At 35.8% G+C, this 115,343-nt stretch carries 60 protein-coding genes and 1 other RNA gene (2 of these 61 cut by a window edge); 13 read left to right on the top strand and 48 right to left on the bottom strand.

Features of this window, described 5'->3' with window-relative positions:
- From thrA to SLW70_RS09365, 9 genes are all read left to right on the top strand, one after another.
- Positions 1–1,022, top strand: the final stretch of a protein-coding gene (gene thrA / locus SLW70_RS09405) for a bifunctional aspartate kinase/homoserine dehydrogenase I (RefSeq protein WP_320888061.1). Its footprint begins 1,426 nt before the window's first position; the window shows 1,022 of its 2,448 coding nt (coding positions 1,427–2,448); its start codon lies beyond the left edge, outside the window; its stop codon occupies positions 1,020–1,022.
- 115 nt (positions 1,023–1,137) lie between these two features.
- The gene (locus SLW70_RS09400) at positions 1,138–2,058 is read left to right on the top strand and encodes a homoserine kinase (protein WP_320888060.1); all 921 of its coding nucleotides are present in this window, start codon (positions 1,138–1,140) and stop codon (positions 2,056–2,058) included.
- Between the two features lie 112 nt (positions 2,059–2,170).
- Positions 2,171–3,460 (top strand): threonine synthase, encoded by a 1,290-nt coding sequence (thrC, locus tag SLW70_RS09395; protein WP_320888059.1) that lies wholly within the window; start codon positions 2,171–2,173, stop codon positions 3,458–3,460.
- A 217-nt stretch (positions 3,461–3,677) separates the two neighbouring features.
- Positions 3,678–4,481 carry a HipA family kinase gene (locus tag SLW70_RS09390; RefSeq protein WP_320888058.1) on the top strand — a complete coding sequence of 268 codons (804 nt, stop codon included), beginning with the start codon at positions 3,678–3,680 and terminating at the stop codon, positions 4,479–4,481.
- Entirely contained in the window at positions 4,471–5,346 is an 876-nt protein-coding gene (locus tag SLW70_RS09385; protein WP_320888057.1) for a DUF3037 domain-containing protein, read from the top strand. The genes SLW70_RS09390 and SLW70_RS09385 overlap by 11 nt, the downstream gene beginning before the upstream one ends.
- A gap of 362 nt (positions 5,347–5,708) precedes the next feature.
- Positions 5,709–6,116: a hypothetical protein gene (locus tag SLW70_RS09380; protein ID WP_320888056.1), complete on the top strand. Its 408-nt coding sequence runs from the start codon at positions 5,709–5,711 to the stop codon at positions 6,114–6,116.
- A gap of 54 nt (positions 6,117–6,170) precedes the next feature.
- Positions 6,171–6,938, top strand: coding sequence for a phosphatase PAP2 family protein (locus SLW70_RS09375; protein WP_320888055.1), 768 nt, complete (start codon positions 6,171–6,173; stop codon positions 6,936–6,938).
- Positions 6,939–6,945: 7 nt separating this feature from the next.
- On the top strand, positions 6,946–9,357 hold the full coding sequence (locus SLW70_RS09370) for an outer membrane beta-barrel family protein (RefSeq protein WP_320888054.1): 2,412 nt from the start codon (positions 6,946–6,948) through the stop codon (positions 9,355–9,357).
- Between the two features lie 255 nt (positions 9,358–9,612).
- Positions 9,613–10,392 carry a hypothetical protein gene (locus tag SLW70_RS09365; RefSeq protein WP_320888053.1) on the top strand — a complete coding sequence of 260 codons (780 nt, stop codon included), beginning with the start codon at positions 9,613–9,615 and terminating at the stop codon, positions 10,390–10,392.
- Positions 10,393–10,466: 74 nt separating this feature from the next.
- On the opposite strand, the gene SLW70_RS09360 is transcribed toward SLW70_RS09365, so the two are convergent.
- Positions 10,467–11,669 (bottom strand): NAD(P)-dependent oxidoreductase, encoded by a 1,203-nt coding sequence (locus tag SLW70_RS09360; protein WP_320888052.1) that lies wholly within the window; start codon positions 11,667–11,669, stop codon positions 10,467–10,469.
- A gap of 241 nt (positions 11,670–11,910) precedes the next feature.
- Here SLW70_RS09360 and SLW70_RS09355 point away from each other — a divergent pair, with 241 nt between their 5' ends.
- Positions 11,911–13,107 carry a serine hydrolase domain-containing protein gene (locus SLW70_RS09355; protein WP_320888051.1) on the top strand — a complete coding sequence of 399 codons (1,197 nt, stop codon included), beginning with the start codon at positions 11,911–11,913 and terminating at the stop codon, positions 13,105–13,107.
- Positions 13,108–13,201: 94 nt separating this feature from the next.
- Positions 13,202–13,598: a transfer-messenger RNA gene (gene ssrA, locus SLW70_RS09350) on the top strand.
- Between the two features lie 186 nt (positions 13,599–13,784).
- Here ssrA and SLW70_RS09345 read toward each other — a convergent pair.
- From SLW70_RS09345 to SLW70_RS09305, 9 genes are all read right to left on the bottom strand, one after another.
- Positions 13,785–16,247, bottom strand: coding sequence for a hypothetical protein (locus tag SLW70_RS09345; protein ID WP_320888050.1), 2,463 nt, complete (start codon positions 16,245–16,247; stop codon positions 13,785–13,787).
- 53 nt (positions 16,248–16,300) lie between these two features.
- Positions 16,301–17,818, bottom strand: coding sequence for a sulfatase (locus SLW70_RS09340; protein WP_320888049.1), 1,518 nt, complete (start codon positions 17,816–17,818; stop codon positions 16,301–16,303).
- 12 nt (positions 17,819–17,830) lie between these two features.
- A complete protein-coding gene (locus tag SLW70_RS09335) occupies positions 17,831–20,872 on the bottom strand; it encodes a sugar-binding domain-containing protein (protein WP_320888048.1) in 3,042 nt (1,013 codons plus the stop codon).
- A gap of 21 nt (positions 20,873–20,893) precedes the next feature.
- Complete coding sequence (locus SLW70_RS09330) at positions 20,894–23,575, bottom strand: glycoside hydrolase family 2 TIM barrel-domain containing protein (protein ID WP_320888047.1); 2,682 nt, start codon at positions 23,573–23,575, stop codon at positions 20,894–20,896.
- A gap of 9 nt (positions 23,576–23,584) precedes the next feature.
- Positions 23,585–26,362 (bottom strand): family 78 glycoside hydrolase catalytic domain, encoded by a 2,778-nt coding sequence (locus SLW70_RS09325; RefSeq protein ID WP_320888046.1) that lies wholly within the window; start codon positions 26,360–26,362, stop codon positions 23,585–23,587.
- A gap of 95 nt (positions 26,363–26,457) precedes the next feature.
- Positions 26,458–27,933, bottom strand: coding sequence for a sulfatase (locus tag SLW70_RS09320; RefSeq protein WP_320888045.1), 1,476 nt, complete (start codon positions 27,931–27,933; stop codon positions 26,458–26,460).
- 213 nt (positions 27,934–28,146) lie between these two features.
- Complete coding sequence (locus SLW70_RS09315) at positions 28,147–30,057, bottom strand: hypothetical protein (protein WP_320888044.1); 1,911 nt, start codon at positions 30,055–30,057, stop codon at positions 28,147–28,149.
- Between the two features lie 201 nt (positions 30,058–30,258).
- Entirely contained in the window at positions 30,259–30,573 is a 315-nt protein-coding gene (gene rhaM, locus SLW70_RS09310; protein WP_320888043.1) for an L-rhamnose mutarotase, read from the bottom strand.
- A 20-nt stretch (positions 30,574–30,593) separates the two neighbouring features.
- A complete protein-coding gene (locus tag SLW70_RS09305) occupies positions 30,594–31,844 on the bottom strand; it encodes an alginate lyase family protein (protein WP_320888042.1) in 1,251 nt (416 codons plus the stop codon).
- Positions 31,845–32,312: 468 nt separating this feature from the next.
- Between SLW70_RS09305 and SLW70_RS09300 the strand changes: the two genes are divergently transcribed.
- Positions 32,313–32,825 (top strand): hypothetical protein, encoded by a 513-nt coding sequence (locus tag SLW70_RS09300; protein ID WP_320888041.1) that lies wholly within the window; start codon positions 32,313–32,315, stop codon positions 32,823–32,825.
- Positions 32,826–33,229: 404 nt separating this feature from the next.
- Here SLW70_RS09300 and SLW70_RS09295 read toward each other — a convergent pair whose 3' ends face one another.
- From SLW70_RS09295 to SLW70_RS09185, 23 genes are all read right to left on the bottom strand, one after another.
- A complete protein-coding gene (locus SLW70_RS09295; protein WP_320888040.1) occupies positions 33,230–35,572 on the bottom strand; it encodes a hypothetical protein in 2,343 nt (780 codons plus the stop codon).
- Positions 35,573–35,772: 200 nt separating this feature from the next.
- On the bottom strand, positions 35,773–36,519 hold the full coding sequence (locus SLW70_RS09290) for a hypothetical protein (RefSeq protein ID WP_320888039.1): 747 nt from the start codon (positions 36,517–36,519) through the stop codon (positions 35,773–35,775).
- A gap of 107 nt (positions 36,520–36,626) precedes the next feature.
- Entirely contained in the window at positions 36,627–39,362 is a 2,736-nt protein-coding gene (locus tag SLW70_RS09285; protein ID WP_320888038.1) for a T9SS type A sorting domain-containing protein, read from the bottom strand.
- 443 nt (positions 39,363–39,805) lie between these two features.
- Positions 39,806–41,275, bottom strand: coding sequence for a sulfatase (locus SLW70_RS09280; RefSeq protein ID WP_320888037.1), 1,470 nt, complete (start codon positions 41,273–41,275; stop codon positions 39,806–39,808).
- A gap of 81 nt (positions 41,276–41,356) precedes the next feature.
- Positions 41,357–42,814 (bottom strand): sulfatase, encoded by a 1,458-nt coding sequence (locus tag SLW70_RS09275; protein ID WP_320888036.1) that lies wholly within the window; start codon positions 42,812–42,814, stop codon positions 41,357–41,359.
- Positions 42,815–42,818: 4 nt separating this feature from the next.
- Positions 42,819–43,670, bottom strand: a complete 852-nt coding sequence (locus tag SLW70_RS09270; RefSeq protein ID WP_320888035.1) for a hypothetical protein — start codon at positions 43,668–43,670, stop codon at positions 42,819–42,821.
- A 57-nt stretch (positions 43,671–43,727) separates the two neighbouring features.
- Complete coding sequence (locus SLW70_RS09265; RefSeq protein ID WP_320888034.1) at positions 43,728–44,414, bottom strand: hypothetical protein; 687 nt, start codon at positions 44,412–44,414, stop codon at positions 43,728–43,730.
- 93 nt (positions 44,415–44,507) lie between these two features.
- On the bottom strand, positions 44,508–46,295 hold the full coding sequence (locus tag SLW70_RS09260) for a sulfatase (protein WP_320888033.1): 1,788 nt from the start codon (positions 46,293–46,295) through the stop codon (positions 44,508–44,510).
- Positions 46,296–46,371: 76 nt separating this feature from the next.
- Positions 46,372–48,141 (bottom strand): glycoside hydrolase 43 family protein, encoded by a 1,770-nt coding sequence (locus tag SLW70_RS09255; RefSeq protein ID WP_320888032.1) that lies wholly within the window; start codon positions 48,139–48,141, stop codon positions 46,372–46,374.
- A gap of 112 nt (positions 48,142–48,253) precedes the next feature.
- The gene (locus SLW70_RS09250; RefSeq protein WP_320888031.1) at positions 48,254–49,717 is read right to left on the bottom strand and encodes a sulfatase; all 1,464 of its coding nucleotides are present in this window, start codon (positions 49,715–49,717) and stop codon (positions 48,254–48,256) included.
- A 325-nt stretch (positions 49,718–50,042) separates the two neighbouring features.
- A complete protein-coding gene (locus SLW70_RS09245; RefSeq protein ID WP_320888030.1) occupies positions 50,043–51,635 on the bottom strand; it encodes a RagB/SusD family nutrient uptake outer membrane protein in 1,593 nt (530 codons plus the stop codon).
- Between the two features lie 10 nt (positions 51,636–51,645).
- Complete coding sequence (locus SLW70_RS09240; RefSeq protein ID WP_320888029.1) at positions 51,646–54,702, bottom strand: TonB-dependent receptor; 3,057 nt, start codon at positions 54,700–54,702, stop codon at positions 51,646–51,648.
- Positions 54,703–54,997: 295 nt separating this feature from the next.
- Positions 54,998–57,859 (bottom strand): alpha-L-rhamnosidase, encoded by a 2,862-nt coding sequence (locus SLW70_RS09235; RefSeq protein WP_320888027.1) that lies wholly within the window; start codon positions 57,857–57,859, stop codon positions 54,998–55,000.
- A 207-nt stretch (positions 57,860–58,066) separates the two neighbouring features.
- Positions 58,067–60,940, bottom strand: coding sequence for a glycoside hydrolase family 2 protein (locus SLW70_RS09230; RefSeq protein ID WP_320888026.1), 2,874 nt, complete (start codon positions 60,938–60,940; stop codon positions 58,067–58,069).
- Between the two features lie 228 nt (positions 60,941–61,168).
- On the bottom strand, positions 61,169–62,635 hold the full coding sequence (locus tag SLW70_RS09225) for a sulfatase (RefSeq protein WP_320888025.1): 1,467 nt from the start codon (positions 62,633–62,635) through the stop codon (positions 61,169–61,171).
- 13 nt (positions 62,636–62,648) lie between these two features.
- Positions 62,649–64,283, bottom strand: coding sequence for a sulfatase-like hydrolase/transferase (locus SLW70_RS09220; protein ID WP_320888024.1), 1,635 nt, complete (start codon positions 64,281–64,283; stop codon positions 62,649–62,651).
- A gap of 89 nt (positions 64,284–64,372) precedes the next feature.
- Entirely contained in the window at positions 64,373–65,779 is a 1,407-nt protein-coding gene (locus tag SLW70_RS09215) for a sulfatase (protein WP_320888023.1), read from the bottom strand.
- 169 nt (positions 65,780–65,948) lie between these two features.
- A complete protein-coding gene (locus SLW70_RS09210; protein ID WP_320888022.1) occupies positions 65,949–69,527 on the bottom strand; it encodes a glycosyl hydrolase in 3,579 nt (1,192 codons plus the stop codon).
- A 33-nt stretch (positions 69,528–69,560) separates the two neighbouring features.
- Complete coding sequence (locus SLW70_RS09205; protein ID WP_320888021.1) at positions 69,561–71,870, bottom strand: hypothetical protein; 2,310 nt, start codon at positions 71,868–71,870, stop codon at positions 69,561–69,563.
- A 108-nt stretch (positions 71,871–71,978) separates the two neighbouring features.
- On the bottom strand, positions 71,979–74,348 hold the full coding sequence (locus SLW70_RS09200; protein WP_320888020.1) for an alpha-L-rhamnosidase C-terminal domain-containing protein: 2,370 nt from the start codon (positions 74,346–74,348) through the stop codon (positions 71,979–71,981).
- 106 nt (positions 74,349–74,454) lie between these two features.
- Entirely contained in the window at positions 74,455–77,934 is a 3,480-nt protein-coding gene (locus tag SLW70_RS09195) for a glycosyl hydrolase (RefSeq protein ID WP_320888019.1), read from the bottom strand.
- Positions 77,935–78,138: 204 nt separating this feature from the next.
- Positions 78,139–79,551, bottom strand: coding sequence for an L-fucose/L-arabinose isomerase family protein (locus tag SLW70_RS09190; protein ID WP_320888018.1), 1,413 nt, complete (start codon positions 79,549–79,551; stop codon positions 78,139–78,141).
- Positions 79,552–80,064: 513 nt separating this feature from the next.
- Positions 80,065–83,334, bottom strand: a complete 3,270-nt coding sequence (locus SLW70_RS09185; RefSeq protein ID WP_320888017.1) for a family 78 glycoside hydrolase catalytic domain — start codon at positions 83,332–83,334, stop codon at positions 80,065–80,067.
- Between the two features lie 220 nt (positions 83,335–83,554).
- Between SLW70_RS09185 and SLW70_RS09180 the strand changes: the two genes are divergently transcribed.
- Positions 83,555–84,430, top strand: a complete 876-nt coding sequence (locus SLW70_RS09180) for an AraC family transcriptional regulator (protein ID WP_320888016.1) — start codon at positions 83,555–83,557, stop codon at positions 84,428–84,430.
- Positions 84,431–84,572: 142 nt separating this feature from the next.
- On the opposite strand, the gene SLW70_RS09175 is transcribed toward SLW70_RS09180, so the two are convergent.
- From SLW70_RS09175 to SLW70_RS09105, 15 genes are all read right to left on the bottom strand, one after another.
- The gene (locus tag SLW70_RS09175) at positions 84,573–85,505 is read right to left on the bottom strand and encodes a hypothetical protein (protein ID WP_320888014.1); all 933 of its coding nucleotides are present in this window, start codon (positions 85,503–85,505) and stop codon (positions 84,573–84,575) included.
- 213 nt (positions 85,506–85,718) lie between these two features.
- Positions 85,719–88,430 (bottom strand): reprolysin-like metallopeptidase, encoded by a 2,712-nt coding sequence (locus SLW70_RS09170; RefSeq protein ID WP_320888013.1) that lies wholly within the window; start codon positions 88,428–88,430, stop codon positions 85,719–85,721.
- Positions 88,431–88,545: 115 nt separating this feature from the next.
- The gene (locus tag SLW70_RS09165) at positions 88,546–91,425 is read right to left on the bottom strand and encodes a cellulase family glycosylhydrolase (protein ID WP_320888011.1); all 2,880 of its coding nucleotides are present in this window, start codon (positions 91,423–91,425) and stop codon (positions 88,546–88,548) included.
- A 193-nt stretch (positions 91,426–91,618) separates the two neighbouring features.
- On the bottom strand, positions 91,619–92,956 hold the full coding sequence (locus SLW70_RS09160; RefSeq protein ID WP_320888010.1) for a T9SS type A sorting domain-containing protein: 1,338 nt from the start codon (positions 92,954–92,956) through the stop codon (positions 91,619–91,621).
- A 402-nt stretch (positions 92,957–93,358) separates the two neighbouring features.
- Positions 93,359–96,571 carry a BNR-4 repeat-containing protein gene (locus tag SLW70_RS09155; protein ID WP_320888009.1) on the bottom strand — a complete coding sequence of 1,071 codons (3,213 nt, stop codon included), beginning with the start codon at positions 96,569–96,571 and terminating at the stop codon, positions 93,359–93,361.
- Positions 96,572–96,830: 259 nt separating this feature from the next.
- Positions 96,831–98,387: a T9SS type A sorting domain-containing protein gene (locus SLW70_RS09150; protein ID WP_320888008.1), complete on the bottom strand. Its 1,557-nt coding sequence runs from the start codon at positions 98,385–98,387 to the stop codon at positions 96,831–96,833.
- 132 nt (positions 98,388–98,519) lie between these two features.
- A complete protein-coding gene (locus SLW70_RS09145) occupies positions 98,520–100,991 on the bottom strand; it encodes a BNR-4 repeat-containing protein (RefSeq protein ID WP_320888007.1) in 2,472 nt (823 codons plus the stop codon).
- Between the two features lie 443 nt (positions 100,992–101,434).
- The gene (locus tag SLW70_RS09140; RefSeq protein WP_320888006.1) at positions 101,435–102,568 is read right to left on the bottom strand and encodes a glycoside hydrolase family 105 protein; all 1,134 of its coding nucleotides are present in this window, start codon (positions 102,566–102,568) and stop codon (positions 101,435–101,437) included.
- A 3-nt stretch (positions 102,569–102,571) separates the two neighbouring features.
- Positions 102,572–104,842, bottom strand: coding sequence for a glycoside hydrolase family 3 N-terminal domain-containing protein (locus SLW70_RS09135; RefSeq protein ID WP_320888005.1), 2,271 nt, complete (start codon positions 104,840–104,842; stop codon positions 102,572–102,574).
- Positions 104,843–104,873: 31 nt separating this feature from the next.
- Positions 104,874–105,638, bottom strand: a complete 765-nt coding sequence (locus SLW70_RS09130; RefSeq protein WP_320888004.1) for a hypothetical protein — start codon at positions 105,636–105,638, stop codon at positions 104,874–104,876.
- A 190-nt stretch (positions 105,639–105,828) separates the two neighbouring features.
- A complete protein-coding gene (locus tag SLW70_RS09125) occupies positions 105,829–108,393 on the bottom strand; it encodes a heparinase II/III family protein (protein ID WP_320888003.1) in 2,565 nt (854 codons plus the stop codon).
- Positions 108,394–108,435: 42 nt separating this feature from the next.
- Positions 108,436–109,629: an outer membrane beta-barrel protein gene (locus SLW70_RS09120; RefSeq protein ID WP_320888002.1), complete on the bottom strand. Its 1,194-nt coding sequence runs from the start codon at positions 109,627–109,629 to the stop codon at positions 108,436–108,438.
- 22 nt (positions 109,630–109,651) lie between these two features.
- Positions 109,652–113,128 (bottom strand): sulfatase-like hydrolase/transferase, encoded by a 3,477-nt coding sequence (locus tag SLW70_RS09115; RefSeq protein ID WP_320888001.1) that lies wholly within the window; start codon positions 113,126–113,128, stop codon positions 109,652–109,654.
- Between the two features lie 275 nt (positions 113,129–113,403).
- Complete coding sequence (locus SLW70_RS09110; RefSeq protein WP_320888000.1) at positions 113,404–114,492, bottom strand: fasciclin domain-containing protein; 1,089 nt, start codon at positions 114,490–114,492, stop codon at positions 113,404–113,406.
- A gap of 22 nt (positions 114,493–114,514) precedes the next feature.
- Positions 114,515–115,343, bottom strand: partial view of a hypothetical protein gene (locus SLW70_RS09105; RefSeq protein ID WP_320887999.1) — the 3' portion only. 2 nt of this gene lie beyond the right edge of the window; the window shows 829 of its 831 coding nt (coding positions 3–831); the start codon is cut by the window's right edge — 1 of its three bases falls inside, at position 115,343; its stop codon occupies positions 114,515–114,517.

Here is a 115,343-nt window from a genome sequence, read left to right as displayed (position 1 = left end):
TGGGAGAAAAATTCATGGAGCAAATTAGCCAACAAAAGAAATTCTTAAAAGAGAATTTAAAAATAAACCTTCGTGTGATTGCTGTTTCTAATTCTAGAAAAATGCATTTTGACGAAGACGGAATCGACTTGAAAGCATGGCAAGCTGCATTAGCAGCTGGACAACCTGCAAACCAACAAGAATTTGTTGCCAAAGTAAAAGAACTCAACTTACGTAACAGTATTTTTGTAGACATTACTGCCAATCAAGGTGTTTCTGAATTATACGAACAATTCTTAAAAGAAAGTGTTGGAGTGGTAACTTGTAACAAAATTGCTTGTGCTTCTGAGTTCAGTAATTACAAAAAATTAAAAAATCTTTCTCGCCAATACAATGCGCCTTTCTTATTTGAAACGAATGTTGGTGCAGGATTACCTATTATCGACACCGTTAAAAATTTAATTGCATCAGGTGATAAAGTAAACAAAATCCAAGCGGTTTTATCAGGAAGTTTGAACTTTATCTTCAATAATTTTGATGATAAAAACTCATTCCATGATGTGGTAAAAGAAGCTGGTGTTCAAGGTTTCACAGAACCAGATCCAACTATCGATTTAAGCGGAATTGACGTAGCTAGAAAAATCCTAATCTTAATTCGAGAAAGCGGATACACCATGGATATTGAGGAAATCGCTAACGAATCTTTCTTGCCAGCGGCTTGCTTGCAAACTAAATCTAACGAAGAATTCTTTGCTTCGTTAATTGAACATGCGGCTCATTTTGATGGTATTTACCAAGAAGCGTTAAGCAAAGACTCTCGATTAAAATATGTTGCTCAGTTTGAAAACGGTAAAGCAAGTGTAGGTTTGCAATTCATCCCGAAAGACCATCCTTTCTATAACCTAGAAGGAAAAGATAATATCGTCTTATTTTACACTGACCGTTATGTGGACCAACCTTTATTAATTAAAGGTGCGGGTGCAGGTGCTGCGGTGACTGCTTCAGGAATTTTTGCTGATGTAATTAGAATAGGAAACGTTTAAAAAATAAGTTGCTAAGCAACTAAGGGACTAAGTCGCTAAGGGAAGTGTTTTATCATAAAACACCCTACTTTAAACTTAGAATCTCAGAAACTTAGAACCTCAGAACCTTATAAAAATGAATGAAATAAAAGTATTTTGCCCTGCTACCATTGCGAATCTCTCTTGTGGATTTGACGTTTTGGGATTGTGTTTAGACAATGTTGGGGACGAAATGATTATTCGAAAAACAGCCGAAAAAGGCGTTCGTATCGTCAAAATTGAAGGTGCTGATTTACCTCTTGAAACCGAAAGAAACGTTGCTGGTGTGGCTTTGTTAGCGATGCTAGAAGAAACAAAATCCGAATTTGGTTTTGAAGTCGAAATATACAAATACATCAAAGCGGGAAGCGGCATTGGTAGTAGTGCTGCGAGTTCAGCGGGTGCTGTTTTTGGCGCCAATGAATTATTAGGCAATCCATTTACTCGCAAAGAGTTGGTTAAATTTGCTATGCAAGGGGAAAAACTAGCTTCTGGAAATGCCCATGCGGATAACGTTGCTCCTGCCCTTTTGGGTGGATTTACGTTGGTTAGGAGTTCGAATCCATTAGACATTATCAAAATCGAAAGTCCGTCGTTGTTGTACGCTACGGTAATTCACCCGCAAATCGAATTGAAAACTTCGGATGCACGTTCAGTGTTAAAACAAAACATTTCTTTAAAAAGTGCTATCACGCAATGGGGAAATGTAGGTGGTCTAATCGCAGGCTTGTACACTCAGGATTACGAACTTATCGGTCGTTCATTGCATGACGAAATAGTTGAGCCTTTACGAAGCGTTTTGATTCCAGGTTTTGATTTAATCAAACAAGCCGCTTACGAGCAAGGAGCATTAGGTTCAGGTATTTCAGGTTCAGGTCCTTCTATTTTTGCTTTAAGCAAAGGAAAAGAAACCGCCGAAAAAGTAGCCAAAGCCATGTGCGCCGTTTACGACGAAATAAAATTACCTTACGAAATTCACGTATGTAAAGTGAATGATGAAGGGATGAGAGTGATTTGAGATTAGAAGTTAAAAGTTAAAAAGATTAAGGAATTTGGATTTGGGAATTTGGATTTACTGAATCCAAATAAAAAAATCCTAAATCCTAAATAAAAAAATCCTAAATAAAAAAATGAAATATTACAGTTTAAACCATAACGCACCCAACGTTTCTTTTCAAGAAGCAGTAATTCAAGGACTAGCGGCTGATAAAGGATTGTATTTCCCTGAAAGCATTACGCCACTTCCACAAGCGTTTTTTGACAACATTGAAAATTTAAGCAACGAAGAAATTGCTTTTGCGGCTATTCAACAATTTGTGGGAGACGAAATCCCAGAAGCCAAATTAAAAGAAATCATCGCAGAGACATTGTGTTTTGATTTCCCAGTCGTTCCTGTTGAAAAGGGAATTTACTCTCTAGAATTATTTCATGGTCCTACAATGGCATTTAAAGATGTGGGAGCACGTTTCATGTCTCGTTGTTTGGGATATTTTAACCGAGATAAAAAAGACAATAAGAACACAGTATTAGTAGCTACTTCTGGAGATACTGGAGGTGCTGTTGCTAGTGGTTTTCTAGGGGTGAATGGTGTTGAAGTTGTGATTCTATATCCTTCTGGAAAAGTGAGTGATATTCAAGAAAAACAATTGACAACCTTAGGTCAAAACATCAAAGCACTAGAAGTGGATGGCGTTTTTGACGATTGTCAAGATATGGTTAAAAAAGCATTCTTAGACGAAAGTTTAAAACACAAAGGATTGACTTCGGCTAACTCGATTAATATTGCACGCTGGTTACCACAGATGTTTTACTTTTTCTTTGCGTACAAAGCCTTGAAAAACCAAAACAAAAAATTAGTTTTCTCTTGTCCTAGTGGGAACTTTGGAAATATTTGCGCGGGTATTATTGCTAAAAAAATGGGCTTGCCTGTGCATCATTTTGTAGCTTCTACCAATGTAAATGATACGGTTCCAAGATTTTTAGTTGACGGAAAATACGATCCAAAAGCTTCTATTGCAACGATATCAAATGCAATGGACGTAGGGAATCCGAGTAACTTTATTCGTATTCAGGAGATGTACAACAACGATTTGGAGCAATTCAAAAAAGACTTTTCATCCTACCGTTTCACTGATGAAGAAACGACTGTAGCGATGCAAAATATCTACAAAACCGATGGTTATATTGCCGAGCCTCACGGTGCGGTTGGTTACTTAGGTTTGAAGAAAGAATTGGCATTACATGAAGATGCTCTTGGAATCTTTTTAGAAACCGCTCACCCTATCAAATTCTTAGATGTGGTGGAACCTGCTTTAAACATCACCCTTCCTATTCCGCCTCAAATTGAAGCGGTGATGCACGAAGAAAAAGTAAGCACTAAGATTAAGACTTATGAAGAATTGAAAGCTTTTTTGGGGTAATCAATTATTCAGATTTAATATTTTAACGACTGAGAAGTGATTCTTGGTCGTTTTTTTTTTATTTTAAAATGAATTAGTTTATTGTGAGTAAAATCGCTAAGTTTGATTTGTAGTAAATAGATATTGTAATTACTTAATTCTAAGTTACACCTTGAGAGGTATAAAGACTTAAAAGAACACATATAAAAATACGCCTTAATTTTATAAGGAATCAATTATGCAAATATTAAAATTAATAAACATACGAGGGATATTAAAAGGAGGAAGTACAAAACCTCTTTTAATTACAGCTTTAAACAAAAGCAACAGAGAAGTTCCTTACGTTATGAAAACATACAAAAAAGAAAACATTGAAGAAAACTATACTATAGCCAAAGAAATCCTAATAACTGAATTAGCCAAAAAATTTGATTTACCTGTACCTGAATATGGACTAATAAAAGTAAACAATTCTCAGTTAAGTAAATTCTATACTCTTGAGGAAATTAACAAACTAGATAATGGCTACAAATTTTGCACTGAATATATTGAAGGTACACTAATTGCCAATAACGAATTAAACAAAAAATTCCTTGATAATTATGATTATTCTAAGCTATTTGCTTTTGACACTTTAATTATGAACTCTGACAGAGGAGGTTTTAACAATAAGCCAAATTTATTACTAACTGATGGGCAAATGTTATTAATAGACCATGAACAAAGCTTGCCTTTCTATAGCTCATTTAATAAAAGTGAAACTAATTATTTCAATTTATTCAATGTGTTTTATTGTAAAAATCATGTTTTTTGGAATAGCTTGAAAAAGTTGCCAGAAAAAGATAAAGTGCATATATTTGAAGAGTTTATTGAAATATTAAGAACAATTAATTTTGATTTCCTTAATCCTATTTTCGAAGAATTTGACAAAAACGAGATAGTCCATGGGGATAAAGAGGCGATTTTTTCTTATCTTTATTGGGCAAAAAACAATTTATTACATGTACATAGGACATTAAACCAAAAATTAAATGACCGATAATAATTACATATATAGTATACTACAGTATAAGCATTCTGAAATTTCGGGAGAAGCTATCAACATTGGCGTAGTTTTATATTGGCCAGAAACTAAACAGTTTTTCTTTGAATATTCTAAAAACTTAACAAGAATAAAAAACATTTATAATCTAGTATCAGAAAAAATTATAAAAGAGTATTTAAAAATAATTCAAACTAGAGCTGCAAAATTAAATGAAACTGACATACTATTTTGGGGTAAAGACATAAATATAGACTTCTTTGACTTTATAAATAAACATTTACATATAGATGATAGTAGTTCTTTACAATTTGCATATCCTGTCATTTCTCTTAACTATTTTGATAATCCTTTAATAGTTTTAAATAATATTATTAATTATAATTACATTAATTCAGAAATTAAAAAAGAGAAAAAAATATTAAAAGAACCGATTCTTCTGAAAAAATATAATGACACTTTAATTGAGTTAGGAATTAATAAAATACATAATATTGATTTAAAATTTAAAAAAGATTTTATTATTAAGAATGAAACTGGTAATCAATTTAAATTTGATTATGCTTGGCAAAATGGAAGTCTGAATTTAGTAAAACCAATTAGTTTTGATTTAAATGATCAAAAAACTATTGCTGAAAAAGCTTATAAAAATTTTGGGCAATTTACAGATTTAAAAAATGAAGCAATTGAAAATAATTTACGTTATGATTTAATTTTGGCTAAACCTCAAAATAAAGAATTTTTCAAAGAATATGATCATGCAATAAAGTTACTTGAGAACCTTGACAATGTAAAATTAATACTTGAAGAAAACATTATAGATTATTCTCTATACACATACACTCAGTTAACAAAACAATATTAATCTTGTAACGATTTAGAAATAATTCAATTGTAATTACTTTGAAAATTTTTAAAGGATTAGGTAAACACTTATGTAGAGAATAATATTATAAAATTTATTGAAATAGACGAATCGGTTATGGAAACATAGCCGATTTTTTTATATAAAAAATAATTAGGCCTACAGGTTTGCGTGAGGGATAGAAGCTGGCTACCGAAGTAGCGCGAATAGCCCGACAGCATTATGGTAAGGGGCTAAATCAACATAAAGAAGGGCAAGCCCCTTGACACAATGGTGGCACGCCCAAATGATTTTATAATTAACTTTTTAGAAACAGTCTATTATTTTAAAGAAGCTATCTTTGAAATCTATTTTAAATTATTTTGAGACCATTCTTTCACTTTTTTTTACTGCTGTATTATAGCTTTGGCGTGATTTGCTTACCCATGGGCGATTTTTCGACCTTGGTCCATTTACCTGATATGTATAGCCATTGTAAGGAAACAGAAGATCCAAACTTGAATATTTTGGATTTTGTTGGAGAACATTTGATGAATTTGGACATGATTTTTGAAGCTCATGAAAGCGAAGAAGACGATGACAAACCCCATCAGGCAGTGACTTTTATATCACTAAACCAAGTAACTCCGCTAACTCAAAAAATTACTGCATTTGAATTTAAAAACAATACCCCTTTTGTTTCTTGTTTCGAAATAGAGGCTATTGCTTTCAAAAATCAAATTTATTTATACAATCCTAACTTTTCTATTTTTCGTCCTCCGATAGTTTAATTTACTTTTTAGCAACTCAAAAATTTGAATAACAATTATTTGAATCAAATAACTATGCGGAAAAATCATTATTATCTCGCTTTACTACTTATTGTAGTAGGCGCAAACCTTTATGCGCAACAATTGGCTCAAAAAGACAGTCTTGTTGTAAAAGAAGTAAAAAAAACAAAATTTAACTACAAGCAATTAATCCTTCCTGTTGGTTTGATGTCTTATGGCCTCATAGGTATTGAAAGTGATGCCTTAAAATCCATTAATTCAGAAATTAAAGAAGAAGTCAACGAAAATATTGACAAGAAAATAACTATTGATGATTTTGCTCAATATGCGCCAGCCTTGACTGTTTATGCGTTAAACAATTTAGGCCTACAAGGGAAACATAATTTAAGAGATCGTTCTATTATAGTAGCGACTTCTTATTTGCTCCTTTCGGCGACAGTATTACCTTTGAAGACGATTACCAAAGTCGAACGACCTGATGGAAGTTCGAACAACTCTTTTCCTTCGGGGCATACAGCAACTGCTTTTGCGGGAGCTGAATTTTTATGGCAGGAATACAAAGATGTTTCGATTTGGTATGGCATTTCAGGTTATTTGGTCGCTGCAGGAACGGGTGCTTTCCGCATCTACAATGACCGCCACTGGTTTACGGACGTTGCTATGGGAGCTGGTATAGGGATTCTCTCTACCAAAGTAGCTTACTGGACGTTTCCTTACATTAATAAATTATTACAAAAGAAAAATAAAAACAATTCAGGAATGATTTCGCCATTTTACAATGGAACTCAATTAGGAGTTGGAATGATTCTGAATGTAAATTAAATCAATTATGAAAAATAACATTTTAAATACAATCCTCTTATTGTGCTTGCTAACAACTCAACTTTGGGCACAAAACAAGCAAGTAACTATTTCGGGATTAGTGAAAGATACTAAAGCCAATACTACGCTACCATTTGCTAATGTGGTACTGAAGACAGCTGCTCAAAAAACATTTGTTGCTGGAACGATTACGACCGAGACAGGGCGTTTTAAATTAGTAAATATTACATCTGGGAACTATATCCTTGAGATTTCTTCGTTAGGCTATGCAACACACGAGCAAGAGCTGTACGTGGGGAATTTATCGGATTACTTGGATTTAAAAACCATTGATCTAAGTGAGAACATCAATTCCTTGAATGAAGTTGTTGTAACCTCAAACAGCTCCGAAATTAGCAACAAAATGGATAAAAAAACTTTTGAAATAGCTGATAATATTGCGCAATCAGGAAGTTCCGTTTTACAAGCCATGCAAAACCTACCCAGTGTGACCGTTCAAGATGGAAAAGTGCAATTGAGAGGGAACGACAAAGTGATGGTCTTGATTGATGGTAAACAAACAGGTTTGACAGGTTTTGGTAGCCAAAGCGGTCTAGACAATATTCCAGCATCAGCCATTGAAAAAATTGAAATTATCAATAATCCATCAGCCAAATATGATGCGAATGGAAATGCGGGAATCATCAACATCATTTACAAAAAGAATAAAAAAGAAGGTTTCAATGGAAAAGTGGGGTTGACATCAGGACTGGGTGCGTTATGGGTTCGAAAAGAAAACTTGCCTACGATTCGTCCACAATATACGATGACACCAAAAATCAATCCTTCGGTTTCGTTGAATTATAAGAAAAACAAAATCAATGCTTTTTTTCAAGGGGATTATTTGTACACCGAAACTTTGAATAAAAATGAATTTGTAACCCGTTATTATGACGATGGCGACATTATTAATTCGCAATTAAAACGAAATCGCAATACGCATTTTACAACTATCAAATCAGGTATCGACTGGAATATTGACGACCAAAATACTTTGACAGTTTCAGGATTGTTTGGAAGCGAAAAAATCATTGACCGTGGCGACCAACCTTTTTTTAATGCTGATTTTTCAGAACGACGAAGATTATGGCAGTTTCTAGAAGATGAGTTGAAAACTACGGTTATGGCCACAGCTGCTTACCAACACAAATTCAAAGAACCTGGTAGGTTGCTGAACGTTGGTTTTAATTATACTTTTCATAGAGAAGACGAAAAGTATTTTTATGACAATATTCTAGTGGGGTCAACTGGAACGGATGCTTTCAAATTATTATCTGACGAAAAAGTCTATGATTTGAATGTGGATTATATCGAACCGTTGAAAAATGGGCGTATCGAAACGGGGATTAAATTCCGAAAACGCGATATTCCAACAAATATGGATTTCAAACCGGGACAAAACTCGGTTATTGATGCCAATGCTGGCGGACCTGCAACCTACAAAGAGTTGATTCCTGCGGTTTACGGAAACTATGTTTTTGAAAGCTTGAAATGGGAAGCTGAACTAGGATTGCGCTTGGAATATGTAGATTTGAATTATGAGGTAAATCCAAATCACAATACGTACAAAAGTGACGGATACAATTATACACAACCGTTCCCAAACATGAGACTGGCATATAAATTTAATGACGACAACAAAATATCGCTTTTCTTCAACCGAAGAGTTGACAGACCTAATGAAGTCGATATTCGAATTTTTCCTAAATACGATGATGCTGAAATTATCAAAGTTGGGAATCCAATGTTGAAGCCTCAGTTTACGAACTCTCTAGAACTTGGATACAAATTGAATTGGGATAAAGGAAGTTTGTACACAGCGCTTTACCACCGTTTTGCAGATGGAACGATTACTAGAATATCCAGCACCGTTCCTGGAAGCGACATCATCTATGCCACTTTTCAAAACGTAAATAAAAGCTATAACTCGGGAATCGAAATGGTTTTGTCGCAAGAAGTAAGTCCGCTCTACTCCTTTAATGTCAATGCTAATGCGTATCGCAACCAAATAAATGCTTTTACGGTAGAAAACAAATATCCAAGTTCCCATTTGTTTTCGGCGGATGAACAAGTTATTTATTCTGGAAATGTAAAACTGAATAATACTTTTCATTTTACCAAAACAGTAGATGCTCAGTTAACGGCTATTTATCTAGCTCCAGATGTCATACCGCAAGGAAAAATGGAATCCCGTTACTCGATTGACTTTGGTATCAAAAAATCTGTTCAAAAAGGAAAAGGAGAATTTTTCCTAAATGCAACCGACTTGCTAAATACCATGGTTCCTAAAAAACGAATTCAGGGAGATGGTTTTTATTATACCAGTAATGATTATTACGAAACTCAGGTTATTCGTTTAGGATACAATTATAAATTCTAACAACAGACCTCCCAATTAAAAGGCTCTAAAACAATTGTTTTAGAGCCTTTTTTTTATTACCTTAGATTAATATTTCCAAGACAAAAATTCCACCTCAATTCTATATTAAATAAGACTAATTGTAAAATTAGCCTCATTTAATTCCCATCACTTATTTCTGTTTTGAAGCTTTTACTTTAGTTTACATCAAATTGATTCTCAAAACAGGATGTTTTTTGAAAGCATCAAAAAATTGAACCTTTATACAAATCAATTATGAAAAAAAACTTTACTATAGTGATTATTCTCTTAATCGAGTTATGTGCTTCCTATGGATACAGTCAAACAAGCTCTGTATACAATACTATAGTAACAAAAGATGTACTATATTATTCAGTAGAAGAGATTGTTAACTTAAAATTTGGAGGTACTAAAACGCGTTATACCGTTTCGGACCTAAGTCTTATTAGTAAAGCTGATTTGGGGCCAAATAATATTCGAATCATAACTCCTATTTATAAAAACGAAAACTTCAACCAAAAAAGTTACTATATAGAAACCAAAAATTTAAATCCAGAACCAGGAATCAATGACAGACCAACCAATCTTACTGAAATAAAAATTGATAGTAAAAAAATTGAAATCCCTGATAATCCAAAAATTGAAAAAGAAGCTTTAGCCTTAGTTATTAAAAATATATTTAAGCCAGAACTTATAGAAACTCCCAAACCCGTTGAACCTACTAAACCTATTGAAGTAGTAAAAAATTCCCCTACACGAGAAAAAGTCGACCATATCAATATTAATGTAATGGATATATACGAACGTGTAGCCGAAAAAGGATACAAATCAGCTTATTTATATAGAGAATTAGCTAATTACTTTTTCTTTAAAAAAGAAATGGCTAAAGCTGCAAAATGGTATGAAGAGTTATTTTTGATGACACCTGACCTTGAGCCTGTATATTACTTTCGATTTGGAGACGCATTACGAAAAACGGGGAAAACCCAGAGAGGTGAAGAGCTTGTCGAAAAATTCAATAAATTGACAGAATAAAAGTTCTACATATAAACCATTAAGATGTATTCTATTATGAAATACATCTTAATGTTTTTTTCTTTTTAAGTCAATTATTTACCATCAACATAACCTTGCAAATAACTGAATCTAGGCGTTAATTTCCCGTTTTTAGTAATTTGTGCTCTATCAAGAACTCCGTCCTTGTCACCGTTAAAGAAGGCAGGAATAACATGTTCTTTAAACATTTCTCCAAAACCAATACTAGCATCTCTTGGTAATTCACTTGGTAAATTATCTACCGCCATCACTACAACAGCCGCTGGATGATAAATATCGACTTCTTTATTTTCTGATGGTAAATACCCATACAAAGGCTCTTCAATAGTCGAAGAACGCAATGTAGACGCTATAGGTCCGTTAACATCACATGAAATATCAGCAACAACTTTAATTTGGCAATCCTTAGATTGTAACATTTCACGAGTTAAGATGGCTGGCGAATTATTATCAAAAAAATGACCCGAAATATAAATATCCGAAACCTCCGTAAACCTACCAAAATTAGATTCAAAAGCTTCTTTATCGTTGATGAAATTTTCAAAATCAAATTCTTGATTATCCTTTCTTTTATAATAATCCAAGACGCCAATTTGAGTGTAAACAGATTGGGTATATTTTTTAGTTAAATAATTATCAATCGACACTTCTTTAATTTTTATAGCATCCAAAATTTCCTTTGCTCCCTTACCTACTTTACCTTTCCCAGTGACCACTATTTTTAGCGGAGGCAACACCAGTCGTTTTAAGTGACGAATAAGTTCCTCTTTTCCGTTTAAAGTAGAGGCTTTCGGTAGTTTAAACAATTCAAATTTTACCCCAAAAGCACGGATACTATTATAAACCCCAACATAACCAGCATATTTCCCAAAACCTATTAATCGGCGATTGTTTTCGTCAACAATGGTTTCGTGATCATATAAATCAATGTTCTTTTTTAAAATTGCCTGAAGAAGCGCTCTACTATGTGGCTGCTTTTTAATCGTGTGCGAGAAAAAAAAGTAAGCTTTATGTGGTACTAATTGGTCTTCTGGAATTTCCTTTACACTCATTAAAACATCACAATCGCTAACATCATCAACAACACTAATTCCAGCATCATGATACTCCTCATCTTTAAATATTCTAAAATCTGAACGCTCTACTTTTACTGAAAAGTCTGGATATTCATTTTGCAAATTCACCAATGCTTGTGGTGAAAAAACAACTCTCTGGTCTGGTGGATTTTTTCTTTCTCTTAAAATTCCAAATTTCATATTAAACGTATATTATAAAATGTATAAAAGTGACCATTCACTCTTAGGTTTATTTTTACAAAAAAATGCTCTTTACATCCCCTTTTTAATAATGACAAAAAAGGGGATTTCATTATCTACTGAATCTCAAAACAATACATCAACTCACTCAAAAAAAAACACTAATTATCCTCAAAAGTCTGTAAAATAATTATCAAAAAAGACTTTGATTCTATATATTTGTTTTTCTAGCACCTCAATAATGACATCTATAAAAAAAACAAATATACCACAATTACTTTTGCTCCTTTTCCTTTTAACTTCTTGTAAGCAAAAGAATGATACCGATTCTATCTTATCCGATAACACCGAAACAAATAAAAGTTTCGTATTAAAGGAAGGCCCTAAACTATCCTCAGAATATATTAATTCGAAAAAAAATGCCATCAATCATTTTTACAATAAAAATTGGCCAAACAACAGTCTAAATGGCGGTTTTTTAGTAGCCAAAAACGGGCAAATTATTTTCGAAAAATATGAAGGGTATAGTAATTATAAAACCAAGTCAGAAATGACTAGCAGCAGTGCCTTGCATATTGCTTCAGTTTCAAAAGTGATGACTGCTACTGCAATTTTAAAATTAATTGACGAAAAAAAATTAACCTTAGATCAAAAAGTTACAACACTTTTAAAAGGTTTCCCTTATCCAGATGTAACCGTTAAAACGCTGTTGAATCACCGTAGCGGCATCAGAAACTACTCTTATTTTACAGATAAAAAAGAAATCTGGGATCGCCATAAAATGCTAAGCAATCAAGAGATGCTCAACCTAATGATTAGTAAGAAAATCAATCTTGAATTTCGTACTGACAGTCGATTTAGCTATTGCAATACCAATTATGCAATGCTAGCTTTAATTATTGAAAAAGTAACCGCTACGTCCTATAAAGAAGCCATGAAAAACATCATTTTCAAACCACTAGGCATGACTGACACCTATGTTTTTGATTTTGATAAGGACAAACAAACAGCGAATCCTTCTTATAGAGGAAACTTTTCATTGTACTACTGGGATTATTTGGATGCCATTTATGGTGACAAAAACATCTATTCAACACCTAGAGACTTGCTAAAATTTGACATGGGACGTAATGACCCTAATTTTTTTAATCCTAAATTATTACAACAAGCCTTTATCCCATATAGTAACGAACACAAAGGGCAAAACAATTATGGTTTAGGAATCCGAATGATTAACTGGGAGACGGGACAAAATTTATATTTCCACAACGGATGGTGGCATGGAAATACTTCTGCTTATATCACCTTACCAGAAGAAAAAGTGACCATTATTGCGTTATCAAACAAATTCAACCGCATGACCTATAAAGTTAGAAATCTTGCGGCTTTATTTGGTGACTATCCGTTCAAACTAGATGACAACGGAAAAGAGGAATGATTTTTGATGAATTTACGGTGAATAATAAGCTTTAGATTGATTAAAAAGAATATCTTTGCACTCTCAAAATTTTTTATAGAATACTAAAAAACATGGGGTCGACTGGTTTTGACAGCAAGTCGAATTGAAATGTAAGCACGTCGAGAACTGGGACAATTCTCGCTAATAAAAGGTCTCAAAACACTTACACGGCGAAGGAAACTACGCTCTTGCTGCATAATCTGAATTATAGTAAGATTAGCCTCGTCCTACAAGGTAGGAAAGCAGGATTTACCTCGAAAGCTTTGGTTTATGGCGGTCGAATCAGGTGAATCGTAAATTTAAACCTAGATTTCCATGAGCTTCGGGTGGATTTCGAAACTAAAGAAGATAAGCATTGTGCGACTGTTTCTGGTCAATCACAATGTCGAAAATTTAATCAGGAAATAAGCGTGTAGAAAGCCTTTTAGTTGCTTGTTTGGACCCGGGTTCGATTCCCGGCGACTCCACTGGATGGGATGATTGAAAAATCATCCCTTTTTTTGTTTATTACTACATCCTATATTCAATAGTTCAGGAATAACCTAATAGCATGAATAAATGTGACTCCATTTCTAATTTTAAAAAAGGGAAATGATAAAAAAAACAGCAGTAAATCAAAATTTACCACTGTTTAAAAAGACTTATTTACTTTATTTTTACTTAAATACTTTAAAACCTTTACTTTGTGTGTCAGGCTCAATAACAAAATTTTGGAAACTTAGTTTTTTACCTTCACCCATATACAGACTTACGGTCTTTTTTCCTTTTACCTCTTCTACCCTTACAATTCCAAAACGACCTTCAAAATTTAATTTCAAGTCTCTATTCGAATAAACAGAATCTGCTTTGTCCTGACAAATAATATAGTCGGTAATTAGCGTTTTATTTACTTTTGAAATCACTTTGGCTCCCACTACTTTATTGCCATCCATCAAAGGTTCTACACTTTGAACACTAGACTCGGAATTTAAAGAGGGTTCAAATACAGCAATAAAAGGTTTGTTCCAAGCTTCTCCTTTTTGTCTGATAGCCACAACCTGTGTTTTCTTTTTTAGATACCCATTTTCAGCCTCGCGTGTGGGTGGTGCTAAGGCGGCGGTATATTCACGTTCCACTCCTTTTGGTACCATCATGTGCATGTATTTCTTATCAAAATCAATTTTAAAAGTCACATCCACACCGTCTTTTATGGACTCGGTTACTTTGGTCTTCTCAAAATAGCGCCATCCTGGTGATTGAACTGGGTCGCCTATATCATTGTTATAACGGTCAGTATCTTTCAAAGGTAAAAGCTGTCCTTTTTCATTTTTTATAATGGTTTCATCGCCAATATTGTGATAAATATAGTCATGAAATTTATTTTCGCCATTTGATTTTGAACGGAAAATATCCAAATAATAGGCTGTTTTTTCACTAGTTCGAATCGTACTTAGCGTTCGTTCCTGAACACAATTATTAACCTCGTCCTTCAAAAATTGAGTAGCAAAGCTAAAATTTTCAGCAATCGGATTTTCCAAATGTTTCGGTTCAGCAGCTATATTTATAGCGTTGTTTTGCCATACATAAGCATCTCCTTTCCACGAACCTTCATCCAAACCATGGGAACTACCATTCACAATTACCGAATTATTTCCGGCATACAATCTGAAATATTTTTCATGAAGCGGAATTTTACGTTCTGCAACAGTAGCAGGAAGTCCAGCATTGGCAGCCATTACATAACCAGCGCCATACAATTCCATAGAAATCCCAGTTAAATGCGAATGCACATACGAAGCACCTCCAATGATACCGCACAAACCATAAATTTCATTTTCTTTGGCAACATAATTTCGTTGTAAAGCCACTCCTGCATGTTTTACGATTACCGTAGGTTTATTAAAATTAATATGTCCATCAATTTTTTCAGGAATAGGATGTCCCCAAAATAAGTCTAGTATTTGAAAATTGTTGAAAATATTATCATCTAATTTAGGCTTATATCCTCCATTGGCTTCATTGGTTTGTTTTAAAGCCAGTTGTGCCTTTTGTTTAATATCATCATAACCTCTTCTTTCAGCAATATCCAAAGTGTAGCGATAAAGGTCGTCGGTACTATCATTATTTCGTTTGGAGTCACCAAATCGAACAAATGTTCGGTTTGGATGCCTTAGATAATCAAACAAAAAATTGCCATTCAAAATGTGTTGATTTTCCTGAGTTACATTCATTTCTGGATAAATACGATCTACAATATTTAAGGTCATCGTAATAATGGGCATAAAACTATAACTCAAGGATTCTGGCCAAACACCTTGCTCTCCAAACATAGGTAGAATCGTATTTTTAAATGAATTTTGGTGTGCCGTTCCTTTTTCCCAAAAAACATTAAACAAGCGCTGACGTTCTTTATCATCTTCAATACATAAAATACTAAACAAAGCTCCCGAGGCTGTTAAGATAGGATGATTCGAAATGGTTTTACCATGTTTGTCGGGTTTGCCATATTCTTGCAATACATTACCAACTACATTAGCCATTGCTTTTTGAGCTTTAACATTGTCAAAAGGAATGCGCTTTTTTTGTATTTTAGAATAAACCGTTGCATTGGCTTGTTTTAAATACGGATAGATAAAATCATAGGTTATGGCAAAAGGCCCATAAGTAGTCCTTGGATCAAAAAACTCATAGCCACAAATAGTAGTCGTTTGAGGAGTTAAAGGCGCAATATGATCAATATAAACGCCCAAAATATCTGCTGCAAATTGGGCATATTTTTCGTCTTGGGTCAAATAATACAAATAGCCCGCATCCGAGGCAAGCGCCAACACTTTATTGTGCGCTGACGCTAGAGGCCCTGCTTTTTGCTCTGAATTTTCACGGTCGTGTTTGGCAAAGGCTGGGATGGTATTCAAAATCACATTAGGATCCGATTGGTGTTTTTGGAGTGCTCCATCCACACGCTGATGCAACTGATTGAGCATGCTTTTTGCCCAATCGTATTTTTTTATTTTCTCTAAAATTTGTGGACGCTCTTCATTGGTCACCCAAATAGCTGGATGTTGTAAGGATTGCGCTTTAAAATGAGTGCTAACAAGACAACAGATCGGGAGGAAAAACAAGACTATTAACTTTTTCAAGGTATTTTTTTTTTAAAATTATAAATTACTTTAGGGTTACTGCTAAAAACGAATTACTGGTCGGCTCCAATTACATTCACTGGTTTTACTCCCTCTCCATTGCTTTGCGCTTTTTGTTTCACAAAATAAGGTTGGAAGGTATAAGATGAATTCTTGTCCCATTTTTCATTGGTTTTAGGGAAGTATTTTTTTAACTTTTTAATTTCTCTTTTATATTCTGGAAAATTAACCAAATTAGTAAATTCGTTAGGGTCAATTTTATGGTCGTACAATTCCTGTGATCCATCTTCATATTGTGTAAATCTGAATCTTCCTTGGTTAACCGAATGATTATTTTCACCATAAGTAGTGAGCGCAAAGGCTTTATTTGCTACTTTATCGCTTTTCATTGTTGCTACCAAACTAATTCCTTCGTTTCGGCTGTAAGCAGGTAGGTCACACAACTCTAAAAGCGTTGGATAAATGGAAAGCATTTCGGCTGGAGTCTCGATTACTTTTCCTTTAGGCAAATTGGGTGCCACAAATAACAAAGGCGCTTTGGTAGCCGAATCCCATAAACCGTGTTTGGCAAAAGTTCCTTTTTCGCCCAAACGATAGCCATGGTCAGACCATAAAACAATGATGGTATTAGCGCCATGCTCGCTGTTATCCAAAGCATCCAAAACACGACCGATTTCATAATCAACAAAACTAACACAAGCCAAATAGGCTTGAATCATTTTCTTCCACTCTCCCGTTTGAATAGCCCATTCTGTTGAGGGCATCATAGGCAAATCATTGATATCCAATCCCACTTGAGGCACATCTTTTAAATCATCTGACAAATAAGGAGCAACCTGAATGCCTTCCAATGGATGCATATCAAACCATTTTTGAGGTACATACAACGGCACATGAGGACGAAGAAATCCAACCCCCATGAAAAAAGGATGGTCGTATTTTTTATTCAGACGCTCAATAGCCCAATTGACAGATTGATGGTCTGGCATTTGTTCGTCTTGTTCAGGAAAAGTACCCCAATCGGTGCTGGTGCGTCCGTATTTGGTTTTGTCAGCTGGCCCTAAACCATCCCAAACAAAACGTTTTTTGGGCAAAGGGCCAAAACCTTTGACTCTGCCGCCTTCTTCATCAAAAACACCTTTGGGAGCAAAATCGTGAAATAATTTCCCAATTCCCATGGTGTGATAGCCATTGTTTTTAAAGTACTCTGGTAGAAAGACTATCTCTTTTGTAGCAGGGTTTTCCGAACGTATTTTCTCATCCGAAATCATCCCATAAATCCCCGTAGTTGACGGACGCAAACCCGACATAATCGAAGCACGAGAAGGCCCACACAAAGGCGCTTGACAATGTGCATTGGAGAACAATACGCCTCTGGCTGCTAGTCTGTCAATGTTTGGCGTTTTGGTATTCGAATAATTATTCAAGCACCCTAACCATGTATTCAAATCATCAACCGCAATGAATAACACATTGGGTTTGGCTGATTGGGCAACTTTAGATTGTGCCGTAATTGTTGTTCCAACTAAACCGAACGCCAGTATTGCTATTATTTTACTTCTATTTTTCATTTATTTTTTGCATTAATCAATAAAAAGTTCGTCAATATAAGGACCGCTTTGACCTGTTGTTTCCAATCGAATGTTATTGGCACCCGATTTAAAATTTACAATAGTATTTACAAATTCCCAGTTTTGAATCCAGCCTCCTGTGGCAGGAAATTCAAAAGTTTTAATATAAATATCGTTTACAAATAACTTCATTGGGTATTTTTTGTCCTTGTCGTTGTGCATATATCTAAATCGAATACTAAAATCGCCTGCTTCACCATCATTTTCTTGGTAAAAGGTGATGCTCCCTTCTTTATTATCAAATTTCACAAAACCTGTTCCTTTAAAATGTTGCGCTTCATTACTCGTTTTTGCACCCCCTTTTAAAATAGCTTCTTCAGCAGCAATATTTACCCCTCTACCATTCCAAATATTAGCTGATTTTTCATCTCCCCAAAACAATCCTTCGTTAGCGCCAAAGGCTTCTTCTAACGCTAAAATCAATTTTCCATTTTGTTTCACAATAGCTTTGACTGTGATATTGCTTTCTACTTCGAATGGCTTTGTATAAACAGTTCCTTCTTTCAGAGGGTCAGCACCATTAGTGGTATATAAAATTTCAAATTTTGATTGGGAAGTTTTTCCTATCAGCCCCATTTCTTGTACATCGATGGTTATTTGATTCGAAAGATACAATGCTTTGTCACCCAAGATAGAAGCTGTGATAACCGTAGCTTTTTTAGCATTTTCTTTTTCTCTTAAAAATAAACGTCCTTTTCCGAAAAATAAGGTTCTAAAATCTGACTTAGTACGACTAATCGAATCAATTGGATTTCCGTTTTCCATAGATACTTTTTCAACATCGCCTGAAATATGATAATAGACTCTGTTTTCTCCATAAGGATAAAGCGTTTTATTGTTGTCTATAGCTTCACTTGTAAAAATATAACTTGACGAAAATCCGTCCTCAGCTTTTAGCTTATTGAGACTGTTTTTTAAAGATTGAGGTGCACCACTTGTTGCAATTGATACTCGTTTTACTTCTTTACCGTTTTTATAAGCTACCGCTTCTAGTTTTCCTTCTTCATAAGGCACCATCCAGTCGCATTGCATTTCGTTCCATACAGTTCCAGGTTTGTCTTTTCCTAATGATTTTCCATTTAAGAATAATTCTACCTCATCGCCATTTGAATAGACCCAAACCGGAATTACCGTTCCTTTTTTCATTCTTGGATGTGTCCAATGTGGTAAAATATGTACCATGGTTTCCTTAGTCCATTGGCTTTGGTAGAAATAATACAAATCTTTTTCAAAACCCGCCACATCAACTGCACCACCCATAAACAGATTGAAAGGCAAACCACCGTGAACCAAACCCGCTTCGCCATAATAATCAAAACCAGTCCAACGGAAATGCCCGCTATGCCAAGGCGTATCACGCATTACTTCCCAATTTTTACGAGCAGAAATACGAACCGTAGCATTGTCATAAGAAGAATTATAACGTTGTTTTCTGTTTTTCCATTTTTTGGGGTCTAAACCTTCGTAGAAAAAGATTTCCTTTTCGGTTAAATTCGGTAATGGATAAGTTCCTGGCAATTCATTATCACGCCACCAAGTTTGCGTTCTATAATAGCCACGTGTTTGCCAAGTATGTGGTGCTTCAGTGGACACAAATGGTTTGTCAAATTTAGCAGACTCTAAGAATGTTTTGTTTTCTGAACCACCATTTATCCCTGTGATATCCATATCCTCGGGATTACCTGCACCTGATGAATACAAGCGAGTATCGTCTAAACTTTTTCCGAATTTCACTAACTCAGGAGCTACAGGGCTATGTGTTTCATTCCCTAAACTGTACACAAAAACACTGGGATGGTTACGGTCCCTGGTAATCCACTCTTTCATATCCGCTTTCCACCATTGGTCAAACGCTTGTTTGCCGTAATCTTGAGGTGCTTTTTTGTGCCAACCATCGAAAATTTCGTCCATAACAAGCAAGCCTATTTCGTCACAAATGTCATAAAACATTGGAGGTGTTGGATTATGTGAAGGACGAATGGCATTGATGCCCATATTTTTTAACAATTGTAATTTCCAACGCAACATCGGTTTGGTCCAAGCGCCACCAACGGGGCCTCCTTCCCAATGTTCGCAAACGCCTTTTAGCTTCACATTTTTTCCGTTGAGCCAAAAACCAGTTTCTTTTTTCCATTCGACCGTTCTAAAACCAAAGTTTGTTTTCACCTCATCAATAACTTTTTTGTCTTTGATTATTTGTGTAACCAATTGGTATAAAACTGGGTTTTCTGGACTCCATAATTCGGGATTAGGTACTTCAATCGAATTATTAGTTTTTGAACCCTCGATTTTTTGAATGGCGGTTTTAATTGTTTTGCCTTTTGGAGAAACAATAGACAGTTTGCATTCCAATCCATTTACAGGATTCTCGTAATCGATTTTTACATTTACCGTAGCCGTTGTTGTTTCAATTTTTGGAGTTGTGATAAAGATGCTATTTGGAGTAATATGCGTTTTATTAACCATAATCAATTTTACAGGCGCATATATCCCACAAGGATGGTACCAGCGTGCCGAAGGTTCTAAACTATTATCGACTCTAACAGCAATCGTATTTTTTCCTTCTTTCAAATATTTGGAAATGTCATATCTAAAACTAATGTAACCATAAGGTCTCTTTCCTAAATGGTTTCCATTAATCCATACTTCGCTATTCATATACACTCCATCAAAATTGATGTAGGTGGTTTTCGAAAGGCTTTCTTTAGTAACAGCAAACGATTTACGATACCAGCCAATACCTCCATCGTGGTAACCACCACCTTGACCTTGGTCTCCCCCTTTTCGAACGCCTTTTTCAAATGACCAATCGTGCGGAATGTTTAGATTTCGCCAAGAACTATCATCAAATTCTTTGGCTGAAAAAAGGGTTTTATCTTCTAAAATAAAACGCCAGTTTGAGTTAAGATTCGTTTCTATTCGTTGTGCGTTGATAATCCCCAAAAGGAATAAATGAACGATTAGAAAAAATTTCTGAGTTGGTTTATGATTCATTTTTAGCTATTAGTATTCGTTTTACATTTTTTTATAAATCTCAATCGCATTCAAAACAGGCTCTCCTACTATCTTTTTGAAATTCACTAGCAATGGTTCGCCTTCTTTGACACTCACTTCCGATTTAATTTTGACCGCTTGGTATTCGCCATAATCTCCCAATAAATCCAGATTTGCAATTACTTTTTTATCATTAATCAGTATCGAAAACTTACGGTTAGTCACTTTAGTAACCTCCTTCGATTCTTCAATTAAATCAAAAGCTAGATGCTTCGCTTTTGAACCTTCTAATTCGGCAAAATGCAATTTGATTTCATACAGACCAGGCGGCACATCAAAGCGGTATTGCTCAATGCCTACCAACTGCGTTTGGTAAATAGGGTCGTTAAAAGTTCCTTTGATGGTTTGCTTCGCTCCATAAGGTTGTTGCACATTTTTTTCAGGACGTACATAAGGCTTTCCGCCAATGTGCCCCCAACTTCCTGGGGTGTATTCTTTATCAAACAACCAAGCTTGGTCTATTTTATCATCATAAAAAAAGCGTTGGTCTCCTACATTTATAGAAAATCCTGTGGCTGGAAAGTTTTTTAACGAAATTGGAATAATATTGACACGAATAGTCGAAAAATCTTCGACTATATCGCCACTTTTTGCTACTAACTGATTGATTCCGTCAACAAAAGGGACATTGAAAATTGCAATTTTATCTTCTACTTTTTTGGCTCCTAAACTTTTTCCATTTATAAAAAGTGTTACTTCATTTTGATTCGAAAAAACTTGCACTTGCATTGTTGCCACTCCTGCCCCCTCTTTATCTTCTACTTGCGAACGTTGGTTCCAAGTTTTGGTAGCAATGGCTAAAAATGGTTTGGACAACAAAGAAGCTTGGTAGTAATAAAACACATCTTTGGGTTTTCTGTCCAGACCAACTAAACCTTTATTATTGATACTTTGTACCGCATCGATACGGTCTTCTGAGTTAAAATCGGCATAATTCCATACGTTGACACCGGCTACAAAATCTTGTTTCATAAAATATTCAAGATAGTATTTATGAAATTCGGTTCCGTATTCCTGTGAATAATCAAAACGCATCGGATTTAGAGTATGCAACCTTGGGTCCACTCCTGCACCGTACTCTGTAATTATCATTGTTTTTTTTATCGTCGAATGAAATTTTTCAATTCTCTCAGGCAGTAAGTCATAAGAACCACCGTACCAACCCAGATAAATATTCCAGCCTACAATCATTGGAACCTCAGTCAATCCAGCTTCATGATAGCGTTCTAGTCCATTATGGTTCGGAATCATCGTATAGCGGTATGGGTCTTCGGCACGGGTTAGCTTCTCGATTTTTTGAGCCAATTCCACAATATAGTTCGTGTATTTTTTGTAACGTTCTTTATCATTACCATATCGAGGATGCAAAATTACCTCGTTCATATACGCCCAAATAATCAAACTGGGGTGGTTGTAATTTTGACGAATCATTTCCAATTGCGCACTCAAACAATTTTGAGTAAAAGCCTCTGACTCGGTAACGGTATCCACAATTGGAGTTTCCACCGTAGTTAAAATTCCCAATCGGTCACACATTTCAAGGATAATGGGGTCTTGTGGGTAATGCGCTATGCGCAAAAAATTACTCCCCATTTCCTTCATTCGCAAAATATCTTCCACATGAATGTGGTCTGGAACGGCATTCCCAATGTCTTTAAAATCTTGATGGCGGTTGGTTCCAACTAATTTTAAATGTTTTCCGTTCAAGAAAAAACCTTTGTCAACATCAAATGCAAACCATCGAAACCCTAAGGAATTGGTTGACTCATCAATTTTTTGGTTGTTTTTTGCATCGAAAATTTCACAAACTACTTTGTATAAATTAGGCGTATCAGGCGACCATAATTCGGGGTTTGTAACCGAATTTAACGCAAAATTAAACTCATTGGCAATACCTGATTTTAGCTTAAGCGTTTGCACTTTCTCTGAAACCAATTGCTGATTTGGGCCAATTAATTTGGTTACCAATTTTACATTCTGATTGGCTTTATCATCGTTCTTGATTTTTACTTTCAGTTGTACCTCGCCTTTTTGTGCTGATACTTTTGGAGTCGTGACAAAGACCCCATTGGCAGCATCTTCTTCGATACTAAAATGCACTTTATCAGTCACTACCAAATTCACATCGCGATAGATTCCGCCAAAAAAAGTAAAATCGGCATGCAAGGGTGGCACATCATCATCATACGAATTATCGGCTTTTACTACTACCGTAAATGAAGTAGAGTTTTTGGAAGTATCAAAATCGATGAATTTAGAAACTGGCACCACAAAACGAGTAAAACCGCCTACGTGTTTATTGGCCAATTTATTATTGATATACACTTCAGACACCATAGCAACGCCTTCAAAAAACAGAAAAACTTCCTTATCCTTGTAAGCCGTTGGGATTTTGATGGTTTTAGTGTACCAACCGGCACCACGGTAAAAACCTTCTTCTTCATCCATCACATCTTTGTCATTCCAAGTATGCGGAATAGCGACTTTTACACCTTTATGATTTTTCAGTTGGTTAATTTCAGTAATCGATTTATCTTGAACAAACTGCCATGCATCATTGACCGTATATTTAATTTGCGCTGTTAATTGCGAACAAAAAGTTTGCAATAGAAAAACGTATATGATTAAAAAATTATTTTTCATCTTTGGTTTTTATTTTTTGACTTTGGATGTAAAACGGTAGGTTCCTGCTGCAGCTATTAGCACAAAAGTCTTATCTGTTTTAAGGTCTAATTGTATGGCTGTATTATTTTTAAAACTGCTGCCATTCATTAATAACTCTTTGCTGGTATCGGCTGGTATCACAATTTTGGCTGTGGTATTGGAAGGAACGGTTACCTCCAAATTAAAGTTTCCATTTTCAAATTTCCAAGACGAATTTATTTTACCGTAAGGCGAATCATAACTAGCACTAGCAGCTGTTAATGGCCCACCAAGAACGGGTGCAATTTCGATTTCTTTATAGCCTGCTGCTATAGGTTTGATTCCCGCAATACGCTCGTACATCCAGCGACCAATGGCACCATAAGCATAATGATTAAAGGAGTTCATACCGTCTTTGTGGAAACCGTCTTTCAACGTATAACTATCCCAACGCTCCCACATAGTGGTTGCGCCTTGATTGATGGAGTAAAACCAAGAAGGATAACTCTCTTTAAAAAGAATGCTGTACATCAAATCCGTTTCTCCTATTTTATCCAAAACAAGGGGAAGAATCGGTGTTCCTAAAAAACCTGTACGCAAATGATTGTCACAATCGGCAATCACACGTTTTAAATGTACTCCTGCTTTTTGGGTATTTTCTTTAGAAATTAAATCAAAATCAAGTGCTAGTAAATATTGCGTTTGGGTTTCCATTTTACTGGTGGTACGGCCATTATTGTCAAAGAATTTATTTCCGAAAGCCTTTTTGATTTCATTATGTAATTTTTGGAGTTTTTGAGCCTCAGCTGTTTTCCCTAAAACGGCAGCCGTACGCATGGTCAATTCTACCGATTTGGCATAGTAAGCCGTAGAGATAAAATCAGCGGGAGTATCGCCACGACGTCCCATTCTATTACTTTCTAATGGTTGAGAAAAAGGCTGTAACCAGTCCCCAAAAGATTGCATACTCACAATATTTCCATTGGCTTTAGAAGCATAATAACCCAGCCAACGGTTCATCATCTCGTAATTGTCTTCGAGTATGCGTTTGTCTCCTGTTCTAAAATAAATTTCCCATGGAATTACGGTACAAGCGTCACCCCAACCCGAAGAATTTCCTTTTCCTAGATTATTCGGAATCACATTTGGAATGGCACCATTGTCCATTTGTTCTTGACGCATACTTTGCAAATAATTAGCCCAAAACGCATACATATCTGCATTATAAATAGCGGTAGGCGCAATCACTTGTGCATCACCTGTCCAGCCTAAGCGTTCATCTCGTTGCGGGCAATCTGTTGGGATGTCAAAAAAGTTTCCTTTCAGTCCCCAAGAAATGTTACTTTGCAGTTGATTTAATTTTTCATGCGAAGAAGCAAAAGTACCATTTAACTTAAAATCAGAATATTGTACAATGGCAGTAACCCAATCTTTCTGAGGTTTTGCTTTAGGGTCAAAACCACTTAGTTCAATGTATTGATAGCCGTGAAAAGTAAACTGTGGTCGCCATTCTATCAAACCGTCTTTGGCGGCAATATAATAATCCGTTGATTTGGCTCCTCTATAATTTCCGGTGTACATGGTACCATCGGTGTTGAGCATTTCGGCAAAGCGAACGGTTAAGGTATCCCCTTTTTTCATGGGTACTTTAATTAGAGGAACGCCAACATTATTTTGTCCAAAATTAAAAATAGGTTTCCCTGCTACAGGTTCGGTCAAGGTTTTAACCGAAATCGTTTCTTTGTCTTTGACCGTTTGATAACGCTTTGGCAACAATAAAACAGTTTCCGCTGGTTTTTGTTCCACCACCTGAAGCCAATTCGAATCATCATAACCATTGAATTGCCATTTACCTAAATTGAAATTGGCATCGTAGATTTCGCCATCATAAATATTCGATTCGCGTATAGGTCCTTTTAAAGAAACCTTCCAACTTTTATCAGTAACAATAATCTGTTTGCCTTTATTCGTTTCTATTTCTAATTGGCACAATAAATAAGGTACATCTTCTTTGGTAGCCGCTCTTCGTAAATGGATGCGCCCTGAATGCCAGCCTTCGGCCAAAATCGCACTTAGCACATTCTCTCCTTTCATGAGCATATCTGTCACATCATAAGTCAAGGTGCTGATGCTTTTATCAAACGGCGTCCAACCTGGAGTCATTACATCTGTACCTATTTTTGCACCGTTGATATAGGCTTCAAAAACACCTTTGGCTGTGATATACAAACGTGCTTTTTTGATATTTGAATGGATGTTGATTTGTTTCCGAAGGTATTGCGGTCTGAAAAGCACTGAATTTTTACCGCTAATTTCGTTCAACTCTGTTGGAGGAACCGAAATCCAGTTTGCTTTCCAATCACTATTTTGCAACAGTCCCAATTCAAAATGAGCCATTTCACTCCATTTGGATTCGGCTCCTTTATCGTCCCAATATTTAACTTGCCAATAGACTTTTTGTCTGGAGTCTAATTTTTTTCCATTATAATTTACATTCAAGCTTTGGTCTGCATTCACTTTTCCACTATTCCATAAATCAGGATTATTGGGCAATAATTTAGGAGAACTAGCCACTACAATCGTATAAGCAGATTGTGATGTAACACCCACAGGAAGTTTCCAAGAAAAGCTTGGCTTACTATCATAAAACCCTAATGGATTGGTTAACCCTTCGCTAATGGTTAGCTGAATAGGAGCAGTAATGCCATCTTTGACCGTAAAAGAATACAAAGTCAGAATAAGAAACAGCATTTTACATAAAAATAAACCCTTGTACGTATTTTTCATATCTGTTTTGCGAATTTCATTTGCTTGCGCAAACTTCTAGGTAATGGCGATTTCATCTATTTAATTATTGCTATCGACTAAACCTTTTTCTTGAACTAATTTTGTTTTTTTGGTGAAATCACCTTGCCTTCGCCTTTATCCCAATTCCTAAAATCAATGGCTCTTTTAGATGAATCAAGAATATAATTCCATTTTTTCATATAGAATTCTCTTGGTTTAAAATCGTCACCTATTCTTTTTAATTCATTGTTGAGTTGCTTCTCTAAATCTATTTGAATCTTTTTATAATCTGATTTATCTAGCAAATTTGTCATTTGATAAGGGTCTTTTAAATTGTCGTACAAATTAGAAGCTCCTTCAGGGGTGCGTATATAAGTATATTGTTTGGTTCTAATAGCACGATACTCTGTGTCATTAAAATTAGACCCAAAAGGACTAACATTCATTACCAAAGCCGCTCGATCCGCTTTTGGATCTGGATTTTTAATTAATGAAGAGATATCTTCACCTTCAATACCTTTTGGGATAGCAATATCAGTTAAACCCAATAAGGAAGGTAAAATATCAGGAGTGGTGATAGGCGCCTGAACTGTTTTGCCTTTGTTATTTTTGATATTTGGATAAGAAATTAAAAAAGGAACACGTACAGACTCATCCCAAGCCAATTGTTTCACAAATGGTTTTACGCCATGTCCGCCCATCATTTCACCATGGTCAGCCGTAAACACAATAATAGTGTTGTCAGACAAATTAAGCTTTTTGATTTGTTCCAAAACCGTTCCGATAGCCTCGTCAGTAGCTGTACAGTGTGCGTAATACCCTTGTAACTCTTTCCTAACATTGTCTTTCAAATTATCAGGAATATTAGGTGCTAAAACCAAATCCTTTGGAGGATACATATTTTTATACTTTTCAGGAGCGCTGTCGTGCGGATAGTGAGGCGTTGCTAATGAAATAAGCATTAAAAAAGGTTTTTTGTCCTTGGCATGATCGGCCAAGTATTGATTTGCATCCTTAGTAATAGCAAATGGAGAATAGCCATCCCAGAATTTTTTCACAGGATCGTTATTCGCATAATAATGTTCCTTGTTGTAGTCGTGATCACATTCCATCCCTTTCCAATAATCAAATCCTTGACGTCTTTCGGGTGCTACATTATTTTCGCGACCATGGCCGTCTAAATGCCATTTGCCCCAATAGGCGGTGTTGTAGCCTTCGGCCTTGAAAATTTCTGCCATGCATAATTCTTCTGATGGTAAATAAATATCATTCAAGAACATCCCTGTTGTGGTGGGGAATTTTCCTGTGAGCAAAGCCGCTCGATGCGGCGTACATACAGGAGTAACTGAAACTGCATTGGTAAAATTGACCGCTTCTTTGGCTAATTTATCCAAATTAGGCGTTTTTACATTAGGGTCACCATTGTAGCCTGTGGCCGAACCTCTCCATTGGTCGGTGAGGATAAAAACAATATTGGGTTTCGTTTTATTTGCAGTTTTATTTGTGTGTTGACAATATACTTGCATCATCACAAAGCACGCAAGCAAACCAGTTATTTTATGAATTTTCATTTTTAAAATATTTTACTATTAGTTTTTTTTTAATTAGTTAATTTTAATCCCAATTATCACATTATCAAAGATTTTCAGAAGTCGATATTTATCATATGAGGTCTTCGACAAGCTCAGACTGACATTGTGGTCCTCAATAGCTTTAGAAACAAATCTGAAATCAGTTTATTTAATTGAATTTGATTATTTTACTCAATACAACCTAATTTTTTTCTAAACAACCGAAATTGTACAAATCACCTCTTTGGTGTTTTTAGGAAAAGACACTAATACTGGTACTACTTCCATTCCGGGTACTTGATTAAAAATACGTTCTTTATCCATTTTTTTAATCGAAAGTGGCACATTCGATTCAACAACAACAATCCCTTCTTTTTTATGAATTTCGATTTTAGTAGCCGAAACTTGTACTACTTTCTCTCCTGTAGGCGAAATAACAGGCAATACCAGTGTATCTCCATTTGCTTCGGAAGTAGTTCTTTGGGCTTTGATAGTCGTTTGATTTTTATCAAAAAGATAATTCAGTTTGAAATCACCGCCTGATACTAGGGTTTCTTTTTTATTGTTGGTCAGGGCGGTTTCAATAGCAAAATCAATGATTCCTTTTTCGTCTTTGAAGTTTACTTTGGCTTTTAAATCCTGTAGGTTTGTGTACCAAACTCCGTTGACAAATCGCTCAATACGAGGAGTTAAACAAAAATCCTCGCCTTCTTGTTCTTGTTGGTTATAAGGTTCGACCAACAAGTATTCGACCATACTGGCGGTAAATAATGGCCCTACTTTTTCATGCCATAAAACAGCTAACGAACCTCCTGTAGCCGCTACTGATTTTTCTTTCTTAAAAATCTGATCATAGGATGAAACGGTGCTTCGCCAAGGTCCTCTAGCTGCTAACCAAACATCAAGTTCCGGAAAATGCTTTACTCCATCATTTGAACTTCTTGGAAGAGGTGTTTTTTTGTTTACCTTTTTTAGTTTCTTGGCATTGTCCATCACAAAAGCTAGGTTTTTGGCATGGGCAAAGGTGTGGTGCATACAGGGTTTTACGCCATGCGTTTGGTAATGCAAACCACCTGCTAAAAGTCCGTTGACGGTACAACGTTGCAATAATTCGGTACTCAAAACGGCGGCAGTTCCAAAAGCAGGATTTCTGTCGGCCAACAATGAAAAAGCCGGTTGGCAACCATCCGTAGTTCTACTGCCCCAATAAGTCCATTTGTTTTGGCGTGTACCAAAACTGTTGTCCCAAGCCCCATCAGGTAGCATAAACTCTAAGTGACTATTTAAAGATTGAGTCAATAATTTTAACAACTCCTCATCTTTTGTATGCACTGCATATTGCACCACTGCATTTAAACTCTCTTCAACATTGTAGCCTATGTCAACAGGCAGTAATCCTTTGGCACTTTTTTTATCGTCTGGATGATTTTCGCCAAATAATAATTTATTAGGTTCTGTTAGGTATTTCGGAATCAGCAAGGCTAATTCTTTACTTCTGGTTTTATATTTTTCTTCGTTAAAATAATCCCCCATAAAAGAAAGGGCATAAATAGCGGTAAAGCGGTAATTGATATGACTAAAATGATCGTCAAATGTTTTATATACAAAATCGGTTGCTCTTTTTAATCGGTTCTCCCATTTTGTTTTAGTCTCTTTGGGCAACAAATGTCCGTGATAATGTAAGGCTTCGCCTAAGGCAATTACACCAAAAACAGTAGTACCATACCACGATTTTGGGTCTAACATGTTGGTCCAACTGCCATCTGGTAAATCAACGTTTACCGACCAATCCATCACTTTGATAGCGGCCTCTAGGTATTTTTTATCCCCCGTTTTATCGGCCATGTACAAAAATGGATAAACAGCTTCTTGACAGCGACCATGAATCTTCTCACAGGCATGACAATACAAGGCGCCATGAGTTACACTATCATTAGGATTGTTTATTTGATCACGAATCATTGCGTCGCACCAAGTGGTCAGTAATTGGAAAGCATTGGTTTCAAAGTCCGTCAAATCTTCTTGATGGCTATTAAAAATACTGCCCGACTTGCAAGCATACAAGGGTAGCATCAAGCCAAAACTTCCCAAAGCGGATAACTGTACAAATGACCTTCTTTTCATTATAGATAGTTGATTGGTTAATTAGAAAATATTTCTAAAATTATTAAAACTTATCAATTCAACTATCCTGTGTTGTAGGGGCGTATTAGTCTCTACTTGCATCAAAAAATCCTTTTTCCACTGCCGGTATTTGTTTTTATATCCAAAAAAAGGAGATTAACTTACCAAGCTAACCTCCTTTTCTACAAACCATTATCATTATTAAGGCATATAAAACACCTCTTCTAAAGGCACTGAAACTGGGGAGTTATCAGGATTTGTCTCCATAATATCAGCCATAAAGTCCCACCATTTTTTTACAACTTCATTAGAAGCTAAATCTTGTGAACCACCAGCACCCGAAACTTTTTGAAAAGCAAAAAGTGTATGGGTTTCTTCATCCAAAAATATAGAATATTCACTCACTCCATTTTCTTTTAAAAGCGCATGAAGTTCCGGCCACAGTTCGTTATGACGTTTAGTGTAGGCCTCTTTTTGACCTGGATTCAATTTCATTTTAAAGGCAAGTCTTTGCATGATTTTTTATTTTAAGTTAATTAATTACATTCGTGCAGTAAAGAGTGGAGTGATACTTTTTTATCTCTACCTATTTGGCAATACTCTTCCTTATTAAATTCACTACCCGCCATTGCAAACAGTTCTTTCAAGTTTTTTATAGCTTTTTCCTCATCAGCTATTTGTTTATAATCCCATTTTTTTTCTCCCTTAGCGTAGGGTTTCAAAAATTCGAAGGCATTGATTATGCTAGCGCCATTAGCCGCCTTATAATTCCATAAATCAACACCCAGCTTTTTTCCTAAAACGGCCAATTCAGTAAAACCTCTCAAATTCATCGTACTATAAGATAGCGCTTTGGTTCTAGCTAGTTCCAAAGGTTGTGCTCCATTGGACTGAATTTGTTTGGCAATGCGCTCTGTTTTTACGGCTTCCAAAATTTGTTTGGCTTCGGCTGTTTTATTTAAAAACAACAAAATTTCAATTAACTGCGTGTCATAATGCGTTCCGTGGTTGTTTTTAGTGTTTTTTTCAAAAACGCCATTTTCACTGGTTTGCAACCAATACGCATAATCTGTAAACCATTTTCGTAAGGCTTGACTGGTTTTAGCATCCATTTGTTGGTTTAACTCTAAAATTTCAATTGCTGTTAGCACCTTAGTAACATCTGCAAATTCAATAATTCCGATTCCCCTACCTGCATTTTCACCCGGTACGCCTTGAGCAAAATTGAGGTTGGGATTCATCTTGGTATCTTCGTTAACAAACCACACTTGAATTAATTCTAGCGCTTTAGTAGCATACTGTTTTTTATTCGAAAAGAAATAGGCTAAGGCCAAAGATTCCGTACTGTTGAACATTTTTTGTTTGGTTTCAAAATCAGTACTTCCTTCTCTTGTTAAGGGGTTGACTTTTCCATCTTTTCGTATCCATGGTAAGCCATCAGGTTTAGCAGGATCAGGCCACCAATAAGGCCCAATAGAATAATAATCATGCTTATCGCCACTGGCAGGCGTTTGTGTTTTTTGCATGACTGAATATGTTCCTTTCAGCAAAGCGGTATCTGCTTCTTGAATTACCTTTTTGTATAATGAAGAGTAGGAATCAGTTGTTAGTTTCTTTTTTACTTTTAGAAGTTCATCATAAGCTACGCTTGAGAATTGCGCATCTTTCTGTAGGGATTCAGTCTTTATTGATTGTTTGTTATTGGCCACCTGAGCAATTATTTGGGCTGCTGAAAGTGTAAAAACAAACAAAACCAAACTACTTATTGTAAAGAATTTTATATTCATATTTCAAATCTTAAGACATCACTGCAATCATAAACCAAAAAATCATCCCATCTTTCTAGTAAAAAAAAGACAGAATGATTTTATTCTAAGAACTAAACAAACTAAAAATTATTCTAAAAATAATTTTTCAAACTAAACCATTTCAAATATAAAACTTCTATATAAGAACACTATCCTGTATTGTCGGGTAAAAACAGAAAAACAATTAAATAATAGCCCTAATATACCCAATAACTGATTTTAGAATTATTCTTCAGGACAGCACAGGCTAAACAAAATCTTACAACCTACTAATTTTAGCATAAATTTATCTCAATTGCTCGGATAGTTCAACACGCTATAACAGTGAAAAAACACTATAAATAGTCTAAAAGTTAGTTTAGAAACTAGAGAAAGTGCTGTTATCATCATGGAAGCTTTTGAAATTATAGTTACTGAAAAAGAATTAAGAAATTAAAATTTAATAAAATGATAAAAGGTATTATAAGCTTAATAGCTTGCTTTATTTTACTCTCTGTAGGAGCAAGAGTATTTATGTATTTCTTTACCAAGTCTCCTGGCCCCATAATGGAATACGAATTTTCAAATATGACTTATGAACAATTAGAGACTAGAATTTCAGAAATAACAACTACTGAGTTAAATTCTAGATTTCATTTAACTCAAAAAGAGCTTCAAAACACTGATAATGGAGGCATTACTAGAGTTGTCATTTTAGGAAAAGACTCATTACAATTTGGATTTGTTACAAGAATGGATAAAGTTTATGAATATAAAACAAAAAAAAGACATACAAATGGCAGTTTACCTTGGTTAGAGCTATTCAGTATTTGTAATTCTAAAGGAAAATATATTGGTGTATTTAGAAAAAATAGAGAAGAACATCCTGAGCTCATTAAATTATTTGAAGATAAATTTATCAAAAAAGTTAATGATGGAAAATTCGAAGTTATAGAACGTGGTTTTTGGGACTGGTTTTAACACGTCAGCCAAAACATTCTTTAACTTATCGTTCTTACAAACGAAGCCTGAGATTGATTATATGATTAATTTCAATTCTAACAACACAAATTATTAACCATGGAATTTAATGAAAAGAATTTTCTAACTATTTTATTTGTTTTACTTTTCAGTCTAGTTATATTTTATTGGACTTATATAGATCACATAAAAAACAACTTTTTAGACAAAGACAATAGCTTCTACAAAAGATCTAGAATTTACAGAGGTTATTTATGGGGTATTGGAGGAAGTGCCATATCAATTTTTCAGTTAATTAAATGGCTTATTCAATACCTAAACACTGTTTGACCAGTTATCTTAAACCTATCTGCTGTCGTTAGCACAAACACTTGTGAGTAATTATTATACTTTTTTATAGTGAACTATCCTCTAAAATTAATTTTTTGAATTTCGGATATCAACTTACCGTCTTCGGAAAATCCTTCGATTACTACCTGAATTTCATTTTGTCCTTCTCTTGGGAATTTAATTTGGTATTTCGGTTGTTCTTCGATAATGACTGATGGAGTCCAATTTAAGGTCCCAAAAAGCAAATATTCTTTTGAAGTTTCAAAATAGGCATTTTTAAAAGCAACAGCATTGGCATAACCTTTTGTAACCATAAAAAGATTGTGTTTAATTTTATAGCCTCCACTTCGCACAGCACCTTTCTTTAAAAAAATATCAATTACAGAGCTGGTACCCATAAATCGTGCATTATTTTTATCGATGTAAATTTCCTCTACATCTGAAAGAAAGACAGAGTACAATTCATTCAAATCGGCTATTCGATTGTTATCAATTCGAAAAGCTGGGGTAACTCCTTTATTTAATCCTGTACGGTCTTTTACAAAAGGGTATCCTGTTTCATTATCAACCCCGGTACTATACCCTTTTTGGTTTAAAAAATCGAAAACCGTACCGTACTCCTCGTCTATTTTAAAACCCGTTGCCGTATTGCTAACTAAATCTTTATTAATAAATAGTTTCTTTGTATCTAAAACAATAGATAAACCCGTTAATTCTATAGCATTTTTATTAAATACAAATTTATCTTCTGGTTGATTTTGAACCGTCGGACAAACTGCTTTTTCATATTTAAAGGGATATATAAAATTACTTTCATTGTTTTCTACACGTGCTTCTATCCTAGAATATTTAGAACTACCATTTGCATTCGCTACCTGAAAAACAAATACAGTAGAATCTTGGGCGAAAAAATTCTCATATTTAAAGTTGCCGTTTGGGCTTATTGTTGTTTCTTCGAATACATCATTTTTTGTGGATATGAGCGTCAGTTTCCCTTTGGCCTTTAAATTAGAATTTGTCTCTACTTTACCCTTGACAGTAACTCCCTTATTGAAAGGATAAATAATTTCAGGTGTTTTTGTTTTTATATCATTCCATGAAAATTTATTTTCACTTTGATTAAGCATCAAAGCTTCAATATCCTGTTTTCTATTATCGTTTCGTGTATCAAAATAAAAGTAATTGTTTATTTCTGGTTTTATCAGGAAATTATTTAGATAAAAAGTACCCAATATCGATTTCTCTTCATTTTTACAGAGACTTTTTTCTGGGAGAATACTGATGCTGATATTCGCTTTTTTAAAATCCGAATTCCCATAAAGAACCACGCTATCATTTGCAGTTCTTCTAGTTTGAATAGGACTGATCATTTTTTCACTTCTAAAGTGGTAAAATAATTTTTGAGTGACTTGATTTAAGTTTTCATCCAATAAACGAATAGAATTGACACCATTGGAAATATTTTGTTTATCAAAAAACAGCGTATGCTCTAATTCATTGTTCGCAAAGGTAAATTCTTTAAGAACCATCTTTTCGTTTTGATGAATAAGTAAGGTATATTTTTTATTGTTAAATAAGGGTAAACCTTTTTCATTTGTTTTAATGACGATGGCTAATTTATTCTTAGGCAGATTGTTATTGCAGCTAATGGCAATTCCTGTATCGTTAACAGCTGGTAAAGGTTGGTTGAGCTGTATGTTTTCATTTTTAATTTTTAAAAAATAGGTTTCGCTTTTATCAGCGATAAAGGTGAAATAGCCATTACCCACTTTATTGGTATTAAATCGCGCCACCTCTTTTGATTTAGAACCCCATATAACAACATCGTTTACTTGAATTCCTTTTTGATTACAATCGGTGATTTTGACACCAACAGTATTATAAATTCCATCAATAATAACTGAAGATTCGGGAGTAAAAGTAATTTTTGTAGTACTCCATATTGGAGCTTTTGACTTCACTACGTAAGGTTCATCCCTATTTATTATTTCTACTGTTTGAATAAAAGAATAATCTTCATTAAAATTATTCATCCAATTAGTATAAAACTGAAAATGATACAATCCTGATTTGAATGACTCATTCAATTGAATGGCCCCTGAAAAAGTACCATTACTAGCATACAATAATTGCTTTTTTACCACTTGATTATTACTATCATAAATAACTACATTAACATTTGTGGTATTCGTATTTGGTGCCTCATTATTCTTACTCCATACATACCCTTTAAATCCTACTATTTCATTAGTAACATAAACTTCTTTGTTGAATTGTACATGAATAGTTTCCCTATCTAACTTAAAATAAGTATCCAAGAGGTTTACCACTTTCTGTGAATTGGTTATATTCGTTTTACCTTGAGAAAAAGCTATAGCACAATACAAAAAGCAATAAAAATAAATATTGATTTTCATGGTCATCAGTTTAGTCATTAATTAGTATTGATTTTTTAGGTTTTTCTTACCAAAATTATCCTAACAAACCAATTAAAGTATCCTGTTCTGTCAGGTTTTATTTGCTTTAATTTTTCATCCTATCAGGAATAACAAATTAGCTTTTCCAAAGCCACATTATGGAACAATCAATTAAATTTTCATTAGTAGATTTCCATACGCTATTTCATCTGTTTTTTAAATTCTTCTTCAATAACTGTAAAATCTTTTTTTGTAGCATATTCAATAGCTTGTATCGAAGTTTTACCTTGTTTAATCTTTTGTAAAATCTTTTCAACTGCATTGGGGTATTTCATAAATAAAAAACACACAAAAGAGTAGGAAACTGTATAAGAATACCCTTCCTCAGTTCCATTAACAGCTTGCCATTCCCCATGATTTAATCCTAAAAAGGCTCTTAAATTCAATTTGTTTTGACTTATATACTCTTTCATTTTTAGGAATTTATATCCTTGTATGCTTGGGGTAACTCCTTCTTTACTGACTTCAAAACACTCAAAAAGTTCCGACATACCTTCGTTTATCCAGGCTGGAACATTCGGTACTACTTGATGTATCAATGCGTGTTGCATCTCATGATAGATGGTTTTAACGTAACTGCTTCTGGTTTTATCAACGTAGGCCTTATTTGTTGTCGATTGATAAAACCCAGCTGTTTTATATTTTGCATTTGTATGATGTGATAGCGCTAGATAATCCTTATGTTTTCCTATAAGGTCAATGTTTACAATGGCAGGTTCAAAATCAAATATTCTTTTATAAAAATTGATTTGATATTGCGCCATTAGTTCTACCTGTTCCTTTTCTTGACTTGATATTTTACAATTGATAGCATTTATGACGGTATGTTGCCCAAAACTACTGGTGTAGATTCCTAAAATAAATAGGCAAAGTTTGTATTTATTCATATATTTTAAAAAAAACCTTCAAACAACTTATTGAATTAAGATATCAAATCAGCTGTTTGAAGGTGTACTTTTAGTTTATAAATTAGTTAGCGAACATATTAGTTCGATTATTTTACTACTAATTTAGAGCTAAATCTTTTGTTTTGGTTGTCAACAAATTCCACAATATACACTCCCGCTTTCATGTTATGCTCTTCTGTATTTAGCAAAAGTGACCCTTGACCTGAGTTGTTTTGATACACTTTTTTACCTAACATATCATAAATCGTAAGTTTTTTCCAAGATGTCTCATTTATTTGAATTTTAAATACTCCTTTTGCAGGATTTGGAATGATTTCAATTCCATTACTTTTATCAAAAGAAGAAACCGCTAAAATAACATCCTTAACTTCCAAAAGTCCTTTTTTATCAGCATCCCCTGTAAGAGCGTAGTTTTCAAAATTAAGTTGTGTTCCTTCACCAATGTAAAGCGTAACATCCTTTTTATCGGTCTTTACCTCTGTTCGAACAATAGCAAAACGACCTTTGAAAGTCAAATTCAATAGAGGAAGACTAATATCTCCAGTATTATTTTCATTACAAATAATATAATCTGTGGTTTCTCTATCTGCCAATTTACTTTTGACAATGGCCCCCACAATTACATTATTAACGGTAATATTCTCTACTGATTGAACCGTTGCAGTGGCATTAGAAGAAGGTTCGAACACTGACACAAACGGCCTGTTCCATGCCTCACCAGTTTGTCTAACAGCTATGATTTGTGTTTTCTTACTCACATACCCATTTTTAGCCTCATAAGTAGCTGGACCTAGTGCTTTTGTATATTCTCTTGTTACACCAGCAGGCAGTAGCATGTGCATGTATTTATTCGTTGTAGTAAGGTCAAAACGAATTTTAACGGCATCGCTAATTCCTGTTGTTGACTGAGTGTTTTCAAATTGTAACCAGCCTGGCGATTGTTGCGTATCGTTTACCACTACTTGGTATTTTGTAGTCGGTGTAACCACAAGAGTATTATTGGAAGCATCTTTAAGACTGGTTGCATCTCCAATATTATGGTAGATATAATCATGAAAATTATTTGTACCTAATGATTTTGAACGGAATAAATCAAAATAATACCCTGAGGTAGCACTGGTACGAATCGTACTTAGGGTACGTTGTTGGTCACAATTGTTAACATTATCATCCATAAACTGAGTAGCAAAACTAAAATTCGCACTCAAAGGATTCTCTAAATGTTTTGGTTCTGACGCTATATTTACAACAGGATCTTGGTATAAAAATTTGTCATTCCCCCAAGCACCCGTTTTAGAAGTCCCACGAGAAGTTCCGTTTACAATAACGGTATTGTTACCTGCATATTTGTTAAAATATCCTTGAAAAGGCAAGGTGCTTCGTTCGGCTAATGTTGGAGGCAAGCCACCGTTTGCAGCCATAACGTCACCCGCTCCATACAATTCCATCGAAATTCCAGCACAATGCGCATGTACATAATGTGCCCCACCAATGATGCCACACAAGCCATATTCCGTATTATTCGCTGCAACATAGTTACGTTGCAAGGCTACCCCCGCGTGATTAATTATAACTGTTGGTTTATAATCAAATGCTACAACAGAAGTATTAGGTAGTGGCTCACCCCAAAACAAATCCAAAGCAACATAATTCTCAAAACCTGTAGCAGGAACACTTGTATTATACCCATTTGTGGTAGGAAAACTTTGTTTTAATGCTATTTCTGCCTGTGATTGTATATTAGCATAACCGCGTCTTTTTGCAAAATTCAAAGCGTATCTACTAATTTCGTCCGTACCATCACTAGTTCTATGTGAATCACCGTAACGTACAAAGGTTCTATTAGGAAGCCTTAGATTTTCCATTAAAGAAGCACTTTCAAAAAGTTTTATATTATTGGCACCTGCATTCAGTTGCGGTTTCACTCTGTCAACCAAATTTAATATCAATTGAACATTAGGCATAAACCCATAACTTACCGATTCAGGCCAAAGCGCTTGTTCCGTGAACATTTTTAAAATGGTTTTGGTAAAAGAATTTTGGCGCTTAGTACCTCGATCCCAAAAAAGAGTAAACATACGTTCTCTTTCGGTATCATCTTCAACACAAAGGATTGAAAACAGCGAACCCGGAGCAGTCAATACAGGATGATTGGAAACCACGCTTCCTTGTGTATCCAAGCCTCCTGATTCTTTTAAGGTATTTCCAGCAATGTTTCTAATCACCGTTTGCGCACGGGCATGATCATAAGAAACACGAGTGTTTGTAGCCTTGTTATAAACCGTTATTCCTGGCGTTTTTAAATAATTATAAACAAAATCATAAGCGACAGCTAATTGCGCATAAGTAGTACGAGGATCGTAAAAATAGTTTCCACTAATAGTTGTTGTAGCGAGTGTACGAGTCGATAAATTATCAAAATAATAATTCAAAATATCAGCCGAATAACTGGCGTACTTGACATCCTCAGTAATATAATACAGCATGGCCGAATAGGCCGCTGTAGATAATACTTTCCCGTGAGCCGAGGTATAAGGTGAAGCATAGGCCTCTGAATTTGCGTCGTTAGCTGGAAAAAAATCTACCGTACTAAAAGTGGCGGCAGGATTAGTATTGTGAGCTGTAATCTTGGAATCAACGTTTGATTTCATCGAATTCACCATGCTATTAGCCCAAGAGTTGGAACTTATTTTACTCAATATTTGCGAGCGCTCTGCTGCTGTTGCATAAATTGTAGGATGCTGCAAACTCTGTGCAATTGACGGTAAGGATAGAATAACAATTAAAAAAACAGTTATTCTAATTTTGAGATTTGGTTTCATAATTCTAGTTTAGTTTTTGGATAGTTTTTGGTTAAAAAAACAGCATTTGTCCATGAATTTTTAATTACAAATGGACAAACTAATTCTTTAAGTTGATTAAAAGACGACACCTCTTATTTACAGCGTATAACTTACTGAAAGACAGTGCTTTTCATCCTTTAAATTCAACCTACCAAAATTATCATCAAACAATTATTTCTGTATCCTGTAGTATCCTGAAAATATATCAAAATCAATAAAAAAAGAATAATTAACCTAGAGTAGCAATTGGAACACAGATCACACAGATGAAACGGATTTAGACCGATTTTTTTTAATTGGAAAAAACATTAAATCCTCATGAGGATTTTGGAATTAATAACAAAAAAACCGAACCTTTCAAAAAGAAAAGTTCGGTTCCTATATCAAAAAATTAAATTCTAAATAGGTATTAGTTACCTCAATTATTCAGCACTCCCTCCTTCGTTTCTCCCTTTGTCATTTTGAGGATACGAAGATCGAAGTTGTAATGGATATTGTTTTTCTAATAACAATTTCATTCGCTTAACCTCTTTAGCGTTTTTGGCGTTTTTAGCAAGATTCTCGACACGTACCATATAATTTTCTTTACAAGTATAAAGTTCCCTATCAATTGTTTTTTGTGCTTTGTTGTCCCACCATTCCGTGTATCTCCAAGTTCCATCGGTACAGGTGAAACCCATGATATTTTTACCTCTAGGAAACACGCTATAAGCTCCTTGACTCCACTTAAGATTAGGGTTATTTACCAATGGTAAAAGGCTTTTTCCTTCTAAGGGATGTGTTTTAAGTCCACAAGCGTCGGCAAGTGTAGGGAATAAATCCAAATTTTCAACTAAAGCATTGGATTTGGCATTGGTCACTCTGTTTTTATAGCCAGTTTCTCTGCTAATAATTAAAGGTACATTTACATCGAGTTCAAAATTACTGTGTTTGCACCAAGCACCGTATTCGCCTAGTTTCCAGCCGTGGTCGCTCATAAAAACGACAATCGTATTCTTGCGCAAGTCTAGTTGCTCCAAAGCCTTCATCACCTTACCTACCTGTGCATCGGTGTAACTCACGCTCGCATGGTAGCCATGTATCAATGTTTTGGTCATTTCATCATCCAAAACGCCTTCCTGCGGTATGCCATAATACCCTCGTAGTTCGCCCCAATTGGTCAATGCTAATTTGTACATATCCTTTGGTTCTTCTTTTGAAGGGACTTTAAAATCTTCTTTATTGTATAAATCCCAATATTTTTTTGGCACATTAAAAGGCAAATGGGGTTTGGTCAGTCCTACCACCATCATAAACTTATCGTTTTTCAACTTTTGAAGTGTTTCAATTGCATTTTTTACCGTACGACCGTCTTTATAAGCTTCATCTTCTACCTCTTCACATTCATAGGCTGGTCCATTACTGCCTTTTCCTGATTTTTTTAGACGCTCAATTAAAGCTAGGTTTTCGGGTTTTACCCAAGAATTGCTTTCTTTCGGAAAAAGAATACTCCAACTATCTTTATCATCAAAACCGTGATGGTACACCTTCCCTACACTGACTGTTTGGTACCCATTGGCTTTAAAAAATTGAGGCAAAGTAACCACCTCTTTATGAACAGAACGAAACGAAGTAAACAACGAATAAATCCCGAATGTTTCAGGGCGCAAACCTGACAACAAGCTCATTCGAGAAGGCGCACATAAGGCTTGCTGTGCATAGGCCTTTTGAAACAACACCCCCTCTTTGGCCAAGGCATCAATATTAGGGCTTTTTACTATTGGATTGCCATAACAACCTAATTCGGTGCGCAAATCATCAACTAAAAAAACCACAACATTCGGTTTTTCTTGAGCCATCATACCCAAAGTACAACCTAGATAGGTCATGACAACCAAAACTCTTTTTTTCATATTATTAATCATACATCACATTATTTATCAAGACAACTATCTTGTTTACTTATCATTTTATTAAAACTCATTGAGACGATACTATTTCCAAGGGTCTTTCATTTGACGAAGAAATACTCCCAACTCTCTTTCCATTTTTTTATCTACATCTTTATCGATTCCCCATAAATTAGTCATTTGATACGGGTCTTTTTTATCGTTGTATAAATAATAGAATTTGCTTCCTTTTTCATCTTTAACAACTGCAAAAGTATAGTCTGCACTTCGAAATCCTCTAGTACCCGAACTAGGATTTTCAGGTTCAGAACCAAAGTAGAGTTGTTTATCCGGTCGGATTACCGACTTATTATAAAAGACATTCGAAAAATCTTTTCCTTCAATTGTTTTTGGTATTTGATGGCTTAATCCCATCAGTCCTAAAAGTGTGGGCATATAATCGGGCACGCTGATTAGCAAGTCTTCGTTTTTTGGTTTTACTTTTTTAGGATAATGAACAATAAACGGAATTTCATATGACTCTCTAAACCAAACGTTCTTATGCATCAGTCCTTGACTACCTAGCATTTCGCCATGATCAGCTGAGAAAACGATAATAGTATTGTCATAGATTCCCATATCTTTTAACTGTTGCATCACTCTACCGATTTGTTCATCAACACCATTTACAGAAGCGAAATAATCGGGTGCTTGATGCAATCTAGCGTCCACACCTCTATCGCCCCTTTTCAGTTCTTTATTGTTTGTAAACTGTACATTAGGACGGTTTAGCAACTCCTTATAATCCCTTCCCTCATACTGTTTTTTATATTTATCAGGAACTTGAGTAAAAGGGGTATGGGGAGGATTGATGGACCAAAACAAAGCAAAAGGTTTGCCATTAGCTCTTTGATTATTTTGATTTTTTAAATAATCAATAATCACATCGGCCTCATGTATGGGTGACCATTCTTTGATAGTTGTTATTTCGTTTTCTTTGGCATTTGTAGTCCAATAATAGGGTGTATTATGGCTATTGTGGGTCCCGTAAGCATGCCAAAATGTAAAACCATGACGATTTTCAGGAGGACACCAAGTATCCCAAATCATTTTTTCTCCCGGTTTAGTAGGCTTAGGACCGTCTAGATGCCATTTGCCTACATAAGCTGCACTATACCCATTATTAACCAAGACATCTGAAAAAGTGATTTCTTCCTTTTTTAAGTAATTCCCAAATTCTGTTCGTGACGATTGGCAATTCGCAATTACGCCATTAGAAAGCGGGTATTTCCCTGTCATCAACATCCCTCGATAAGGACTACAAAGCGGATGGTTAGCAACGGCTTTGCTAAAAAACACCCCCTCTTTTGCAAGTTTGTCAATGTTAGGCGTAACAACAGGGTCTTCGTTCAAAAAGCCCAAAGAAGGTCTCCTATATTGGTCAGCAAAAATAAAAACAAGGTTAGGTTGCTTCTCTGTTTTTGATTTCGATGGTTGCGCAAAGCCGTCAAAAAAAACAAGAAATAACAGTAAAAAAAGACTGTTTCTATAAAACCCTTTCATCTAATTACTTCTTTTCTTTTTTATCTAAATAATTAAGCAATAATGTCTTCACATCTTCTACTTTTCCTTCTTTCAATCCGCCATTGGTTGCTCCTGTAATCCAATACAATACCATCCCCGCATCTGAACAATCCCAATAGCCTTTTTGGAATTTAACCACATTATCAATCTCGGCCATTTTTCCCATTAACCACACAAATTGCATGCGGTCATCAGGGTGATTCTTAGCCCAATCCCATTGTGATTCTTTTACTTTTAGATAGGTATTTTGGTCTGGAATACGCACTTCTTCTACTCCAAAATCCAGAATTTGCTTCCATTTGTAAAAATCCCCAGCATCATCGTTCGCTGGATGATGGGTAATCACTTTAACAAATTTGTGTTTTTCTTTTGGCGTAGCATCCAACGCAAAACCTATGATATCAGGTTCTCCGGCTTCAATTATCCACAACGGATCATCAGCGGTTGAAGCATTGATTGCTTTACTTAAATCTTTGATTGTTTGATCCAATTGCCATTTGGCATCCCAAAAAGTGATATGCTCAAAACCGCCCCAACGTCTGGCAGTACCATCACAAGCGGTTTGCATCATGGCATGTCTTTCCTTTTCTGCTGCTTCCGAAATTCGATCAACACGTACTAAATCACAACTGTGTGAGTAATGCACCAATCGATCTGTCAAATCTGTAGCTTTCAATAATGCCAAGGTGATGGCTGTTCCTCCAAGATCGTCTGGGTCAGGTGAATTTCCATCGGCTACAATAGCGATACGTCCTTTGGGAGCTTTTATAGATTGTGCCGACACCAAAGTCGAACTCATTAGCACACCTAATACGAGCAATATTATTTTGTTCATTTGAAATACTTATTTATTGTTACAAAAAAATTTATTTTTCTTTTAAGCGTTCGACCCTTATTCTTGGTCTGTAGGTACATAATTGACATCATTGGTCAGGATAAATTTGTCCATTTCAAAACCATCTTCACGCATACTGAATTGTATGTCGTGAATCCCTACTTGGTCAATATCTAAATAAATTTCGTGAGGAAGACCGCAATGCACTTCTTTAGTTCGTTGCTTACTTTCCCAAGTCCATTTTCCTTTTCCATCACACCATTGCATTCTTTTACCATGCTCTGGCCATTGCCCGTTGATTCCCACATGCACACCGTTGTCTTCACTACCCATAGAGAAGGCTCTAGCCCATACATAATAGCGACCGGGAGTATTTATTTTCACCTTGTAATGCACCACAGCCATTTTCCCCGCTTCATCGGTAAAATTTTTATCTCGTTCTAATGGATCATCGTGAGTGACTCTTTCATCAGGCAAGATTTCAATATAAGCCTTTTGGCTTGCATTTTCAATATGTTTGTCGTCATCATCACGACCTACCTTAGGGGTTTCGGTTATCGAGGTGCGATACCATTGCCTCACATCCGTATTTGATTGTTTGTAAAAAGCTTCTGCTTCTACAGCAACAAGTCCGTTTTTTTCTTCAAAAACAACTGCACTCTCTAAATTCACGACTTGTGCAATAGCATTGTATCCGAATATCAAATAGGAAAATGATAGTATAATCAATGATTTAGACTTCACAATAATTGTTTTGGTTTATAAAATTAAAATTATTTTTAAATAATCTATATAGGCTGCTTAATGGAGAATGACTATTTTCAAATCGTTCGTTTACTAATTTTCTCCTTTAAAAGTAACTGTTTGACTTGCTTTGTATCCAATACGATGAGCCATTACGCTCAATTCAGTCCCTTTAGCTAAAGTAACTGGTTTTTGATAAATAGTCCAACTTTTAGGCCAAGACCCATTTTTGTTTTTGACTTTATAGCCAATTGAAGCTCCAGCCGTTTCACAACTAATAACTAATTTTCCCTGATTATAGGAAATAATTGGTTTGGCCGTTTGAGGTTGGTTCTCTTTTCCATTCCACAATTTACGGATGAGTGCTGCCTCAGGCAATTTAGGGTCGTCATGAATTTCTTCGAGCCAACGATTCATTTCTGTTCGCAGCTCTTGTAGTTTTGAAGCGTATTTAGGGTTTGACGCTAGATTAACTAATTCATGAGGATCTGCTTTGCAATCAAATAATTCTTCCGTTGGTTTCGATTTTCTAAACCATTGATCTTGAATTGCATTTAATTTTCCTTCTTTGTGCAGTCGCAATAATTCTTGCATCGTTGGAATTTGTTCTCTATAGGCTAATGGCAAATAATACCCTTGTTCTGGTCTATAATTTCGAATGTATTTGAATTGCTTATCACGAACCGCTCTAATAGCATCCGTTACTTCATCAAAGCGGTCTGCTGCAGCGTGTACGTACTTGCGTTCTACTTTTACTTTGTTATTCCCTGCAAAAGCTTGTCCTTGCATATAGCTAGGTGTTTTAACGTCAATCATTGAAAGCAAAGTAGGAGCAAAATCTACAAAACTTATTAATTGATTGTCCTTTGTCCCTGCCTTTTGTTTGTTGGGATAGCGAATAATCATTGGTGTATTTAAACCCGAATCATAAATCAAACGTTTTCCTCTAGGTAATGGGCCACCGTGGTCACTATAAAAAACGATAATGGTTTTTTCGAGTAAACCATCGTCTTCCAATTGCTTTAAAACAGCACCAATTTGCTTGTCTGTTTCGGCAATGTTGTTGTATAATTTCCACATATCTCTACGCACCACCGCATTGTCTGGCAAGTATGGCGGAATTTTAAATTTTGTGTGTTTAGGTAGATGTACTGGAGTTTCGGCTTCGGTCATTCTATTTTTAGCATCAGGAAGTCCGTTTTGCTTCCAAACGTAGGAGGTGTCCCCCTCGTGATAATGTCTAGTCTCTATTTGTCTAAAGCCATAAGGTTCAAACAAGCCCGATTCATGCGTTTCTGTAAAGTTAAAAACAGAAAAAAAAGGCTGGTTTACACCTCTGTTTCTCCAGTGCGCATAGGCGCTACTTTCATCCCAAGCCGTTACAGGTGGATTAAATTGATAGTCCTCTTTATAATTATTCGAACAATAATACCCTTTCATTCTAAGCAACTCGCTTATCATTTTTACTTGTGGTGGTGGTACCGCTTCATAGGGAGGCAATCCTGTTTCTTTCATATTCGAATTGGTTCGCATATTATTAGCACCAATACCTGAGGGATACATTCCTGTAGCAATTGCGGCTCTACTTGGCGAACATACTCCCGAAGTTGAATACAAATTAGTATAGACTACTCCTTCTTTAGCCAATCGGCTTAAATTGGGGGTTACAATAGTGGAGTCTCCAAAAGAGGGCAAGTAAGGACCAATATCTTCCGTAACCAACCACAAAATATTAGGACGATTAGGAGAATTTAAATCCACATCATCTCCTTGGGATAGCTTATCCGATTTCTTAAAAATTTGACATGAAAATAGCAACATTCCAATTGATAGAAATAAATAAAAAGTCCTGTTTTTCAATAATTCAAATCTCTTTTTCATATGTATTCTATTTATTTCTATCTATAGTGAACTAATTTAAAAAGTCTATAGATTAGCTTTAGCTTATCTAAAAATATTATCGCTTCGCTTTAGGTCCATCATAATCATATTGGAACCAATCGACATCAATATATCCAGCATCTTCTTTTTCATTCCAACTAAAGAACCCTAGGCGATCGCCTGTCCATTTTCCAAATTCAATGGTAAAAGTTGGCCCAAAGGATTTAAAATTCTTACCATCCAAACTATACTCATAAGTAGCTTGATTGCTATTGTTTGAGGTTCTCACATACAAATCTTTCCCTTTTATTTCTGGACCCATTGTTTTTTTGGCCATTGCATCCATGTAAAATAGCTTCTTTTTCCCGTTTTCATCAACTTCAATACCTAATAAATTAAATACACCTCCATATCGTACAAAACCAGCTAATTGATGGGGTTGCATGCCTGAAATATCGAATTTTGCAACAGCAGTACCCGTTGTAATCCCCATAATACGTTGACTTAGGGTATTGCAAGCTCTCCAAAAATCAGAATCAGAACCGTCATTATTAGTCCATTCGTTTTGATTAGGCCCATACCCTTTTTTATTGGGCAATACTTTGCTTGCTTTTAAACGTAACCAACCCGTTCTTTCGGTTAACGACCAATGTGTATTTCTTGGATTATGATTCCATTCCCATTGTGAACCTAGTTTAGACGATGAAAAATCGTCATCAGAACTTGGTGCCGAAACAGGATAGCCATTGATTGGTTTTTTGAAACGTTTTACAGGTTCTCCTATGCCGTCCTGATCTTCATCAATACCAATGATAGGCCAACCGTCAACCCAAGTCACGGGAGCCAAACATTGAGGTCTGCCTTGAAAAGGAATGTCATCATTTTGAATTAACTGATGCATAAACCACCATGATTTATCAGGAGCCTGCATTAAACCTCCTTGGCTACAACTGCGATTATTAAAAGCTGTTCCTTTTTCTAAAACCGTTTTTACCTCATAAGGCCCGTAAATGCTTTCTTTGGAACGCAATACAATTTGTTTTCTGTCGTTTTTTGGGTTTTTAACTCCTGGTTTTGTACTGGTATCCCCCATTGTCCATTGTGCTATAAAAATATACCAAGTACCGTCAATTTTATAGATTTTAGCCGCTTCGGCTCCCATTCCGGTGTACACTAATTTTCCTTTGTCTAGAATTTTAGTCCCATCCCAACTCATTTCGTAAATTCGATTCTCATTGCCTTCGATGGTGTTACTTGCTTTCTTTTGCTTTCCAGCAGTATTTACAATAACGTAAGCTTTATGTGTTTCTTCATCCCAAAACACTCCCGGATCATCTAATACTTCAGATTTAGGTAGCATTATTATTGGCTTGCTCCACGGCCCTTTAATATCTTTAGCGGTGGTAACCATTAAACCATGTTCGTAATCAATTTGGTAGCAATACCAAGTTCCTTCATGATAGGCTAAATCACCAGCCCAAACACCAAAAGAATAGCCGTTCATTCGATCCCAATTGTATTCTGGAGCCCATGACAAACTGCTAAATACATGCCCTACATTCTTCCAATTGACCATGTCTTTAGATTCTAATATAGGCATCCCAGGTGACATATGTTGCTTAGAAGTAATCATGTAATAGGTATCGCCCACTTGCTCAATATCAGAATCTGGATAATCTGCATTCAAAATAGGATTGATGTAGGTTCCGTCGCCTTGATCGCCCCAACTACCTATTTTGGCTTGACCTAGTTTATTTGACATATTGGATTCTGGTTTGTCTGTGACCGATTTACATCCAAAACAAATAAGAATTATGAAAAGTGTAAATGATTTTAAAATATTCATCTATAAGAAATTAATTGTGTTTAAAACTGTTATACATTTCGACAAGCTCAATGCGACAAGCTCAATGTGACAATAGGCATAACGTTAACGATTCATTTTTTCAGCCAACGGGTTAAAATTCTTTACTTGATTTTTGCCAAACTGAAGAAGGAACGCCATGTTTTTTCTTTAAATCATTGTATCTGTTGCGCAATTGCTCTAACTTCAATTTGTATTGAGGATTTTTAATTAAATCTTCAATTTCATGAGAATCGTGTTTGGTATAAAACATTTCTTCAAAACCTGTCTCCACATAATTGATGTATTTAAAATCGGGAGTAACAACAGCTTCGACTCTTGGTATTTGTGGCCCTCCTAGAAAATAATGTTGGTAGAAAAATTCTTTTCTTTCGGGTATTATATTCTGAATTACATCAATCAAATTAACGCCTGCCATTTCTTTTGGAACTGGAACTCCTGCCATAGAAAGTATCGTAGGAGCAATATCAATATTCAGTGCCATTTGCTGAGCGCGGTATTGCTTCACCTTGTCTGGTGAATTTGGATTATAAATTACAAGAGGAACTCTTATGGATTCTTCATGACCATACCATTTTCCTTCCATGCCATGTTCTCCTAGTAGCATCCCGTTATCACCCATTAAAATAATAATGGTATTATCAGCAATGCCTAATTTTTCTAGCTTCTTCATCATATCACCAAGAACATCATCAACACCTGTTATCAATCGATAGTAGTTCTTTACATTTTCTTGATACAATTCAGGCGTACCAAATAGTCCTTTCCATCTTGCTCTACCAAAATTAGTTTCGGTTCTCAAAACATCTGGCAATAGTTCCCAATATTTAGGATTTGCAGTTACAGGTTCTGGAATAGTCACGTCTTTGTAATAATCCTTGTATTTGGACTGTATCACATATTTAGGAGGATTTCCATCCTGTTCGTGAGGCGCTTTAAAACTCACCGAAAGACAAAAAGGTTCTTTGTTAGCAAACTTTCCTAAAAATTCCTGAATAGAAGAATTAATCGTATCGGTATCATGAATAGGTTTTCCGTTTTTACCAATTGTTATATAATCGGGTTGTGCTTTCCCGCCTTCTTCTGTATCATAAACGTAATCAAAAGTTGCAAATGGAGGATGATGCCCAACACCGTATTTACCAATAAATCCTAATTTATAACCCGCTTCTTTTAAGAGATTGGGATAGGACTTTTTAAAGGTTTCGGGTTTTAAATCTGTATTAAAATCGTGGATGCCGTGTTTTGATTCGTATTGACCTGTGAGTAAACTGGCACGACTTACACAACAAATGGATGTGGTAACATAAGCGTTTTGAAACAAAACCCCTTTATTGGCCAACTTATCCATATTAGGAGTTTGAATGATGGAATTCCCCATTGCCCCCATAGCATCCCAACGCTGATCATCGGTCAATAGAAAAATAATATTGGGACGCTTTTTTTGTCCAATATTTTCTGAAGCAACCTTATTTTTAGCGACTTGTGCATGACTTATATTGGCGACAAAGCCAAATACAGCTAGGGCAAAACAACTAATACTTAAATATTTTTTCATACGTTTATTTTTTACATTTATCCAATTACTTATACCAGGAAACCATTTTATACTCAAAACCTATTTGTTATTTGGTTTCTTTAAATCCTAATGCTTGTTATTTTAATAGCACTTTTATCATGTGCTTTCTTTCACAAAACTTTATAATCATACAGAAAAAACACAACTAACAACTAATTTTGTAAAAATCAAAATTTAACTAAAAAGCTAAAATAAATCAATTATGCCTGGGGTTTATCCTGTACTGTACTGGTCTTAAATCTGAATAAAAAAAAGACCGAAACAAAATATTTCGGTCTTTTAAACTAAACTAAAAAAAAACTAACTAACTTCTATATCCATTATTTGTTGGATCTGACTTCAATAAATTTGGATTCAATTGTAACTCTTGCAATGGAATTGGCAACAACACATGCCATGGTCTAATATTTTGTGCTGGATTCCAGAATCGATATTGTAGATTTTGCACCACATTTAATAAGATTCCCCATCTAATTAAATCGTATCTTCTCATACATTCTCCTGCTAGTTCCCACTTACGTTCATTATAAATAGCCTGTCTGAACTGTTGCTGTGTAAGCCCTTTGATAGCCTCTGCTTCTACTAAAGTAGGATAAGCACGATTTCTGATTTCTTTAATGTATTCATAAGCAGCCGTTGGATTTCCTCCTGGACGCTCATTCTCACATTCCGCAGCCATTAATTTGACATCAGCCAAACGAAATACCAGTCTATTGTCTGAATGGTTAAAACGAGGTGAAGAGTCTAATTTTAAATTCATAAACTTAGGCATATATGGGAAAGCTAAATCAAAACCTAAGTATTTATCCATCACATTTAGAGGTCTTCTCAAATCGTTTAACGGAAATTTTTCAGCAAAATCTTTAGAAGCAATCTGTAAGCCTGTTCCATTAAATGCTTCTCCTCTAGCAGTAAGGGCAGCTGAAAGTGCAGCTCTTTGAGAAGTATTTTTAGGTTCATCTCTTAATCTAGGATTAAACATACTAGGTCTCCAGTTCCCATTACCAAAAACTGGATTCAAATTCCCGTTGGCATCTGCAACCCCTTCTTCAAATTGTCCTCTAATGTCTTTTGCAAAATCTAGAGACCAAATAACCTCCTTATTATACTCGTTGGCAGGATCAAAAACAGCAGCATAGGTTGGTAAAATTTCATGACCTGATTGGTTGATGATTTCAAGACATTTATCTAACCCTTTTTGCCATTGTTTTTGTTCCATATAAATTTTAGCAGTCACAATAGCAGCAGCCCACTTAGTAGCACGACCTCTTTGATCTGTTGGATAAGTTGATTTCAAATTATCTTGTGCAAATTTTAAATCTTCTAAAACCCCCGTAACAATAGTGGCTTTTGGTGTTCTACCCAATACTTTTATCTCATTAATAGTTAGATTACTAGTATAATAAGGAGCAGCTCCCCATAAATTGGTAATATGCCAATAGGCCAATCCTCTTAAAAAACGAGCCTCAGCTATAACGTCGGTTTGAACATTTGTTGCAATTGCTTTATTCCCTGTAACTCTATCAATAATGATATTAGTATTCAAGACCACTTTATACAAATCTTTCCAAGTATCTGATACACTCATTTTTTGAATAGAAACATCTGCTAATGCTTCATTCATGGTATAGTTTCCTATAGGCTGTACAAAGTCAGCCACACGATTAGGTTCAATAATATCTACCCCATTATCATAAAAATGATCAAGTCCCACTTGTCCATATAAGGAGTTATTTTTATAAATTGCATATACCCCATTAATTGCCTGACGCGCATCTGCTTCCGAAGCAAAGAAATTTTCTGGTGCAATGATATCACGAGGTACTTCTTCTAAAAAAGACTCACAACTAAAGCATGAGCATATTATTAAGAATATATATATATATTTAGTTTTCATACGTATTATTTTAAAAAGTTACATTAAGTCCAAGAGTTAAAACCTTTGCATTAGGATACTCCCCATTTGAAAATCCTTGAGCAATATTTCCTAATCCACTACTTCCATATCTACTTGTCTCAGGGTCTATTAATCTAAAGTTAGACAATAAGAGTAAATTAGTTCCTGAAACATAAACTGACATATTTTTAACGCCTTTTAATCCCATTTTATCTACAGGAAAGTTATAAGCTAATCTCACCGTTTTAAGACGTAAATGAGAACCATCTTCCACATCTTTTGAATTACTTACAATAGTTGTAACACCGTCGGAACCTGCTCTAGGAATATCCGAAGTTGGGTTTTCTGGAGTCCAACGATTTGCGATTTCAGCAAATTTTGTATTTTCACCTCTAGTAAAGTAGTTTCCTCTTGATCTAAGGTTGTATACTTCATTTCCTACAGTACCTTGGATATAAAAACTTAAATCAAAATTCTTGTAGGATATATTGTTCTCAAAACCATAAATCAAATCTGGAAAAGGACTACCTAAAACCACATTATCTTCATTTGAAATAATACCATCTTTGTTTAAATCTTCGAATCTTGGTCCACCCACAACTTGTGTTCCTGGACTTAAACCAGAATCATTGATTTCTTGTTGGCTTTTCCAAGTCCCTAAATAACGAACACCCGTGAATACTGGAACTGTCTCTCCTTTAATAATCCTTAAATTACCTGATCCTAAAATTTGGTCCACAACAACATCAATATAATCTTGTCCTCCAAGATTCAGCACCTTATTTTTATTAGAAGACAAGGTTAAGGTAGTGTTCCAATTAAAATTAGTATTTCGAATATTAGTCGATTTTACTAAAAATTCCCAACCCTTATTTTCTAATGACCCTACATTTTGTAGTTGACTAGTAAATCCTGTTTGTCTCGGTATCGTAACATCTAGAAGTAAGTCATTAGTCGTTTTATGATAGTAGTTGAATTCAGTAAAAATTCTACCCTTTAAAAATGAAGCTTCTAATGCTGCATCAAAAGAGGTTGTCGTTTCCCATCCTAAATTTGGATTAGCAGGCCTACCTAATGTTAAACCTGGTTGTTGCACACCATTTAATGTAGTATTTGCTTCCACTAAAATTGCTTTTGTGGCATATGCACCAATGGCTTGATTTCCTGCTTGCCCATAACTAGCTCTCAATTTCAAATCATGAAAAATATTCTGATTTTGCATAAATGATTCTTCACTAATTTTCCAAGCTCCAGCAATAGATGGGTAAAAGCCCCATTGATTTCCAGGAGCAAATACTGAAGTACCATCATATCGTCCTACCAAAGTGAAAAGATATTTATCTTTATAACTGTAATTTGCTCTTCCGAAGAAAGACGCCAATTGAAAAGGATTAGGATAAGCACTACTAACAATATTTCTTGAAGGGTCTGTACCTAATCCAATATTGTTAAACCCAACAGCATCTGTTGTAATTCCAAAAGCTTGTGCAGAAAAAATTTCAGTAGTAGATTTTTGAAATGAAGCCCCACCTAGAACGGTCAAACTATGATTCTTTCCAAAATCAGTATTGTACTGAATTGTATTTTCGTTATTCCAACCAAAGGAAGACACACTAGATATCTTAGCATTACCAGTTTCCCCTACAGACAAAAAATCAGGTCTTTGACTAGAGCTAAACTCATTTCTTTTTGAGTTATTAATTTCAGGGCTAAAAGTAGAACGTATAATTAAATTTGGAATAGGATTATACTCTAAATAAGCTGTTCCTAAAAAATTATTCGAAACTGTTTGATCAGTATCTAGCTTTGCTGTTGCCACTGGATTATTAAATGGAGCACCTACTACATCGTCAAAACCATTAAAAGAACCATCCGCATTATACACGGGCTGTGTAGGTAGAATATTCAACAAACCTCCGTACCCAACAACTCCATTATCTTGCTTAATTCTAGAGTAATTGATACGAAAACCAGCTTTCAATTTTTTGTTCAATTTAAAATCAACATTCGATCTAAAAATATATTTCTGAATACCTGAATTTTCTATTAAACCGTCTTGATTGAAAAAATTGAGGGAGTTATAATAACTTACATTTCCATTCTCAGAAGCCCCCGAAATAGATACATCCCCATTAAATATTGGAGAAGGATTAAGTAAAAGATCAAAATAATCGTTATTAGGATAACTTGATGGGTCACCTGGAAAAGGTTCAGCTACCCCTCTAAAACGTGCGTCTTCATTAGTATACTTAATTTGTTCAGCTTGTGAAAGAAATGCAGGTCTCTCTGGCACTAATTGCGTACTGGAATACATACCAACACTTACCTGAGGTTTACCTCCTCCAATATTAGCCCCATTCTTAGTAGTAACTAATACAACACCATTAGCACCTCTGGAACCATAAATAGCAATAGACGAAGCATCTTTTAAGATTTCAATTGATTTAATATCATTTGAATTCAGATTATTTAAATTATAATCATTCCCCACAATGATACCGTCAATTACCCAAAGTGGCTCATTACTTCCTGTAATAGAATTCCCTCCACGAACACGGATAGAAGTACCAGCTCCTGGCGCCCCACTTGTTTGAGTTACCTGAACACCCGAAGCTCTACCTTGAAGGGCTTGGTCAACCCTTGATACAGGTACAGCCGCTAAATCCTTAGCACTTACAGAAGAAACAGAACCCGTTAAATCCGACTTACGTTGTGTTCCGTATCCAATAACTACAACTTCTTCAAGTTTGTTATCCGATTCTAAGACAACATTGATTTGTTTTTTGGTTCCTACTTGCACCTCCTTCGAAGCATATCCAATGTAGGAAAACACAAGTACATCTTGAGCCGTTGCCCCAAAAGTAAACTTACCATCTAAGTCAGTACTAGTTGCCTTTGTCGTACCTTTTATCAATACTGTTGCTCCCGGTAAGGGCATCCCATCTGCCGTTACAGTTCCAGAAACAGTCTGCGCATTTGACATAGTCACAAAGGACAATATCAAAACAATACACTTCCAAGATTCTCTAAAACTCTGAAAAACCTTAATTGTAAATTTTAATTTCATAAATAAGTTAGTTAAATTGGTTAATAACATCACACAAATTATAATTATTTGTTAAAAACACTATCCTGAACTATCTTGATTAATTAACTTATTTTTAGTTTTTTTTATTTCAAAACCAACTTAGATAGCTCAATACCAAAACTTAAAGCTCTTTTTATAAGATTTTTTTTTTACCCGGTAACATTATTCTTCTTTAAATTTAAAAACATAAAAAAATCATTTCTAAACAATAAAAAAAGTAGCAAACCTGAGCTTACTACTTTTTATAAATGATACTTTATGGTAAGGACTATAACTATTTCATATACTCAATTAAATACTTCCCTGAGCCCAAAACTACAGTCGATTTATTAATCAAAACGACTTTATTTTCTTTTTGAAAAGTCTCAAAAGCAACACCATTAATTTTCAAGGTTTGTAATTCTTTTGGAGTTAAAACCAGTTGTGCTTTGGTATTAAAAGGAACTTCTAAATCCATTGAAAAACTAGTTCCTGTCAATTTCCAACTGTTGTGAATCATGCCATATGGCGTAGGAACAGCTACAGTAGTATTGGTAACGTTTTTTGGAAAAACAGGATGTACCGTAAATTCTTTGTAACCCGCTCCCTCAAAAGTAGATTTGATTCCGCCGAGAGATTCGAAGAAATAGGCCGAAAACCCACTATGCATCGGGTGGTTTAACGAATTGGTCAAGCCTTCCATTTTATCCCAATTAAACTGACGCTCAGGCCAAGTAGTAAAACCGTAATTCATAATATAAGTTTGACTTGGAAACGTAGGTGTGGTTAAAATTTGGTGAGCCAAATCGGCTTTACCATATTTCGTTAAAACGGTATAGATATAGCGATTTCCGTGGATTCCTGTAGAATGATGCCCACCTTTGATTGTATTTATATCATATTCTAAGCCATTCAACACGGTATTAATATCAGACTCCGCTACCATTCCAAATTGTAAAGCCATTACTGTAGCCGTTTGGCTTCCGTACCATTTGAATTGCGTTGACGGAATAGTTGCTAAAAACTCCTTATTAAAAGCTTGAAACAACGCTTCTTTTTCTTTTTTTACTTTTTGTTCAAAAGCGGTGTCCTGATTCATTTTGGCAAATTTTTCCATAATGCCCAACACATCATAAAAATAAGCATTGGCCGATACAACTGGGTCACACTCCATAGCACCAGGGTTTTTCAAGCGATCCCAATTGGGTGGACACCAATCTCCCATCCCGTTTTGAATGATTCCTTTTTCATCTTTGAAGGATAAATAATAATTCGTCAAATCTTTCATATCTTCATAATACTCCTTCACAATCGAATCATCGCCATAATAAAGGTAATTGTACCAAGGCAAATACATGGTTGCTACACCCCAATCCAATTTAGCTATACTAGAAGTTCGTTTTCCAGGCGCAATCATCGTAGGTACTTTGTGCTTGACTTCAGGATTGTTGTTGGCTTTTACTGGAATCATTTGGGTGCGAATGTCTTCCATGTATTTTTTATAGAAATTTTCCATATCATAGTTGTACAACGCATATTCGCAAAAAGCGTGCGCATCGCCCAACCAACCACATTTTTCACGGTGCGGACAATCCTCTGGAATCCCATGAATATTATCTACAATTGTCCATTTGCTAATGCTGTGCATTTTGTTAAACAAAGGCTCAGAGCAACTAAAACTTCCTTTTTCCTGAATATCGGTTGCTACTAAAGCCGCCTGAATCATGGCAGCATCTGGCTTTGTTGTGATTCCTTTTAATTCGGCATATCGAAAACCGTGGTAGCTAAATTGTGGTTCCCAAGTCTCAAGACCTTCTCCTTTACAAATGTATTTGTAAACTTGTCGCATGCCATTGGCACCACCATCCGTAGAGCCCGGAAAAATATCTTTTCCATTTTGTGTCAAGGCTTCGGTGGTAGTGATTTCTATCAACTGTCCCTTTGTTCCCTTTACTTTTATTTTGACCCAACCTGCAATGTTTTGCCCAAAATCAACAATCCAGTTGCCATTGGTTCCTTTGAATATTTTTTGTGGCGTTAATTCTTTTAATTTTCGAATGGGCGGAATTTGTTGCGCACTGATTTTTTTTACTTCTGGCGAAATCACTTTGGCTTTACCCCAGTTTGTGTCTTTGTAATTGGTTTTGTTCCAATTTCCTAATTCAAAACGGGCATCGTAAGTATCACCACCATAAATATTATTAAAAACGATAGGCCCTGTGTTTTCTTTCCAATTTTCGTTGGTATAAAAATCAGCTTTAGTGCCATCTTCATAAGTAACTTTAATTAAAAGTCGCACTGCTGGTGGACCGTAAGAAATACTTTTCTCCGATTCCTTATCACTTTTCCACGAAATATCTTGACCGTAAAAACCATTTCCTAATACTATTCCGATGGCATTTTGACCTGTTTTCAAGGCATTGGTCACATCATAATGAACATAGTAAGCTTGTTTATCATAGTTAGAAGGCGCAGGGTCTAAAACATGATCGCCCACTTTTTTCCCGTTGATATACCATTCGTAATAACCCAATCCACAGATGTACGCTTGGGCATTTTTAATTTTTTTTTGAGTCGAAATTTCATTTCTAAAATACCCCGCTGCCTGTCCTGCCACCATTTCTGGTTCTTTCATTTTACCAATTTGGTATTCTCTAAAACGATGTGGCGAAGTACGGTTGTCTTTGTTGAGACTAATCCATTTCGACTCGCCCCAATTGTTTTTATCCATCAAACCCATCTGAAACGTTTGCACCGAAGACCAATTAGAAGACTCCCCTTTTTCGTCCCAAATTTTCACTTTCCAATAGTATTTTTGAATAGCTTGTAACTCCTTACCTGCATATTTGACATAGGCAGATTGAGAAGATTTTACCTGATTGGAATTCCATAAATCGGCCTCTTTTTCGTTCAATTTAGCCTCAGACGAAGCCACTAAAACCTGATAAGCCGATTGTGATTTATTGTACCCTTTTGTTTTTATTATCCAAGATAAAGATGGTTGCTTGCTCTCAATAGCAGTTGGGTTAGCGATGGCATCACAAGTCAATGACTCAAATATAAGTTCTTCGTTTATGCTCTCTTTAGCTATAAAGCCAAAAGAAAAACTCAATAGTAGTACTACCAAAAGTGGTATTAAAAATTTTATTTTTTTCATTTTTTTTATTAAGGTCTTGGTTACCATTCAAAGTTAATTAACAGAACAATAAGTGCTGTCCTGTATAGTCCTGTATTTTTTTTAAGGATAATAAAACTGCTAGGAATAAAAACAAGTAGTTTATAAATTAATTGTTTAAATTACATTCTTAGTCATTAAAAAAATCAAACGCTTAGAAGTTTACTTAAGCCCCTTGAACGTCGATATCTACTCAATTTCTAAGTTTACTCGCTCTGATTTACCAGAAGGTTTATTCCAATTGATGAACATAGAAACCGACCCCTTTACTTGCTCGTTTATCTGATTGGGTTGTCCATCAGGGCCAAACTCTGTTGGTGCTTTCCATTTTGAACCCACGGCCGATATGTAATCAAAAAAGAATAAACCTTCTTGTGTGGGATAACTCCAGCTAGCAAATTTAGGATCGTAGCCATTGATAGGGTTGAGTACTCCCAGCACCACATTTGTATTGTTTTTAAAACCTAGATTAAGATTATTTTTAAGATAAAATACCGCCCAATTCCAAGGAGCAAAACAACCTTCAAACTCGGGTTGGTTATATACTTCTCCTGGAATATTTACAAGTTTATCTACCGCATAGACATCAAGAGTTCCTCCTTCGGTACGGTTTTTCCAGATTCTGGCTGGTCCTTCACCTAGGTATCGCTTGCGGAGCACATCACTAGCAGCTACTTCCATCCCTATTCCGGCATAGTTATACGCTCCTTTGGTTAAGGTATAGGCGTAATCTAAAATTATTTCGCCTGTTGGTTTTACTGTCCATTTGATAAAATCAAAACCTTTGGTGTTTTTTGATTCAATAATCCATTGATTGCCTTCTTTTTTGATGGTTGCTTTTGATGATTCTGAGACATTGTTAACCAAGTTCTTATCAACAGCTTCAAAGGTTAGAAACGGAAAGTTTTTTATCGAACTTTCTTTTCCTTTGTCTAAAACAGACAATAATTGACCGCTATTCTCATCAAAATTAAGAGTGATATTGTCTCGTTGAAGGCTAAAATTATTTGTTTTATTTTGTACAAAATCAGCTTCCATACTGGCTCTGAAAATCGGTCTTTTGGAGGTAGTTATAGGAATGCGTTTGTCATAAACCAACAGTCCTTTTGGGTCATATACTTCAATGGTAAGAGCATCATTATTCACAAAAGATTCGGGTAAATCTATTTTGAAAATTCCTTTGGCTCCAGCCAAAACATCGGCCACCACTTTGCCCGAAGCCACTGTACGATGCCCATTGACCGTACCGTCAGGATTGGCAAAATTGATGAGTTTCCAGCGTATTTCACATTGGTTCAAATTGGCAAAACTAAACTTATTATGTACCGCAATTTCACCCTTAAAACTAGGGTCGATACTATCGTTGTCAATCACTACAGGCGACCAAATTTCGCGCACACCATAATAACTTCCATCTTTTTCGCCTTTAGGCCCTACAATCCCATCTGCCGCTTTGTTGTGTTGGTTGTCTATGGTGTAGCCCATATCGGTACGCATCAGTCCTTCATCAAATAATGCCCAAATCATGATTCCACCTCCTACTTTTGATTTTTCAAACAAATCCCAATAAGTTTTTAAATTGGCCGCTCCACCACCATCATACAAAGCATGCAAGGTTTCATTAGGCATATAAATATGATTTTCTTCAAAAAGATTTTTCTTGATACTCTTATAATTTGGATAATAGGTTGTATTTACAATATCCCAAGTAGGTTTGTAATTGGCAAAAATATCATTGTTTTTGGCTTCATTCTTTAAGGGACGTCTTTTTTGAATATCCCATTCCATAAATACTGCGTCTAATTGCGGGTTGTGTGCCATGTGGTTTCCATTACTCCACAACACTACCGACGGATGATTGACATCTCTTACAACCATTTCTTTGACCAATTTAGTCCCAATTTCGGTATCTAATGGGCGGTACCAACCAGTAGTTTCAACCATGGCCATTATTCCTAAGGAGTCGCAAACCTTTAAAAAATAAGCATCGGCTGGGTAATGTGATGCGCGAACACAGTTAAAATTAAGGTCTTGCATCAAACGCACATTTTCTATCATGTCTTTTTTGGAAAGGGTACGTCCTGTTTCGGGTCTAAAACAATGCATGCTGGCACCTTTTAACAAAAGGCGTTTCCCGTTCAAATAAAAACCATCATGGTCACGTACTTCAAAGGTTCTAAAACCAAAAGTTTCTTTGTAAGTATGTAGTGTTTCTTTCTTATTTTTTAATTCAATTTCTACCGAATACAAATTAGGAAATTCATGCGACCACAATTTTATGTCTTTAAAATTTGCGCTTAGTGATGTCTTTTCGCTAGTGATTTTTGAAGTGAATGTTTTACCTATTTTATGATGTTCTTTGTCATACAGTTGCGCACTAATGGTAGTTGCGTTTTTTACCCCTTGAGTATATACCCACATATCAAAATCTCCCGTCATCTTGGCATCAATAGCTACATGCTCTATAAATTCGGCAGCTACTTCCTCAATAAACACTGGGCGAAAAATACCGCTAAACATCCAATAATCAGCAAAACGCTCGGCTGCTACTAAGGATTCATTGGTAGAGCTACTGTTTACCTCTACTTCAAGATTATTTTTCCCTTCTTTAAGAAAATCAGTAATTTCAAATTTAAACTCCGTAAAACCACCTTGGTGCAAGCCTACCTTTTTTCCGTTTACGCTTACTTTGGTATCGGTCATAGAACCTTGGAATACGATAAAATAACGTTTGTTTGTTTTTGAAGAAAAATTAAATGCGTGCTGATAATTCCCCACAGGGAGTTTTCTATTTTCTAATTTGTCCATCCCGTACATATAATCGCCAAAACCTTCGGTCTCCCAATTAGAAGGAACAGGTATTGTGGTCCAAAAACCGCTGTTGCGCCCTTCGGAAATTTTAAACCCCCAGTCAATCGCAGTTGTAGCGTCTTCGCCTGACAAATAAATTTTTCGTTGCGCATTGGTTAAATTTACCACTAAAAACATAGAGGCAACGACTATATTAAAATTCGTTTTAAATAAAAACATACTTGATAAAGTATTAAAATTAATTTGACTCATTTAGATTAAACAAGATTATATTTCTTCCTTTTGATATTGAATTAATCCCAAACAAACGAAGTAATAAAAAACTGTTTCTATATCTTTTAACCAACTTCAACATTAGTCTTAACCGTTAAAAAAAGATAAACACCAACTGATTACGACACGAATCGGTTGTTGTTTTTACAAAAAAACACAGTTAAAAATAATTTTAAAACTGTGTTTTTCAACGAAAGATTAATTAAGCTACCAATGCTTAATAATCAAATAATCCTCTTCTTTTAAGGTGTTTTTTATGGCATCAGGTATTTTTCTTCTAGGTGTATCTTCGTCTAGCCTGAAACCTGCTTTGCCCTTTCCCTTTATCAAAGGCATAGTTCCTGCTTGCTCGTTTAAAAAGTCACCTTGAGCTTTCATCCAGCCAAACAAGTCTTTTGTCAATCGCTCTTTAATTTCTTTTAATTCGGGTTTGTTTATTAGATTATGCTGTTCAAAAGGGTCGTTTTGCAAATCATATAATTCTTCAAAGGGTTCGTTTTTAAAAGCATTAGCACCTCTACGAATGAAAAAATCAACATTGGGTTTATTTGTTAGATTCTGTTCTACCACATCAACAGAATTGAAGTTTCGGATGTATTTGTAACGGCTATCACGAATCATTCGAGACGGAAAAACTTCCGAATTGAGAATGTTTTGATTGGTTCTCACCCCATAAACGTATTGATGAATGGCGGTGTCTGTCCCTTTTAAAATGGGCAAAAAGCTGGTACCATCCATATCAGGAGTCGCTTTGCCACCAGCAATTTCCATAAAAGTGGGCAACACATCGGTATAATGTATGAGCTGTTTGGATTTGGTTCCTGGTTTGATCACCTTTGGCCAACGAGCCACAAAGGGTACTTTCAACCCAATATCTTTTACTGTAAATTTCCCTGAAACTCCATGGTCTGCACTGTAAATAACTAGCGTATTATCTCCCAAATAGTTGTCGGCTGCTGTAAGCACTTGATTTAATTGTTTGTTATCTTCTTCAATGCTTCTGTAATAACCTGCTTTGTCTTTTATAAAAGCAGCATTGTTCTTTTTACTTTCATTAAAAGGATAAAACTTAATATCCTTTGCAGTAGCTCCCTCTACATTAAAATACTCTGAATGTGGATAATAAGAAGTAACCAGCATACAAAAAGGTTTCTTAGCCTTTTTAAAATAACTCTGAATACTGTCTATAGGAATGTATTCTCTTGGCCCTTCGGGTCTTTCTACCGCATGCCATTCTTTGTCCCAATCAAAAACCTCATCAGGACTCACATGACTTTTTCCTGCTAAAACCACTTCATACCCAAGTTTTCGCAGATGCTTGGTAATACTTACGATATCGGGTTTTACTTTGGAATGATTAGCAAAACAACCGTTTTTCAAAGGATATTTTCCTGTGAATAATTGCGATCGACTAGGCGCACAGATGGCCTGAGCGGTAAAAGCATTTTCGAACAAAATCCCTTCTCTGGCAATTCGGTCCACAGCGGGAGTTTTTACTTTTTCGTTTCCGTAGCAACCGTAATCATAGACATCTTGGTCATCCGATAAATAAAATATAATGTTGGGCTGTGTGTTTTTAACATTTGCTTGTTCATTTTTCTTTTGAGCCGAACAAGAAGTCATTGTTAAAGCGATACATCCAAAAACAAAGAATATCAGATTATTTTTTCTCATTTTATTGTACTAATTATTGATTGTATTTGTTAACTCCATCTGCTTTTGGGTAAAGTACTGCTGCTCCATCTTTTACAAAAGTTCCCGTAGGCGCTTTATTTGCTTTTAACCAAGCGACCATATCCGCATTCATTTTTAAGGCAATCTTCATATCTTTTGCAGATGGATTTTTCAAAAGATTATTATTTTCTTCTAAATCTTTATTCAAATTGTATAGGGTGAACTCTTCTGTTTCATAATAATAAAACAGTTTATAATAGGTTTTACCAATGCGTTTTTGAATGAGTGTGGTGGGTCTAAATCGTTCATCCATATAGCCTGGGAGATGCCAAAACAAGTTTTCTCGGTCTATACATTTTTTGTTTCCTTTTAAAATAGATGCAAAAGAGGCACCATCATAAACGGCTTTTTCGCCATTATTTTTTTTCATAGACGTAACCGAAGCCCCTGCCATATCGGCCAGTGTAGGTATAAAGTCTATACAATGAACCGCTTGATTGGAAATACTATTTTGTTTGATTACCCCTGGATACCTAAAAATAAGCGGCACTCTAATTCCTCCTTCGTCCAGACTTCCTTTTTTTCCTTTAAGAGGGACATTATCTACCAAACCTCCGTTATCCGAATAAAAAATAAATATCGTATTGTTGGTAATATCATCTGATAAATCGCCGTCTCCGTTAGGGTCTTTTAAGGCTTTATTTATTTTACCCACGTTTTGGTCCAAAAGTTCTATCAACGAACCATATTCGGCCAATCGAGGACTTAATCCTTTTTTTAAATATTTCTCTGTCAAATCTTTGCGACCTACCACATCAGAATGCACAGCATGAAAAGGTACGTACAGAAAAAATGGATTTTCGCCCCTTGCTTTCTCTTTGATATAATCTACGGCATAATCACCAATGGCATCGGTCAGGTGTTTGGGGGTACCCATTAAAACCGATTGTTCACTATTGTTTTTGTAGGGCGATAAAGTTTTGTCAATATATTCTTGATTATACGGATTAGCATATTTATCAACAAATTCTGAATCGAACGTCCATCCATTCTTATCTGATTTTAAAGCCAAATAAGAGGATTCTGTTTTTTTTCCGTTTACCATGACCTTAATTTCATGGTGAATATCGGCAGGTAAATCAATGCCGTAACCTGCTTTCAGCGGGTGTGGTGTACCATGACTTTTGCCTATTAAAGCAGTAGTATAGCCCTGGTTTTTTAGCACATCAAATATACTAGTACCTACATCAGCTATAACATTTTGTTGTTCGTGCGGCTTAATAGGTAAATTAGGAAAACCTTTGGTACGCTTGTCGGGTCTATAAAGCGAACCAACATTGTACACTCCGTTGTCAACCCCAGTAGCATACTGACCGCTTATCAAGGCCGCACGAGAAGGCGCACAGTTTTGATTGGTGTAGGCATTTGTAAAAGACATTCCTTCGGAGGCTAATTGAGCGATTTGAGGAGTTTGATAGATTTTAGAACCATTATTGAAATTCGTATTACCTGTGCTTACATCAGTCCAACCTAAATCATCTGCAAAAATCAATACAATATTGGGTTTTGATTTTTGTTGACTTTGAGCATTTCCTGAAAATGAAAACAAGGAAATTAGTAGTAAAGCAAAGCGTTTCGTTTTTTTCATTTATAACTATTTATAAAATTTTAGCTTATTGAGGTTGTTGAAGTCTTCGACTCCCGAAACTTCGGGACAGACTGACATTTAGATGGCAATTAATTCTTTTTTAAAAAATCCTTACCCCATTTTGCTCTTAATTCAGCGGCTAATTCCTTTACTGTGTTTTGATAAACTGGTTTTTCAGCCAAATTATCCAGTTCTAAGGGGTCGGTTTTGTGGTCAAAAAGCATGCGGGCATACGCCTTACCTTGGTCATCTGTCCATTCGGTATAAAACAAATCGTCTTTTATCAAGGTTACGGCATCTTTAAACTTACTTACTGCCCAATTTTTATCGCTTTTCTTTCCGTTGATAATAGGTACAAAGCTTTTGCCTTCCACAGTAGTAGGGTTTTTCAAACCTGCTAGTTCTACCAATGAGGGATAGACATCTATATATTCTACAATATCATTGCTTACAGTCCCTTTTGTTTTTCCTGGTACTTTGATAATTAAGGGCGTTTTAAGTGCTTTTTCGAAAGTTGAATGCTTGCACCACAATTTGTGCTCTCCTAGATTCCAACCGTGGTCTCCCCATAAAATCACTATCGTATCTTCTTCTAAATCCAAACGTTTCAACTCGTCTAGAACCAAACCAATTTGTGCATCGACATAACTCACGCAAGCATAATAACCGTGAATCAATTCTTTGGCCATTTCATCTTGCAAGTCTCCTTTCTTTGGAATGCCATCGTATTGACGCAATTCGCCATAATTATGAAAAGCTACTTTTGGAGTTGTTTCAGGTTGCATATAATTTGCTGGAAGTTGAATTGTATTTCTATCATACAAATCCCAATATTTTTTAGGTGCATTAAATGGTAAATGAGGTTTCATAAAACCAAGTGCCAGAAAGAATGGTTTATTTTGACCTTTCAATTTGCGCAAATCTGCCATTCCTTTTTGAGCAATTTTGCCGTCAAAATAAGCAGTATCGTTCACATTTGCATTTTCAAAGGCAACCCCTCCCGCTTCTGAAAGATTGGCTTGGGCATTTTTTTCAATATTTTCTGCTAATTGATAATTACGAATATTTCCTTTTGGAAACCATCGGCTGTCCCAAGCTTTGTTGTCATCTTTTTGATGGTGGTAAATTTTTCCGTTAGAAATGGTGGTATAACCATTATTCTTCAATAATAAAGGCAGTGACATCGCATCGGGATTGTCTTTGTCTTTTTCGGTATAAGCATCAATAAAACGGTAACGAGTAGGTCTGGTACCCGACAAAAGACTTGCTCTTGAAGCACCACAAACGGGAATATTGCAATAGGCTCTATTAAACACCAAGCCATCAGCGGCCAACTTATCCAGATTAGGCGATTTGATTTGGCTTGCCCCATAACAATTCAGTTCCGGACGCAAATCATCGACTGCAATGAAAAGAATGTTGGGCATCTTCTTTTTGGGCTGCGCAAATGCAAACAAACCAATCGACAAAAGGGTTATAGAAAGTATATGCTTCATATAAAAGTTTTTTCATTAAAATCTTAATTCTGTTTGAAACATAATTTATGGGTAGCGACGACACCACTACCCAGAAAAAATGCCAAGAATCAAATATATTTCAAACTTTTAAAAATACTGTCCTGTACTGTATGGATGCCGTTTTAAAGCATTTCCATTTTAATTGAGCCTATTTCAGCACTGCCACTTTTGAAACTATAATTTTAACAGGGCCTAGCAAACCCGATGGCAGCAGTTTTGAATCTTTATGCCAATGTTTAAAAGCTGCAAAAGTAGAACGGTCTGTGGGACGTGGGCTATTGTTCAAAAGCCAATCGGGCCAATTGGAAACATTAGGCCCTTTTCGTTCGTAATCCAAAGGCAGTTGTTCATCGCCAATCAAACGGTTGGGCCAAAGATTGGTAATTTTTATTTCTAATGTATTATTTCCAGCTACCACTAACTTATTGATATCAATACTAAACGGCGCTTTCCAGTAAACGCCCAGATTTTTGCCATTCACAAAAACTTCAGCAATTTCCTTTACAGTTCCCAAATCTAATTGTAACGAATACTCCTCTTTTAACAAATGCGCTGCAATATCAAACTGCTTTTTATAACTGGCCGTACCCGAAAAATAACGAATATCATCGTTAACTGAAGTTGTCCAAGATGTTAAATTGTTGAAGGTTTCCTTTAAAACCGTTTCATTCTTCATCGGAAAACTTACCTCCCAAGCCCCTTTTAATTCAATAGCTTCAGGAACTGATTTTACCTTTAGAGTTTTGGTTTTACCCGTAGTAGTTTGGTACTTCAATTTCCCAGCCCAAGGGGTGACCCAATTTAATTTTTCTTGGTTATAAATCAATTTAGGTTCTGCTGTTGCCTCGGTCAATTTGAGCAGACCTCCATCAGAAACCGTCATAGTCTTCACCTCATCATTGATAGCATACTCCAAGCGCATGGATTTTTTGGTCAGGATTTCATTTCCTTCAAGAAAGCTTTCATTTACTGGAATTTCATACACTCCTGAGCCCACCATTTTTTTAACCTTTTCCGTAACATCATACAGCTGATTATTTGCAGGAAGTCCTTCAATTCCTCGTTCAAATTTTCCGAAAATTGCTTTTAGAATTTCTAATTTTCCATTCTCAGGCGCAGCAATTTCCAGCCACTCTCTTTCCATCGCATTTTTTTCGAGAATTGCATTTCCTACTTTGTATTGAAGGCGCAATTCTTTTTTGTAGCCCGGAGCAGGGTCACCGCCGCAGAGGTCTCTAGTTGCCTGTACTTTCAATTGATTGTTTTGAATACTTTTGGCCACTACTGCTGTTACATCAACCACACCATCAGGCAAGAAAATACCATATTCGGCTTTGATGATTTTTAAGTTGGAAAGTGGGGTACTCCTGTTTTTTTGAACTTCTACAGAGGCACTTAAAAGATGATTTCCTGTATCTATTGAGTTTCTAAAAACAACAAAAACAGCTGCTTCTGAAGCAAACGGAATAGCCACAGTAGTCGTCCCATCTTGATTATCCTGCCAAATGGCTGCCTTGGTAATGGCGCCTGTTTCGGCATTCCAAAATTCAGGTTGCTTGCCTGTTACTCTAAAACGACAGTTTATCGTTTGACTTTCATTTAGCTTATTGACCACAAAATAAATATCGGTGTTGGCTGTTTTTCGGTGGATGTATTCTAAAACTTTATTGCTTCCATTTACAACAGAAAAATCAGGTGGTAACGTCCCTTTTTGTAAGCTTTTAACGATTGAACTATCTTGTATGAGTCCGTTATCCCATAAGGCATCAGCTATTTGAGTCAGTTGATTATCGCAGTTAGGAAAATTTTGAAGGCTAGGCGATTTTTTGGGTTTTGTACCCAAAATAACAGCACCTCCTTTGGCCAATTCTTCTAATTTTTTCAGTATTTCTGGTGTCATCCAAGGCGTGTCAGGAAGCACCAACGCTTGGTATTTGTCGCCAACTGCGGTACAAATCAATCCCTCTTTTACCGATAAACTGCTTATTTTATTAGAACCTATCACATCGTAATCATAGCCTAAAGCTTTTATTTCGGGCATCAATAAGGCGTCATTTGGCGAGGCTTCTCCTGTAAACACCAACAAATCGGCTACCGATTTGCCTTGTTGCAGCAAAAACTGGCCACGACCGATATAGTCTAAAAAGGATTTTCCTTGGTTCCACCAAGTATTCAATCTGTTAAAATCAATTCCGAAACTTTGTAAAGTCAAGCCCGGCCCCAGATTCCAAGGTTGGTGCACATAACAATGAATCACAAAACGATTGATGCCTTGCGCCCAAGCCAAGTCGCCCATCTTTTTCAATGCACCCGGATGCCTTTGCCAACCGCCCGTATCAGTAAAAGCTTCGGCTTCGGCAATATTGTTGCCATTTAATTTGGCTATCGAAGCGACAAACTTAGGCGAATCGAAAAAAGCTAAATAGCCACTCCAAAATTCAGACATCACCAAATCGGCCGTTTCGCCCACTTGCATATTATCAAAAGGGCCCCAATACGGTTCAGTTGAAATGAGCATGCCGTGTTGATGGCTAAGTTCGGCCATGCGTCCATAATACTTTTTAGCCATTAAATCACCAATGGTACGTCGAAAGTCCCAAAGAAAACGTTCGGATTCTTCGCCACTTTCTACATAATACCCCGCCAGCGTAGGCAAATACAAATGACAATCATAGGAACGCAGTCTTTTGAATTCGGCAGCAAAATTTTTAGTCCAGTTGGTTGTCCCCACTTCATAACTATCAATATGGCATCTGTTTACCACTGTTCCTACTAGACCGTCCAATTTGTTGAGGATGGGCATTATATTTCCATTCCAAAATAAATCAACGGCCTCCGTGCTCATTTTGTCACATTCTAAACCACGACCACCATCACTGGCAAAACGATTCATCTCGCCCGTGGGTGTATGTCCAATACGCAAAATCACCCAATCTCCTGCGGGTGCTTTCCAGTTTAAAGAACCATCAGTTGCCAGTTTAGACGTTAAATCTATTATTTCTGATTTTTTTACGATGGCCAAATCCGAAATCGGTTTAGCATCAGGAGCTAAATGACTGCGCACTTTGTCCGAAAGGGTTTTTATATCCAATTCATCGATGCGTTGGTTGCTTTTGGGATTTGGAAAAGCGAGTATGGCGATGTCTTTGTAATAGTCTAATTTGGTTTCGGGTTGAGGCAGTTTCCCTTGAAAAACTTTATTTCCTTGATGGATGGTTTTAGAATACACCAGTTTTTGCATGGCAAATTCAGGAGTAATGGCAGGACCGCCCGAAGACGACCAACCAGCGCCATTGTGAAAGCCCAATTCCAATCCTAACCGTTTGGCTTCTAAAGCAGCGAAATGAAAGAGTTCTAACCAGTCTGGACTTAAATAAGACACCACGCCTTTGGGATTTCCCAAACTCACATTAAACAGAATAGCACCTTGAATCCCATTCTTTTTCATCGCCTCCAAATCGGCGGTGATACCTGCTCTACTTACATTTCCATTAATCCAAAACCAGATGGTTCTGGCTTTTGCCGAGGCAGGAGGATTTTGGAAATTTTGTTCCAGCGTTGTGTTTTGCGCTATCCCTTTTGAGAAGAACAAACACAATAGCAAGCTTATAAAAACAGTTTTGTTTTGTAATATTATTAGTGTTTTTAGAAAACCTTTTTGATTCATTATACTATCTACTTTAATTAGAGGATTTGGTTTTTCTATCCTTATTTCAAGAACCTTCATAGTTCTTTAAATTTTACTCTTTAATTCTTAAAATTATTCTTTGAAAACTTTAAGATTGTCAAAAAGATTATGGTTATAGGAACTTCCCAATAAAACATATCCATTGCCTGTATTGTGGGTTAGTTCGGTTAACAATACCCCATCAACAAATGCTTTAATCTCTTTTTCTTTAAAACTAAGTTTTAGATGGTGCCAAATACTTCCGTCAAAATTCTTAATAGTCCCCGAAGCCAAAATTGTTTTATCGAAAACCAGTTTCCAGTTTCCAGTTTTTTCAAGCATCAAACGATGTCCTTTTAAATAACTGCCTTGTACTCTTCCTCCTAATTCAACATCACCACCATCGATGAATACATCTACGCTACAGGTAAAATCCTTCCAGTTGATGTCTCCCACTAAAGTATTGGGTTTAATATTCGACTGACGATACACACGCATCCAGTCGTACCCTTGTTCTGGATTGATTTGTTTCAAACAATTTGTTCCATCTTCTTTTTTGGCAATTTCAAAACTCCCTGTCTGGTCTGAATGGTATTTAGGTAAATCCCCTGCTTTTCTATCTTCATAATCTTCACTATAAGGAAAAGGAAAAGCCGTTTCATTAGGAATTGTATAATGCCCTTTTTGTTGACCTGTAGTGGATGTCAATGAATAGATGCTCTTAGCGTCAAGATTTATTACAAACTTTCCATTTTTAGGACTAATGCTTTTTTGCTGAACAAACTGATTATTTTCATCTGATTTCCAAACTGTAACCGTTTTATCCGACAAGCCTTTTTCAATCTTAACTTCTAAGGTCTCAGCCTTCTCAGTACAAATAATCATACTCCAATTATCGCTGTTTATTTCTTTTAAACTAACACAACTTCCTTTGTAAGTTGCAGCATCAAACAAGCCACAAGCTTTGTCTAAATACTGCCATTTGTTAGGTTCTGCAAATTGTGTGGTGTGCGCTGTTGCCCAAATAGTAGGCCATACTTCATAATAACCACTCCAAGGACTGTTAGCTTTCATAGCTCCTGCCTTATCCCAAGTAACCGATTCATATATCGAGCCAATAGGAGCCCAAATGAGGGTTTTGGTAATTTTATCTCGAATATAAAACTTGTTGTATAAACGTGCTAGATTGAGTGCCCCGGCTCCACCCCAGTCTTTACCTGTCCAGCTCCAATCTTCACTAGCCCAAAGCGGTTTTCCCGATGCTTTGGCCTTGTCAGTTGTAGGACGACCTCTACCATCCACCATATTTTCATTGAACTCACGTCCCGTTATATAGTGATATCCTGAGGCTTCTACCACCTTATCGAATTCGGGATCCTTTTCAAAAGCTTCAAAAATTTGCCAATCGCCGCTATTATCATCTGGTCCTTGAATTTTCACTTTTTTGTAGCCTCGGGCATCCAATAGGGGGCGCACTTCATTGACCAACCAATCGCGATCCGTATAGTTCTCGTTTTCGGCCGCTGCTACCCAGTCGATATCCAAATTCCAATCGCGTTTTGCCACATCCATAAATGAAACGAAATATTCAGCAGATTCTTTGGTGTAAATATTCGGTTTCAGATAGCCTGGAAAACTCCAAGGCAGGTATTCTAAAATCAAGTCTCGATTTCGGTTTTTAGCTTCGCGCATCAGCCAAAATTCATACCCTCTAGACACTGGATTTTTTAATTCTTCTCTAGTAATAGCATGCGAGGGTTCAGACCCACAAGTGGAATTTTCGCCACCACCCATTTCTACTTTTAGATGCTGAAAACCAGCCCCAAACTTGGGTTTAAACAACAAATCTAAAATTTGACTTCGGTAAGGATCTTTATAATCGTACAATAAATCAGTAGAAGCACCCGCACTAACGCCTCCAATTCCTTCAAAAACCCGACCCTTATCTTTTGGGTTTAAAGTGATTTTTACTACCCCTTTTTTTTGTTCAAAAACGGGTGGTACAAAAGTTTTTTCAGGGTTTTTAATATCACCCATCACAAACCAAGAAGGTTCACTGTGTAACACCCCGCGATTATTACCCCAAACAGTCACCATCCAATAAACTTTTTGTCCTGATTTTAGGGGTTCACCCAAATATTTATAAGGTCCTGTACCTGCATTGCTTGTTGGCCCCGTATCCCAAATATCAGGATACTTTAATTTCTCAATACTGGTGGCCATCATAATCCGAAAACCTCCTTGTTCTGGACTTGTTTTATCTCCTACAAATGTCCAGCTAAAACTGGGATGCGTTTTGGTAATTCCTACAGGATTTGTTTGTCCTTCGCATTTTAGATTTTTGATTTCCATAGCCTGTACCATTGTACTGATACTCATTAGAAAAAAAATAAAAATTCTCATAAATTGACTTTTTTTAGTTATACAATACGTTTATCTAATCTGTTTTTTTTGAATGAAAAATAAAGAATAAGGCCTCTAGGCTTATCTATTCCAAAAGAGGGTACCCTATTATTGGTATTGAGCAACCACTAACCATTTGCCAGGAACAACTTTAAACATGATATCATTTGAATCTTGACTTACATATTCAAAACCATCCAATTGTTTGAATTTCTTACCCCCCTTCCAAACATTTTTTCCGTTTACTAAAATCTTGCTAATCTTTTTACCTGATTTAGGTACATAAATGGTTGCTGTTGTTTCTTTGGGAGAACTTAAATGAATAGAATACCTATCTTTTGTTTTATTGACTTCAACAGAAATATCTCCTTTTACAGAAGGAACAATTTGCTTTACATAAGTTAGATGCGCTAGATTTGGTTTTACTTCAAAGGATTTCCAAGCAACATCAGTTGCCTTTATTCCTGCAATATATCTAGAGAGTACATAATTAGGAGCATTCCACGCATGGTTAGGGGTACCAGGTTTTTTATCGTCAAATTTTTCATAAAGCGTTGTTAGTTCTTTATTATTTACTTGAGATTCATAACGCTGTTTCATTCGCAACAAGCCCTTATCATATTGACCTGTCAACATAATAGCCTCTTGTGCAAGCCATTCCATGTGAGGACTTGCTTTTTGAACAGGAAGTAAAATAGAATCTACTAATTTGTCATAATGGGCTTTGTCAGCCAAACCACTTACAATAGCCAAAGACGTGGTACGCTCTTCTATTGGTTTCCCTTTTGTTCCATAATGTGTTCCTTGCCAATACTCATTTGCGAAGTTTTTTTCAATACTTGTTATTCGATTGCTATACCATTCAATATCTTTATCTTGCTTCAATGCTATTGCCATTTTTTTGGCAGCTTTTAGCGACATATAATACCAACAAACGTTCGTTGGAGTTGGGTCTGTATCTTCCCCCCAATCTACCCAATTGGCATAGCCCTTGCGATGTTCGGGTAAACCATTTGGTTTCATTTTCCAAAGATTTAGATAGTTAAAAATAGCAGGATAAGCATTTGCTAATGTTTCTTTATCTCCAGTATTGTAGTAATATTGCCAAACTACTTGATCAATAAATTGTAAACTTTGACAGGTCAGTTCGCTACTTTTTCCTCGGTAAGCACCAAAGCCGGGTGCCAACCCTTGAATCGTATCACCAGCGCGATAGGCAATCGTATTGTCAATTCCTTTCTTCAGCAATTGGCGTCCAGCACCATCCAAAGTGTAGAAAATGGCACCTGTTTGATCGGCTACATCACCTATCCATAACCCACGTTCTCTATCAGGACAATCCATATAGCCATCACGGGCGCATATATACAAGGTATTACGAGCCATCCACCAAAGACGTGTAAAATAATCATCATTACATTCAAAATTACCTGTCATTTCTCCAACACCTGTCCATCGGTATTTTAAGTCTAATACCTCAACACCTGGCGGAATGCTGTAGGTTACAACATGACCATTTATCCAAGAATAACTTTCAAAGGCCTGCTCCCCATCTTTCGTAATATAAGTTCCACTTAACATATTAAATGGATTGTCGGTATTTGCAATAATGGTTTTACCCGCAGTGCTATTCACTTTAAGATAAGGTGTGATTTGTTTGTTGAAAGGAAGTTTAGCATGGATGATTACTGTAGTATCTGTATTGTTTTTATAAGGTAATTTAATATTAACCTTATCCGTTTTGGAGCTAATTTTAAGTGATTCATAATCAGTTAAGCCTCTGTCGTTCCATTGCGGAATAGCTCTTTTTACTAAATTCCCCCACGGTAAACTGTTTGCCAATCCTTTAAGGCTTGGACTGCTCCAATTACTATCATCATAATTTTGAGAGTACCAAGACTTATCAGACCAATCCCCCATAGCCAAACGTGCATCAAATTTTACATTGTAAGCATTTACACGATTGGCAGAATCGCCACCGCCACCGCTATTGGGGTCGTAAGCTGGATGCAATTTTAGCTTCCAGTCTGTATTTGATTCTATAATCTGATTTCCTAAATTGGCATGAAATAAGAGACCGCCTTTGCCACTATCGTCATGAACTTTTCGTGTTCTTCCCCAGTACCAAACCAAAATAGCGATGGTGTTTTTACCTTGTTTTAAATAGGGTTTTAAATCTACCTCATCATAATAATTGGTGTTGGGTGCCGCTCCACGAGCCAAACCACCTTCAAACAAAACTGCTTTACCATTTACCCACAGCCAATATTTGGTATCTACAGCTAAATGTGCCAAAGCTTCAGTAGGAACATTTTTAAGATCAAAAGTTTTACGAAAAGCAACCCAGGTATTGGCTGGTCCTGCCTCTTCTTGCCACATCCATTGTGCGTTACCCCAGTTGGGGGTTTTGGAATAGCCAATAGTTACCATTAAAACCAAAATTAATGAAGTGCTGATTTTTTTTCTTACTGTTATCATTTGTGCTTTCATCTAATATAGAGTAACAGCTTTATCGCTATTTTGTATTTTTTTTACTTTTTATGTTTTAAAAAAATTTAAAAGACTGTTTGTTATTCAAAAAAAATCATTTATTGAAATAGGTCTTTAGTGTAACAGGCCCGATTAAACCGGATGAATCCAATTTTGTATCATCCTTTTTAGGAGGATTGGTAGTCCAAGTTTTTTTAGTTTCTTTTGAACGTGTGTTATCAAAAATCAACTGATTTCTCCAGGTATTAGTCACTTTGACTTCTAGTGTATTGTTTCCTTTTTTAATAAATTTACTCACATCAAAAGTAAAAGGTGGCGCCCAGCGTGTGCCTACTTTTTGTCCATTGCACCATAGTTCGGCAATGTTGGCTACTTCACCTAAATCAATGCTACAATTTTCACCAATACTTTCGAGCTTGAAATCTTTGGTATAGGTTATCGTTCCTGAATAATGTTTTACTGCATTATTCTCGTGGTTTGATAATGATTCTAATTTTGGTATTTGAATGGATTCGGGAGTACCCCAACCTTTTTCAAAAGCAGCTTTCCAATTATTTTGAAGAGTCGTTTCTTCAACCTTTAATTGAATTGAATTGACTATTTCTCCTTCATAAAATTGATAAGTACCCGATTTTGAAGCTAGTATGTCATTTCCTGTTTTTGAAACAGTTATTAAATTATTGTTATTATGAATTCTATACCATCCTTTTTCTGAACTCAAAATCGTTTGGTTTTCAAAAACAATTTTGGAACAACTCGATTTCTTTTCGCCTTTTGGAAAAACCACTATAGCACTACCACTTGGACTAAAAGATAAGGCCACATTAATTCTTTCCTTATCCTTAGACCAAACCAAGGCATCTTGTTGTTCCCCTGTAAAGGCATCCCAGAATTGAGGATGGGTATTAGTCACTCTAAAACTTAACGAAACATCAACTGGTTTATCGCTTGTTGTACTCACAAAATAAATATCCGCATCGGCGGTTTGGCGGTGAATCCAATGAATTGGTAAACCTTCAGGCACTACAACATCAGGCGCAATGGTTTCGGCTTTTAAAACCTCATCAAGGGTTTGTCCCCAATACACCTTACCCAAGCCCCCTTTTTTAACCCCTCTATTTTCAGTTCCCCATAATTCATCTGAAATGGATTTGAGTGTTTTCAAATCGTTTTCATCATCCATCAAACTGGGAGACCCCATTGGTTTATTCCCAACAATCACTGCTCCTTGAAGCACTAATTCTTTTAACTTTTGAAGCGTTGAAAGCAACATTTCATCAGAATCTCTAAGTAAAATAACTCGGTAATCACCTGCCTCTTTTACATTGATTTTTCCGTCTTTTACCGATAATTTAGTTTGTAAAATTTCTTCATTCAAATAATCAAAACGATAGCCTTTCGGAAAATAATCCAAATCAGAAGGCGGACGTACAAAATCATCGCCATAATACCAAAGTACATCGGCTACATATTCGCCTTGTTGTAGCATATATTGGTCACGTGCCAAATAAGTAATCCAATCTGGCATGTGCTTCCACCAAGTTTGTTTTCTAACCAAAGGAAAACCGATATTTCCTCCAAAACTTGAACCAGGAGTAACATTGGTTTGTGGGGTATGTGAAAATGTATGGAAAACCAAATGGTTAATCCCTTTTGTAAAATTATAATCTATCAAGTATTTGACATCAAAAGGGTGTTCGTTCCATTTTACGTTTAATTGTGTACAGGCTTCTGCGGCTAATTTTGGTTTGTTATACAAATGCATGGCAGAGGTGGCAGAAAATACTAGTTTATCGTTTTCATTTTGCTTCGAAGGTGCAGTAGGATACCAAAACTCCGTCATGGGTATATCACTGACACCATAATAACGCATAGGGTCAATAGGTAAGACTTCACCACCTGCTCCTTCGGTATATACTTCTGTTCCCATTTCATGGGCGATTTTTGCAAAATGGCTGAAAAAATTATCTACATACACATCATCCATGGTTTGGCGTATATCCCGTAAAAACTTGGTGGTTACCTCAGGGCTTTCAACGATATATCCCATGGTGGTTGGTAAATATTTTTTCATGCTATACCCACGACGCTTTTCAAACTCTTGAAACATATTTTCAGAGTTTATCGTCCAAGTAGGCACGTGACTTTCCCAACTATCAATCAATAAACCTTTTAGTTTTCCGTCACCAATGGGACCACCAGGCTGAATCATCTTGCCAATCATCCCCTTGCGCAAATGATTTTCAATGGCTATTTTATCTAATTTACTCGATTCCCAACCCGTCGATTCTGGCATGGCAGGTTTGTTAGTAAGTCTCATATTGATATGACCAAAACGTACTACTGTCCAATTTCCGTTTGGAACATCCCAAGTTAGTTTACCATCTGAGGACATTTTATCAGTAATATTCAAAATTTTATCCGCAGGAATAATGGTGTTTTCGGCATAATGATAGGTCATTTCCTCTTTAATACCACGCAGTGTTTTGGCTGCTTTGGCTTCGTGATTATGAAGCCTTGGTTTTGAAGTTAAATGAATAAATTCTGGTTGAATAACATGAGTCCCTTCAAAAGTGAAAACAAATTCTTTTGCTGTAGTTTCAGGAACAGCCAATGTTAAATATTTTTGTCTGTCATTCCAGTGACCATCAGGTATTTTAATCGCTGCAATCTGAGTTAGAGTATTTTCTAAAACTGCTTCTACTTTGAGGGTAACATCTACTTTTGGGTATTGTGAATCCGTTATAATATGCCGCAATGGAGGCAATTCTATAGAACGAAAGGTAACGGGATTATTAAATATCGTTTTTACCCAACTGTTTTTTGTAGCTACTTTGGCAATCCCTTCGGCTCTGTATTGTGGCAATTCTTTGTCAAGCATGGTGGTTTTGGCTGTGACAATGATTTTAGAATTAGGGTTAAAAATATCTTCCCAAGGTACAATGGTATTATTAGTCTCTACTTTTGAAGGATTGAGTATGGCTGTATCGTCGCCTTCTGGAGTTGGAAATGCCAGAACCTGCACCTCTTTATAATCATAATCTGGAGTTTTATACAAAGAATCAATTGATAAAACTTCATTAAATTTCGCTCCACCTTTTAATCGGTAAACCGTTTCTACAATTTCTCTTTGCGCCTCTTGGGCAGGTACCCAAGGACCGCCTGTCATGGACCAGCCGGGGCAATTTTGCATCGTAAATTTTAAGCCTAAACGCTTGCATTCATCGGCCGTATGACGCACCATATCTTCCCATTCTGGTGATAATACTTTGATTTGTTTAACCCCTGGAAATACCTGTCCGTTTTTATTAAATAAATGTACTCCTTGAATACCGGCATATTTTATTGCTACTAAGTCGAGTGTAATCCCTTCTTTGCTAATGTTATTTCCGTTAAAATGAAACCAAGTTTCGGGATGGTATTGCATTTCTGGTGATGAAAACCCTTTTTTTAATTTTTCAAGACTTGTTTCAGGGATGTTTTTTCCTGAAACAACAGCAGTTTTTTGAGGTTTACAACCTACAAAAAACAGCTGAATACTTAATACAAAGCATACAATAGAGGAAATTTTCATGATTTTTATTTTAAAAAAGTGTGTAAAAAGTAGAAACTATTGCATTAATAGTTTTGTATGATTTTGAAACAACATTAAGAATGAGGCTTCAAATATTCATTTACAACTTTATTTTTATTGTTGATAAACTTAAATCTTAGCTATATAATTTTTATCCTGTACTGTCTTGGTTATTAACCAAAAAAATCCATCCCTAAACAAACATTAACAAATTCGCACCACTTTTAATTTCAATAAATTACCGAGTTTGTCAATTTTATTAGCAATATGTCCAACTCCAATGGCACAATGATGCGAAGGCCCTTGTTTAGACCATTCGTTCATAAAAGCACGTGCGCCAATTGAAAAACGATAACGGCTGTTGGTATTTCCTATTTGAAGCACAGGACCTGCAACTGATTCACCTTCTGCCACTAATAAAAAGACTTCATCTTTACCTTCTACCACAGAGAGTAAGGTTACGGGGCCGTGTTTTACGGTCATTTGTATCGAAAGACCTTTACCAGGTTTTCCGTGGTAAACAGGAAGTGGCACTAGTTGTACGTTCCCTTCGGCAATGGCAAAATGAGCGGGACCATCATGACCAAGCATCACAATATCATCGTTAAAATCCATCGCATAAAACTCCGAAAAAGAGCCACCCACACCAAAGGCATCCATGATTTTCATGGCTTGGGCATTTTTAATTTCGTATTCTCCTGCAACTGGAATATTTTTCCCAGTTAGCAAAGTATTTCCAGCGATTACTGAGGTTACAATATTTTCATATTCATTCCCCGATTCTCCTTCGTAATAATAAGCCAAAGAACCTAAATTGTGATTTTGTACCAATTTGTCTAAGGCAACCGAGGTTTTGGCGGCACGAATTAATTCTGCTTCTTCGCATTCGGCAACAACTGTAAATGTTTTTTGGAACTCGGCTAATTTATTTTGAACTTCTAATTCTGTTGCTTCGTCTCTGTGTTTTTTGAGTTCGCACATTTCGACAATCTCTATGTGTGTACCAAAAGCGGCGGCTTGTTTGGTTAAATCAGAATAAACATCAAGCATCCCGCAGTAATAATGCCCTAAAACACCGAGACGGTTATTGTGCATCACATCGGCTACGTTGGCAGCTTCAAGCCAATCTTGAATTTCATCCCAAACCGATTGTTCACCTAAATATCCTGTTACAAACTCATAGTCCAAACCGGAACGGTTAAAAACATTGGCAATTTCTGGAACAGAACAGGCCTGGCAATGCGCTAGCCATTCGCCAGTCATTAGACCACGATCGCCCATTTTATTGAACTTTTCGTAATCAATAGCAGCTACTGGTTGGATATTCAAAATCACTATTGGGCATTTTAATTTTTGAACCACTGGTAAAACAGTCGATGACAAAGCATAAGTCGAAACATATAAAAATACAATACCCACGTCTTCTTTTTTCAAAAATTCAGCTGCTGTTCTTGCTCTTTCTGGCGAATCGATTAATCCTACATTCACAACCTCGGCTCCGAAGGTTTCCATTTTATTGGCAATTTGGTTTTGGTAGCCTTCCAAACGTTCTAACAAACCCTCAAACTGTGGCCAATAGGTATCCAAACCGATACCAAACAATCCTACTTTTATCATTTTATTATTTTTATTAAATACGCAATCATTCACCTGCTATCAAGGAAACAAAATTTATTTTTAAGCCACAGATTAAAAAGATTTTAAGGATTTTATTTATCTAATTAGTAAAATCCGTACTAACCCTAACTAATTCTTCTTTAGCTATGTTTATTAAAATATTTTGAAAAAAATCTGTGTAAATCTGTGTAAATCCGCGTGCAAAAAATCAGCACGCAGATTTACACAGATTTTCGCAGATAATAATATACAAATTCGTGTAAACCAACTTTATATATTTTTTAATCTGTGTGGATCTGTAACCCGAGAAATAGTAAACGTTCAAAATTAAGTCTTCACTTTCTTTAAATTCTATCTAACTCTTTTTAAAATGTGTTTATCAAAAGATTTTGAAAAAAATCTGCATAAATCTGCCGAATCTGCGTGCAAAAAATCAGCACGCAGATTAGGCAGATTTTCGCAGATAATAATTTAGATCTGATTCATTAATTAGGTCATTTACCTTTGTGTTTTTTACATATAAATTTTAAACTCGGCTATTGAAACCGCTTTTTGTCCCTTATCAATTGTAATTCTGCACTTAGTAGCAGTTACCGTTTTAAAATTGTGTTCTTTGTTTTGCCCACAGCTTTTTCCTGTTGCTAAAACTTTCCATTCTTTTCCGTTCCAAAACTGAATTTTGTAGCCTTCAATAGTAGTTCCTAACTCATTGATGATTACTTTGCTAAAGGTTTGTGGTTTTACCCATTCGACTTCTAAATACTGGTTATTGGCGTCTTTAGCCTGCCAGCTGGTTTCGTTGTTTTCATCATTGGCTTTGAAAGCTTCGAAACCAGGCAACTTTTCTGTTTCAATAAACATCGATGAAGCGTTCATTCTGCCTAGTAAAGCCAGGTTTTTATTAGTCCCTATAGGTTCTGGATAAACGGTTTTTGGCAATTCGCTCACCTGAAAATCATAGATTCCAGATGACACATTATAGATGACATAATTCCCAACAGCATCATTTTTTTCGGTACCTAGAAAGCTAATTCCTTTGGCATTTTCTGCGAGTACTTTTCCTTCTTTCACCCCATTTTTAGAAACAGCTGGTACATACACCTGAGCGGTAGAATTGACAGGAACTTCGATATGGAAATTGGCAGTGTTATTTTTCTTTGTCCAATTGACAATTACTTTTCCATACATGGATTCGTATGCTGTATTGGCAAAAGTTAAATCACCCACAACTGCTGGTTTTATGATCATATTTTGCATGCCTAAACTTTTAGGATTAGGACGAATACCACCAAAACCTTTGATAAAATAACCGCCAATTCCTGTATAACAAGTATGGATTTTACTAACACCAACCGAAGACCAACGTTCTGGCCAAACGGTTTCGCCCTGTGCTATAAAATAGCCATAACTAGGATGATGCTTGTCCTGTAGCAACTCATAAATCAAATCCATGCGCTCTCCATACTCGGTAAAATAACGGGTGTACATACCTTGTCCTGAACTCCCCGTGTCGTAATACGGAAATTTGTACAACACATTATCTACTAAAACATCCGTTACTTTTTTCTTTTCGGCTTCGGGGGTTACGCCTGCAATCAAAGCAAAGGCTTGATTGACTTGTTGCCCATTGCCATATTGGCCTGTTTCAGCATTATACGTCATTTTATGCGTAGCTTCTCGTTGTACTTTTAAACGATTGGCAAAGATTTTTGCTTCTTCGGTTTTGTTTAATTCTAAAGCCATTTTCTCGGCATTATCTAGCATAAAGGCATAAACACAGTTGTTAAAATGAATCGCTTCGGGCGAGTTGCTACTGGTCCAGAAATTTCCTTTTGGAGTACACCAATCGCCTAAACCAGGGAAATCTCTAGCTCCTTGTGGCCCTGTAATCAATGCACCTCCCGACTCATAATTAGAATTTTGATACATCCAAGTCATCCATTTTTTCATCGACTCGTAGTTATCTTCTAATACTTTTTTGTCCCCCAACATTCTGTAGGTTTCCCAAACTGTTAAAGGGCTATTGGCTTTCCACATTAAAAAAGGACGATCGTTTTCATTAATAACACCACGAATTTGACCATCGGGAAATTGTGAATCGCGCGTGTATTGTAAATACTGATCCATGTAAGCACCACTTTCAAAATTAGGTAGCGCATCACCGTACATGGCTGCTACGGTCACTTCACCCCAACCTCTTCGCTCGCGGTGTGGGCAATCCATTAATATTCCGTCAAGGGTATTGGCTAGGTAGGTATCCAAATTTGTTTTGTAAATCTGGTTTAATAATTTACTCGAACTTTCAAATGAACTAATGCGTTTACGGTCATTGGTAATCACAAAACCTTTAATATCGGCTAATTTGGGTTCGTATTTCAGACCATAAACGGTAATCCAGCGTCCACCGGCGACATTGAATCGGTTGGTAAATTTTCCTTCACCCGATTTTCCGTAAATGTATTTGCTTTTTTGCTCCCAGTTCATCACTTTTTCGGTTTGGTCGCTAATCTCAAACAAAATCGAATCGCCAACAGCCCCTTTGTACAATTTCATTTCAAAAAAACCAGTATAATTGCGTCCCATATCAATGCGATAGGTACCGTCGGCATTTTTTTGAATTGCAATGGGGTTAACCTCTTCAAACTTGACTTGAGGTTCCACCATTTGAGCACTTAACTCGGCTGTAATTTCAGTAAACCTTCTGTTTTTGAATCGCTCTAGACCAATAACCTTATCCTCATTTACCGTAACATTTTCATTCCTTTCGGGGATGTTTTTATTTAGTTCCTCGGCATTGTAAATACCCGCCTGAGACCAATTACTATCATCATAATCTGCCGCATTCCAGTTATCTTCTTTTTTTCTGTCATCAATGGTTTCGCCACCAAAACGCAAAATATCCCAATCCCCATAATACTGACTGTTACTTACTTTACATTTCCATGTTTCATCAGTACCAAGGGCTAATTGAGTAGTTCCCAGTTGGATTTCTACTTGAGCTTTGAATGCAAAAGGCGGATTTCTGTACTCGGTAATGCGGTCCCATCTAGCCCAACCAGCGGCATGCCAAACCGCAATGACATTTTTCCCTTTTTTCAAATGCTTCCTAATATCATACGTCAAATACGGAATTCGCTTTTTCATATAAGACGAAACAGGATTCATTACATTATCGGTCACTTTTTGACCGTTTACATACAATTCATGGTAACCAAAAGACCCCAAATAAACATAGGCCGAACTGGGTTGTTCTGATAAATTAATGTTTTTGCGGTACCAATTGTGGTCGGTTTTCTTTTGGTCTTTCTTAAAAATCCACTCGCCTTTCCAGTCCTCTTTGTTCAACAAACCCATCGTGAATTTGGCATCTTCACTCCAGTTCGACTGCACACCTGACACATCCCATATACGGACTTTCCAGAAACATTCTTGACCAGAAATTAATCGCTTTCCGTTATAAATGGTATTAACGGATTGATTGCTTTCTACTTTTCCAGAATCCCATAAATCGCCGATATTTTTATGTAGGTTTTGAATACTAGTCGAAACAACAATTTGATAGGCTGTTTGTTTTTGACCTCTCAGCTGTTGGGATTCTAGAAGTTTCCAACTCAACCTAGGCAAGGTATTATCAATCCCTAAAGGATTCGTTCGATACTCGCATCGCAAGTCCACGACTTTCACTGTAGAATTGGCAAAACAACAACTACTAGACACTAATAATACCGCCAGAAACAATTGGAAAGCATTATTTATTACAAGATTTTTAAATTGGTTTTTCATTTTACAAAACTTAAAATTGTATTTTTTGATTTGGTTTTTAATAAAAAAGCATATTCAGAATAAAGAGTACCCTTTTGAACAAATAAATTTATATTTACAGCTTAACAACTTATATTTAAATACATTTGTTATACTATTTCAAACAAACAGGAATGTAAAATTCGCTAATTTATGCAGGAATTGAAATTGACAATTTGATATTTTAATTGCACAAAATGATATGAAAAACAAATACCGCAAATACCTGATGGTTTTTGACCAAGATAAAAAATGGGGTTTCTTTATCAACAACCTTGGCAGAACTGTAATTAGCCCCAATCAAGACTATCCCTCAAAAGACCATCCTGACGATTATGTATTCGAATGGAGTAAAGGGCGCGTTTTAGACGAATTCCATTTGGTTTTAATCACCAAAGGAGAAGGGGTATTTGAAAGTGAGCAAACAGGTAAAAAAAGAATTTCGGATGGGGATGTATTTTTATTATTTCCCAGAGTTTGGCACCGGTACAAACCTTCAAAAAAGACAGGCTGGACAGAACGTTGGGTAGGTTTTTCGGGCGAAATCGCCAATCAATTTTTGGCCAACGGCTTTTTCACGGCTGAAGAACCACTTCTTTCAAAATGCAATACTGAGTCGGTTTTAAATCATTTCAATACGCTTTTCAAATTATTTGACGAAGAACCCTTTGGTTTTCAAAGACTAGCCTCTGGAATTTGCGTCCAACTAATGGCCGAGCTTTACAACATCAAACAGGGAGGTAACAACATTGAAGACCTCAACTCTATGATTTCAAAAGCCAAAAGTTTGATGTACAAGAACATTAAGCAATCTATTGATTTAGAAAAAATGGCAACGGAACTTGGCGTTAGCTATTCCAAATTTAGAATTGATTTTAAAACCCAAACAGGCGTATCGCCATTGCAATATTATTTGTTACTTAAAATCGAAAAGTCCAAAGAACTGCTTTTAAACTCCAATAAAAACCAAAAAGAAATTGCTTATGAATTGGGCTTTGAATCGGATTTTTATTTTAACCGTCTTTTTAAACAAAAAACAGGATTGACTCCTGGGCAGTTTAGAAATTTTCAAAAATAAGACAACATAAAAACAAGCTGCTTTTTCTTGGTAGTAATCGTAAAAGATAGAAACTTAAAAATAAAAAAACTGCACGGAAATTACTTTCTGTGCAGTTTACATATATACTCTTACTACATTATCTACTAGCAGATAAAATAATTTAGTTATTTACAAAACCATCAATCTTAGTTCCTTCTCTCCATAAAATAGTTGCAGCACCTTCCCAACAACGGTAAGCCCCCATACGGAAGAACGTTTCTTTAGGATTAACATTATTAGGGGCGTTCCAATTTACATTTACTCCATTGATTGTTCCATTAACATAATTGGTTACTGTAGTCCCACTAACAGTAAAACCAGTTGTTACATCAACATAAAAATCCTGGTTATAACCTACAGTTGTTATTTTCACTAAACTTCTTTGAGCATCGCCATAACCATTACGAGTTCCAATTTGTTCTCTATATATATCAAATTTTTCAATTTGTCCATTAACTTTGATTATTGAACCCGTTGGGCGCCTTACAGCTTTAGCAATAAACAAACAAACCGCTGGAGATTTATCAGCTGGACTAAGATCGTCTTTCCCTTTTACTTGAAAAATATAAGTTCCGTTTCTATCTGAAAGATCAGTAGGAAGTTTGGTTCCATGGCTCTCTACAGTACCCACACTTAAAATACGACACCAGCCAGAAAATCGAACTTTGTTACCCGTATTTAATTTATTTACTTTTTTGGATTCACGTTCAATTCTGGTTTGAAGTGTACCATTGACATCAGGCGCAGCAATCCGGTATACCCCCCAGTTATAACTAGAACCATAAGTACTCTGGGTATAATCGTATGCACAGCTTCTATCATCAATCGTTGGACTTACACCGACATTATGATCGGTCCCCCCACCTGTCCAACTATACAATTGCTGACTACAGTCTGCTGCTGTTAAATTATTACTAATTGGCACTGTAATGTCTTCGTCACTCGCAGCTACATTTTTTGATTCTTGAGCATCGTTCGTACAAGACATTAAGAGTCCAATTTGGAGTAACCCTCCAAAACCACTAAGGACTAATCGGTTAAATTTTGTTTTCATTTATTATTAAATTTGGTTAATTAATGAAGTAAATTTAATTTAGTAATAAAATTTAACTATCCTGAACTATAGGGTTTTAATTAAAATATCATATTTATTTAGTTATATCGATAAACAAACTTCAAAAAAATAACAAAAAAAATAAATATCACACAAACTAATACACCCAAATATGATGCAATAGTTAAAAACATCTTAAACAAATTAATTATTTTATTTCACAAGAATTTTTCGGGATATTTTTTTTTCTCCATCCGTAAGTTCCAAAATATAGATTCCTGATTGTAGGCTGTTTAAAGTGATGGATTCATTTAAATAATTTGTTTCTTCGATTTCTTTTTTATAAACTAATCTACCCCTTGAATCCAATAACTCCATGGTAATTTTTTTTATTGAGTGTAAAACAGGGGAGCTTACAATAAAACTGCCATCATTAGGGTTTGGAAAAACAGCACTAGCATCAAAGGCATTTTCCCTTTGCGTAACTTCTTTAGCCGTTTTTTTACAAAATTCTATGGACCATGAATTCAACACACCGCCAAATGAAGGCAAATTATCTTTAATAATTATATTCCATTTTCCTTTGCTATTTTCTCCCTTAAACAGTGATAAAGCATCTTTTTGCGGACGGAATTTGAAGTTATTCAAACTCTTTAAACAATCAAAATGCACCGCTTCATCATCAAATACTCCTACTATACCCTTTTCAGTTCCACAACTTCCATAGCTCTTTAATTCTACTTTTGTCCCCCGTGGGCTTTCAATAAAAATTTCTAAATTCTTAATTTGCTCATGGGATAAATTAATAGCAACATTAACATTATTTACCATTTCCGAATCCTCAACAACAATACTGTTTATTTGTTTAGCATCAGGTAAATCATGACTTATTGGCAATGCTAAGTTTAAACTGGATTCGTATTTTTTACAGACATTCACCACTTCTTGACCAATGGAGAAATTTTCTTTATTGATTGCAAAAAAATGACCTCCATTCGCTTCCAGCAAAAAACGGCATTCAGTTGCTACGATGTTAGGTACCTTAAATTGAAAGACACCATTATTAGGTATATTATCCGCAATAACATAATCATATTTTACTCCTCCATCAGTAGAGAGTACTAATTTTAGATATTTCCCCCCTTGAAGCTGGTTTGTCTTATTTACGTTCCAACTAATCGTTTGATAGGAATTAGGTATTAAAAAAATGGACTTAGTATTAAATGAATTAAATTCAAAAGGCCCATAATTACCATCAAATACCACTTCAACATCTTTGTAGTTTGTAAGCCCGCCCTGTGTATTATTATCCCTTACAGTCAGTCTGAAAGTAGCTTTTCTTGCCACATTAGGAACTTTTTCCCATTTTGTTTCATTAAGACCATACCGTAACTCATCAAGATTTGGAATATATCTTGTATTATTTTGCGAAGGCAAATAAGACCTGCATAAAACGGCATTGGAGTTGGTCACCTGAGAGTCAGGAAAAACATACCTTCCAAAACTATTGTCAATTTGCTCCCAACAGTAGGTCAACACATCTCCGTCATTATCCCATGCTTGCCCTTCTAATTTAAAAGGAGTTGATATGGGCAAAATAATTGTAGAAAAGTCTTTAATATTTGGTTTCGTATTTGTGGTGCTTATGAAATCACCACATGATATTTGGCTCGAATAGTCTTCAATTTGAGTAATCGAAATCCCATGAAAATAAGGTTCGTTATTCAACCCAACATTTGCCGAATTAGAAATACCCGCATATCCCATAATTGTAGAACCTGAACCGGGTTCCACTTGAACTCCAGTTCCTTCATTTCCATTAGCAGACCAAGTGTGATTAGCACCAAATTGGTGGCCAATTTCATGAGCTACTAGATTGTAGTCAAAAAAATATCCCGAGGGATGATTACTTGAAGAATACGCCCTCCCTTTCAAGCCTGACTGACAAACACAACCAATACAGTTTGAGTTGCCCGCAATACCTCCTTTTCGAAACAAATGTCCGATGGAATAATTAGCTTCACCTATCTTAGTGTCAAGAAGTTTTTGCAATGACTCCCCATAATCAGTGGTATCTATAAAAGAATCACTATCTGTATCCAAAAATAAAAGGCTGTCATTATTAGGGGCTAATTGAAAACTAATATTCAAATCATTTTCAAACACGGCGTTCACGTTTGTCAAAGTAGCCACAATTGCAGCATTCACACTGGCAAGAGTATTTCCGTGAAAACCAGAATACTCGTTAGTCGTAGCTATTGCAATTTTATATTTTTTTTTGACAGTAGTCGCTGCCTGTTTTTTAAGATACTCAATATTTTTTAGCTTACTTAAATTTTTAGGAGCTAAGCAATTAGCAACCGTCCTACTTTCAATATTCTTTTTTTCTAATACCTTAAAAGCTTCAACATTATCAAAGGGTTCGTAAATTACAAACTCATCTTTAGTAATCATAATTCCGCTAAGCCCATTGTAGGGAGAAAGACTAAAACTTATTTTAATCGATGGATTTTCAATATTGTAACCAAAATACGACCGTATTTCGGGATATTTTTGTTGTTGTTCTTCATCCAAAACAGCACGTTCCGAAATCAGAAAATCAATAATAGCACCTCTTTTATCAGGAAAACCTACTATTACTTTGTTTTTTGTACCTTTTGAGGTTTTAAAGGTTTGCTTTAAGGCAGCACTTAGTTTTGAATAATCAAATTGATAACGATTTGATAGGGAATCATTTTCCCCTAGATGAATTTTGTGCTCTAATTTTGTTTTAGAAAAAAAGTTGTTTTGGCTATATCCTGTTGTATAAAAAAATAATAGAATCACCACTAATCTTAAAAAAAACATTCTTAATAAAACAATTAAGAAATTTAACCGCAACATCGCAACTATTGATAATTCCTTAAAAGCGCTTTTTACGATCATAATTCTTTACTTTTATTTCAGTAATGATTTACTAACTGCAAACACTAAAAACACCAGTATCAGTATTCACAGTTAGTAAAAAATCCTCTCATTTTTGAAACAGGCTTAAAGATATCTATTGATACAACAGCTTTTTAACCGATTCTCCTTTTATCTTCAACAAATAGATTCCTTTAGAAAAGGCTGCAAGATTAATCTCAGCACCTTCGCCAGATAAAATTTCGCTACCTGTTAAAGTATAAATTTTCCATGAATTTGATTGGCTTAAATTAAAAATCCCATCACGACTTGGATTAGGAAATACCTTAGTACCTTCATCTTTTTTACTAAAATCTTTAACCCCTAAAGGACTATCCATTACAAGTGTAAAATAATCGTAATTAGGTCCAGCTCCTCCTGATGGTATTTGTAATTCAATCACCCAGTTCCCCTCATAAAGATTAAAACTGGTCGAAATATAATCAGCGTAAATAGTACCACCACCACCATCAACTTTTTTAATCACTCCCGAAGTTGTAGAACCACCAGCATCCGTAAATAATGGAGTTGATGACGATAAATCAGCTGCTAATATCGCTGCGGCGATGGGTTTAGAAGTAGTAGAAGATGTTTTATAATTCAACTCCATATGATACACCCCAGACTGTGTCACATAAATAGGATATCTGATATATTCACCACCTGCCAGTGCTGTTGAAACAAAACCTGTTCCTCCAGCGACTAAATCTACATCATTTTCTGTCCTATAACCACTCGTATCATTACCAAGTGTAGTATCATTGTAAGCTACCCCTTGACCACCTAAGGCATAGTCTTCGATTTGTACCGTTCCTGGAATATTCACTATCGTTTTAAAAGGCTTCAAACCTGATGTTTCAACAATTATTTTATCCAAATTAAACCCACCCGACTGGACGTTGATTCTTAATTCATGAACACCTGAAGTCAATGCTACTTTTAACTTACTAACTGACTTAAAATCGTTTATCCCCGAGGTTTGAGGTAATGAAAAATTACTAAAAAGAGGTACTCCATCCACATCAATACTCACTACTGAGCCTGCACTGGCAGCACTGTATAAAAATTGAAAATCATGATTTCCATTGTTCACTACGTTTACGGTATATTTCAACCATTCTCCATTTTGGGTATGCCCAACGTATTTTGAACCATTATAAATTCCAACATCAACGCCGTCGATACCGTTTCCAGCCCCTAAAGTATCCACCGTATCCGAATCAGAAAATCCTACACCTTGCCCTCCTGGATTGTACGACTCTGCTTCAATAGTTCCCGGAATTGCTATGGTGGAAACTTCTTTGATTCGGAATTCATATTTTTTAAATGAAAACGAAGACAAGCTGGTGTTTATCGTTACCAAAGATCCTGAGCCTCCATCGGTACGAGCTGTTGTAGTAACATAACTCCAATCATTAAATGCATACGGATTAGGATTGGTATAAGATGCCCAAGCAGCCGCTCCAGCAGTATTTAAAGTTCGTGAAGGGTCTCCTCTTCTATCAAAACCTGACTTTATCCAACCTGAAGTAGGTTCGTTTTTTAAGAAATTTTCCAAATCATTTTGATCCTTACCATAGGTTAGATTTCGGTATTTTAAGACTGTACCTACTGGTAATTCGCTATTAAATGAAATTCTTATTGATTCATCATTTTGATAATTAAGCGAACTTGCATTGAGGTTATACACCAACACATCCACAACATCCTTTTCGGTAGCACTCTTAGAAAAAAGAGCATCTATTTGATTTCCTGTTACAGAAGGTGAGCCTGTGATAGTGGTTTCATATCTGTTTTTACCCGTCATTGTTTTCAGCACCGCAATACTAGGCACTTCAATAGAAGTAGGCCTTTGTCCCCATCTAAAGAAATTTTGTAGTCCCTTATTACTATTTCTATAAAACACATTGGAATAAGCCAAATTAATAATTTCGGTATGTGGCGTAGCGCAATTTATATAGCCTAAACCATCAGCTCCATCCATGGTAGTAACAATAGCATATTCCATCATATCAAATTTTGCATTAGGATTCCACTTCGGGTTATTGATTAATGGCGCAAAAAGTTTTATGTATTTTTGACTGATATTTCTATCGGTAGAATTATTAATCAAAACATATTCCGAAGCTCCCCAAAAGTCATATTGAATATTATTGGCGAAACAATAATCCAAAATTCCATTGGCAAAAGATTTAATTGGCTCGCCTTTATAATTCAGTTCCGTCCCATTTTTATAAATAAAGTCAGGTTCACGAGTGTGCAATCCTATTGTAGCAGTTGGCAATACTTCACGAACGGCTCTAACAGTATTGGCAAAATGATCGATAAAATCTTGTTCCGTTCCTTTCCAATGTTCAGGGGTTTCGATTTCAGAACCCACTCTAAAACGCCATGACAATACTTCATCTGCACCATAAGTTGCTACTAATTCGGTCATCATGGCCTTTATAAAATTAAAGTAAGCCACTTTGTCTTTAGGCGGTAACGAATTTCCATAAATAGTTACTCTTTCGTCTTCTCTAAAATTGATATTGTCTCTTGTTCCCGTAGGTATAAAAGTATAGCCCTGTTGAAATGCCCAAGGCACTTGGTCAAGAACAAATTGATAAATCTTAACCCCATCTCTTTTAATGGCATTGATACGGTTTTTTAGCACATTCCAGTTATAGACATAGGTGCCTGTATTGGTATCATAACTTACGGGATCAAAATCTAAATCAGGGACATTTTCTCCATTGACTTTTTTATTAATCCCACCAACCATTCGGATGGTATTCACCTCAAAACCAGTTCTTACTCCTGCACCTGTTGTGGGCGAAATCCGGTTGGCGACATTCCAAATGTCTTTTAACTCCCACTTGTTATTGCTGTTATTCGTAAAATCTGCAGATAACACCACCTGTGCATTGATACTCAAAGTACTCAAAAGCAGCAAACTTATTAAATTGGGTAATTTCATTTTGTATATTTTATTCATTTACATTCTAAAAAACAGATTCGCTACAGCTTCGAAACACTAACGATTGCCATTCGATGGTGTCCTAAATTCTACTAAATCTTTTTTTTTTATAAAAAACTGCCTAAAAACTAAAAACAGCATCCTGAATTATTAACAAGTTGGTATTTTTAGACTTTAGACAGTTCCTAAAGCAGTATTGAGAAAGAAAAGACTATTGGAATACTACTTTAGTAGCACCTTTAGCGGTCTTAACCAAATACACCCCTTTTGCCTGAGATGACAAATTGATTTCAGTACCTTCACCTTGAGCTACTTTAGAACCTAAAGCAGAATATACTTCCCATTTAACTGACTGCCTCAATTGGAACACACCAGAAGCACTTGGATTTGGATGTACATTAATTGAAACATTTGATTCGAAATCATTTACACCAAGTGTGCTATTATAAACTAATTTAAATTTATCTATGTTAACACCACTTCCAGTTCCATCAGAAAATGAAATTCTAATTATTTTTGATCCAGTAGTTGTAATAGGAAAAACTGGAGACTCTATAGCAACATAAGTAGTTGCTGAAGTTGTCGTTGTAAGTTCTAAAGGAGTTGTAATTAAATCTGAAATTTTTGTTCCTGTACTATTATAAATTGCAGCTGTTAACTTTAAGCCTGTATCTGAACCAGAAGCATAAGTTGTTGCTAGTTTGTAATTACCGTCATTAACAATATTTACTGTGTATTCCATCCACTCAGTATCAGCAATAGCGTTAACAACATTGGCATTACTTGGAGATCCAACCCCAGCTGCATTGCTTACATCCACATTATCTATACGATAAGCAACAGCAGTTGCTGTACCTGTATTAGCTAAGGTAGTGTCGAAAAACGTTACCCCTTCTCCTCCTTGATCATAATTTTCTGCTTCAAATTCGTTTGTTCCTGTTGTTGTAATATTTGGCACAGTACCTACATTAGGAAAAGGTCTAGAAACCGTACTAGAAAGTATTTCCCATTTATCAATACTATAACCACCAGAGCCCACATTTTCGAACGATAATTTGTACGTTCCTGAAGGTAAATAGAATCCATTTTTTACAAAAGTGCCAGGAACTGCAGTTGTATAATTGGCGGATGTAGTAGGATTAACTCTAAGCACACCAGCACCACCAAAAACATTGTATTGATCTGTAGATGGCAAAGAAGTGGTTTCTCCTGCTGGGATATATACTCTTAGTCCTGCATTCGTTGCGGTTGAACCAGTAGCAAAACCGTAAATCATAGATAGATTATAAATACCCGCTGTGGCAACTGTAACGGTATAAGTTGCTGTTCTTGTAACAAGAGGTGATCCTGAATTGTTGAAACCAGAAATTCCATTATTTGTACCAGGGGAAAAGTTCGCAGTGCCAATTAAACTACCACTATTCGTACTTGTAAAAACACCATTTTCTGCCTCAATTAACCCAGGCAAAGCAATTTGCGCATTTACAACTTGCGCTCCCAAAAATGCTGTCATAGCAACAACACTTAAAAATTGTAATTTTCTTTTCATAAATAATAATTTAAATTAGTTAAACATTTTCATGAGAAAAGCTACTTTTTGTAGATTCACCTTCCCTCATAACTAATTCAAATTTACCCGCTTACAAAAAAAACTATGTCCTGCATTGTCCTGCCAGCAAACGAAAAAAAGCAACACAAAAGATTCAAATTACATATTTCAATATTTTTACCAAAAACAACAAAAATTCAATACTAAAATTTTTAAAAAACTGAATTTAATCTAAAAAATAATTCAATTTACTGAACATTTTTACGAAATTGACAGTTGGATTTCATCCTTGTTTCTATTGTAAGATTTATTATTATTTTTTTCAAAAAAACCTGTCCAATCCCATAAAAAAAAGCAGAAAAAATGACTCTTTCTGCTTTTTTATTACAAAGAAACCATGCTTTATTTTATCAAAATTTTGACATGATCCATTTTTTGATTTTCATCTACCACTTTTATAAGATAAACACCAGGTTTAAAATCCCCTTCTATTTCTACCTTATTTTCAGCAGTTGTTTTACTATATATAACCTTCCCTAAAACATCATAGATTGTAATTGTTGCTTTTCCTAAATCATTACACTCTACAACAAACTTTTTTTCAGCAGGATTAGGATATACTTTTAGGAATGATGAATTAAACACATTTTTAGAATTACTTAGTGAACTGCTTTTGGCAATTGCTTTCCATTTACTTCTAGTATCGGTAATATCAGCTGGCATGTTATAGGCTTTTCCATTTTCAGTAATGTATAAAAACCGATTTTGGTCTCTGACTTCAAATCGATAGGAATCGTCTGTTTCATCATAATGTATGGTCCAAATTTTATCCACATCTGGCTTAGGAGCTGCGACACTCGTATTGATAACCGCATAAGGGTCGGCGGTATATCCTGAACCAGTTGCACGCAATACTCCTCTACCGCTAACTTCACTGTCTATATTATAAAAATCTGTACCATTGTAGTTTGTTTTTACAAAAGTCCAAAGGTTTTCTTGCGCTTCTCCTCCATTGCTAGTCGTGGTTTCCAAACTATTCGACAGCAAATATTTTCCTGTCGCCACATTTTGCAATCGAAACGAATCGCCTTGTAATGTAGGTTTATCGATTATGACTGTCGGAGCTTGAACCAGACTGATTTTCATTTTATCAAAATTAAAACCTCCTATCAATCCCACTATCTTAATTTTTTGTACTCCTTTTTGAAGAGTAATCGTAGCCTTAGTTCCTTTGAATACAGTAAGACTAGAGGTTATAGCTAAGTTTATCGTTGCCAAAGTATTAGCACCACTTTTTACCTCTAACTTTTTTGAAGTACTCGGAGAAGCCGCAAAAACTTCAATTTCATAGGTGCCGTCTGCGGGAACATCAATGGTGTATTCTGCAAAATCATCCACACCCCAATCATTCAAATAGAAAACAGAATTACTCCAACGGGTGATATTGACACCACTTTTGGTTGTAAAATATTCTGCTTCGATGGTAGCGGGTATAACATGTGTTTTAGGCTTAACGGTAATGGTTCTTGTAGCTTGTGCGGGAGTAAAATATTCATCACCTTCTTCGGTTACTGTAATGGTCGCACTCCCCGGACCTAAAACGTCTGTCACAAAACTGTCCCATACAATGGCCACTTGGTTGTTTGGAAGTACAAAGCGTAATTTAGCATTTGGATTGTTAGTTGTGGCTTGTAATTGAAATACAGGGTCTCCAGAAGTCACCTCAGGAATAGCACTGAAAGAGATGGTTTGCTGACGAATAGGTACTTCAAAATGTTGACTTACGATTGGAGCAGCATTAAAGATGGTATCACCCGTTTGTAAAGCATTTATCGTAGTGCTTCCAGCACGTTTTACTTGCAGTTTTCCATCAACGATAGCAGCCACATCTGGATTGGAACTTTCAAACACCACTGGCAAGCCTGAAGTTGCTGTAGCAGATAAGACTTGATCAGCATCTCCCCAAGTATGTACTGATTTGGCTAAAGTAAATTCAATTGTTTGATTTGTTTTATTGGTATTGGCATTGACCACTAAGGTTTGATTGACTTCGGGCGCAGCATCAAAGGTACCATCACCCGCTTGTTGTGCCGTAATTTCACAAGTTCCCACACCCATAATTTTCACTTTATTCCCCTCTACTATTCGTGCAATATTTGTATTTGATGAACTAAATTTTACAGGCAAATTAGAACTTGCGGTTGCAGTCAAAGCGAAATCAGCATCGCCCTCTGTTTTTTGACCAATCGCATCAAAAGTTATAGTTTGTGTTGTATATTCTGACTTCTCGATTTGGAACACATAACAATAAATAGATACTTTTTCGCTATTTTCGGTACCACTATAAACGGCCACAATAGTTCCGTTATCCATTATTTTAATACTTTTTCTAAAGCGCGAACCTACCGTCATTCTGAAGTCCTCACGCCAAGTGTAGGTACCTGCCAAACAACTACTAATGACCAAATCCTCTCCACTTTCAATAAATTTATACATGCGGTTGCCGTAAAAATTTCCTAAAGTTCCTTTGCCTCGTTCTTCTGCAAATTCAGTTTCACCTGCTTTTTTCAGGTAATTATAATGTGTCGTACTCTTTGGAACTTGGTACAAATAAATATCATTTTTAGGAGAAATAGCCACTTGTGGTCCACCTGCCCAACCAGCATTAGCGGGCACACTTCTAGGGTCTGCAATCAGAAAAGGCTTGTGGTCGATAATTGGTAAATCGTAACTTTTTCCCGCTACATTCGTTGCTTTGTTATCCATTCTAGCGCCAAGCTCCATCAAATAAACCCCTTCATTTAATGTTGTAGGAGATTCAGCCCAACGTACAGAATATGTATAATAGAATTTACCATTTATTAAAACAGCGCTACCGTAGGCAAAATTTCGTTCGCCTTGAGATACCTGAGTTCCCGTGCCCTGAATAATGGTCGTTTCAGGTGACCAAGTATCCCCATTGTAATAGGTCATAACCACATTTCCTCCAACTGCCGAGCCTAGCCTTCTTTCAAAATACATTTCCCCTTGGTCGTTATTAAACAAATCAGGATAGGTAACGCCATCTACTACCTTCCCTGAGATTAGATAATCTTGTTGGGGTAAAAAATTGGCAGCTGTAAATTCACTGTCAGGACCGAAGGCTATATTCTTTTTTGAGCGGATATAATTCAAATCTTCGTTGTGGTGGTCAAACATCAAATGAACAGTACCGTCTATGGGACAAATACCAATATTAGTAGTGAGGTGCGTATCCCCTTTCCCTCCTACCAAACTTAATTTAGCTGGCAAAGCCACATGAACCCAATTGCCTTCCCCTATTTTTTTACGAGAAACCATCAAGGTTCTATCCGTCCATCCGCCACGGTACCAAGTATAAAACACATAGCCATTAGAAACCTTCACACAGTTCCCGTGAGGATTAATACTGGCTCCATAATGATAGGGTTGAGGATCATCGGCTTTCCAGAAATAAAAGGCATCTCTAGTGACTACGGTACTATCTAAAAATTTGACTTGTGCTAAAAGCTGGTTTGAAAATGTTGTCGTAATGAGAAATAGTACTAAAAGGATTCCATATTTTTTTACGGAATCTGGTTGGGTAGTTTTTTTCATAAAATAAGGGTTGGTTACTTATGAATTACACATTGGAACACACACCTGTTGGCAGGCAAGCAGGTTTTCGTGACAAAAAAAATCAACAAAAGCCTAATGCGAATTCTGGGTTAATAGTTAATTTTTTATTGGGAAGTTAGTCGAGTAAATGACGTTATGATAAAACGGGAGCTTCAACAAGCTCAGCCTGTCAAATGAAAATGAAAAATAAAGCAGAAAAAAGAATTTCTCTGCTTTACTAAAAATTGGATTTAAAAACCTATTCTATAACTAGCTTTGTAAAATAAGCATTACTATCAGCCGTATTCACTTTTACAAGATAGACACCTGATTTAAAAGCACCATTATTTGATACAACTAGATTAGTTTCATTGGTAGTCTTAGAATAAACCAACTTACCTAAGATATCATAAATAGTTACAACTACTTTCCCTAGCTCTTTAAATTCGAGGTTGAATTCAGTTTTAGCTGGATTAGGATAGAGTTTTATTAACGAATTGCTTTTAGCAAAATCTTCCACACCAAGAGGGGTTGATATTGGAATGGCTTTCCATTTACTTCTAGTATCTGTATTAGGTACAATAACATGTGTTACGTTTCCATTAGCTTCATGATACAAAAATCTGCCGCTAGTACCTGATTCAAATCGATACGTATCATCAGATTCGTCATAATGTATCGTCCAAACTTTGTCGCCATCACTTGATGGTGGATTGGTTCCCGTACTTACAACGGCATAAGCTCCCGCAGCAAAACCAGCTCCCGTGGCACGCAATACCCCATAGGTTTTACTATCTAAATTATAAAAGCTTCCACTATCAACAAAAGTCCATTGTTTGTTATCCTCTACACCTGAATCACTCATCGTCACTGGTGTAGCACTTACTCCTGAATCAGTTAAAAATTTCCCAGTCGCTACGTTTTTCAATCGGTAAACGTCACCTGTTGCAGGTGGAGGATTAGTATCCACAACTTCTGCTTTTTGGTAGGTCGTATTTGCCCATCTAATTTGTGCTCTTCCGCCTTTTACTCGATACGCACCATATCGAATACCCGATTCTGTTCCTCTTTCAGGTGAGGGTATGTTCCAATTAAAAACATCCCCTCCAATTATCACATCACAATAATGAATTTTCTTAGTGGCATTGTTCGGGTCTTGTCTAAAACCTACCTCTAATTCAAAAGTAGTTTCTACATTTTTTGGTATGTTCTTTAGAAAAACGATTTCCCTACCACTACTTCCTTCTCCACCACGAACCAAGATACGCTCGGCATAGATATCGAACGACACTTGCTTACCTGCATCGGCACCAGTACCAAATACGGGCATCGCTAAATACAAACAAATAGCTGGATCTGCAGAACCTCCACCACCTGTATGTTTCCCTTTGGCTTGTGCTATGTAAGTCCCATCATTGCTGGTGCCCGTAGCATCACCCACTTCAAGAATCCTCACGATTCCTGTAAATCTTGCATAACTTCCCACACCCGTCTGCTGAGACCTACTTAATGAGCGCTCAATTCTAGGTTGTAAAGTTGTGTCAAATTTATTTGAACCAGCTGTGATGTTGTACATCCCCCAAGTTTTCCCATAAACACTACTTTCTTTGTAATTTGCATAACAACTACGATCATCAATAGTTCCTGTATTTACAGGGTTTGGAATATCTGTTTCTCTAACTGCATTTTCGCCATCTGGGTTACAGGTCGTGTAAGCACCGGTATCTTCATCGGGTGCTGTTGTTTGCGCTGTCAAACTAAATGACAAGAGTAAAAAACTAGCAAACAAAAAGGACTTTAACGTATTTTTTTTCATAAAAAAGGATTATTTAAGAGTTACTTTTAATTGAGACTCCGCTCGAAAAATCAAATATTATAAGGCTTCAACAGGCTCAGCATGACAAATAAAATAAAGCAGAAAAGGAAATTTCTCTGCTTCATCAAAAAACTACTCTATTACAAGTTTTGTAAAATAGTTATTGTTATCATTAGTAGCCACTTTTACAAGATAGATACCTGATTTAAAGACTCCATTATTCGGCACTACGAGATTATTATCGTTGGTTATTTTAGAATACACGACCCTACCTAACACATCATAAATATTTACAGTAACCTTACCTATCTCTTTAAATTCGAGGGTGAATTCATTTTTTGATGGATTTGGATACAGTTTTATAACCGAATTACTTTTAGCAAAATCTTCCACCCCTAATGTGGTTGAAATTACCTGCCATTTACTTCTTGCATCAGTATCTGGAACTAGGCTGTTATTCACAGTACCATTTACATCATGGTACAAAAATCGGCCGCCAGTTCCTGCTTCAAATCTATAGGTATTATCCGCTTCGATATAATGTACCGTCCAAATCTTATCGGAATCAGTGGCTGGAGAGGCTTTGGTCGTATTCACTACTGCATAAGCAGGAGTAAAACCACTACCCGTAGCACGCAAAATACCCGTAACCTCACTATCAATATTATAAAACGTAGCGTTATTCACTGTAGTTTTGACAAAAGCCCATTCTTTATCCTGACCTGTACTAGCATTATTCATAAGCACAGCCGAAGATGAGGCTGTTTGCGCTTGGAGGAATTGTCCCGTAGCAACATTTTTTAATCGGTAAATATCTCCCGTTAAATTGGTTTTATCCACCGCAGTAACCGTAACATTTACCACTGAAGAACTCACATTTGCATTACTATCATTATAGGCAACTGCTTGTATTGTATAGTCTCCAGGAGTTTGAGGAACCCAATTATAGGAATAAGGCAAACTAGTGTCGGATGCTATCACTTGGTCATTTATCTTGAAATCCACACGGGTTAAAGCTCCCGCATCAGTAGTTGCATTGGCATATAAGGCTACCGTTTTTCCTTGTTCAAAAGACTGATTGTTTGTAGGTGTTACCAAATCAACGGCAAATGGTTTAGGACCATTGTCAATTCCTAAATCAATAATTTGAAGGTAAGTTGGTCTTGCATCACCTGTTATTTGTGCACTTTTTTCTAATAGATAGTAGTATAATTTTCCACTAGAAATATAAACTTGGCCTTTTTCAAAAGTTTTACCAGAGTTTGCTTCATAAATTCTAGTAAAAGAATTTGTTCCTCCTGGAGCTCTTTCAACATAAGGTCTTCCTGAAGAATTCAACCCCACAATGTAAATAAAATTACCGTTAGCATACAAGGTTTCAGCTCCAGAAAAATCAGTAGTTGTGATAAAATTCGTTGCTCCTGCAGGCTTGTATGTATGCACTTGTTTGGTTTGTCCAGCAGTACTACTTGTGGTACTGTTATCTTTAACCCTCCCAATAAAATGAACATCATTATTATCTGTAACAGTCCAGTCGAAACCACTCACCATATACACTTTATCTTTTTCTGTCGTTGTCACCAAATCACCTGGTTCAGAAATTTTAATGAGGTTAGAATTTGAAAGCGGTCTTGAAAAACCTACCCCTGCATGGTCTTTCCATTGTGTCAGCCCACTTGGATCATCTGAATAAGCATAGTAAAAACCATTTTGATATTCGTATTTATCATTATTTAAATTTGCCCTTTGTTGAAAACCAACGCGTATTTTCCCATTCAAAAATTTAATATCTCCATAAAGTCCCCAGTTGTATGCACTGTCATAACTTGAAGCATTACTTCTATTGAAATCCGTATAACCTACCCAACTAGTACCATCGTACTTAGCGAATAAAAACCTACCATTTTCAGAATATCCAAATCTGTTTTTCATAAACAAATCCCCTTGATCATTAGTAAAAAAATCAGGATAGGTTAGCAAACCTGTAGTGTTTGCGTCGTTAATACCCGGGAAGGATGCATGCTTGTAATTGTTGTTGGGTGATTGTACAAATTTTTCAATCGTAAATTCAGCATCTGGAACTGTTGCTGCACCTGGAACTGTGTAGGAATACCTTAAAACATCATCATTGGTTACAAATAAAGGTACATTTGCATTTCTATGCATATCATACAACATATGGATCGTTCCGTTTTTTGGACAAATCCCTACTGAAATTGTGTTGTGTGTTTCCCCTATCCACCATTTCCCATCATAACCCGTATGCTGGTGTGGAAATTCGATGGTTTTCATCGTTCCCGTTTCGGTATTGTAACGGGTAAGCATCACATGTCGGTCATTTTTACCTCCACGATACCAAGTCATAAAAACGTATTTATCATACACTTTAATACAATCTCCGTGCGGTGTCAGTGAACGACCATACACATAGTCATATCCTGTGGTTGAATTAGCTGTATAGTTTAGATCTACTTTAACACCATCAAAATACATGGCTAAGTCAGTTATTTTTACTTCTTTTTCGAGAGTAACTTGCGCTTGAAGTAAAAATGTAAAAAAGAAGATCATAAAACTAAAAGATCTTTTAATAGTAGTTTTTTTCATAATTAACTTATATATAGATTATTAGATTAGAAACAGAATGCAATTTCTATAAATAAACTCTAACATCTGTACTGTAGTGTCCTGATAAAAAGACTAGTTTTTATACTCATTTTATAAAAAAAAAGAAAGCCGCTCTTTATAAACAAAACAATCAATACAAACTTATATTCAATCTATTATGACACTTGTAAAACGTAAAGAAGTATTACGACTTAAACCAATAGACCAGTTAGTGGAAATAAAGATTTCTCCCTAGTGTTTTCTGTGTTTATATTAAGAGTCAAAATAGAATCATACTTGTTTATTTTTCAGCAGACAGGACAATGTCCCAATGAATGATCTAGCTCCATTTTAATCCCTATTATGAATACAAAAAAAAATCTGCCGAAATCCGTACACAGACTTCGACAGATTTCACCAATCTGTAGCGCTTATTGAGATTATTATTTTTGCAATTTCATCACTTCGCTACCCGCTAATAAATAAGCTCCAGTTCCAAAGTTTTGCCAACTTCCTTCAGAAGCTGGTTCTGGAAAAGCACCAATGTTTTGTACCCATCCAACCATTCCGTTTTTGTGTTGGCATTTAGTTAATGCTTTCCAAGCTTTTTTGACTGCTGGCAAATAGGTCGCTTTGTCTAACAGACCGTTATTAATTCCCCAAGCCAATGCATAGGTATAAAAACCACTACCGCTCACCTCACCATGATTATAGGTTTCAGGACATAATAAACTCGTATGCCATAAGCCACTTTTGGTTTGTAGTTCCAGTATTCTAGCTGCCATTTCTTTGTACAAATTCACATAAAAAGGGCGGTTTTTATAATTTTCAGGCATATCTGTCAAAATCAAAGCCAAGCCTGATAGTACCCAACCATTTCCTCTAGACCAAAATACTTTTTTACCGTTAGGCTCTTTCATATCCTTGTCTGAACCCGTCCAAATAAAACGTCCGTCTCTAGCAAACAAACGCTCTTCTTTGTCATACAATTTGTTGTAAGCATACATGTAGTTTTTATGCATCAAATCTAAATAAGACTCATTATTAGTATGTTTTGCATATAAATTAATTACTGGAGGTGCCATAAATAAAGCATCACACCACCACCACAAAATATTTTCGTCTTTGTTTTTTGCCGTTCCGTCAGACCATTTATTAGGCTGTACAATATGCGCTTTTAAGAAATCTTCAGTTGGTTTTAAATTCACAAAGTCTTTTCTTTTAAAAGTCATATCTATATACAAATAGCTGTACGAGATAGCTACATCATCAGCATGAAAAACACGTTTGTAGGTTTGCCAATCACTATTGTATCCTTGGTTTTTGAGCGCTGCTTCAAAAATTTGATTTTTGGTTGCTGCATGTGCTCTTGCAACACCTGTATAATAAGCCCCAACAGTCCAATCTGTAGGTGCAAGAGCCATAATAGGATGTGCTTCTTGCCATTCTAAAGCACTAATCATTGATGCTTCTACTTTTGATTTGTCAAAAACATTTTGCGCCATTACCTTATCACAAACTGAAAAGTTCACAATTGCAGCCAGTGTTACTGATTTGATTATCGACTTGATTACCATTTTTTATTTTTTAAGTTTAAAGTTTGTTTTTAAATATTCATTAGAAGAGGTTCCTACCATTACTGTATAATCTCCAGCTTCTAAAATCTTATCCATTTTAAGTCCTGTAAACTCTAACATTTTAGGGGTGATTGTAAATTTCACCACTTTAGATTCACCAGGGTTTAATTCAATTTTATCAAATGCTTTCAACTCTTTATCGGGTCTGGTTACTGAACCAATTTCGTCCTTAAGGTACATTTGAACCACTTCTTTTGCTTTTACAGTTCCTGTATTTTTGATGGTTACGCTAACTTCAATTTCAGAAGTTGGAGTGATTTCATTGGCTGATAATTTTAAATTGGAATACTCAAATTTAGCAAAACTTAGCCCATAGCCAAACGGATAAAGCGGTCCATCTTTAAGGAACAAATAGCCTTTTTTATAATTAATCTCTTTCATACTATAATGAAATGGTAACTGTCCAATGGATCTAGGGACTGTCACAGGAGATTTACCCGATGGCGATACTTCACCAAAAATGATTTTTGCAGTAGATTCGTCACCAAATTCACTTAAATCCCAAGTGTCCAAAATAGCATCTGCTTGTTCAGAAATCACATTAATTGATAAGGTTCTTCGGTGTTTTAATACTACAATAACGGGTTTTCCTGTCGCTTTGATTTTTTCAACTAATTCATCTTGCGCTCCTACAGGGTCTATGGTTGCTCTATCTCCGATAGCTCCATTAAAAAAAGCTTCTTTTGAAGTATATTCGTCACCTCCTAAAAATAAAATAGAAACATCGGAATCTTTAGCTAGCCCAATCATTTTATCGATTGCCTGAGGATTTCTTGGCAATAATTTAGGCACATCTTTTTTACCATCAGTTAAATTAAAGCCTTTCTCCGCTACAAACGAAACATTTGCACCCGCAACCGATTCAAACATTGCCTTAGTATTCGCTTTTACCAATGGGCCTAAAAGTGCAATTTTTAACTTTTTCTTTTTATCCAAAGGCAAGGCGTTCTTTTCGTTTTTCAACAAAATAATCGATTCTAAATCGGCTTCTTTGGCCAATTCTAAAGAAGATTTGGCACGAACTCCTTTTTCTACTTTTGAAATGTTAACATATGGATTATCAAACAAACCCAAAATAAATTTGGTTCTTAAAACACGTCTTACTGCTCTATCTATTAATTTTTCTATTTCAGGATTTTCTTGAACCATTTTAGGGAGTAACGCATAAGCATCTTCGGCATACAAATCAATATCTACACCTGCTTTTAATCCCATTAGGGCTGCTGCTTCAGGAGTTTCAGCCACTTTCATAAAATAATGCAAACGTCCGATGTCATTGGCATCCGAAACCACATAGCCGTTAAACCCCCATTGGTCACGTAAAACACCCGTTAATAATTCAGGATTTCCATGACTTGCAATTCCGTTTAAATCACCGTGAGAAGCCATAATCCCCAATGTCTTAGCTTCTTTTACAGCCGCTTCAAAAGGAGGGTAAATTTCGTCAATCAAGGTGCGCTCCGAAATTTCAATCGCAGCAAAATTAGTACCTCCCAAGACTTGTCCGTATCCAGCAAAATGTTTGGCTACGGCACCGATATGCGTTCCTTTACCAAGTCCTTCATAATTCCCTTGTACTCCTTTGATGGCATTGGTCACCATTTGTGTAGTTAAATAAGTATCTTCTCCAAAAGCTTCCGACATACGTCCAAAACGAGGGTCACGAACCAAATCGGCCTCAGGCGAATGACACATGTGCATCCCACGCAAACGCGCTTCTTTCCCTACTACATCCCAAACGCTATTGACCAAACTTGGGTTAAACGAAGCCGCAGAAGTCATCGGTCTTCCAAATTTAGTGCAACCTTCAGCATCCACTCCATTGTAAGATTCGGTCACAAATAGCGCTGGAATTCCCCAACGGTTGTGTTCGATAATATATTTTTGAAGGGCGTTATTGAATTTGGCTGCAGCCAAAGCTTCCATGTGTTCAGCTGGATTTTTGATTCCTGCAGTCCCTAATTTCAATTTTTCAACAACCTTATCCGAGAGTTTTAAATTTCCTTTACTATCCGCATCAACACCAATATTAGCGTGAAATATACGCATTTGTGCGACTTTTTCTTCTAAAGAAAGTAAGGGCAATAAGGCCTCTACTCGCTCATCAATTGATAAAGAAGCGTTTTTATATCGCTTAATGTCTGGTTTTGATTGTCCATACGATTGTAAAGACACCGTTAATGTTAGTACTGATAAGATTATTATCTTCTTCATTATAAATCTATTTTTATTAGATGGGTATTTGTTATTTACAAGTGATTTCACTCAATGCTGCAGTTTGTGCCGCTGTCAAACTTTTATCTGTTCTAAACAGAACAAATTGGTCAATGGCATGTCCTTTGGAACGACCAGAAATTTCAATATCATAAGTTCCTGCCGTATCAAACTTGGCGAAAATATTATAAGGGTCTTTGTCATTTGTTGACGACCTCCAGAACCATTCCCCTACCTTATTCATATACACTTTGAACCAACCATTAGCGCTTGTTCCCTCGGGATTAGGTGTCTTGCCAGTACCCTTTGGATATACTCTAACACCTGCCGTTTTTTCCCCGTAAAAATCAGCTGCTGTAGCTATACGCAACCATGAATCATTGTGTTCTGTGTTAAGAGTTCCTTGAGTAATTCTTGAACTCCAAACAAATTGATAGGTTCCAGGATTAGTGATTTTAATAGAGAATTTAATTAACCCTAAACCTGGCGTACTAAAACTATCATTACCAGACCACGTTAAATAACCTGTACCTTCAAACCCTGTTAATGTATTTTCTGTTGACCAACCATTAGCAATAGCGCTTGTGTTTTCGATATCTACTCTTACAATACCTTCTTTTTCATTATATAATTTACCTGTTGTACAAGTCGTTCCTTTGGGTTCTTCTACTTTAGGCTCTTCTTTGACTACTTCTTGCTTTGTAATTTCTTCAGAATCTTTCGAACAACTAGTAAATAGTAGTAGTACTATTGATAAGAAAGCACCAAAAAATAGGCAGTTACCTCTGTTTATCATTTTATTAGGTTTTAATTCCATTTTTGTATCAAAATGGAAATACATACTTAGCGAATGCTAAATTTAAGGCAAGGAAAAACATTCCCTGTCCTGTACTATGTGGTAAGAAGAAGTTGTAACCTGGAATAAAAACAAAAAAACACCAACCGATTTTAAGAATTCCGGTTCATGTATAAAAACTAAACAAAGCTTAATTAACCACTTCTATTTTAGTATTATCAGAAGCGTTCCATTGATATTCTTTGGATGAAAAATCTAAATAAGCTGAGATACTTTTGACATCTTTGGACTGAATATTAATTTTATTATATTTTAAATTAAAACCTTCCCCTATATAAATGTTTTCAACTTTTTTATCTTGATTTAGCGTAATAATTGCAAAAGATCCTTTGAAATAAATACCCATTTTTTTGTTTTCATAAACTTCGTTAGCCTCCTGATTAATGATTATTTGAGTGATTTCTTTTTTATCAATAGTACTTACAACTGCAAAACCTTTAAAAACCCCATTGCTCTCTAATTTACTAACAGATTGAATTCCGTTTTTAGCATTTTTATTAAAAGTAGGCTCATACAGTACCGCAAATGGATTTGTCCAAGCCTCTCCTTTTTGTCGAATGACCAAGGTTGGTGTAGGCAATTTATCGTACGGCTTTGGAGCTTCAAATGTTAATGGCCCTTTGACTTTAGTGTATTCTCTGTCTTTGTTTCCAATAATAAAAACATTCATATTGCGGTTTTTCTTATCTTGGAGTTTATTGATTTCGAAAGTGGCTTTTACATTCGAAGTATAAACATCAGATGAGATTACATTTTTGAAAAAATGCCAACCTGGATTTCTGTATTTTTTATTGTAAACATAGTCGCCCTTTGCATTTTCCTGAAACCTATTTTCGTCTGCCTTAAGATTCATGTCTTTATTCAAGAATAGTAAATCGTCGCCGATGTTGTGGTAGAGATAATCATGATATTCATTAGGTAAAGCTGATTTTGATCGAAAAACATCCATATAATACCCTGTAGTTGGAGAGGTTCTTATCAGAGCCAAAGTACGTTCTTGAGTCGCTTCGGCTTTATTTCCTTTATCGTCTAAAAAATTTGTTCTTGTGAATGAATAGTTAGGAGAAAGTGCTTTTTGAAGAGGCTTTGGCTCCATACCCATCAGTTCGGTTTTATTAATTCCTAGATTGACCCAATCGCCTTCGCCTTGGCTGGCACCATTAACAATCACTGTATTATGAGCCGCAAATAATCGAGAATAATTTTCGTGTAAATCTGTTCGGTACGCACCACGTCCATTATCTACACCTAGTACCTCACCTAGGCCGTATAACTCCATATCCATACCATTGGCATGACCGTGAACCATTTGTCCACCACCTACAAAACACATTAGACCATCTTCTGGATTTTTGGTTGCGCTTAAATTACGCTGCAGAAAAACACCAGCATGTGAAAATTGATCTGTTCTTGACAAAGTCGTTTGATTGACATCATAATTTTCTTTTATATCCTCCAACCACAATAATTGTAAAGGTGTAAAATAAGGCGAAATACCACCAGAACGTTTGCCTACTTTAGCTCTATCGTAATTATTGGATTGAATACCCTCTGCTACTAAGGGACCAAATTTTTGAACCAGTTGGGTAATCCCTTCATTTTTCCCTAATAAATACCCCATATCATAGGCATCATAAGGCGCTTCAAAATGACGATGCCCATCACCAAAACGAATAATTTCTCCATTTGGATAACGAATGCTATTCCAGCGGTCTAACGAAAATGGAATTTTATAATATTTTTGACCTAATTTTAAATCTGGATTGTAGCGGTCTAAAAGGATTAACATTCGGGTAGTGAACTCGGCTACTCCATTCGAATATTGTGAAGTCTCGGGATATACATCACCTTCGTTTTTATATTTATGAGCCACATCAGGCAAAGCATCCTGTTGTTCTGTTCCTTTTACTAAATAAAAATCCAAATATTTTTTTCTCAGATTTTCATCGTTCAATGCCAACGCATTTTGAACCAAGCTAAACGATTCTAAAACCGACCAATTAGAGCCTGCATGTCCATGTTCTACGGCTAACTGGGCATAGGTTAAAAATACTTTCTGCGCATTTTCAACAGAAAAATTGGTGTTTTGTTTGGAGCCAATAGAAAAGGCTTTTTTATTATTATCGATATAAGTTGCTACAAAATCATAGATAATAGGCAATTGTGCGCCAATGATTCTAGCCTCTCTCAAATGGTCTGTTGGATACAACCAACCCCCATTCCCTTTTTCGGTTGAAGGTTGTATTTGGATTAATCCTTCAACAAACGCATTGAGGATATCCACGGCACATTGCGCGTAGCTTTTATCATCTGTTAAAAAATACAACACACCACAATCGACACCTATTTGTAAATACTTATTTTGTAACGAGCGGTCTGTATTGTTCTCCTCTACTGAATCCTCAAAACGCTTTAAGGGTGGTGTACTACCCGCTTTTTGTTTGGACCAATCAAAAGGAATTTTATTCAAGAAATCCTCAGGCGATTTTTTATAGGCAATAATATCCTTATCCACTCTTTGTTTAAACTCTTTGTAAAAAGATTTTGCCCAAGCTTGAGTTTCCATCTTATTTAAAATGGATGCTTTGTCTTCTTGTTTCACCCAAATAAAAGGGCGCTGCTGACTTTGAGCAATCCCTTCAAATACCCCTATAATAAAACAAAAAACAAGAATATATTTTTTACAAAGAATCATAACTTATAAATTTATTACCAATAACTATCTAGAGTATTGAAATTAGAAAATAGTGTACCCCAATACGACTGATGTTGTAGAATAATCTGAAATCAAATTTTTATATTGATTTAATGATTCTCTAGGTGTTTGAAATTTTAATTCTAAACTGTACTTATTAGCTAATTTATATCCAAATCCAAATGCCCAGTTGGGACTTGTATTAAGAGTGTATTGATTTCTAGAGTTAAATAAAATTTTGGATGAAAATGCAACATCAATGACATAAGCTGCATTGACAAACAATTTATTGTTTTGATTTAAGAAAAAATAATGTCTTAGTCCTACTGGAACCTCAATGGATTTATAATTAACTTCTACACTGTTAGACGTATTCTGATTAATTGCAGCATTATAACTTTGATAGGTAGGTTCCAAAACTACCGCCCATTTATTCTTATTAAAAGGAAATACTAACTCTGCCTCAACCCCCATTCGGTACGTTAGTTTTTTTCCAAAATCATAATCTCTAACAGGAAAACCACTTTCAGTAAAATTAAATGAAGCACTACTTACCCCTGCCTTGATTGATAAATTAAAAAGTTCCGAATCCTTTTTAGCTTTAACATAATTAACAGAGCTGGCGTTTAGACATTTATTGTATTTACTAACAACAGCAATTAATTCTTTAGCATTATATTCTAAAACTTCAATCTCTTTATTGCTGATATCATCACAGATTAGCGTATTTAGGAGCTGTTGTTTATAATAATTATTTGTTAGCACTTTACTGCTTGTGAGCAAATACTTTTTATACAACAACTGCACCGGATTTTCATTATCAATACTGAGAAAATATTTTTTTGAAAAACTGTCGTCATAATAATATAAACTCGCTAAACCCTCAATCAAGACTTTCAAAAAAACCTGTTTCTCTTCATTCTCTGCTTGTCGTACTTCGGATAAATGATTAATATTTTCATTCGCTTTATCTATCAGTACGGTTTTACGAACAAATTTTGATGAACCATAAATACCAAATTCATTGACACCACTGATATCCTTTTCGCTTACAACCTCCCCATCTGAAAGCTTATATTTAAAATTGGTAGGATTGTTTTTCCAATCTATATTTTTAATCAAACATTCAACTTTAGTTCCTAATTCATCAATGTAATATCCTTTTTCAAAATCTATTTGCCCAAAGGAAAGATTCGAGATCAAACTAAGACCTAAAACCAAAAGAATTTTCCTCATATACGTATGTAATAACTTATGTTTAAAAAGAATTTATTTTTAACTCAATAATATGTTTTCCTGGTGTCAATCGGATGACTTGAAAGGCAGTTGGTACTTTTTCACCATTATGAATCAAATCTTTACCATTCAGATTATTTAATGAAAACTCAGCCACCATATTACCTGGAATTTCAATTTCATAAGTTTGAAGTCTTGCCCCTTTATAAGTATAGTTTCCTTTAATGGTTCCTAAAACCGTTGGCACTTCGATACTACTCGTTTTTAGATTACTCATTTGTGGTTTAATTGTGGCTACTCCAAAACCTGGTGTTTTAGGTTTAATTCCCCATAACCCGCGCGGAATAGCATTGGCTGGTACAGCACCCCAAGCGTGATTCCAATCTAAATTATTTTTGAATTCTAAATCCCAAGCTTCCAAGGTTATCGTAGAACCTATACGAATCATGTTGTACCAACTTCTTTGGTCGGTACTGGCTAATAATTTCAAAGCATAATCAGCTTCACCAGCATTGTATAAGCCGTCCATTAAAAACTGTGAACCATATACACTACAAGCCATGCCACGTGATTTTACAAATTCAACTACGGTTTTTAAATGCTCTTCAGGCACCAGTCCAAAGGCCAAAGGCATCATATTGGCATGCAAAGAGGCATGGTCAGTCCCGATACCATCTATATAAACGCCCCGTTTTTTATCAAACATTTGTTCGTTTACTGCTTTTTTTACTTTGGCAGCACGGTATTCAAAATCCAAAGCTTCATCTGCTTTTCCAAGAAGAGTGGCAAATTGTGCCATAATCTTCATGTTTTCATAGAAGAAAGAATTAATAACAGTACTATACGGCTTGAATACAAAACCATCATGCTCTCCTTTGGTTTTGCTACCATTAAAATTAGCTAAGGGCCAATCTACAATATCGGTCAATGGTTTGGTATAGCCTTCTTTAAATCCAAGCTTATACATAAACTCAGGCGTTACTTTGGTCGAAGTAATCAAGCCTTCTTCATTTGATAATTCATAAAGCGTTTTATGTTTTAACTTTTCATAATAGCGCTCTATCAACTCGGTATTCCCTGTGTACATATAGTCGGCATAAATCAACAAGGCTACGTGCTGTTGCCATTCGGTAGGCCAAGTAGGATTTTCCATGAAATATTCAATGGTACGTCTCGCCATAGCATATTCTCTATCCGTAGTATAATGACTCAATTGATTCAAATAAGCATCTGCCTCGTACGGAATACGCTCTCTCTCTCCATCGACATACAAACCGTTGAAAGTAGTGGCTTTGATAGAATATTTACACAAATCCCACACTTGGTTCAAAATATCGTTGTTGCTCTTAAAGCTACTTGCTTTGTCATCCCAATAGGTGTGATAAGCCAATTGTTCTACATCAGCAGCCAAAATGGGCTCTTGAGCACCTTCAATTTCAGCATACCTAAAAGGCATTAAAACAGGTACTCCTTTTGGTAAAGCGATGGCTTTATTAGGCAGTGTGTTTCTAGTATCAGCCTTAATAGCAATTTGGTATTTGGTTTTACCTGGAACAACATTCACCTTTACTTCTTGGTAACGAATATTACTTTTAGCAGGAGGTGTTCTGTTGATGTTTTTTCCATCCAACATCTCCCCAATTCTGATGGTTAATGTATGTGCCTTTTTAGCTTTATAAGTAAAATCTAATGTTGCAAAAGCTGCTTTTCCAAAATCAGCAAAATAAAAATCACCACGGTTTTCAAATTTCACTGGTTTAATCTTGTCAACAACATATTTATTTTCTGCCGAAAGCATGTAATTATCGCTTTTCCCCATGGTGAATTGTTGCGGCTGCGAATAATCTACTAATCGATTTTCCTCATCCCAAATTCTCACTTTCCAATAATAAAATTTTCCAATTTCGAGCGCCTTTCCTTTGTATTCAATGTTGGTCGATTGATTAGAACGCACTGTTTTACTATCCCAAACATCACCTACATTGTTATCAATATTTACTTTAGTAGATGCAACTAAAATTTGATACGCTGATTGATACTTAGACTCTAATGGAACCGTCCAGCCAAATTCTGGCTTTGAATCCAAAATCTTAACACCACTGCTAGGATCTCTTATCAATTCGACTGTTAAGTCAACGGGAGCATTTCTGTATTTATCACTATTTTTTTTAATTAGCTCATCGCATTTAGCTCTCAATTCGGCAGCTATTTTTTGATATTTCTTATTCCCAATTAAATTTTTAGTTTCTTTTGGATCTTTGGCAAGATGGTACAACTCCTCTACTCTTTTATCATTTACATACCTAAAATATTTCCAATCTTTAGTACGTACGCCTTCACTTGGAGGAATTTCAGTAAAATCCCAAAGATGTTCTATAAGGATAGTGTCTCTACTGATGGAATTAGTTTCTTGGTTTACTATTGGCAACAAACTTTTTCCTTGCCAAGATTTAGGAGCTTGAATCCCTGCAATATTTGCAATAGTAACTGGAACATCTACATTAAGAGCCATATCATTAATATCCTGATGTTTGTTAACTCTAGGGTCATTAATTATTAAAGGGACACGGATAGAATTATCATACATCAACCATTTCCCAGCTAACTGACGTTCGCCAAGAAAATAACCATTGTCTCCCATGACAATGATAACGGTGTTTTTATCAACGCCTTTTTCTTTTAATTTTTTTCTAATTTTTGCAATTTCTGTATCAATTTCAGAAATCATTCTATAATACCCTTTTAAACTATGTTGGTACTTTTCAGGTGTATCGTAGCGCCATGTCCAGCGCAATCTATTAAATCCGTCTCTCACGAATTTTGGAAGAATATCAAAATACTTATCATCGGCTAAATCAGGACCTGGAATGGTAGTATTAGCTAATAATTGATCTGATTCTTTTTGCCAAAAATATTGATCAGGGGCAGGGTCATGTGCATGTGGCGCACTAAAACTCAATGACAAACAAAATGGCTTTTTGTTTGAAGCGTTTTTATCAATAAAATCAATTGCTTGTTGTCCAGTATATCTGGTTAGGTGAACTGTATCTTTACCTATAGTTTTGTAAAAATAACCTCTTTTATCTTTGAATCGTGTATCTCTGTCATAGTCGTCATATTCATCAAATTGCTTGTCAAAATTATCATACTTAACCCCAAATTTCCCAAAAAAACCAGTGTAATATCCATTATTTTTTAGCACAACAGGATATGAATTATTCATGTATTCATTTCTAATATTTCCTGTTTGAAAATTATAGTTATGAGTACGTTCATATAAACCTGTCCATAATGAGGCTCTACTTGCAGCACAAATTGGAGTTGTCGCAATAGCGTACTTAAAATAAGTTCCTGTTGCCGCCAAGTTATCCATTTCAGGAGTCTTCAAATATTTATTACCAGCATAACCAATAGCGTCAAAACGTTGATCATCAGTTAAAATGAAAATAATATTGGGCTTTTCAGAAGTTTTTTTATTTTGAGCAGAAGTAAATTGCATACTAAACAAGACACTAAACACAACCACTATGAAATTATTATTGCACATATCGCTTTTTAAAATTTACAGTTTTAGTTTTATATAAAATTGACAGTTGATAAAGTTAATTATATAGTAGCCAAAATCTATCCTGCTCTGTCCTATTAATAAAAATAAAAAGACATCCAATTGAGTATCCAAAAGCATAAAAGAAAAAACCCTCCACTATAAAAATTATAATGAAGGGTTTTTAATAAAATTTGATATTTTAAAATAAACAAATATTAAATACCAATTTAAGGAACAACAACTGGAGCTAACAATACTGGCAACATTGCTTTATCAACAGTATGAACAACACCATTTGAACCTTGAATATCCAAAGGAGTAATATTTGCAGTACGCAATCTTGGATCAACAATTTTTTTAGTTGTTCCATTAAAGTTTACCTGCCCTGCAGTACCTGAAAGTAGGGTTTGCAATTTGGTATTCGTTCTAGCTGCAAAGAACTTAGAACTAATAGCTACTGTAGACGAAGCCGTGCTAACAATATTTATCTTAACAATATTAGCCACTTGAGTCGAAGGCAAACCTTGCATAGTAGTTGTAGCACCTGTAGGGTCTAATTCTAACAACAAACTAGCAATTGCTGCATTTGTAGGCACAAAAGCTGTAACAGAATTGGATGTATTAGCAAGAGCATCACCAACAACTGGGGTTGCTAAACCTGTATCAGCATGAGTAACAGCTCCGGAGAATCTAGAAGTATTAGGATTTAATGCAATTAAATCTTTAACAGTAGGTACATTAATCACGGCATCAACAGTATGAATCACTCCATTGTTAACACTTACATTCGACGACACAACTTTTGAAACACCATTTAACTGTACTCCAGATGCTGTATTCACATACATACTCAAATTTACTAAATTAGTACCAGCATCTCTAGTTGCTTGTGTAGAAATGAAACCAGTAGTAAAATCAGTTGCCAAAAACTTCCCTGTCAACAAATGATTGTACACAAGATTAGTTATAGTAGCAATTGGCAAATTATCAATGTTCGTAATTTTGTTAGCTGTTATAAAAGCATCGAAAGCTGCATCAGTAGGTGCAAAAACCGTAGTATTACCTGGTAAATTTAGGTTAGAAAGAATTCTTCCTGCAGGTGTAGTGGCCGCTTTTTCAATACGTCTCATCAATTTTTCTAAAGTACTAAAATTAGGATCTTTGATGATGACTTGTGTGATGGTTACTGGGTTCTCCACTTCTCCAGGAACAAAATGAATGACATCCGTATTATCATCAGGAACATTACAAGACACCACGAGCACAGCAGCAAATAGCGATGTAAAATACGTTTTTATATTTTGTTTTATTTTCATAATTGCAGTATTTAAGTATGAATTATTTATTTATGGTCAAATTAGTGTATAAGCTATAAGGCTGGTATCTAACAGACTCATTCACATAATGCCCTATACCATTTTTAAAAACATAATTATGTCTTCTTACATTTTCGTCAAATCCTAATGTATTTGCAGTTTCAGGCAATGGAGAACCTGTTTCATTAATTTTAAGTGTACTTCTAGCATCAACATCTCTAGAGAAAGAAATATCAGCCATATCAGTAGACAAACTAACTGGTATACCAGCATTATTTAAATTCACCTTAGGCAATAAGGTTTTAAATAAAACATACACATCATAAGTAGGAATAGTTGGCCTTTGCGCTACATAATCCGTAACGATATGATATTTCAAAATAGCCTTTAACACATTAAGTTGCTCAGGTGTCCAAGTATCAAAATAGGTATCTGGATTAACAGTTGAATTATCAGCTAATTGCGTTCCTGTAACAGATCTAATAACATCACGGTCATTATTTCCTGTAAAGGCATTGTTATTCAACAACAAATAAGTTCTACCTGTAGTAGCTGTTTGATTGTATAAATCTTCAAAACCTACTTTTTTAATGGCAGCAATCATGAAATCCAACTCATCACCTGTAGCACCTAAAACATTCGTATTACTCACTAATTTGAATCGACCTTGTGCATCTCTAATTGCGTTTGACTTTCTAGTTTGAATGTACTCCCAAGCCGTCATATTTGTAAAAGGATCTACCTCACTATAAGTTTCTCCTTTGAAATCAAACTGGTCTTGAACACCTAAGGTACAAGAGCTCAAAGCAGCTACAAAACAAGTAGCCAGCATTATTTTTATATATCTTTTC

The organism is Flavobacterium sp. NG2 (genome assembly GCF_034119845.1).
Classification (GTDB): Bacteria; Bacteroidota; Bacteroidia; order Flavobacteriales; family Flavobacteriaceae; genus Flavobacterium.
The sequence above is the reverse complement of the archived record's forward strand: the minus strand, read 5'-3'. Positions and strand labels throughout refer to the sequence as shown.

Bases quoted from the DNA above. Each gene is read 5' to 3' on its own strand.
- rhaM (WP_320888043.1), bottom strand. From the start codon at position 30,573: ATGCAAAGACTTGCCTTTAAAATGAAATTGAATCCAGGTCAAAAAGAG.
- SLW70_RS09200 (WP_320888020.1), bottom strand. From the start codon at position 74,348: ATGATAACAGTAAGAAAAAAAATCAGCACTTCATTAATTTTGGTTTTA.
- SLW70_RS09300 (WP_320888041.1), top strand. From the start codon at position 32,313: ATGATAAAAGGTATTATAAGCTTAATAGCTTGCTTTATTTTACTCTCT.
- thrC (WP_320888059.1), top strand. From the start codon at position 2,171: ATGAAATATTACAGTTTAAACCATAACGCACCCAACGTTTCTTTTCAA.
- SLW70_RS09215 (WP_320888023.1), bottom strand. From the start codon at position 65,779: ATGAAGCATATACTTTCTATAACCCTTTTGTCGATTGGTTTGTTTGCA.
- SLW70_RS09165 (WP_320888011.1), bottom strand. From the start codon at position 91,425: ATGAATAAAATATACAAAATGAAATTACCCAATTTAATAAGTTTGCTG.
- SLW70_RS09220 (WP_320888024.1), bottom strand. From the start codon at position 64,283: ATGAAAAAAACGAAACGCTTTGCTTTACTACTAATTTCCTTGTTTTCA.
- SLW70_RS09115 (WP_320888001.1), bottom strand. From the start codon at position 113,128: ATGCAATTTACTTCTGCTCAAAATAAAAAAACTTCTGAAAAGCCCAAT.
- SLW70_RS09355 (WP_320888051.1), top strand. From the start codon at position 11,911: ATGACATCTATAAAAAAAACAAATATACCACAATTACTTTTGCTCCTT.
- SLW70_RS09270 (WP_320888035.1), bottom strand. From the start codon at position 43,670: ATGAACAAAATAATATTGCTCGTATTAGGTGTGCTAATGAGTTCGACT.
- SLW70_RS09245 (WP_320888030.1), bottom strand. From the start codon at position 51,635: ATGAAAACTAAATATATATATATATTCTTAATAATATGCTCATGCTTT.
- SLW70_RS09190 (WP_320888018.1), bottom strand. From the start codon at position 79,551: ATGATAAAAGTAGGATTGTTTGGTATCGGTTTGGATACCTATTGGCCA.
- SLW70_RS09140 (WP_320888006.1), bottom strand. From the start codon at position 102,568: ATGGTAATCAAGTCGATAATCAAATCAGTAACACTGGCTGCAATTGTG.
- SLW70_RS09400 (WP_320888060.1), top strand. From the start codon at position 1,138: ATGAATGAAATAAAAGTATTTTGCCCTGCTACCATTGCGAATCTCTCT.
- SLW70_RS09390 (WP_320888058.1), top strand. From the start codon at position 3,678: ATGCAAATATTAAAATTAATAAACATACGAGGGATATTAAAAGGAGGA.
- SLW70_RS09325 (WP_320888046.1), bottom strand. From the start codon at position 26,362: ATGAAAAATACGTACAAGGGTTTATTTTTATGTAAAATGCTGTTTCTT.
- SLW70_RS09230 (WP_320888026.1), bottom strand. From the start codon at position 60,940: ATGAGTCAAATTAATTTTAATACTTTATCAAGTATGTTTTTATTTAAA.
- SLW70_RS09145 (WP_320888007.1), bottom strand. From the start codon at position 100,991: ATGAAAAAAACTACTATTAAAAGATCTTTTAGTTTTATGATCTTCTTT.
- SLW70_RS09210 (WP_320888022.1), bottom strand. From the start codon at position 69,527: ATGAAGGTTCTTGAAATAAGGATAGAAAAACCAAATCCTCTAATTAAA.
- SLW70_RS09155 (WP_320888009.1), bottom strand. From the start codon at position 96,571: ATGAAAAAAACTACCCAACCAGATTCCGTAAAAAAATATGGAATCCTT.
- SLW70_RS09160 (WP_320888010.1), bottom strand. From the start codon at position 92,956: ATGAAAAGAAAATTACAATTTTTAAGTGTTGTTGCTATGACAGCATTT.
- SLW70_RS09250 (WP_320888031.1), bottom strand. From the start codon at position 49,717: ATGAAAAAATATTTAAGTATTAGTTGTTTTGCCCTAGCTGTATTTGGC.
- SLW70_RS09315 (WP_320888044.1), bottom strand. From the start codon at position 30,057: ATGAAAAGAAGGTCATTTGTACAGTTATCCGCTTTGGGAAGTTTTGGC.
- SLW70_RS09150 (WP_320888008.1), bottom strand. From the start codon at position 98,387: ATGAAAAAAAATACGTTAAAGTCCTTTTTGTTTGCTAGTTTTTTACTC.
- SLW70_RS09240 (WP_320888029.1), bottom strand. From the start codon at position 54,702: ATGAAATTAAAATTTACAATTAAGGTTTTTCAGAGTTTTAGAGAATCT.
- SLW70_RS09130 (WP_320888004.1), bottom strand. From the start codon at position 105,638: ATGATAAACAGAGGTAACTGCCTATTTTTTGGTGCTTTCTTATCAATA.
- SLW70_RS09205 (WP_320888021.1), bottom strand. From the start codon at position 71,870: ATGAGAATTTTTATTTTTTTTCTAATGAGTATCAGTACAATGGTACAG.
- SLW70_RS09385 (WP_320888057.1), top strand. From the start codon at position 4,471: ATGACCGATAATAATTACATATATAGTATACTACAGTATAAGCATTCT.
- SLW70_RS09290 (WP_320888039.1), bottom strand. From the start codon at position 36,519: ATGAATAAATACAAACTTTGCCTATTTATTTTAGGAATCTACACCAGT.
- SLW70_RS09375 (WP_320888055.1), top strand. From the start codon at position 6,171: ATGCGGAAAAATCATTATTATCTCGCTTTACTACTTATTGTAGTAGGC.
- SLW70_RS09360 (WP_320888052.1), bottom strand. From the start codon at position 11,669: ATGAAATTTGGAATTTTAAGAGAAAGAAAAAATCCACCAGACCAGAGA.
- SLW70_RS09125 (WP_320888003.1), bottom strand. From the start codon at position 108,393: ATGATTCTTTGTAAAAAATATATTCTTGTTTTTTGTTTTATTATAGGG.
- SLW70_RS09180 (WP_320888016.1), top strand. From the start codon at position 83,555: ATGAAAAACAAATACCGCAAATACCTGATGGTTTTTGACCAAGATAAA.
- SLW70_RS09185 (WP_320888017.1), bottom strand. From the start codon at position 83,334: ATGAAAAACCAATTTAAAAATCTTGTAATAAATAATGCTTTCCAATTG.
- SLW70_RS09370 (WP_320888054.1), top strand. From the start codon at position 6,946: ATGAAAAATAACATTTTAAATACAATCCTCTTATTGTGCTTGCTAACA.
- SLW70_RS09340 (WP_320888049.1), bottom strand. From the start codon at position 17,818: ATGAAAAATAGAAGTAAAATAATAGCAATACTGGCGTTCGGTTTAGTT.
- SLW70_RS09175 (WP_320888014.1), bottom strand. From the start codon at position 85,505: ATGAAAACAAAATTTAACCGATTAGTCCTTAGTGGTTTTGGAGGGTTA.
- SLW70_RS09135 (WP_320888005.1), bottom strand. From the start codon at position 104,842: ATGAAGAAGATAATAATCTTATCAGTACTAACATTAACGGTGTCTTTA.
- SLW70_RS09330 (WP_320888047.1), bottom strand. From the start codon at position 23,575: ATGAAAAATAATTTTTTAATCATATACGTTTTTCTATTGCAAACTTTT.
- SLW70_RS09235 (WP_320888027.1), bottom strand. From the start codon at position 57,859: ATGAAAAAAATAAAATTTTTAATACCACTTTTGGTAGTACTACTATTG.
- SLW70_RS09280 (WP_320888037.1), bottom strand. From the start codon at position 41,275: ATGAAAAAAAGAGTTTTGGTTGTCATGACCTATCTAGGTTGTACTTTG.
- SLW70_RS09110 (WP_320888000.1), bottom strand. From the start codon at position 114,492: ATGAAAATAAAACAAAATATAAAAACGTATTTTACATCGCTATTTGCT.
- SLW70_RS09225 (WP_320888025.1), bottom strand. From the start codon at position 62,635: ATGAGAAAAAATAATCTGATATTCTTTGTTTTTGGATGTATCGCTTTA.
- SLW70_RS09365 (WP_320888053.1), top strand. From the start codon at position 9,613: ATGAAAAAAAACTTTACTATAGTGATTATTCTCTTAATCGAGTTATGT.
- SLW70_RS09260 (WP_320888033.1), bottom strand. From the start codon at position 46,295: ATGAAAAAGAGATTTGAATTATTGAAAAACAGGACTTTTTATTTATTT.
- SLW70_RS09275 (WP_320888036.1), bottom strand. From the start codon at position 42,814: ATGAAAGGGTTTTATAGAAACAGTCTTTTTTTACTGTTATTTCTTGTT.
- SLW70_RS09295 (WP_320888040.1), bottom strand. From the start codon at position 35,572: ATGAAAATCAATATTTATTTTTATTGCTTTTTGTATTGTGCTATAGCT.
- SLW70_RS09305 (WP_320888042.1), bottom strand. From the start codon at position 31,844: ATGAATATAAAATTCTTTACAATAAGTAGTTTGGTTTTGTTTGTTTTT.
- SLW70_RS09120 (WP_320888002.1), bottom strand. From the start codon at position 109,629: ATGAGGAAAATTCTTTTGGTTTTAGGTCTTAGTTTGATCTCGAATCTT.
- SLW70_RS09335 (WP_320888048.1), bottom strand. From the start codon at position 20,872: ATGAATCATAAACCAACTCAGAAATTTTTTCTAATCGTTCATTTATTC.
- SLW70_RS09170 (WP_320888013.1), bottom strand. From the start codon at position 88,430: ATGATCGTAAAAAGCGCTTTTAAGGAATTATCAATAGTTGCGATGTTG.
- SLW70_RS09255 (WP_320888032.1), bottom strand. From the start codon at position 48,141: ATGAATATTTTAAAATCATTTACACTTTTCATAATTCTTATTTGTTTT.
- SLW70_RS09195 (WP_320888019.1), bottom strand. From the start codon at position 77,934: ATGAAAATTTCCTCTATTGTATGCTTTGTATTAAGTATTCAGCTGTTT.
- SLW70_RS09320 (WP_320888045.1), bottom strand. From the start codon at position 27,933: ATGAAAATTCATAAAATAACTGGTTTGCTTGCGTGCTTTGTGATGATG.
- SLW70_RS09285 (WP_320888038.1), bottom strand. From the start codon at position 39,362: ATGAAACCAAATCTCAAAATTAGAATAACTGTTTTTTTAATTGTTATT.